Annotated in this window: 119 protein-coding genes (2 of these 119 cut by a window edge); 49 read left to right on the forward strand and 70 right to left on the reverse strand. The window is 62.9% G+C overall.

The features are described from left to right. The 6 genes from RID42_14620 to RID42_14645 form a co-directional block, all read left to right on the forward strand. On the forward strand, positions 1-119 hold the 3' portion of the coding sequence (locus RID42_14620) for a heme NO-binding domain-containing protein (protein MEQ8248908.1). The gene continues 433 nt to the left of window position 1, outside the view; only the last 119 of its 552 coding nucleotides appear in the window; the start codon falls outside the window, past its left edge; it ends in the stop codon at positions 117-119. After that, a complete protein-coding gene (locus tag RID42_14625) occupies positions 116-1414 on the forward strand; it encodes an ATP-binding protein (GenBank protein MEQ8248909.1) in 1299 nt (432 codons plus the stop codon). The genes RID42_14620 and RID42_14625 overlap by 4 nt, the downstream gene beginning before the upstream one ends. Positions 1415-1430: 16 nt before the next feature. Beyond that, complete coding sequence (locus tag RID42_14630) at positions 1431-1805, forward strand: response regulator (GenBank protein ID MEQ8248910.1); 375 nt, start codon at positions 1431-1433, stop codon at positions 1803-1805. An 82-nt stretch (positions 1806-1887) separates the two neighbouring features. Further along, entirely contained in the window at positions 1888-2643 is a 756-nt protein-coding gene (locus RID42_14635) for a hypothetical protein (protein MEQ8248911.1), read from the forward strand. Between the two features lie 284 nt (positions 2644-2927). Beyond that, positions 2928-3560 (forward strand): isochorismatase family protein, encoded by a 633-nt coding sequence (locus tag RID42_14640; GenBank protein ID MEQ8248912.1) that lies wholly within the window; start codon positions 2928-2930, stop codon positions 3558-3560. Positions 3561-3569: 9 nt separating this feature from the next. Beyond that, positions 3570-4676, forward strand: a complete 1107-nt coding sequence (locus RID42_14645) for an FIST C-terminal domain-containing protein (GenBank protein MEQ8248913.1) — start codon at positions 3570-3572, stop codon at positions 4674-4676. 21 nt (positions 4677-4697) lie between these two features. Here the strand turns inward: RID42_14645 and dusA are convergent, their stop codons facing one another. The 4 genes from dusA to RID42_14665 form a co-directional block, all read right to left on the reverse strand. Continuing rightward, a complete protein-coding gene (gene dusA, locus RID42_14650; protein MEQ8248914.1) occupies positions 4698-5690 on the reverse strand; it encodes a tRNA dihydrouridine(20/20a) synthase DusA in 993 nt (330 codons plus the stop codon). An 80-nt stretch (positions 5691-5770) separates the two neighbouring features. Continuing rightward, positions 5771-6613 (reverse strand): SDR family oxidoreductase, encoded by an 843-nt coding sequence (locus RID42_14655; GenBank protein ID MEQ8248915.1) that lies wholly within the window; start codon positions 6611-6613, stop codon positions 5771-5773. A gap of 345 nt (positions 6614-6958) precedes the next feature. After that, the gene (locus RID42_14660; protein ID MEQ8248916.1) at positions 6959-7204 is read right to left on the reverse strand and encodes an SAM domain-containing protein; all 246 of its coding nucleotides are present in this window, start codon (positions 7202-7204) and stop codon (positions 6959-6961) included. Between the two features lie 46 nt (positions 7205-7250). Continuing rightward, entirely contained in the window at positions 7251-8375 is a 1125-nt protein-coding gene (locus RID42_14665; protein MEQ8248917.1) for an acetoin utilization protein AcuC, read from the reverse strand. Positions 8376-8573: 198 nt separating this feature from the next. Between RID42_14665 and RID42_14670 the strand changes: the two genes are divergently transcribed. Further along, positions 8574-9275, forward strand: a complete 702-nt coding sequence (locus RID42_14670) for an isochorismatase family protein (GenBank protein ID MEQ8248918.1) — start codon at positions 8574-8576, stop codon at positions 9273-9275. On the opposite strand, the gene RID42_14675 is transcribed toward RID42_14670, so the two are convergent. Beyond that, entirely contained in the window at positions 9272-10180 is a 909-nt protein-coding gene (locus tag RID42_14675; GenBank protein MEQ8248919.1) for a MipA/OmpV family protein, read from the reverse strand. The two genes, RID42_14670 and RID42_14675, sit on opposite strands and share 4 nt — an antisense overlap. Next, positions 10164-10922, reverse strand: coding sequence for an isoprenylcysteine carboxylmethyltransferase family protein (locus tag RID42_14680; protein MEQ8248920.1), 759 nt, complete (start codon positions 10920-10922; stop codon positions 10164-10166). The genes RID42_14675 and RID42_14680 overlap by 17 nt, the downstream gene beginning before the upstream one ends. Before the next feature lie 195 nt (positions 10923-11117). Between RID42_14680 and arsC the strand changes: the two genes are divergently transcribed. Next, entirely contained in the window at positions 11118-11465 is a 348-nt protein-coding gene (gene arsC, locus RID42_14685; protein ID MEQ8248921.1) for an arsenate reductase (glutaredoxin), read from the forward strand. Between the two features lie 25 nt (positions 11466-11490). Here arsC and RID42_14690 read toward each other — a convergent pair whose 3' ends face one another. Continuing rightward, positions 11491-12165: an RraA family protein gene (locus RID42_14690; protein ID MEQ8248922.1), complete on the reverse strand. Its 675-nt coding sequence runs from the start codon at positions 12163-12165 to the stop codon at positions 11491-11493. Between the two features lie 99 nt (positions 12166-12264). Between RID42_14690 and RID42_14695 the strand changes: the two genes are divergently transcribed. From RID42_14695 to RID42_14715, 5 genes are all read left to right on the forward strand, one after another. Beyond that, positions 12265-13269 (forward strand): ABC transporter ATP-binding protein, encoded by a 1005-nt coding sequence (locus tag RID42_14695; GenBank protein MEQ8248923.1) that lies wholly within the window; start codon positions 12265-12267, stop codon positions 13267-13269. Beyond that, positions 13262-14284 carry an ATP-binding cassette domain-containing protein gene (locus tag RID42_14700; GenBank protein MEQ8248924.1) on the forward strand — a complete coding sequence of 341 codons (1023 nt, stop codon included), beginning with the start codon at positions 13262-13264 and terminating at the stop codon, positions 14282-14284. Before RID42_14695 ends, RID42_14700 begins: the two co-directional genes overlap by 8 nt. 277 nt (positions 14285-14561) lie before the next feature. Further along, a complete protein-coding gene (locus RID42_14705; GenBank protein ID MEQ8248925.1) occupies positions 14562-16151 on the forward strand; it encodes an ABC transporter substrate-binding protein in 1590 nt (529 codons plus the stop codon). 74 nt (positions 16152-16225) lie between these two features. Next, positions 16226-17212, forward strand: coding sequence for an ABC transporter permease (locus tag RID42_14710; protein MEQ8248926.1), 987 nt, complete (start codon positions 16226-16228; stop codon positions 17210-17212). Next, the gene (locus RID42_14715) at positions 17212-18138 is read left to right on the forward strand and encodes an ABC transporter permease (protein ID MEQ8248927.1); all 927 of its coding nucleotides are present in this window, start codon (positions 17212-17214) and stop codon (positions 18136-18138) included. Before RID42_14710 ends, RID42_14715 begins: the two co-directional genes overlap by 1 nt. 1 nt (position 18139) lies before the next feature. Here RID42_14715 and RID42_14720 read toward each other — a convergent pair whose 3' ends face one another. Genes RID42_14720 through RID42_14730 form a run of 3 tightly spaced genes read right to left on the reverse strand, consistent with a single transcriptional unit; the run spans position 18140 to position 21351 of the window. After that, entirely contained in the window at positions 18140-19894 is a 1755-nt protein-coding gene (locus tag RID42_14720) for a thiamine pyrophosphate-binding protein (GenBank protein ID MEQ8248928.1), read from the reverse strand. Positions 19895-19903: 9 nt separating this feature from the next. After that, on the reverse strand, positions 19904-20719 hold the full coding sequence (locus RID42_14725; GenBank protein MEQ8248929.1) for a DUF1194 domain-containing protein: 816 nt from the start codon (positions 20717-20719) through the stop codon (positions 19904-19906). After that, positions 20716-21351 (reverse strand): DNA-3-methyladenine glycosylase 2 family protein, encoded by a 636-nt coding sequence (locus RID42_14730; GenBank protein MEQ8248930.1) that lies wholly within the window; start codon positions 21349-21351, stop codon positions 20716-20718. The genes RID42_14725 and RID42_14730 overlap by 4 nt, the downstream gene beginning before the upstream one ends. Before the next feature lie 65 nt (positions 21352-21416). Here RID42_14730 and RID42_14735 point away from each other — a divergent pair, with 65 nt between their 5' ends. Both RID42_14735 and RID42_14740 read left to right on the forward strand, forming a co-directional pair. Further along, complete coding sequence (locus RID42_14735) at positions 21417-22349, forward strand: ribokinase (protein ID MEQ8248931.1); 933 nt, start codon at positions 21417-21419, stop codon at positions 22347-22349. A gap of 12 nt (positions 22350-22361) precedes the next feature. Next, the gene (locus tag RID42_14740; GenBank protein MEQ8248932.1) at positions 22362-23306 is read left to right on the forward strand and encodes a nucleoside hydrolase; all 945 of its coding nucleotides are present in this window, start codon (positions 22362-22364) and stop codon (positions 23304-23306) included. Between the two features lie 11 nt (positions 23307-23317). Here RID42_14740 and RID42_14745 read toward each other — a convergent pair whose 3' ends face one another. The 6 genes from RID42_14745 to RID42_14770 form a co-directional block, all read right to left on the reverse strand. Continuing rightward, on the reverse strand, positions 23318-23734 hold the full coding sequence (locus tag RID42_14745) for a VOC family protein (GenBank protein MEQ8248933.1): 417 nt from the start codon (positions 23732-23734) through the stop codon (positions 23318-23320). Between the two features lie 94 nt (positions 23735-23828). Beyond that, positions 23829-24227 carry an envelope stress response membrane protein PspC gene (gene pspC / locus RID42_14750; protein ID MEQ8248934.1) on the reverse strand — a complete coding sequence of 133 codons (399 nt, stop codon included), beginning with the start codon at positions 24225-24227 and terminating at the stop codon, positions 23829-23831. After that, complete coding sequence (pspB, locus tag RID42_14755) at positions 24220-24450, reverse strand: envelope stress response membrane protein PspB (GenBank protein MEQ8248935.1); 231 nt, start codon at positions 24448-24450, stop codon at positions 24220-24222. The genes pspC and pspB overlap by 8 nt, the downstream gene beginning before the upstream one ends. Positions 24451-24495: 45 nt before the next feature. Then, positions 24496-25167: a phage shock protein PspA gene (pspA, locus tag RID42_14760; protein MEQ8248936.1), complete on the reverse strand. Its 672-nt coding sequence runs from the start codon at positions 25165-25167 to the stop codon at positions 24496-24498. A 23-nt stretch (positions 25168-25190) separates the two neighbouring features. Then, on the reverse strand, positions 25191-25331 hold the full coding sequence (locus RID42_14765; protein MEQ8248937.1) for a hypothetical protein: 141 nt from the start codon (positions 25329-25331) through the stop codon (positions 25191-25193). Continuing rightward, entirely contained in the window at positions 25328-25534 is a 207-nt protein-coding gene (locus tag RID42_14770) for a hypothetical protein (GenBank protein ID MEQ8248938.1), read from the reverse strand. Before RID42_14770 ends, RID42_14765 begins: the two co-directional genes overlap by 4 nt. A 169-nt stretch (positions 25535-25703) precedes the next feature. On the opposite strand from RID42_14770, the gene pspF reads away from it, so the two are divergent. Next, positions 25704-26750 carry a phage shock protein operon transcriptional activator gene (gene pspF, locus RID42_14775; protein ID MEQ8248939.1) on the forward strand — a complete coding sequence of 349 codons (1047 nt, stop codon included), beginning with the start codon at positions 25704-25706 and terminating at the stop codon, positions 26748-26750. Between the two features lie 21 nt (positions 26751-26771). Here the strand turns inward: pspF and RID42_14780 are convergent, their stop codons facing one another. Further along, positions 26772-27089: a discoidin domain-containing protein gene (locus RID42_14780; protein MEQ8248940.1), complete on the reverse strand. Its 318-nt coding sequence runs from the start codon at positions 27087-27089 to the stop codon at positions 26772-26774. After that, positions 27002-27592 carry a fibronectin type III domain-containing protein gene (locus RID42_14785; GenBank protein MEQ8248941.1) on the reverse strand — a complete coding sequence of 197 codons (591 nt, stop codon included), beginning with the start codon at positions 27590-27592 and terminating at the stop codon, positions 27002-27004. The genes RID42_14780 and RID42_14785 overlap by 88 nt, the downstream gene beginning before the upstream one ends. A gap of 110 nt (positions 27593-27702) precedes the next feature. On the opposite strand from RID42_14785, the gene RID42_14790 reads away from it, so the two are divergent. After that, positions 27703-28968, forward strand: coding sequence for a sodium:proton antiporter (locus tag RID42_14790; GenBank protein MEQ8248942.1), 1266 nt, complete (start codon positions 27703-27705; stop codon positions 28966-28968). Here RID42_14790 and RID42_14795 read toward each other — a convergent pair. Genes RID42_14795 through RID42_14805 form a run of 3 tightly spaced genes read right to left on the reverse strand, consistent with a single transcriptional unit; the run spans position 28955 to position 32441 of the window. Beyond that, positions 28955-30175 (reverse strand): ATP-grasp domain-containing protein, encoded by a 1221-nt coding sequence (locus RID42_14795; protein MEQ8248943.1) that lies wholly within the window; start codon positions 30173-30175, stop codon positions 28955-28957. The genes RID42_14790 and RID42_14795 overlap by 14 nt on opposite strands. A 3-nt stretch (positions 30176-30178) precedes the next feature. Continuing rightward, positions 30179-31564, reverse strand: a complete 1386-nt coding sequence (locus RID42_14800) for a CUAEP/CCAEP-tail radical SAM protein (GenBank protein ID MEQ8248944.1) — start codon at positions 31562-31564, stop codon at positions 30179-30181. Between the two features lie 25 nt (positions 31565-31589). Further along, positions 31590-32441 carry a NifU family protein gene (locus RID42_14805; protein ID MEQ8248945.1) on the reverse strand — a complete coding sequence of 284 codons (852 nt, stop codon included), beginning with the start codon at positions 32439-32441 and terminating at the stop codon, positions 31590-31592. A 264-nt stretch (positions 32442-32705) separates the two neighbouring features. Here RID42_14805 and egtB point away from each other — a divergent pair, with 264 nt between their 5' ends. Both egtB and egtD read left to right on the forward strand, forming a co-directional pair. After that, the gene (gene egtB / locus RID42_14810; GenBank protein ID MEQ8248946.1) at positions 32706-33992 is read left to right on the forward strand and encodes an ergothioneine biosynthesis protein EgtB; all 1287 of its coding nucleotides are present in this window, start codon (positions 32706-32708) and stop codon (positions 33990-33992) included. Next, positions 33989-34972 (forward strand): L-histidine N(alpha)-methyltransferase, encoded by a 984-nt coding sequence (gene egtD / locus RID42_14815; protein MEQ8248947.1) that lies wholly within the window; start codon positions 33989-33991, stop codon positions 34970-34972. Before egtB ends, egtD begins: the two co-directional genes overlap by 4 nt. Positions 34973-34976: 4 nt before the next feature. On the opposite strand, the gene RID42_14820 is transcribed toward egtD, so the two are convergent. Beyond that, positions 34977-35849 carry a helix-turn-helix transcriptional regulator gene (locus RID42_14820; protein ID MEQ8248948.1) on the reverse strand — a complete coding sequence of 291 codons (873 nt, stop codon included), beginning with the start codon at positions 35847-35849 and terminating at the stop codon, positions 34977-34979. 53 nt (positions 35850-35902) lie between these two features. Here RID42_14820 and RID42_14825 point away from each other — a divergent pair, with 53 nt between their 5' ends. Beyond that, positions 35903-36763, forward strand: a complete 861-nt coding sequence (locus RID42_14825; GenBank protein MEQ8248949.1) for a VOC family protein — start codon at positions 35903-35905, stop codon at positions 36761-36763. Here the strand turns inward: RID42_14825 and RID42_14830 are convergent. The 5 genes from RID42_14830 to RID42_14850 form a co-directional block, all read right to left on the reverse strand. Further along, positions 36755-37723 carry an ABC transporter ATP-binding protein gene (locus RID42_14830; protein MEQ8248950.1) on the reverse strand — a complete coding sequence of 323 codons (969 nt, stop codon included), beginning with the start codon at positions 37721-37723 and terminating at the stop codon, positions 36755-36757. The two genes, RID42_14825 and RID42_14830, sit on opposite strands and share 9 nt — an antisense overlap. Further along, entirely contained in the window at positions 37723-38742 is a 1020-nt protein-coding gene (locus RID42_14835; GenBank protein MEQ8248951.1) for an ABC transporter ATP-binding protein, read from the reverse strand. Before RID42_14835 ends, RID42_14830 begins: the two co-directional genes overlap by 1 nt. After that, the gene (locus RID42_14840) at positions 38739-39635 is read right to left on the reverse strand and encodes an ABC transporter permease (GenBank protein MEQ8248952.1); all 897 of its coding nucleotides are present in this window, start codon (positions 39633-39635) and stop codon (positions 38739-38741) included. Before RID42_14840 ends, RID42_14835 begins: the two co-directional genes overlap by 4 nt. Before the next feature lie 2 nt (positions 39636-39637). After that, complete coding sequence (locus tag RID42_14845) at positions 39638-40648, reverse strand: ABC transporter permease (protein MEQ8248953.1); 1011 nt, start codon at positions 40646-40648, stop codon at positions 39638-39640. 111 nt (positions 40649-40759) lie between these two features. Beyond that, positions 40760-42352, reverse strand: coding sequence for an ABC transporter substrate-binding protein (locus RID42_14850; protein ID MEQ8248954.1), 1593 nt, complete (start codon positions 42350-42352; stop codon positions 40760-40762). Positions 42353-42484: 132 nt separating this feature from the next. Between RID42_14850 and RID42_14855 the strand changes: the two genes are divergently transcribed. The 3 genes from RID42_14855 (at position 42485) to RID42_14865 (ending at position 46032) form a co-directional block, all read left to right on the forward strand. Continuing rightward, positions 42485-43339 carry a DUF4437 domain-containing protein gene (locus RID42_14855; GenBank protein ID MEQ8248955.1) on the forward strand — a complete coding sequence of 285 codons (855 nt, stop codon included), beginning with the start codon at positions 42485-42487 and terminating at the stop codon, positions 43337-43339. Beyond that, positions 43339-44379: an NADP-dependent oxidoreductase gene (locus tag RID42_14860; protein ID MEQ8248956.1), complete on the forward strand. Its 1041-nt coding sequence runs from the start codon at positions 43339-43341 to the stop codon at positions 44377-44379. Before RID42_14855 ends, RID42_14860 begins: the two co-directional genes overlap by 1 nt. Positions 44380-44490: 111 nt before the next feature. After that, a complete protein-coding gene (locus RID42_14865; GenBank protein ID MEQ8248957.1) occupies positions 44491-46032 on the forward strand; it encodes an ABC transporter substrate-binding protein in 1542 nt (513 codons plus the stop codon). Positions 46033-46096: 64 nt separating this feature from the next. Here the strand turns inward: RID42_14865 and RID42_14870 are convergent, their stop codons facing one another. Then, positions 46097-46717, reverse strand: coding sequence for a glutathione S-transferase family protein (locus tag RID42_14870; protein ID MEQ8248958.1), 621 nt, complete (start codon positions 46715-46717; stop codon positions 46097-46099). A 153-nt stretch (positions 46718-46870) separates the two neighbouring features. On the opposite strand from RID42_14870, the gene RID42_14875 reads away from it, so the two are divergent. Continuing rightward, a complete protein-coding gene (locus RID42_14875) occupies positions 46871-47569 on the forward strand; it encodes a hypothetical protein (protein ID MEQ8248959.1) in 699 nt (232 codons plus the stop codon). A gap of 63 nt (positions 47570-47632) precedes the next feature. Here RID42_14875 and ppk2 read toward each other — a convergent pair whose 3' ends face one another. Beyond that, the gene (gene ppk2 / locus RID42_14880) at positions 47633-48718 is read right to left on the reverse strand and encodes a polyphosphate kinase 2 (protein ID MEQ8248960.1); all 1086 of its coding nucleotides are present in this window, start codon (positions 48716-48718) and stop codon (positions 47633-47635) included. A gap of 127 nt (positions 48719-48845) precedes the next feature. On the opposite strand from ppk2, the gene RID42_14885 reads away from it, so the two are divergent. Continuing rightward, entirely contained in the window at positions 48846-49985 is a 1140-nt protein-coding gene (locus RID42_14885; GenBank protein MEQ8248961.1) for a methyltransferase domain-containing protein, read from the forward strand. Here RID42_14885 and RID42_14890 read toward each other — a convergent pair. Beyond that, positions 49982-51934, reverse strand: coding sequence for an FAD-dependent oxidoreductase (locus tag RID42_14890; protein ID MEQ8248962.1), 1953 nt, complete (start codon positions 51932-51934; stop codon positions 49982-49984). The two genes, RID42_14885 and RID42_14890, sit on opposite strands and share 4 nt — an antisense overlap. A gap of 104 nt (positions 51935-52038) precedes the next feature. On the opposite strand from RID42_14890, the gene RID42_14895 reads away from it, so the two are divergent. The 3 genes from RID42_14895 to RID42_14905 all read left to right on the forward strand — a co-directional run bounded on the left by RID42_14895 (position 52039) and on the right by RID42_14905 (position 55943). Continuing rightward, a complete protein-coding gene (locus RID42_14895; GenBank protein ID MEQ8248963.1) occupies positions 52039-53217 on the forward strand; it encodes a class I SAM-dependent methyltransferase in 1179 nt (392 codons plus the stop codon). Between the two features lie 42 nt (positions 53218-53259). After that, entirely contained in the window at positions 53260-55221 is a 1962-nt protein-coding gene (locus tag RID42_14900) for an FAD-dependent oxidoreductase (GenBank protein ID MEQ8248964.1), read from the forward strand. Between the two features lie 146 nt (positions 55222-55367). Then, positions 55368-55943 carry a hypothetical protein gene (locus tag RID42_14905; GenBank protein MEQ8248965.1) on the forward strand — a complete coding sequence of 192 codons (576 nt, stop codon included), beginning with the start codon at positions 55368-55370 and terminating at the stop codon, positions 55941-55943. On the opposite strand, the gene RID42_14910 is transcribed toward RID42_14905, so the two are convergent. From RID42_14910 to RID42_14925, 4 genes are all read right to left on the reverse strand, one after another. Continuing rightward, positions 55940-57160 carry an MFS transporter gene (locus RID42_14910; protein MEQ8248966.1) on the reverse strand — a complete coding sequence of 407 codons (1221 nt, stop codon included), beginning with the start codon at positions 57158-57160 and terminating at the stop codon, positions 55940-55942. The two genes, RID42_14905 and RID42_14910, sit on opposite strands and share 4 nt — an antisense overlap. 145 nt (positions 57161-57305) lie before the next feature. Beyond that, positions 57306-58763, reverse strand: a complete 1458-nt coding sequence (locus RID42_14915) for an amidohydrolase family protein (protein ID MEQ8248967.1) — start codon at positions 58761-58763, stop codon at positions 57306-57308. Positions 58764-58874: 111 nt separating this feature from the next. Next, the gene (locus RID42_14920) at positions 58875-59696 is read right to left on the reverse strand and encodes a hypothetical protein (protein MEQ8248968.1); all 822 of its coding nucleotides are present in this window, start codon (positions 59694-59696) and stop codon (positions 58875-58877) included. 166 nt (positions 59697-59862) lie between these two features. After that, positions 59863-60546: a hypothetical protein gene (locus RID42_14925; protein MEQ8248969.1), complete on the reverse strand. Its 684-nt coding sequence runs from the start codon at positions 60544-60546 to the stop codon at positions 59863-59865. Between the two features lie 182 nt (positions 60547-60728). Here RID42_14925 and RID42_14930 point away from each other — a divergent pair, with 182 nt between their 5' ends. Then, positions 60729-61124 (forward strand): cupin, encoded by a 396-nt coding sequence (locus RID42_14930; protein MEQ8248970.1) that lies wholly within the window; start codon positions 60729-60731, stop codon positions 61122-61124. Positions 61125-61228: 104 nt separating this feature from the next. Here RID42_14930 and RID42_14935 read toward each other — a convergent pair whose 3' ends face one another. Then, positions 61229-62413, reverse strand: a complete 1185-nt coding sequence (locus tag RID42_14935; GenBank protein MEQ8248971.1) for an acyl-CoA dehydrogenase family protein — start codon at positions 62411-62413, stop codon at positions 61229-61231. A gap of 317 nt (positions 62414-62730) precedes the next feature. Here RID42_14935 and RID42_14940 point away from each other — a divergent pair, with 317 nt between their 5' ends. Further along, positions 62731-63240, forward strand: coding sequence for a hypothetical protein (locus RID42_14940; protein ID MEQ8248972.1), 510 nt, complete (start codon positions 62731-62733; stop codon positions 63238-63240). A gap of 195 nt (positions 63241-63435) precedes the next feature. On the opposite strand, the gene RID42_14945 is transcribed toward RID42_14940, so the two are convergent. The 3 genes from RID42_14945 to RID42_14955 form a co-directional block, all read right to left on the reverse strand. Then, complete coding sequence (locus RID42_14945; GenBank protein ID MEQ8248973.1) at positions 63436-63621, reverse strand: hypothetical protein; 186 nt, start codon at positions 63619-63621, stop codon at positions 63436-63438. Between the two features lie 148 nt (positions 63622-63769). Further along, positions 63770-65782 (reverse strand): FAD-dependent oxidoreductase, encoded by a 2013-nt coding sequence (locus tag RID42_14950; GenBank protein MEQ8248974.1) that lies wholly within the window; start codon positions 65780-65782, stop codon positions 63770-63772. A 60-nt stretch (positions 65783-65842) separates the two neighbouring features. After that, complete coding sequence (locus RID42_14955) at positions 65843-66331, reverse strand: DUF2202 domain-containing protein (protein ID MEQ8248975.1); 489 nt, start codon at positions 66329-66331, stop codon at positions 65843-65845. A gap of 141 nt (positions 66332-66472) precedes the next feature. Between RID42_14955 and RID42_14960 the strand changes: the two genes are divergently transcribed. Next, entirely contained in the window at positions 66473-66760 is a 288-nt protein-coding gene (locus tag RID42_14960) for a ferritin-like domain-containing protein (GenBank protein MEQ8248976.1), read from the forward strand. A gap of 17 nt (positions 66761-66777) precedes the next feature. Here the strand turns inward: RID42_14960 and RID42_14965 are convergent, their stop codons facing one another. Continuing rightward, positions 66778-67395 carry a class I SAM-dependent methyltransferase gene (locus RID42_14965; protein ID MEQ8248977.1) on the reverse strand — a complete coding sequence of 206 codons (618 nt, stop codon included), beginning with the start codon at positions 67393-67395 and terminating at the stop codon, positions 66778-66780. 139 nt (positions 67396-67534) lie between these two features. Between RID42_14965 and sulP the strand changes: the two genes are divergently transcribed. Continuing rightward, entirely contained in the window at positions 67535-69307 is a 1773-nt protein-coding gene (gene sulP / locus RID42_14970; protein ID MEQ8248978.1) for a sulfate permease, read from the forward strand. Between the two features lie 29 nt (positions 69308-69336). Further along, complete coding sequence (gene trxC / locus RID42_14975) at positions 69337-69810, forward strand: thioredoxin TrxC (GenBank protein MEQ8248979.1); 474 nt, start codon at positions 69337-69339, stop codon at positions 69808-69810. A gap of 43 nt (positions 69811-69853) precedes the next feature. Here trxC and RID42_14980 read toward each other — a convergent pair whose 3' ends face one another. Beyond that, positions 69854-70018 carry a hypothetical protein gene (locus RID42_14980; GenBank protein ID MEQ8248980.1) on the reverse strand — a complete coding sequence of 55 codons (165 nt, stop codon included), beginning with the start codon at positions 70016-70018 and terminating at the stop codon, positions 69854-69856. A gap of 221 nt (positions 70019-70239) precedes the next feature. On the opposite strand from RID42_14980, the gene RID42_14985 reads away from it, so the two are divergent. Beyond that, positions 70240-70833: a LysE family transporter gene (locus RID42_14985; protein ID MEQ8248981.1), complete on the forward strand. Its 594-nt coding sequence runs from the start codon at positions 70240-70242 to the stop codon at positions 70831-70833. 110 nt (positions 70834-70943) lie between these two features. Continuing rightward, positions 70944-71336, forward strand: coding sequence for a hypothetical protein (locus RID42_14990; protein ID MEQ8248982.1), 393 nt, complete (start codon positions 70944-70946; stop codon positions 71334-71336). Between the two features lie 3 nt (positions 71337-71339). On the opposite strand, the gene RID42_14995 is transcribed toward RID42_14990, so the two are convergent. The 8 genes from RID42_14995 to RID42_15030 all read right to left on the reverse strand — a co-directional run bounded on the left by RID42_14995 (position 71340) and on the right by RID42_15030 (position 78919). Then, positions 71340-72137: an alpha/beta hydrolase gene (locus RID42_14995; protein ID MEQ8248983.1), complete on the reverse strand. Its 798-nt coding sequence runs from the start codon at positions 72135-72137 to the stop codon at positions 71340-71342. Positions 72138-72150: 13 nt separating this feature from the next. Further along, positions 72151-73269, reverse strand: a complete 1119-nt coding sequence (locus RID42_15000; GenBank protein MEQ8248984.1) for an LLM class flavin-dependent oxidoreductase — start codon at positions 73267-73269, stop codon at positions 72151-72153. Between the two features lie 12 nt (positions 73270-73281). Beyond that, a complete protein-coding gene (locus RID42_15005; protein MEQ8248985.1) occupies positions 73282-74082 on the reverse strand; it encodes an alpha/beta hydrolase in 801 nt (266 codons plus the stop codon). A 91-nt stretch (positions 74083-74173) separates the two neighbouring features. Beyond that, positions 74174-75610: an amidase gene (locus RID42_15010; GenBank protein ID MEQ8248986.1), complete on the reverse strand. Its 1437-nt coding sequence runs from the start codon at positions 75608-75610 to the stop codon at positions 74174-74176. Further along, a complete protein-coding gene (locus RID42_15015; protein ID MEQ8248987.1) occupies positions 75607-75798 on the reverse strand; it encodes a hypothetical protein in 192 nt (63 codons plus the stop codon). Before RID42_15015 ends, RID42_15010 begins: the two co-directional genes overlap by 4 nt. 1 nt (position 75799) lies before the next feature. Then, positions 75800-77182, reverse strand: a complete 1383-nt coding sequence (locus tag RID42_15020; GenBank protein MEQ8248988.1) for an MmgE/PrpD family protein — start codon at positions 77180-77182, stop codon at positions 75800-75802. Between the two features lie 27 nt (positions 77183-77209). Continuing rightward, positions 77210-78256, reverse strand: a complete 1047-nt coding sequence (gene pyrC, locus RID42_15025; protein MEQ8248989.1) for a dihydroorotase — start codon at positions 78254-78256, stop codon at positions 77210-77212. Positions 78257-78313: 57 nt separating this feature from the next. Beyond that, on the reverse strand, positions 78314-78919 hold the full coding sequence (locus tag RID42_15030; GenBank protein MEQ8248990.1) for a TetR/AcrR family transcriptional regulator: 606 nt from the start codon (positions 78917-78919) through the stop codon (positions 78314-78316). A gap of 68 nt (positions 78920-78987) precedes the next feature. On the opposite strand from RID42_15030, the gene RID42_15035 reads away from it, so the two are divergent. Next, entirely contained in the window at positions 78988-79572 is a 585-nt protein-coding gene (locus RID42_15035; GenBank protein ID MEQ8248991.1) for an NAD(P)H-dependent oxidoreductase, read from the forward strand. Positions 79573-79593: 21 nt separating this feature from the next. After that, positions 79594-80085 (forward strand): DUF1772 domain-containing protein, encoded by a 492-nt coding sequence (locus RID42_15040; protein MEQ8248992.1) that lies wholly within the window; start codon positions 79594-79596, stop codon positions 80083-80085. Positions 80086-80156: 71 nt separating this feature from the next. Here the strand turns inward: RID42_15040 and RID42_15045 are convergent, their stop codons facing one another. Then, a complete protein-coding gene (locus tag RID42_15045; GenBank protein MEQ8248993.1) occupies positions 80157-81023 on the reverse strand; it encodes a dienelactone hydrolase family protein in 867 nt (288 codons plus the stop codon). A 281-nt stretch (positions 81024-81304) separates the two neighbouring features. On the opposite strand from RID42_15045, the gene RID42_15050 reads away from it, so the two are divergent. Beyond that, complete coding sequence (locus RID42_15050; GenBank protein MEQ8248994.1) at positions 81305-82207, forward strand: sensor domain-containing diguanylate cyclase; 903 nt, start codon at positions 81305-81307, stop codon at positions 82205-82207. Positions 82208-82214: 7 nt separating this feature from the next. Here the strand turns inward: RID42_15050 and RID42_15055 are convergent, their stop codons facing one another. The 3 genes from RID42_15055 to RID42_15065 form a co-directional block, all read right to left on the reverse strand. Continuing rightward, complete coding sequence (locus RID42_15055; GenBank protein ID MEQ8248995.1) at positions 82215-83762, reverse strand: class I adenylate-forming enzyme family protein; 1548 nt, start codon at positions 83760-83762, stop codon at positions 82215-82217. 14 nt (positions 83763-83776) lie between these two features. Then, entirely contained in the window at positions 83777-85249 is a 1473-nt protein-coding gene (locus RID42_15060) for a Phenylacetic acid catabolic protein (protein ID MEQ8248996.1), read from the reverse strand. A gap of 65 nt (positions 85250-85314) precedes the next feature. After that, positions 85315-85773 (reverse strand): Lrp/AsnC family transcriptional regulator, encoded by a 459-nt coding sequence (locus tag RID42_15065; GenBank protein MEQ8248997.1) that lies wholly within the window; start codon positions 85771-85773, stop codon positions 85315-85317. A 115-nt stretch (positions 85774-85888) separates the two neighbouring features. Here RID42_15065 and RID42_15070 point away from each other — a divergent pair, with 115 nt between their 5' ends. Next, on the forward strand, positions 85889-86125 hold the full coding sequence (locus tag RID42_15070; GenBank protein ID MEQ8248998.1) for a DUF6356 family protein: 237 nt from the start codon (positions 85889-85891) through the stop codon (positions 86123-86125). A gap of 104 nt (positions 86126-86229) precedes the next feature. After that, positions 86230-87093, forward strand: coding sequence for a phosphodiesterase (locus RID42_15075; protein MEQ8248999.1), 864 nt, complete (start codon positions 86230-86232; stop codon positions 87091-87093). Between the two features lie 156 nt (positions 87094-87249). Here RID42_15075 and RID42_15080 read toward each other — a convergent pair whose 3' ends face one another. Beyond that, complete coding sequence (locus RID42_15080) at positions 87250-88008, reverse strand: glucose 1-dehydrogenase (protein MEQ8249000.1); 759 nt, start codon at positions 88006-88008, stop codon at positions 87250-87252. 21 nt (positions 88009-88029) lie between these two features. After that, entirely contained in the window at positions 88030-89469 is a 1440-nt protein-coding gene (locus tag RID42_15085; GenBank protein MEQ8249001.1) for an aldehyde dehydrogenase family protein, read from the reverse strand. A gap of 173 nt (positions 89470-89642) precedes the next feature. On the opposite strand from RID42_15085, the gene RID42_15090 reads away from it, so the two are divergent. The 3 genes from RID42_15090 to RID42_15100 all read left to right on the forward strand — a co-directional run bounded on the left by RID42_15090 (position 89643) and on the right by RID42_15100 (position 94142). Then, positions 89643-91127 carry an ABC transporter substrate-binding protein gene (locus RID42_15090; protein ID MEQ8249002.1) on the forward strand — a complete coding sequence of 495 codons (1485 nt, stop codon included), beginning with the start codon at positions 89643-89645 and terminating at the stop codon, positions 91125-91127. A gap of 211 nt (positions 91128-91338) precedes the next feature. Continuing rightward, entirely contained in the window at positions 91339-92814 is a 1476-nt protein-coding gene (locus RID42_15095; protein ID MEQ8249003.1) for a M81 family metallopeptidase, read from the forward strand. Further along, the gene (locus RID42_15100) at positions 92814-94142 is read left to right on the forward strand and encodes a tetratricopeptide repeat protein (protein MEQ8249004.1); all 1329 of its coding nucleotides are present in this window, start codon (positions 92814-92816) and stop codon (positions 94140-94142) included. The genes RID42_15095 and RID42_15100 overlap by 1 nt, the downstream gene beginning before the upstream one ends. A 51-nt stretch (positions 94143-94193) precedes the next feature. Here RID42_15100 and RID42_15105 read toward each other — a convergent pair whose 3' ends face one another. The 13 genes from RID42_15105 to RID42_15165 all read right to left on the reverse strand — a co-directional run bounded on the left by RID42_15105 (position 94194) and on the right by RID42_15165 (position 105234). Beyond that, positions 94194-95015 (reverse strand): ATP-binding cassette domain-containing protein, encoded by an 822-nt coding sequence (locus tag RID42_15105; GenBank protein MEQ8249005.1) that lies wholly within the window; start codon positions 95013-95015, stop codon positions 94194-94196. Next, positions 95012-96004 carry an ABC transporter ATP-binding protein gene (locus RID42_15110; GenBank protein ID MEQ8249006.1) on the reverse strand — a complete coding sequence of 331 codons (993 nt, stop codon included), beginning with the start codon at positions 96002-96004 and terminating at the stop codon, positions 95012-95014. Before RID42_15110 ends, RID42_15105 begins: the two co-directional genes overlap by 4 nt. Further along, complete coding sequence (locus RID42_15115) at positions 96004-96849, reverse strand: ABC transporter permease (GenBank protein ID MEQ8249007.1); 846 nt, start codon at positions 96847-96849, stop codon at positions 96004-96006. Before RID42_15115 ends, RID42_15110 begins: the two co-directional genes overlap by 1 nt. Positions 96850-96855: 6 nt before the next feature. Further along, positions 96856-97806 (reverse strand): ABC transporter permease, encoded by a 951-nt coding sequence (locus RID42_15120; protein ID MEQ8249008.1) that lies wholly within the window; start codon positions 97804-97806, stop codon positions 96856-96858. 157 nt (positions 97807-97963) lie between these two features. Further along, positions 97964-98665 (reverse strand): histidine phosphatase family protein, encoded by a 702-nt coding sequence (locus tag RID42_15125; protein MEQ8249009.1) that lies wholly within the window; start codon positions 98663-98665, stop codon positions 97964-97966. 137 nt (positions 98666-98802) lie between these two features. Continuing rightward, the gene (locus tag RID42_15130) at positions 98803-99153 is read right to left on the reverse strand and encodes an iron-sulfur cluster assembly accessory protein (GenBank protein MEQ8249010.1); all 351 of its coding nucleotides are present in this window, start codon (positions 99151-99153) and stop codon (positions 98803-98805) included. Between the two features lie 6 nt (positions 99154-99159). Further along, positions 99160-99534, reverse strand: coding sequence for an SUF system Fe-S cluster assembly protein (locus RID42_15135; GenBank protein MEQ8249011.1), 375 nt, complete (start codon positions 99532-99534; stop codon positions 99160-99162). Beyond that, positions 99531-99980: an SUF system NifU family Fe-S cluster assembly protein gene (locus tag RID42_15140; GenBank protein ID MEQ8249012.1), complete on the reverse strand. Its 450-nt coding sequence runs from the start codon at positions 99978-99980 to the stop codon at positions 99531-99533. Before RID42_15140 ends, RID42_15135 begins: the two co-directional genes overlap by 4 nt. Next, entirely contained in the window at positions 99977-101227 is a 1251-nt protein-coding gene (locus tag RID42_15145; protein MEQ8249013.1) for a cysteine desulfurase, read from the reverse strand. Before RID42_15145 ends, RID42_15140 begins: the two co-directional genes overlap by 4 nt. Then, positions 101220-102539, reverse strand: coding sequence for a Fe-S cluster assembly protein SufD (gene sufD, locus RID42_15150; GenBank protein MEQ8249014.1), 1320 nt, complete (start codon positions 102537-102539; stop codon positions 101220-101222). The genes RID42_15145 and sufD overlap by 8 nt, the downstream gene beginning before the upstream one ends. Then, a complete protein-coding gene (gene sufC, locus RID42_15155) occupies positions 102536-103285 on the reverse strand; it encodes a Fe-S cluster assembly ATPase SufC (GenBank protein MEQ8249015.1) in 750 nt (249 codons plus the stop codon). Before sufC ends, sufD begins: the two co-directional genes overlap by 4 nt. Positions 103286-103311: 26 nt before the next feature. Further along, on the reverse strand, positions 103312-104769 hold the full coding sequence (gene sufB, locus RID42_15160; protein MEQ8249016.1) for a Fe-S cluster assembly protein SufB: 1458 nt from the start codon (positions 104767-104769) through the stop codon (positions 103312-103314). Between the two features lie 12 nt (positions 104770-104781). Beyond that, the gene (locus tag RID42_15165) at positions 104782-105234 is read right to left on the reverse strand and encodes an SUF system Fe-S cluster assembly regulator (protein ID MEQ8249017.1); all 453 of its coding nucleotides are present in this window, start codon (positions 105232-105234) and stop codon (positions 104782-104784) included. A 160-nt stretch (positions 105235-105394) separates the two neighbouring features. Here RID42_15165 and RID42_15170 point away from each other — a divergent pair, with 160 nt between their 5' ends. Further along, positions 105395-106081, forward strand: coding sequence for a rhomboid family intramembrane serine protease (locus tag RID42_15170; protein ID MEQ8249018.1), 687 nt, complete (start codon positions 105395-105397; stop codon positions 106079-106081). Here RID42_15170 and RID42_15175 read toward each other — a convergent pair. From RID42_15175 to RID42_15185, 3 genes are read right to left on the reverse strand one after another with little or no spacing between them, the layout of a single operon-like run. Then, positions 106078-107034 (reverse strand): hypothetical protein, encoded by a 957-nt coding sequence (locus RID42_15175; GenBank protein MEQ8249019.1) that lies wholly within the window; start codon positions 107032-107034, stop codon positions 106078-106080. The genes RID42_15170 and RID42_15175 overlap by 4 nt on opposite strands. 8 nt (positions 107035-107042) lie before the next feature. Next, a complete protein-coding gene (locus tag RID42_15180) occupies positions 107043-107627 on the reverse strand; it encodes a DUF1007 family protein (GenBank protein ID MEQ8249020.1) in 585 nt (194 codons plus the stop codon). A 59-nt stretch (positions 107628-107686) separates the two neighbouring features. Further along, positions 107687-108718 carry a zinc ABC transporter substrate-binding protein gene (locus RID42_15185; GenBank protein ID MEQ8249021.1) on the reverse strand — a complete coding sequence of 344 codons (1032 nt, stop codon included), beginning with the start codon at positions 108716-108718 and terminating at the stop codon, positions 107687-107689. A 55-nt stretch (positions 108719-108773) separates the two neighbouring features. Between RID42_15185 and RID42_15190 the strand changes: the two genes are divergently transcribed. The 5 genes in view from RID42_15190 to hpnC are tightly spaced (at most 46 nt apart) and all read left to right on the forward strand, a layout consistent with a single transcriptional unit that may run on beyond the window. Further along, a complete protein-coding gene (locus tag RID42_15190) occupies positions 108774-109250 on the forward strand; it encodes a Fur family transcriptional regulator (GenBank protein MEQ8249022.1) in 477 nt (158 codons plus the stop codon). Then, entirely contained in the window at positions 109247-110029 is a 783-nt protein-coding gene (gene znuC, locus RID42_15195) for a zinc ABC transporter ATP-binding protein ZnuC (GenBank protein ID MEQ8249023.1), read from the forward strand. The genes RID42_15190 and znuC overlap by 4 nt, the downstream gene beginning before the upstream one ends. Continuing rightward, the gene (locus RID42_15200; protein MEQ8249024.1) at positions 110026-110871 is read left to right on the forward strand and encodes a metal ABC transporter permease; all 846 of its coding nucleotides are present in this window, start codon (positions 110026-110028) and stop codon (positions 110869-110871) included. The genes znuC and RID42_15200 overlap by 4 nt, the downstream gene beginning before the upstream one ends. After that, a complete protein-coding gene (locus tag RID42_15205) occupies positions 110861-111574 on the forward strand; it encodes a DUF169 domain-containing protein (GenBank protein MEQ8249025.1) in 714 nt (237 codons plus the stop codon). Before RID42_15200 ends, RID42_15205 begins: the two co-directional genes overlap by 11 nt. 46 nt (positions 111575-111620) lie before the next feature. After that, positions 111621-111896, forward strand: the start of a protein-coding gene (hpnC, locus tag RID42_15210) for a squalene synthase HpnC (GenBank protein ID MEQ8249026.1). The gene runs 621 nt beyond the window's last position; the window shows 276 of its 897 coding nt (coding positions 1-276); its start codon is at positions 111621-111623; the stop codon falls past the right edge of the window.

The raw sequence follows: 111896 nt of genomic DNA on the forward strand, positions 1-111896 counted from the left end.
AGGGACTCATCCAAGGCTGCATCGATCATTATGGCGAGAGCTACGCCATCGAACGGGAAGACCTCAACCCGGAAGGAAGCGAGGCACGTTTCTCGCTCGTCCCAGCCGACGCTGCATGACGGACGCCGCCCTCTACGAGCGACGACTCGACCGGGAGCGGGCGGCACGGAAGGCGGCCGAACGACTGCTGGAGGAAAAGTCCCTCGAGGTTTACCAGGCCAACCAAAAACTGAAGCACTCCCTCGAACGCACCGAACGGCGCGAGGCGCTCATCAAGAGCGTATTGGACAACGTGATTGACGGGGTCATCACTTTGGATCGACAGGGAAATATCCGCGTGTTCAGCCAATCTGCAACTCGGATATTCGGTATATCTGCCCGCGACGTAGCGGGACAATCGATCACTACTTTGATACCCGCATTTGACCTCCGGCAAACGAATTCCTTGTTTGCAGGACTGGTCTTGCGAAACGAATTCAACGAACTCTCGCTCGGCGGCTTCGAGACCATCGGGGTCCGGGCGGACGGCGAGGAATTTGCCTTAGAAGCAGCCGTTACCCAGTTCGACTTCGCCGATACCCGCACCGTTGTTCTTTCCGTCCGCGACATCACCCGGCAGAAACAGGAACTGGCCGAACGGCAAAATCTCGAAGGCCAACTCCGGCATCTTCAAAAAATGGAATCGCTCGGCACACTGGCAGGCGGCGTCGCCCATGAATTCAACAACATGCTCGTCCCTATAATCACCCTCACCGAGATGAGCCGAGACGACCTCGACGCGGAGTCGCAGGCACATGAAAACCTCGGCCATGTCCTCGACGCTGCGGGACGTGCTCGGAGTCTGATAGCAAAGGTTCTGAGTTTCAGCCGGAAAAAAGACACCACAATAGAACCGGTCTCTATTGAAGATGTCTTTGGGGACGCCGGCAGTCTGCTCAACTCCACGCTGCCGGCGACCACAACGCTAGAATTCAAGAAAAGCCAACTCGCCCTAAGCGTTCTCGGCGACCGGACCGAACTCGGCCAGATCGTTCTGAATCTCGTGGGCAACGCCAGTGCCGCGCTTGAGGGGAGCGAAGGAACGGTACGCGTCGGCGCCGAAGTCGTGGATGTTAAGATCGGCTCCCGGTACTATCGCCAAGGTGCCAAATCCGGTCGCTACGTTCGACTGGCGGTCGCCGATACAGGCTGCGGCATGGACGGACAAACGATCGCCCGGATATTCGACCCTTTCTTTACAACAAAGGCAGTGGGCCAAGGAACCGGCCTCGGCCTTTCTGTCGTCCACGCTATTGTGGAGCGATCGAAAGGACTCATCGATGTTTCAAGCACGGTCGGCCAAGGCACCGAGATCGTTGTGCTCCTCCCCGCACTCGATCAAGAGGACGAATCCGAGCGGCTGATGTCCGCGTAGCACGGTGAGGTAGAGCATGGCCCGCATTTTGGTAATCGACGACGAAGAACTGGTCCGGCTAACCATTCGCCAAGCGCTCAAGAAGGTGGGTCACGAGATCGTCGAGGCCGACAACGGAATTGTGGGCCTCACGCTTTTTGAAGAAGGCGGCTTTGATCTCGTCTTTTGCGACATCATCATGCCCAAAAAAGAGGGCATCCAGACCATCATGGATATCCGCAAGATCGACCGCGATGTTCCGATCGTCGCGATGTCCGGCGGCGGGCGTACCAAGAATACTGACTTCCTCGACGCCGCGTCGTCCCTAGGCGCCAACCGGACAATGCCAAAACCCTTCGATCGAGCGCAGCTGCTCGCCATCACCGCCTCGTTCGTGCCCAACGCAGCGTAACGCCTGCGTAACGGTAAATCGAAAACCCGACATCGACCGGTTACCGGCCTGCCGAAGAATGGATCCGTAAAGGAGAAGCCCCATGGCAGACATCAATTCGAGCGCCGAACAAACCACCGAATTTCTCCCCATGTGGAACACGGCGGAGAAGATTGTCACAGGCTACATTTGCACCCCTAAGAACGACGAACCCGTCAGCTTTCGCAATGACATGAATGCGATGATCAGTGCGTTAACCGCACTGGAGCGCTCCAACAGCTCTCCGTCTCCTCCTCTCATCGCGACCCCAGTTCATTTGGCCAGCTTGAAGTCGGGAGGCAACCTCGCGCAGTTCGAACGCTTAGGCGGACAGTTCAACGCAAAGATCCACGAACGCCTTGTCGTCGAAATCGTCTTGGGCGAGGGCTCCACTTCCGTGTCGGAGGTTCGCGACGTCGTCGACATTGTCCGACAGACCTGCCGTACGGTGCTGTTGCGGGCGCCGATCGACTATTCGCGTATTGGCGAGCTATCGGGCATCAAAGCCTATGCTGTAGGTACGCGCTTGGACCGCGAACGGTATCCAGACTATTTCGGTTTGCTCGAACGCTTCGTCGAGCAAACCGAAAACGCGGGCCTCCTATCCTACGCACTGGGACTCGACACCCTCCCGGCGCTCACCGCCGCAATCTGCGCTGGGTTCGGTCACGTCGATGGACCCGCAATTCCGCAAATCGGCGCGCATGAAGCGACCTACCCCCTCTCGGTACCAGACCTTTATGCGAACACGGATCGTCATGCCACTTCTTCGCTTCCGGTGGCCCACCAGCGCCAGGTAGTTGCGGTCGACATGCGCTAGCCTGCGCAGGGCGCCGGGCTGAGGCCTAATCGACCAGAAACCTCGGCGCGCCACCAAACGGCATGCGTCTCGGACATGGAACCAACTTAGAACGTTCTCACCAATTCGACGGCTTTGACCCAGGGCCTCTGACGAAGGAGCTGGCAGGCACGCCAAGACAGTAGTCTTTGATCTATCGCGCCATGACGGGGCCGATACCCTTCTTCTTTCTGCATTTCTGACCCATTATGTCGCCTGCAAAGAGCGCGACCATTGCGCTGTCACTAACGGACCTGGGAGTAGAAATGGACGAAAGCGCGATCTACAAGAAACAAGGCATGGGCAACGCGCTAGGGTTCGGCAAAAAAGCCGCGCTCGTTGTGGTCGATTTCGTCAACGGATTTGCAGACCCTGAGGTTTTTGGCGGGGGCAATATTCTCGACGCCATCGAAGCGACCAAGGGCTTGCTCGAGGCTGCCCGGCGCAACAATGTGCCGATCGCGTTCACGAGGATTATCTACCAAAAGGACGGGAGCAACGCCGGCGTCTTCGCCGAGAAGGCGCCCAAACTAAAAACCCTCACGATCGACAATCCGCTCAGCCAAGTTGTCCCTGAGTTGGAGCCGCGCGACGGCGAATACATCGTCGACAAGACCGAGGCATCCTCCTTCCACGGCACCGGTTTAGGCGCTTGGTTGACCTATCACCGTGTCGACACACTGATAGTGACCGGTGCAACGACCAGCGGTTGCGTCCGCGCCACGGTCGTCGACGCGTGCGCCCACAACTACCGCCCCATCGTCCCGCGCGACTGCGTTGGGGACCGCGCGATCGGACCGCACGACGCGAGCTTGTTCGACATGGGTCAAAAATACGCCGATGTCATCGCCAGCAACGAGGTCATCGCGGAACTCGAACGGCTCGGCAAGCAAGGCTAGGAAGCACTGGTGTCGCCCTTCGTCGTCGGCCACGCGAAGGGGGAGCATTGGCGCGCGGCAAGCCGCGAAGCGACGCGCCAACTCGGAAAACTTCCGACCGACGCTAACGTCGGGTTCGTCTATGTCTCGCAGGAAGCGGGCGCAAACCTCACCGATATCGTGCGTAATCTCCGGTTCGAGACGGGCATCCAGGATTGGATCGGCGCCGTCGGCATAGGGGTCTGTGGCGACACGAACGAGTATTTTGGCGTACCGGCGGTCGTCCTTCTCGTCGGCAGCTTTGGCCCTGCCACATTCAAACTTTTCAACACTGAAACGAGCGATCCCGCCGATTGGAGCGCGCCGGGTGCCAGCGAAGCCTTGGGTGGCGGTTTTGCCATTGTGCACGGCGACCCGGGCAATCGAGACATTCTGAGACTCCTTCCATTTTTTGCGGAAGCGAGCGGCGCGTTCCTGGCCGGCGGGTTAACCGCGCCCGACGTTCGCCCAGGACAAGTCGCGGGTGACCTAAATGAAGACGGACTCTCCGGCATTCTGTTCTCGCCCGAGGTCGCCGTGGCCACCGCCGTATCGCAAGGCTGTGTCCTGTCGGGGCCGACGCGCCACATCACCGAATGCGTCCGCAACGTGGCCGTCATGATCGACGACCGCCCCGCCCTGGAGATGCTGTATGCCGACGCCGGGGGCACCTACCGCGGCAACCTGAGAGCAGCAGCAGGGAAGGTCTTTGTGGCGTTTCCCGTTGAGGGTTCCGACCAAGGCGACTATGTCGTACGTAACATTGTCGGCGCAGATGAAGCGCAGGGCGTCATCGGGATCGGTGCACCCCTGGCACCCGGCCAGCCCATCGTCTTTTGCAGACGCGACGCGGACGCCGCGCGCCAAGACCTACGTGATCGACTGGTCAAGCTCAAAGCCCGACTACGCGGTACGCCGCGCGGTGCGGTTTACAGTTCCTGCGTCGCGCGCGGACCACACCTCTTCGAACCCGACGAGGAGGTGGCAATAATCCAAAAAGAACTTGGCAACATACCGTTAGTCGGTTTCTTCGGATCGGGCGAGATTTCAAACGACCGTCTCTACACCCAAACCGGAGTCTTGAGCGTCTTTGTTTGACTGGGGTTGCCTGGCTTTAGCTCAAGACGCCTCCGCGTTTGCCGAGCTCGTCACAAACCGGGCGGCTTCCCGGATGACGTTCACCCCGGCACCGGGCCTCGTCGCATTTTCCGCTAAGTAGCGGCGCCATGACCGCGCACCCGGGACGCCCTGGAACAGCCCGATCAAGTGACGCGCCATCGTGTTCAAACGCACGCCGTTTTCCAATTCGCGCGCGACGTAGGGCAAAAATGACTCGATCGCCGCCGCGACGTCGGTGGCTCCACCTGGGCCCTCGAACAACACGTCATCGACGTCCGCCAAAAGGGACATGTTTTGATAGGCGGCGCGGCCCATCATGACCCCGTCCACCCGGCCCAAATGCGCGCGGCTTTCGTCCAATGTCACAATCCCGCCATTGATAATCACTTCGAGCGTCGGGCGATCTTCTTTGAGCCGGTAGACATAGTCGTACTTCAACGGCGGTATTTCACGATTTTCCTTGGGGCTGAGCCCGCTCAGGATCGCCTTGCGGGCGTGAACCACAAAGGTCTCACAGCCGCCGTCCTGGGCGACCCGGTCGACGAAGTCGCGAAACACTTCATAGTCGTCTTGATCGTCGATACCAATCCGGCATTTCACGGTAACCGGCAGCGCAACGCGATCGCGCATGGCTCGGACACAGTCCGCGACGAGCGCAGGTTCGGCCATGAGGCAGGCGCCGAATCGAGCGTTCTGCACACGGTCGCTCGGACACCCGACGTTGAGATTGATCTCGACGTATCCGAATGCTGCACCGATTTCAGCGCAGTCCGCCAGGGCGGCAGGATCGCTGCCGCCCAACTGAAGCGCGACGGGGTGCTCCGACGGATCGAAGGCAAGGTGCCGCTGGCGGTCACCGAAAACGATCGCGCCGGTCGTCACCATTTCGGTGTAAAGCAGCGTGCTGCGCGACAACAAGCGCATGAATGCGCGGCAATGACGGTCGGTCCGCTCCATCATCGGCGCGACCGAAAAGGTGCGATCCACCGGCACTACGGCGTTCCTCCGGAGGTCCCCAGCGACATACCCCCCGCGTTCCGGTTCGCTTCTTTCACGATGTCGGCGAACCTGCTTCACAACCCCACCATCTCCTTGCTCATGTCCCATAGTCGATCTTGGGCTGCTCGATCGTAACTGATCTCGTTCGACCGTACCGCCCGGCAGGCGTCAAAGTAGAGCGCCGTTTGCCCCTCAACCTCCGGCGAGCTTGCGAGATAGACACTCGTTTCCGCACCTTGCGCAATCGATATGGCATTGCCAAAGCGCATCGCCAGCGCAACCCCGGTGCGTGCAAAGAACCCATTGTTGCGGCCGAATTGGGATCGCACAAAGCCCGGATGCAGGCAGTTCACGGTAACCCCGGTGCCTTCCAACCGGCGGGCCAACCCATAGGTGAACATCACGTTGGCCAACTTCGATCGCGCATAGGCCTTCCATGCACCGAAGCCGCGCTTCAGTTCGAGGTCGTCGAAATCCAGAACGGCACGGCGGTGGGCGATCGAGGCCACGTTGACAACGCGCGCAGTGCCACTGGCGGTGAGTACGTCCGTCAGCTCATGGGTCAGCAAGAAATAGTTCAAATGGTTCAGAGCGAACGTCATCTCAATCCCGTCGGCGCTCTCTTCGCGACGAAAGAGAATTGCGCCGGCATTATTGACCAGCACGTCGAGACGCTCGGTCCGCGCCTTGACCTCGGCCGCGAGGCTGCGTATGTGCGCCTGCACCGACAAGTCGGCCTGCAAGAACTCGACGGTCGCGTTACCGGTTTGGCGAACGATGTCGGCAACCGCCGCGGCACCCTTCTCCGCATTGCGTCCAACGATCAGGACGCGCGCGCCTTGCGCAGCGATTCGAAGCGCGGTTTCCTTGCCGATCCCATCGGTCGCGCCTGTCACCAACACCGTCTTGTTCTTCATCGGTCCTGACCCTTCGATGCACTGAGCCTGCGGTGTAGCTGATTCGCCTCGGCAACATCCGCGCTCTCTTCGCCTCCGACAGAGCCAAGAACAACACGGAGGCGGTCGTAAACATCGGCACCACGTTCTTGCCCGTCCAGTAGGTGCGTCAGTCGTGTAATGGCCTGCAACTCCTCACCGGTGGCGCCACGCGTCGCGGCGAGCGTGGCGCTGCTATATAATCGTTCTCGGCCGCCGCGTCATCGCCCAACGCGCGGTGGGCATTGCCCTGCACAGTGAGGGCGATCGGGCGAAACTGAGTCTGCGGACCCGTATCGATCCGCGTCAGCGCTTCCCCAATCAGAACTAAGGCATCGGCGGCCCGTAGTAGCGCGCCGATTCCGCGAAGAGTCCCCGTCCGAGTACCCCGGGTTCGGTGTCCGCCCTAAGAAACTTCTTTCGGTGCCCAAGGCTGAGCCCGAGTTCCCGAAGATCGTCGTTATTGAGTTCTGCCGCGACGTCGAGATCGACATCGTTCTCTGCAAAAACGTCGGCGTACTGCCCCAGGCCGATCGCGACCAGCCAGTCCTTTGTTGTGGGTAACTCTGTCATTGCGGATCTGCGATCTTTCGCGCCGCTTCGGATGGGCCGAAACCTATCACAACCCCGCGCGAAACCGCAGGCGAGCTTCTGCGGCGAGGTCGTGGGTGGTTTGGCGAAGCTGGCCGGGTCGCGGCGCATCTCGCAAGGTTGTGAACCAATGCGTTGGCGGCGCACGCCCAGCCGCCCGCGCCCAGGTCAACGAACGCAGGAAGTTCTCGGCTGCGCCATCGAGTGTGTCGGGGATCACGTGGCCGTTCAGAATCCCCCATATGCCGGTCCAGCACCGCGCCACGCTCCAGGGATTATAGCCACCCCCACCAACCACAAGACAGCGCGGCACCATCGGAACGACGGCACGAACCACTTCCCAAATCGCGTTGTTCGACAGGTCGAGTTTGGAAAGGGGATCTTCGGCGAGTGCATCCGCCCCGGTTTGCAAGAATAGGACTTGGGGTTGAAAACGCTCGATGACCGGGATGACGACCTCATCGTGGAGATACGCCATTTCCGTGTCATTGAAGCCCGGCGCGACCGGCAGGTTCAGCGCCGATCCACCCGCGGTGTCATGGGCCGGGCCGGTATTAGGCCAGCGCCCGGCTTCGTGAATCGAAACGGTTAGTATCCGCGGATCGCCGTGGAACGCATCTTGGACACCGTCGCAGTGGTGCGCATCGATGTCGAGGTAAAGCACGCGCTCGAAGCCCCGTTCAAGGAATGCCAATAGGCCGATCGCCGGATCGTTCAAATAGCAAAACCCGCTCGCGTGACCTGGCCTGCCATGGTGGGTTCCCCCTGCGGGGCTATAGACGACCCCCTCCTCCGCCGCGAGCAACTCGACCGCTGTCAGAGTTGCGCCACACGCGGTCGCCGGTCGGCTGAAGATTTCGCGGAAAATGGGGTTACCGTTCAGTCCGATATTGTAGCGGCGTCGTTCATCGAGCGAGAGCGTCTCGCCCCGCTCCGCTCGAACGAGCGCATCGACATAGTCGGGGCGATGGAAGACTTGGAGCTCTTCCCGCGTTGCAACCCGACTCTCAATATAGCGCGCCTCGTCCATCCACCCCAACGCTCGGCACAAATCCATGACCGCCGACACCCGGGGGATCGCCAATGGATGCCTGTCGCCGTATCGCGACCTGCGATAGATCTCATTTCCGATGAAGATCGGTGCGCGGGTCATCGCGGTTCTCCGGCGCAGAGACCCCGCAGAGTCAAGAATGGAACCACCACGCGCATAGGCACATTTACTCTCCAAGGCCGATTCTTCCGGCAAAGCGCCGATTCGCAACTTCGATGTCGCGAATTGGCATCGGTGCCTTTTTCGCTCACACGATTCGTGCCATAACCGCGGCAATACAGGAACGCCGTGGAGAAAAACATGCCGACGCCAGACGAAGTTCGCAAAGCGCTAGAAGTCATTTTCGCTGCCGATTCGGAGATATATCAGTCACGTGGCTTCCAACGCCGCATCGGGTACGGCAAGCGTCCGGCGCTGATCCATATCGACCTGGCAAACGGATGGACCCGTCCGGGCAATCCGTTTTCGTGCGACGGTATGGACGTCATCATACCGGCCGTCCAGCGCCTGAACGAAGCGGCACGCAAGAAACGGGTCCCGATCGTCTACACAACGACCGCCTACAACGTGACCGATTCGGTCAACACCGATATGGGCCTGTGGCATTTGAAGATTCCCACGGAAGTACTCAACCTCTCCAAAAAGGAAGACGTCGCCATCGACGACCGCATCGCACCGGCGCCAGGCGACCAAGTCATCGTCAAGAAACGGGCGAGCGGCTTTCACGGGACATATCTGTCGAGCTTCCTCAAAGCGAACGGCATCGACACGGTTATTATCACCGGTGTCACCATGGCAGGATGCGTGCGCCATACGACGGAAGACGCCATCGCCGAGGGCTTCCGCCCGATCGTCGTGCGCGAGGCCGTTGGCGACCGCGTCCCGGGCGTTGTCGAATGGAATCTTTTCGATATCGATTCGAAGTTCGGTGACGTCGAGTCCGTCGACGATGTTGTCAAGTATCTCGAGGGAATCGAACCCTATCCGATCCCCAACGCCTAGGGGTGGGCCCGGGCGCTCGACTGGTAGAGAGACCAAACGAGCGCGGCGCCCAAACCAAAGGTCGCTTCATCTTTGAAAAGCGGGCTGTCGGCATTCTCGGCGCCGCCGTGAAATTCCGCGCGAAACGCCATCAATACGTTCAGCCGGTCGCCGAGCGATTTAACCAACGACAGTTGGGTCTGTGCCCCGAGATAGCCCGCCTTGGCATCGAAGGCGGGCCTACCGGCAGCAACGAACCGCGGCTCGACTTCGTAGAAATAGTCCATGAGGTCTTCGCTCGCGAAGGTCACTCCTGCCGATACTTTCACTTCCAGATCTTGCTGAAGAAAATTCTCGTGCTGGTAGGCGATCTCAGGTTCGAATACGTAGCCCCGCCCATCGAGCCGAGAAAAGTCGGTCGAGAAGACAGCACGAACCGGTAGTTCGATATCGATTTTGGCGGAATGGGCGGCTCTAGCGACGGTCCATTGAACCCTAGGCCCTATCTCGCCCATCCAATCGAGATCCGGCATGCCGCGGCGAGCTGTGTTCTTGTCTGAATCCGACGAGAATGCCCCGTCGAGACTGAGATCGAATTCGAAGCGGTCGGTCTTGACCAACCGGCTGCGAAGCAGACCCTTCTCGTCGCTCCGCAGAATCTTGCCGCGGTACGCCACAAAGGGCAGAACCAGACCCTTGAGATGGCTCTGACCGGCTGCGGGATAGTCCGGCAGGTACGCGCCACCAAGCGCCACACCAGCCTCGAAAAGCGGCTTGGGAGGCTTCGGCGGTGCCGCCCGGGTTAGGTCGTGCCACTCTTTCCCCGCATACGCCGTGGGGGAAATGAGACACAAAGCGAGCGCCGCAGCAATGAAGAGCCCACCGTTCCAATACGACCGGTCCATCGGGCTAACGACCGGCAACATCGAGAAGATGAGTCCGCTTTTTTAGGAACCGCAACGACAGAAAGGCGACCGATGCCGCCGCCAAACCGATCAACCAGTCGGAGTCTTGGGTGAACCAAGTCCGGAGCGTCTCGCCGCGCAAGACCGTATCGGAGAGGAATTCTACAACCACGAAATAGGCGAACAAAAGGTAGGCCGTCCCGTATTCGCGGCGCAACGTGGTGCGCCAGGAGAACGGCATGTCGGGCCGCTGCCAACGCAACAGGGCGGGAAAAAACGCGGGCGTCGTTTGAGCCCACTGTTCGTAAGTCCGGCCGAACTTATTTTGCAGGAACGCCTCCTCCGTCATCATGATGCGCTCGTAATAGACTGCGAAGGCGAACGCACCGATCAACGGAAACCACCAGACTTTGAGCGCGACAAGGAAGCCAAGAAAGATCAAGAAATTGGCGAGGTAAAGAGGGTGGCGCACTATCGAGTAGAGCCCCGTGGTATTTAGTTGATTGGCGCGCTGGAGACGGGTGTTCCGCCCCGACGTCCCCGCCGGAGCAAAACCGACGGTCACGGCACGTACGAGCAGGCCGATCACCGAAATCGCGATAGATACGAACTCCCACGAATCGTCGATTCGCTCACCGAGCTGCCCGACATAGTCCCGCGCACCGTAAACGGCTGCAATCGCGAACGGGGCTATGATCAGCGGGAGAAAGCTCCGCCAACGGAATAGCCACGCACCTTGCTTTTCGAAGGCCTCTTTCAACATTGCGCCACTTTCTTGACCGCGTCAGGAGCGCCCTAAGCTGCGCCCAGCTTAGGGCGACCGCAATCGAAATCATCAGTGCCGCGACGATTTGCCCGCGTCCGCGAGCCGCGCCAAAATGTCCGAGAATGACCCGGCAGTACCTCCGTTCTTTCGACGGCAACGCCCGCTGCGGGAACACCCTTTGAAGGAAACCCCATGACCGTCACCATCTATCACAATCCTCGGTGTAGCAAATCCCGCCAGACCCTCGCGCTCCTCGAAGAACGGGGGATCAATCCGCATGTCGTCGAATACCTAAAGACACCGCCAAGCGCCGCCGATCTAAAGGACATCCTCGCCAAGCTTGGGATGGCGCCGCGCGACCTGATGCGCAAGAAGGAACCGCCCTACATCGCCCTCGGATTGGCGGACTCTAACAAGACGTCCGCTGCCTTGATCGCGGCCATGGTCGACAACCCGGTTTTGATCGAACGGCCTATCGTGTTGGCCGGGGGAAAGGCCGCCATCGGCCGACCGCCAGAGGACGTCTTAAAAATCCTTTAGCACGACGGCGGGGCGCTCGCGGCTCCTATCCCCACTCGACACCCGGCAGGGCACGGAGCCGATCTTCGGAATCGGTGCGATTGCGATACGGTTCCGGATTGGCACGTCCGACACCCGATTTTGCACCGGCTTTTTCCGAGTCGGCAACGATTGCCGCCGCGCTATCCTTCGGTAACACGACGACACCGTCGATGTCGCCCAGAACGATATCGCCGGGATTCACGATGACCCCACCACAGGCGACCGGGCAGTTCAGCCAACCCGGGCGGTCCTGTCCGGTGGTGATCGGTGCAGTCCCCCGCGCGAAGACCGGAATGCCTTCGCGGTCGATCAACAAATCCGCGGTCAGCGCCATCCCGTCCAGGACGATCCCGACGCACCCGGCCTCCTTCGCCGCGCCGGCCATCGACGCGCCCCAGCACGCAACATCGGTGCGCCCGCCGCCATCGACGACAAGAACATCACCGGGCCGCACGTACTTTGCCGCAACGTAGCCCATCAACAGGTCTTCGCTGAACTCAGGACGAACCGTGAACGCCGGGCCGCACACCCGCCATTTGCGGAAGAGCGGCTTGATTGCGGTGTCCACGATCTGCCGCGGACCGGCAAAACCACCCGTCACCGCAACGAACGTCTGCGAGACCCGTCTGACAAGATCGGCCGGTGGGCGTTCGAAATCGGTTACTACGCGATAGGTCATGGTGTCCTCCCTCGGCCCGATCATACATCAAGCAGCCGTTCGCATAGACGCGGTCGCTTGCCGTGTTAGGATCGCGCGAATCACCGAGGGTCCCAGGCTTTGCCGCAAGGAAACGTCGCGCCACCGCTTCTGGAAGTCGAACGCCTGCGCGTCGAATTTCCTACCCGGCGCGGCGTCTTGACCGCCGTGGACGACATTTCCTTCACCATCGGTATCGGTGAAATTCTCGGCGTTGTCGGCGAGTCCGGTGCGGGAAAATCGATGACCGGCTACGCGACGATCGGCTTGCTCGAACCGCCGGGCCGGATCGCCGGGGGCACCATTAAGTTATCGGGACGGCGCATCGACAATTTGCCACCGGAGGAAATGCGCCGCGTCCGTGGTCGGCAAATCGGCGCGATCTTCCAAGACCCGCTCACCAGCCTCAATCCGCTCCTGCGCATCAGCGACCAATTGATCGAGACTATTCGAACGCACCTCGATCTGACCGAACGACAAGCTCGGGCGCGGGCTTTGGAACTCCTCGAAGAGGTTGGGATTCCCGCGGCAAAGGAGCGGATCGACCAGTATCCGCACCAGTTCTCAGGTGGGATGCGGCAGCGGATCGTGATTGCGCTCGCGCTGTGCGCGGGACCGCAACTAATCGTTGCGGACGAACCGACGACCGCTCTAGATGTCTCGATCCAGGCCCAAATTATCCGGTTGCTCAAGCGCCTGTGCCGCGATCACGGCACGTCCGTCATCTTGATCACCCACGACATGGGCGTGATTGCCGAAACCGCCGACCGCGTCGCGGTGATGTATGCCGGACGCATCGTCGAGGTCGGCCCCGTACGCGACGTGATCAAAACCGCCCGTCATCCCTATACCCGCGGCCTGATGGCGTCGATTCCCTCGATCACCAACCGCAACAAGGACCTCGCGCAGATTCCAGGCTCGATGCCCCGTCTATCGGAAATCCCGCCCGGTTGCGCCTTTAGTTCGCGGTGTAACGAATCCATGGATCGGTGCCGCAGCGAACGGCCGGAACTCCAGGCCGATGGCGCATCGGCAACGGCATGCTGGCTTTATGAGCAGGAACCTGCGGAAACAGTCCATGGCTGAAACCCTGTTCGGCGAGAGCCCCGGCGACACTCTCATCGAGGCGCGGAACCTCTCTCGGTTCTTCGATGTCTCCCCCCCGCTCCTCAACCGCATCGCCGAACGAAAACCGCGCCAAATCGTGCGCGCGGTCGATGGCGTCAGCTTCGCAATCAAGCGCGGTACAACCTTTTCGCTCGTCGGCGAATCCGGATGCGGCAAGTCCACCGTTGCACGCCTCATGGTCGGTCTGTACGAACCGACGGCGGGTTCGATCCTCTACGACGGTGTCAACCTGGCGGCCGTCACCCGACGCGATGCGCGGACCATCCAACGGCGCATGCAAATGGTTTTTCAGGATCCCTACGCGTCGCTCAATCCGCGGTGGCGCGTAGCCGACATTGTCGCCGAACCGATCCGTCATGCCCGATTGCTGAGCGGCGAGGCCGTACCTGCGCGGGTCGGCGATCTGTTACGGCAGGTCGGCCTCTCGGAAAAGGACGCTACAAAGTACCCGCACGAATTTTCCGGTGGTCAACGGCAGAGAATTTCGATTGCCCGCGCGCTGGCCGGAGATCCCCACTTCATCGTATGCGACGAACCGACATCGGCCCTCGATGTTTCGGTTCAAGCGCAGATACTCAACCTCATGCGCCGCTTGCAGCGCGACTTGAATTTGACCTACCTATTCATCTCCCACGACCTCGCGGTCGTCTACAATATTTCGACGGAAGTCGCGGTCATGTACCTCGGCAGAATTTGCGAACGCGCGCCGACCGACACGCTGTTCACCCGGCCACGCCACCCCTATACCCGGCTTCTTCTCGACACAATTCCGGACCTCGCGATGACCGGTGAAACGCGCGAACCGGTCGCGGGCGAAGTACCGAGCCCGATCAATCCGCCGAACGGGTGCGCCTTTCATCCCCGGTGCCCCTTCGCCAACGGTCGTTGCCACACGGAACGCCCCAACTTGATCCCGGCGGAAGACACTCTGGTCGCCTGTCATGCCGTCGAAGAGGGGCGCCTTCCGGCCTAAGTAGAGACCCGAGTCGATCACAAAGTTTGTGACATGGGTCGCCGTCGCTCCGCGTAAACGTCGGTGAATTACGATCAAATACACGCAAAGATGTCGCTCGCGAAGGATTCGCACGTGTTGGCACAATGCTAACGTGCATTAACGACGTTGTAGCATTGACTCAGTGGCTTCGCTTCCAGAACATCTGGCGCGACGATAACAGGGTAAGTGTCAAGGTGGCGTTGATCATCTTGCAAGAGTCGGGACAACACCGGCACACCAACAGGGAACCCAAAAAATGTTCAGAAAAACATGTCTCGCAGCATGTGCCGCGCTTCTATTCGTTGCGCCCCTAGCTAGCGCCAAGGACTTCCGATTTGCGTTTCAGGCCGACGCCAACTCCATGGACCCATACAACGTCAATGAAAGCTTCACGTTGGGGTTTCAGGGAAATATCTACGAGGGCCTCATCGCACGCGGGCCCGACATCCAGATCGAACCCTCGCTCGCCACCGAATGGGAGGTTCTGGAACCGACCCGCTGGCGTTTCAAGCTCCGGGAAGGCGTCACATTTCACGATGGCCGAGCCTTCACCGCGGACGATGTCGTCTTCTCGGCGGAACGCGTGCAAAAAGAAGGCTCCGATCTGAAGGGTCGCTTGACCGGTGGCGGTGTCGTCAGCGTTACCAAGGTCGACGACCACACGGTCGACATCGTCACGGCAAAACCGAACCCCATCCTCCACGTCGAATGGGAGACCTGGGCCATCATGTCGAAGGGATGGGCCGAGGAGTTCAATGCAACGAACCCGCAAGCGGTCACCGGGTCGGAGGAGAATTACGCCACTCGCAATGCCAACGGCACCGGCCCATTCATCCTCGAAAGCCGGGAGGTCGACGTGCGCACGGTTCTGCGCGTAAATCCGAACTGGTGGGACAAAGCGAACCTGAAGAGCAACGTAGACCGCGTCATTCTGACGCCGATCGGGGCCGACGCGACCCGCGTTGCAGCCTTGCTCTCGGGCGAACTCGACATGGCCTACCCGATCCCCGTCCAGGACATCGACCGCGTGGAGCGCGGCGCGTCAACGCGCGTTCTGGTCGGCCCGGAACTGCGCACCATTTACTTCGGCCTCGATCAATTTCGGGACGAACTCCTTTATTCAGACGTCAAAGGAAAGAATCCCTTCAAGGACAAACGGGTCCGCCAAGCGCTCTACCAAGCTATCGACATCGACGCCATCAAAGACAAGGTGATGCGAGGTCTCTCCAATCCGTCGGCCATGATGGTCGGGCCGGGCGTGGCCGGGTTCGACGAGAGCATCCAACGCCTGCCGTTCGACCCTGATGCTTCCAAGACGCTTCTCTCCGAGGCCGGTTACCCGAACGGATTTTCGGTCACGCTCGACTGTCCCAACGATCGCTATGTCAATGACGAAGCAATCTGCCAGGCCACCGTTTCGATGCTCGCTCGGATCGGCGTGAAGGTCGATCTGAATGCTCTGCCCCGGAGCCAGTACTTCGCGAAAATCCTCGCCCCAAAAATGGAGACGAGCTTCTTCCTACTGGGCTGGACGCCGGGTAGTTACGATTCCTACAATCCTCTTTTTCTTCTGCTCGGTTGTCAGGACGCGACGGGCAAAGGGCAGTTCAATCTGGGCCGGTATTGCAACCCCGAAGTCGACGCCTTGAGCGCCGAAATTCTCAGCGAAACCGACGACGCCAAACGCAACGCCCTGGTTGCCCAGGCTTGGGCGAAAACCATCGCGGATGTGGCCTATCTACCTTTGCATCAGCAGGCACTCGCCTGGGGCGTTTCGAACAAAGTGACCGACATTGCCCAGCGCGGCGACAACGTGTTCCATGCGCGCCATGTCGTAATGCAATAGCCGGCACGATCTGTGATAGGGTCAGCGGGGCGCGCATAGAGCCGTGCAGACCGTTGCGCTGAACGGAATGGATATTGTTCGCACTAGTAACCCGCCGGATTTTGCAGTCCGTGATCGTCATGCTGACCGTCGCGCTGATTGCATTCGCGCTATTCCGATTCGTGGGCGACCCCGTGGCGCAAATGGTGGGGCAGGAAACGCCGCTCGATCAACGCGAACAGCTCCGCGAGCAACTTGGGTTGAACGACCCGATCCCGTTGCAGTTCGCCCGCTATGTCGTGGACACCGCCCAAGGGAAATTCGGCATTTCCTACCGCACCGGTCGACCGGTCGATGACCTCCTACGCGAACGACTACCGGCGACCCTTGAACTCTGTTTTGTCGCTGCCCTTTTTGCCCTGCTCGTCGGCCTGCCGATGGGGGTCTATACGGCACTCTACCCTGACCGCTGGCTGAGCCGACTCTTTCTCACCGTCTCCCTAATCGGTATTTCGTTGCCCACCTTCTTGGTCGGCATTCTGCTGATCTTGATCTTCGGCGTGACGCTTGGATGGTTGCCGACATTCGGTCGCGGGGAAGTCGTGGACCTTGGGCTTTGGTCAACCGGGCTGCTCAGTGTCAGCGGATGGAAGTCGATCGTGATGCCGGCGTTCACCTTGGGAATGTTCCAACTAACGTTGATCATGCGATTAGTGCGGTCCGAGATGCTCGAAGTCCTACGAACCGATTTCATCAAGTTCGCCCGCGCACGGGGTCTGCGTGCCCGCTCGGTGAACTTTCGGCACGCCCTGAAAAATACGTTGGTCCCCGTGATCACGATCACCGGACTCCAACTCGGCGCGATCATTGCGTTCGCGATCATCACCGAATCGGTGTTTCAATGGCCCGGCATGGGCCTTCTTTTCCTGCAGGCAATTCAATTCGCCGATATTCCGATCATGGCGAGCTATCTCGTCCTGGTGTCTCTGTTCTTCGTCGTGATCAATCTCGTGGTCGACATTCTCTATCACATCGTCGACCCGCGCCTCCGCGCGGAACGGCGCATCGCGATGGGCAACTGATGGCGCGCGGCTGGGGCGCGGCCCTACGGCAGCGACTCGACACAGATGTCGCCAATAGCTTTCGTCGCTCGCCGGTTACGATGATCGCGGGTGTTGTAACGGCATCGCTCTTTCTCATGGCGTTGTTCGCACCGCTCATCTCACCCCAGGATCCGTTCGATCCGGCGAGCCTCAATCTCCTAGATGCGTTCACGGCACCCGTGTGGGACGAGGGCGGAACCTGGAGGTTCTGGCTCGGGACCGACGACCAGGGGCGCGATATTTTCTCGGCGATTCTCTACGGCCTACGGGTTTCCCTCTTGGTCGGCTTCGCGTCCGTGTTGTTCTCGATGGCGCTCGGCGTAACCTTGGGTCTCATTGCCGGCTATGTCGGCGGCTACATCGACAGCATCGTCATGCGCATCGCAGACGTTCAACTCAGCTTCCCCGCCATTCTTATCGCGTTGCTGATCAACGGTGTCGCCCGTGTCGTGATGCCGCGTGCGGCGGTCGAAGACCTCGCGATACCCGTACTCGTCCTATCCATCGGGTTGTCCGGTTGGGTGAACTTTGCCCGTACGGTGCGCGGCTCGACGATGGTCGAGAAGGGCAAAGAGTACGTCCTGGCTGCCCGCGTGGTCGGGCGACCACCATCGATCATCATGATACGCCATGTCCTGCCAAACGTAGCCGGACCCGTTCTGGTGATCGCCACCATCAGCCTCGCCGTGGCGATTCTCGCCGAGGCGACGCTCTCGTTTCTCGGCGTCGGTGTGCCGCCGACTCAACCTTCCCTGGGAACGTTGGTCAACGTTGGTAACAACTTCCTCTTTTCGGGTGAGTGGTGGGTCGTCGTCTTTCCTGGCGCGACGCTCGCCCTCCTCGTTCTCGCCGTGAACTTGCTCGGCGACTGGCTGCGCGATGCGCTGAACCCGAGGCTGCGCTAGCTCACCGCCGACCGATCATCGTCGCGGCAGTCGCCCCCCGGGGGCCAACGCGAACATCGATTACGCAGGCGCCTCCGGCACGTAGCACGGCGACACCTTCCATCATCGCGGTCGCGAGTTGACCTGCGGTTTCGATCGGTCCAATGCCCGGGAGACCCTGGGCTTTGGCCAACTGGGCAAGGTCCAAAGCTGGGTCCGCGATCTTCTGTCCTATCCACCGGTTGTCCGGGTTGCGCGACCGCAGGCGCGCGACACGATCCTGATGCATCTCGTCGTTAAAGTAGGATTGGTTGTTGGCAACGATGGTCAGCAAGGGAATGCGGTAATGCGCCGCCGTCCAAAACGCATTGACGCCCATGAGGTAGTCGCCGTCCCCAATCACCGCGACGGCGAGCCGACCTGAGTCTTTGAGCGCCAAGGCGCTGCCGATCGCCATCCCCGGCCCTGAGCCGATACCCCCGCCCCCGTCGTACCCGAGAAAGTCGAGCGGCCCTTCCAGCGGCCACCGCGCGCCTGGCCAGCCGCCCGGCAGGCGCACCAACGAAACTGGGGAATCGCCCACAGCATCCCTCAACGCGTTGGCAATGTGATCCACGGTCAGCGGCCCATCGCCGCTGAGATCGTCCGGGGTCTTGCGCGGCGGCACCGCGGATGTCTTGCGACCACCCGCAACCGCCGCCGTCAGAAGTGGCACCGCCACATCGGCTTCGCTCAATAGCGTGACGTCGACCGGTGGCAAACCTTGATGGTCCATGCTCCAACCGTTGTGGACGTATTGATCGATCGAGGCATGAATCACGCTTGCCCCTACTTCCACGTCCGACCACACCTGCCCGAGCGTTCCGGCAAGGTCGATCCAGTCGAGGCTGAGGATCACGTCACACGCTCGCACCGCCTGCTTTTGGTCATCGCTGAGGAATTGCAGGGTCCCGCCGTGCTGGGCGTGGGCCGTCGGGAAGGTCGCGCCCGCCTTGAAATCGGTGAACACGACGGCACCGAGTTTTTCGGCGAGAGCGACCCGCGCATCCCATGCGTTCTGGGTCCGGGCAATGCGGCCCGACAGAATCGCCGGGCGTCGGGCACCGTTCAGAAGCGCCGCGGCCTCTTCTAAAGCTTCGGCACTCGGTCGCTGCGATCTCGCGGGGGCATACCGCCGGGCGTCGGGCGGCACAATCGGCGCGTCGAGGGCCTGTTCCTGAAGGTCCGCATCGAGGCACACGTAGACTGGGCCCCGCGGTGCCGTTCGGGCGATCTGATTGGCCCGGTAGATCGACTCGACCGCCGCGGCGACCGATGCTGGTTGATCGTCCCATTTGATGAAGTTTCGGATCAACCCACCTTGATCCTGGGCGGTGTGAATCCAATCGATCCACGGTCGGCGCTTCGCCGCATCGACCGGACCGGTGGCGCCGAACACCATTACCGGCACCCGGTCGCAAAACGCGTTGAATATGCCCATCGATCCGTGCATCAAACCGACGTTACTATGTAACACCACAGCCATCGGCTCGCCGGCCACCTTGGCATAGCCGTGCGCAATCGAAACCGCATGGTCTTCATGTAAGCACAGGATCATCTGAGGATCCCGGTTGCCGAGAAAGTTGACCAGGCTGTCGTGGAACCCACGAAAGCTCGCACCCGGGTTCAGCGCAACATACTTGAGCCCCAGATTGCGTACTGCCATCGCCATCGTGTCGCTTCCCCACGCGGGTGCGGCATTTCCTGCAACATCGACTGGCTTCTCGATCTCGTCCATGGGCCTCACTCAGAATGTGTCGAAGTCAAATTGATTGCCGCGGAACTGCCGAATCATCTTCTCGCCAATATCGCACGGCGGCGGTACATATCCCTGTGCGCGGTGAAATGTGTTCGGCTGGTGACCAGCGATTTCGAGGATCAGTTTGCGACGAATGGCACTGCCGAAATCATGGAAACCCTCCGCCACAACGACGAACGCCCCCGGCCCGGCAATGACGCAATGCTCGAAATAGACATCGAGATCCTTCATTTGCGGGATGCCAAAGGGATTGGGCCGATCGTTGATGATCGGCAGCCCGTTCACGGTAACCCCTGCCTCGGCCGCGAGGTCGCGGGACCGGTTGACCAACGTTCCATTGTTATTCGGCCCGTCGCCGGAAATATCGATCACGAGCCGCGTTCCTTGGAAGGTGTTGGCGTCGAACATCGGCAGAGCGAACTCGATCGCGCCGCTAATCGACGTGTAGCGACCCCGGTGCAACGGGGCGCGCTCCAACGCCGCAACAAAGGCCTCCGCTGTAGCAGGACCGTCGATCATCATCCAGTCGACGGTGACCGCCCGGCTAAACGCCCCCGCCCACTCCACATAAGTCACGGCAATTCGCCCCAATGGGCCCGCGCCAATCGCGCTGAGCACGACCGGATCGAGGAACGCCGCCATATAGCCTTGCCGCTGCAGTCGCGCTTCCTCGAAATCGATACTGCCGGAGACATCGACCGCAAGAACGAGCTCCAAGTCGACAGCTTGTGCCCTTGCCGGCGTCGCCAGAGCCAGAGCTGCACCCAAGCTACAAACCGCAAGGAGGAATCGCGCGCGCGTCATCCCGAAGCGTCCGGGACGCCGGGATGAGCGTAGTAGTGCCAGAGGAAACACGCCGCAGCGCTCCGGTAGGGGCGCCACGATTCAGCAATGTGACGCATCCGTTTCTCGTCGGGACGTTTCCGCAATTTCTTGAGCCGCTGGACGGCCGCGCAAATCGCCAAATCCCCCGCCGGCATGATATCGGCGCGGCCCAGTGCAAAGAGCAGGTAGATCTCGGCCGTCCACCGGCCGATCCCCTTGATCTCGGTGAGCGCGGCAATTGCCGCGGCATCGTCCATCCGGTGCAACCGGCGGAAATTCAACGCCCCGCTGGTGACGGCGGTTGCCAGTTCGCGCCCATATGCGATTTTCTGCCGACTTAGTCCAAGTGCTCGGAGTTCCGCATCCGATGCCGCGGCCAAACGTTCGGGGTCGCATCCGGTCGCCGCGTCCAACCGCTCAATGATCGCCTTGGCGGCATGGACTGAGAGTTGTTGCGCCATCACAATTCGCAGCAAGCCCGAGAAGCCCCGGGTTTGGCGGCGCCGGCGCGGCAGTCCCACGACGCGGAAGGCAGCGCTAATGTGCCGATCGCGGCGCGCAAGTTCTTCAAGTGCAGGCGCAAGGGTTGGGTCAGGTCGGCCATGGATCATGGCCGACTCTAGCCCGGCCTTGCCGGTTGGCGCGAAGCCTTTATGCTGACCCGCATGTTCAGCCGATGACCCATACCGTTTGCATTCTCGGCATCTTCGTGGCGGACTTGACCTTCGTCGCGCCTGGGGCGTTGCCACATCCAGGGGAAACCGCCCTAGGCCGCGAATTTCGAATCGGCCCCGGCGGTAAGGGCTCCAATCAGGCCGTTGCGGCCCGCCGTGCCGGCGCAGAGGTCACACTAATCGCCAAAATCGGCGCCGACACCTTTGGCGATATGGCGCACGAACTCTACGCGGCTGAGGGCATTTCAGACCGCGGGCTGATCGACAGCCAAACCCACCCGACCGGCGCGGCTGGGATATTCCTGAGCGAAGAAACCGGGGAGAACGCGATCGTCGTCACCCCGGGTGCCGCCGGCGCCATCTCGGTTGCGGAGGCGGAAGCGGCAATCGACCTGGTCGCCGCGGCCGACATCTTCCTGACCCAGTTCGAGGTGCCCCTTCCCGTCGCGCAGGTTGGCTTGCGCTTGGCCAAATCCCGGGGCGTCCGCACGGTATTGAACCCGGCGCCGGCCGCTTCGGTAAGCCCCCAGATTTGGTCGCTCGCCGATATCGTCACGCCCAACGAAAGCGAAGCAGGCGCCCTAAGCGGCCACCGCGTTACCGGCCCCGCCGAAGCCGCGAACGCCGGGCGGTATTTTCTAGACCGAGGCGCGGGCGCGGTCGTCATCACACTCGGCGCGAACGGCGTCTTTTTGATGGACACCCAACGTACCCTCGTCGTCGCGGCCCACCGAGCAGGTCCCTTGGTCGAAACCACGGGTGCCGGAGATTCCTTCAACGGCGCGATGGCCGCAGCCCTCGCCGAAGGGCAGGACCTTGAGAATGCCGTGCGATTTGGCAACGCTGCTGCAGCGATCTCGGTAACGCGACCTGGAACCGCGCCGGCGATGCCGACCCGCCGCGAAATAGAAAAACTCCTGGCACGGAAAACTTGAAGGGCGGGGCCCATGGCACGAACACCTATCCTCATCGACTGCGATCCCGGGCAAGACGATGCGGTCATGCTGTTGCTCGCGTTCGGGGCGCGCGACGCGTTGGATATACGGGGGATCACTACCGTCGCCGGCAACGTCCCCTTGGCCAAGACCCAGCGCAATGCGCGAATCATCTGCGAACTGGGGGGCGTCTCCGACATTCCGGTATTCGCAGGCTGCGAGCGGCCCATGATGCGACACCTCGTGACAGCGGAGCATGTGCATGGCCGCGAGGGTATCGACGGCACCGAGATCTATGAACCCGCCCTGCCTCTCCAAGCCCAGCATGCCGTCGACTTCATCGTCGATACGTTGATGAAAGTGCCCGACGATTCCATAACGCTCGTGCCGACCGGCCCGCTCACCAACATCGGTATGGCGATCGTGCGCGAACCCCGCATCCTACCCAAAATCCGCGAGATCGTATTGATGGGCGGCGCGATGCGCGAGGGCGGCAACACGACACCGTCCGCCGAATTCAACATCTACGTCGATCCGCACGCCGCCGACATCGTTTTCCGCTGCGGTCGCCCGATCGTGATAATGCCGCTCGACGTCACCCACCAGGTCATCACCACCGCCGCGCGGATCGAAGCCTTTGCCAGCCTCGGCAATCGGACCGGCACAGCCGTCAAGGCAATGATGGCGTTCTACAACCGGTTCGACGAGGAGAAATACGGTACCGACGGGGGACCGCTGCACGACCCCTGCACCATCGCCTATTTGCTGGAACCGGCCCTGTTTTCCGGCAAGGCCGTCAACGTCACGGTCGAAACGCAATCCGACCTAACGATGGGCGCAACGGTCACCGACTTTTGGCGAGTAACGGAGCGCGGCCATAACGCCACCTGGATTCACGGTGTTGATGCCGACGGTTTCTTCGATCTTCTCAATCGGAAGATCGCGAGCCTCCCCTAGCACCAAACGCGCTACCACTCGCCGACATTGGGCATCGATGTCCAAGGCTCAGCCGGTCGAAGGGCGTCGCCTTTTTGCAGCAGTTCCACCGAGATGTTGTCGGGCGAGCGTACGAACGCCATACGCCCGTCGCGCGGGGGTCGGTTGATCGTTACGCCACCGTCCATCAGGCGTTGGCAGGCCGCATAAATGTCGTCGACCTGGTAGGCCAAGTGACCGAAGTTGCGGCCGCCGTCGTAGGTCTCAGGATCCCAGTTGTAAGTCAGCTCGACCTGGGCTTCCTCGTCGCCCGGTGCCGCAAGAAAGATAAGGGAAAATCGCCCCTTGTCGTTGTCGATCCGTCGAACCTCACGCAGGCCGAGCTTGCCGTAGAACGCCAACGATGCGTCGACATCGGTTACACGGACCATCGTATGCAAATACTTCATAGGGGCTCCAAGGTTTGCCTACGGAACGGCCATTATGGGGACGGAGACCGCGACTGCAAACAAACCGTCAATAGTCAGGGACAGCTCACAAGCATTAGGCGCCGAGGTCACGAAACTTTCGCTTGAGGTCGAATTCGCTCGACGTCACATGCGTCTCCATCGCGCCCAGACGCCGCTCGATCTCGCGAAACTTGTGGCGCAGGTCGTGCGCCGTGCCGCCAGGCTCACGGCGAACCTCTTTCCAGAACCGCTCCTCCTCGCTGGAAATGGGCGTCTCCTCGATGGGCGTATCCTCCAATATCCACGACGCCAAGAAATATACGACCAGGGACGGCAACCAAAACGGCGTGATCAAACTCACGACAAAGATCACTCGCAGCGGGGTTGGGCTAATCCCGAAATAGTCGGCAATCCCAGCGCAGACCCCCGAGACTTTTCCCTTGCGGCGATTCTTGTAGAGCCGCGTGTGACTGGCGCGAGCTGGATTATTCATCGCGCGCCCTCCGCCAATCCGGAGAGTCGGCATCGAGGATCTTTTCGAGGCTTCCCAATCGCTGCTCGATTTTTTCGGCGCTTTGCCAAAGGTCCTGCAACAACTTCTCGTCCTCGCCAGAGATCGTCTTGGTACCGCGCCAGCGAGTCACGTAGTGGAAGACGATCCACGTCGGCACGACCACGCCGAGCGCCAAGATGACGGCGACCATTCCGGTGTCCATTGTCCCTCCGTTCTTGTTTTTCCGACCAAGCAGTCGCGGACGCGCCTAGGACTTAGGCGCGCCCGAGACCCGGGCTTTGAGGGCCGCGAGTTCCTTCTCGATGGAACTTTCGGCCTCCAGTTCGGCGATCTCGTCGGACAGCGAGCGCCGCTTGCCAAGATCATAGGACTCGATTTCGCCTTCGGTCGCATCGATTCTCTTCTCGATCTTCTCGAACCGGGCGAAGGCATCGTCGACGCGCGGGTCGTGCAACTGGCGGCGAACCTTAAGCCTCGAATCGACGGTTTCTTTGCGCGACCGAATGGTTTTCTGTTTTGCCTTGGCTTCAGTCAGCTTCGCTTCGAGGCGTGCAACGTCGGTATCGTTCTTTTCGAGCGATTCGTCCAAAAGAGCGACCTCTGTTTCCAGCGCGTTTGCAGCATCCGCAAGTTTGGACTTCTCCAGAAGCGCGCCCTTGGCTAAGTCCTCGCGATTGCGCGAGATGGCGAACTCGGCCTTGCGCTCCCACTCCGCAGCCGAATCGGCCAGACGGTCCAATTGCCGGTTGATCCCTTTTTTCTCGGCAATGGTTCGCGCAGCGGTCGAGCGAACCTCAACCAGCGTGTCCTCCATTTCCTGGATGATCAGCCGAATCATCTTTTCGGGATCCTCCGCACGGTCCAACATCGCCGTGAGGTTGGAATTGATAATGTCTGTCAAGCGAGAAAAAACACCCATCGTCGATCTCCTCTTTTCTTAGATTAAGCCAGGAAGGCCCCAACCACAGCGCCGGCTAGAAACATGATCCATTGGTCTGCGGTCCTGGTTCGAACGAACCGCAGGAACCGTGCGCGCAATCGATCCCAATTGGTGTCGTCGCGCGCGTCGTAGCGTGTGCTCATTGCGGCCTCCGCCGAATAGGCCCGGCGACCGGCGCAGGCTCCAGCGCCTCGTTGCGCAGGTAGGGCACGGGAAGGGTCGGCGTCCCGCGCAGATGCAGCGCAAGTTGCAGGACCATCCAAGCCTCCACCTCGTCCGCGCCGAGGTGGGCGTAGATCGGTGTAATACCCTTGCGGTCGCGTCGTTCTGTCGTTGCTTTTGTCATCCCATCCTCCTCCACGTTCTACCTCCTCTAGAGCAGGATGCGTGCCAACCTGCTGAAGACACATAAACTATTGTTTTTAAACGATAATTTTGAAAGGAGCTGGATAGGATACTGTACATATTAAGATACTAATTATTATTTTTGACTGATTTGAGGTATAATTAAACAAGTGAATGCACCCGCCGACTTGCCACCCCTCATTGGTGAATCCCCCAGTTTCCTGGCATTGGGCGAGGAGATCTCGCGTCTCGCCACCTTGGATCGCCCGGTCCTCGTAATCGGCGAACGCGGCACCGGCAAGGAGCTGGTCGCGGCGCGCCTTCACTTCCTGTCGGCGCGCTGGGACCGGACATACGCCAAACTCAATTGCGCAGCGCTCTCCGAGGGTCTGTTGGAAAGCGAACTGTTTGGCCACGAAGCGGGGGCCTTCACCGGTGCTACACGCCGCCGTGCGGGCCGATTCGAACTCGCCAACGGCGGCAGCCTGTTTCTCGACGAGATCGCCAACGCGAGTCTGTCGGTCCAGGAGAAAATCTTACGCACCGTCGAGTACGGAGAATTCGAACGTGTTGGCGGCAACGCGACGATCGGCGTCGACGTACGGGTCATCGGCGCAACCAACGTGGACTTGCCCGCCGCCGCGCGCGATGGCCGTTTCCGCCACGATCTTTTGGACCGGTTGAGCATCGCGGTAATCACCATTCCACCGCTGCGCGCTCGGTTGGAAGATATTCCCCTGCTCGCCACTCATTTTGGGCGGGGCATCGCGCAAGAAATCGGATGGGACGCGTTCCCAGGCTTTGCGCGGAACGCACTCAAGAAAATGCGCGACTACCCTTGGCCGGGAAACGTGCGTGAACTGAAAAACGTCGTCGAGCGTTCGGTGTTCGCGAGTGAACCCGACCAGCCGATCCAGCATATCGTCTTCGACCCGTTCGACTCGCCCTTCCGGCCCCATACCGCCGAACACACGGTACCCGCCATCGACCAACCACCCGACGCTATTCAGGCACCCGCCCCCGATGCCGCTGGGCCGGTCAACCTCCGAGATGCCGTCGCAGCCTTTGAAAAGAAGTTGCTGGAACGCGCCTTAATGGAGAACCGGTACAACCAACGCGCCACCGCAAACTATCTCGGCCTTACCTACAACCAACTCCGCAACGATCTACGCAAACACGACCTACTGGGCTCGGGCCCCACGCCCTCTTCGGCGTGAGACCGGCCACGCCGTAAATACCTATTTCTCGTAAGCCGCAAACTCGATGAGACCGGTGTTGCCGCCGCTGCTTTCCACGACATCGAGACGCAGGCTCTTCGCTTCGACATCGACGGCGAAGCGATAGGGTTTGCTGGCATCGGGCAAAGCAAACGGTCCCGGCGTCCGGCCATCGTCCGTCGTCACCGTGAACTTGAAGGTCTGCGCGGTGCCATCGCTCATCGAACGGGTCCAGACCTCAATCTCGCCTATCAACGCGCGCTTTGGTAGGTCGACAACGATATAGGCATCGTCGCCGTCGCCGTTCGACGACCATGCCGAGCCACGCTGTCCGTCGATCGCGCTGTTCGCGCCGAACGATCCATCGTTGGTTTGATTGGACCAATTGCTCGAGACTGCCGCGATTCGGGCCCCAGCAGTAGCGACGCAATATTGACCCGGGTGTCGCGGGGCGCTGCCAATGTTCGAAAGGTCTGGGTTTCCCCGACAAAGACGCGGCCATCGGCCGCAACGCCCTGGACCCGGAAATGATAGGTCGTATTGGGCCGCAGATTAGCCATCAGGGGATGGTGGTTTTGGTGGGCGCCGCCGTCCATGTCTTGGTCGACGGCAATGTGGCCAAAAGCCGTCGTTTCCCCATACACCACCGAACAGGCGAGCGGGATGCTGGAACGAAACCGCAGCACGGCATCTCGGTGGGTGACTTCTGTCGCCGCGGGCAACTCGCCGTCGGTGACTTCGGCGATGGAACGGACGCCAAACATCTGCTCCTGCGCGTAAGCTTGCGGTGTTGCTAGAACGACCGGGGTCAACGCCAAAACAACCAAGCAATATCGAAGCATCTCAACCCCCTAAAAAACGGCTTCGAGTCGCATACGGGTCAACCGCACCCTTTGCAAGGCCGCACCATCGAAGGCATGTTCAACTCCCCTTGAACGGGCGGGACACACTTATGACAGACCTCGGCCTCATCAACATCGCGACCGCCGTCGTGACCCTTGCGGCGGCCTTCGGTTATCTCAATCACCGCTGGCTTAAGCTGCCGACCACCATCGGCCTCGTCGTCATCGCGATGATTTCGTCACTGTGCATCATTACTGTCGACAATATCTTCCCGGCGCTGAACCTGCGCGATACCGCCCGGGCCGCCTTTCTTCAGATCGATTTCCACGACACGCTGATGCAGGGCCTTCTGAGTTTCTTGCTTTTTGCCGGGGCGTTACACGTCAACCTTAGTGACTTGCTTGCCCGCAAGTGGGCGATCGGATCGTTGGCGACCGCCGGCGTGTTGATTTCGACCGCACTCAACGCCGTCGGTATCTACTTCCTCGCCCGGGTACTGGGAATCGACGTGCCCTTTGCTTGGGCGCTGGTCTTCGGTGCACTCATTTCACCGACCGACCCAGTGGCGGTTCTGGGTATTCTGAAAACCGTGCCGGGTGTTCCCGATAGTTTGCGGGCAAAAATCGCCGGCGAGAGCCTGTTCAACGACGGCGTGGGCGTCGTGGTGTTCACAATTTTGCTGGCAATCGCCTTGGGCGGCGGCGGTCATGGAGGCGAACCGATCGGCGCGCTCAGGATCGCCGAACTCTTCGTCGTCGAGGCGCTAGGCGGCGCGGTGCTCGGTCTCGTCACCGGATTGATTGCTTTCTATGCGATGAAGTCGGTCGATGAATACAACCTCGAAATCATGGTTACCCTTTCCCTAGTCATGCTGACCTACGGGATCGCGACGACACTCCACATTTCCGGGCCGATCGCCGTGGTCATTGCCGGCCTGTTGATCGGTAACCAAGGGAGCCGGTTCGCGATGAGCGACAGAACCCGCGAGCATGTCGAAACCTTCTGGTCGCTTCTGGACGAGATCCTCAACGCGGCACTCTTCTTGCTGATCGGGTTCGAGGTCATCGCACTGTCGTTCACGGCCCCCGAGTTATTAGGCATGCTGATTGCGATTCCGATCGCACTCCTCGCTCGCTTCGTTTCGGTATCGATTCCGATTTTGGTGTTGGGCATTCGTCAAGAATTCACCAGAGGGGCCGTTCCTGTCCTGACCTGGGGCGGGCTCAAGGGCGGTATTTCCGTCGCATTGGCGTTGTCGCTACCGGACCTGCCGGCGCGCGAGCCCATTCTCGCCATTACCTACGGCGTCGTTATTTTTTCGATTATCGTCCAGGGGCTTAGCATCCGCCGGGTGGTTCGGCTCACGGTGCGCTGATTCCGAAACGGAGAACGCTGTGGGCGTCACGCAGCGCGGCCTCGACGTCGTCCGGCGACTCGCCGCGCGCGAGGATGAACCCCAAATAGCGGTTCCCCTCGGGCAGCGGTACGAGCGTCTCGCCGCGCGCGACGCTGATCGTCACCTCATGGATGCCCGGCATGAACTGCGCCTCGGCCAGTCCTTCGACGTAATCGAGGCGGCCTGCGGCTGGGATCGGAATCATCATGACACCAGCGGCGGCGGTTTCCCGCTGGGTCTCGACCGGTTGGCCCAGGGCGTGGCGAACGATGATCTCCTCCAGGCTCAAACCGGTGCCGAACCGCAACGTGCGCCCACACAGACCGCCGATCGAACGAGCCGCCACCTCAAGCACATAGGCACGGTTGCCATCGAGGCGCACCTCCGCGTGGATGGGCCCGCTTTGAAGCCCGACAGCGACAACCGCAGCGGACACCGCGTCGATCACAGTCCGTTGTGCGTGGGTGCCCAAACGGGACGGCGTGACATAGATCGTCTCTTCGAAGTACGGCCCATCGAGCGGATCGGGCTTATCGAAGATTGCCAACGTCTTGAGTTCGCCGCCGACCAGCAGCCCCTCGAGCGCTACCTCGATACCCGGCACGAAGTTTTCGACCAAGAGCGCCCGCGATGTCGGAGACTGAAGGGTCGGGTCGTCCGAGCGAACGATCGCCGCGGTGCGCGCGAACGCCGCCTCGAACGACGGTTGGTCGTCGGCGCGGATGACTCCCCGGCTCGCAGACATCGCAAACGGCTTGACAACGCAAGGAAACGCCAGCCTCGTCTGCGCAGGACCGTCAATAGGTAGAACTTCGAACGCAGCCTGGGGCAGACCGGCGGCGGTCAAGACCTCCCTGAGCCGTCTTTTGTTGCCGGCGATTTCAATCGCGTCCGGTCGATTGTGGGCTAGGCCAAGCGATTGGGCCGCGCGCGCGGCGAGCAATGTCGGCCCCTCGTCGACAGCAACAATGGCGTCCAAAGGGTGTCGCGCGGCGTGGTCCGCGATCTGCGACACACCGACATTGTGATTGGAGAAATCCAGTTGGAGCGTACCGTCGCCGGGCAGGGCTGCACTCCCATCGCCACCGATCCCGACGACAACGTCGGCACCCGTGGCTCTGGCCGCACCCAGAAAATCGCCGATGCGATAGGACGACGAAGGAACCAGCAACAACAGCCGTGCCATGGGCTAGATCGCGGCGCGCTGCAATTCCGTCGGCTCGGCGCAACAGTACCAAGGCTCGCTCATGTGCGGTACGCGCACCCCTGCCGGCAGCGGCGGGAGGGGTCGGGGCACGGCGAGCGCGGCATGGGCGATGTCCCAGAGCCGGGCGAATACCGCACGGCGCGACTCGCCCGCCGCATCGCCCTGTTCCACCGCCTGTTGGATATCGCGCTGCAGCGCATCGACCTTTGGGTCGGTATGGGCCCAGCGATAGCTCAACGCCTCCGGGTCGAACGCGCCCAATGCGCCGTCCATCGCCGGATAGCCGACGAGCAGCGAGCCCTTCGGCACCAGCAATCGGATGGCGAGTTGAACCGGTGCGACTTGATCTACTAACCCTAGGGTTGCGATGTCGTCTAGCAGTGCTGCGTACCCGGTCAAGCTGGTCCACGGCGCAAAGGGCACGAACGTCGGCGACAGAGTCAGGCCGACGTCACGGGCAATTGCCAAAGCCTCGATAAAGTCGGCCCGCGTGTGCCCCTTGTCGAGAATGCGCAGGCTATCGTCGTCCAGCGCTTCGACGGCCGTCGTCACGAATAGACACCCCGTCGAGGCAAGCTCGGGTAACAAATCGCGGTGGCGTAGAAGGTGCTCGACTTTGATGGTGACGTCGTACGTCACGGCCGGAAAGCGTTCATGTAGACGTCGGGCGACGGCCATTCCGTGGCCCGACCCATTGAAGAAATCGGGGTCGCCAAAAGTAATGTGTTCCGCGCCCGCCTCGATTTGCTGCGCGATGTCCTCGACGACAATGTCGCGCTGTACGACGCGGAACGTACCGTCGTACACCGGCACGACAGGGCAGTGCCGGCAACGGTGTTTGCAGCCGCGGCTGGCTTCCACGTAGCCCACACGGCCCTCGCTGCCGTCGACCGCGAGAAGTTTTCCATAGGAATCGAGCGACGGCAGGCCCTGTCGGTCGGGCAGGCGAAACACAAGCTTATCCAGATGGATGGTTTTGCTTTGCGGCGCCACGGCCCGGCCCGCGGCGAGATCGCGAAATACTTCGACCAACACCGCTTCGTATTCGCCGCCAATCACGGTACCAACGCCCAGTGCGCGCAAGTGCTCCTCGTTGACCGGCGCGTAGAGTCCGAACGCCACGATATGGGCCGTGGGGTTAAGGGCGCGCACCCGCGGGATAATTTCCGAGGCGAGGCGCGTCGCGGTATGCATCGGGACATGGAATGCCACCAAACCGGCGCGCCGGATCGCCGTGCCGTCTAGACGGTCGAGCGACAGATCGAGGCAGGTCACACTCGCCCCAGCCTCGCGCAGCCAGGCAGCCGGCGACGCTAACCCAAGCGGCTGGTGACCAAGATCGTAGGTCGAAACCAGAACGGCGTGCATCGCCGGAGCGTTCGTCACGGCGGTCCTAATACGCGCTCATCCCACCTTTGCCGGGTTGGAAATAGGGATTCTCCCCGCCCGCGTGGTCCGTCGAATCCAGCACGTGATTGATCGAGGGCACCGCCTGTTTGATCGCGACCTCGACGCCTTGCTTGAGCGTGACATCGGCCATGCCACATCCTTGGCATCCGCCCTCCAATCGAATGAAGACCGTATCGCCCTGGACATCCACAAGAGCAATGTGACCTCCGTGGCTGGCCACCGAGGGGTTGATTTGTTCGTCGAGAACCTGGCGAACCGCCAAGCCTTCCGGCGTCTCAAGACCGGGTTTCGGAATCGCATCGAGATGATCGACCACGCGCTCCACTTGGGGCACGAAGTGACGGATCATATTTTCGATTCCGCCGATCAGACTACGGGCCGACCCTTTAAGTTCGAGAACGACGTCGCCGTCGTCGTATGCCACGAAGATCACCTCGCCGCCGTCGCGGCTGACCACCGGCATCACCCGCTCGTCAATGATTTCCTGAATGCGGGCAACAACCGGATCGTCGCCGGGGGCGGCTTCGGCGTTGGTACTGCCCGGCTCGTTCAATACCGGGTGGCCCTGGGTGAGGTGATCCATGATCGCAACCAGCAGTGCGGGTTTGAGCTCGGTCCACTCGACTACCGGGCTTTTCTCGACAACGATTGCCGCTTGCAGGAGCGTTACAAATTCGACATTGCCGACCTCGAACAGACGCGCCGCCAATGGCGAGGCGCCTTGCGCCTCCTCTCGGGTTGCAAAGGTGACTTCGCCACCCCGCGCGAGAACCTCGCGGCCGGGATTGAATCGAAGTTGGGCCGGGTCGGCGAGCGTCTCGGTTTGGATGAACATGTTAATCCTGACTAATTCAGTCGATTATTCGGCAATGTACGCATTTGCGACTGGCAATCAAGGGGGGTTCCGCGTCGGTGTCGGAACTCACAACTCAGCGACGGGGCGATTGCAGCGTTGAATTCCGGCTCAGGCCCGCATAGGGTAGATGCTTAAACACAACGGTAGCCGAAGAATTTCTCAGAACTGTCACCGATGTTGCTGTTTATCAACAAGTGGGTGACTCATCGATACGTCCGGTTGGCTGCCGGTTAGGGGGACGACATCCCTGAAGTCCAGACGGCGCCTGCCGAAACCGGTGACCGCGCTTCCGTTGCAGCACGGTTCCACAGTTGCCGTGCGCTTACCGAAGAATTTGCGGCGCACCTGACGGTTGAAGACCAAATCCCGCAATCGATGCCGGATGCGAGTCCAACGAAGTGGCACCGCGCCCATACCACCTGGTTCTTCGACACATTCCTATTGCAGCCCTATTTGGCGGGCTACAGCAGCCCCGATCCTGCGTATGGCTACCTCTTCAATTCCTATTACGAGGCGGCGGGCGCGCGTCACCCACGTCCGCAACGCGGCCTGTTGACCCGCCCTACGGTCGCGGAAGTAACCGACTATCGCCGTACCATCGACGACGCCATGGCGCGCCTGATCGCAACGGCGGACGACAAGGTGTGGACCAGGATCGCTCCGCTGATCGACCTTGGGATCGCCCACGAAGAGCAGCACGACGAGCTCATCTTGATGGACATCCTGCACCTCTTTTCGCACAACGCGCTGCACCCGGCATTCGCGCCCTACCGGCCCGCAACCGCGGGCGAGACAGGCCCGCTGGACTGGATCGATTTCGATGGCGGCATCGTCGAGGTCGGGCACGATGGCGACGGTTTTGCCTTCGATTGCGAGGGGCCGCGCCACCAAGCGTTGCTGCGCCCCTACCGCCTTGCCTCCCGACCGGTCACCAACGGCGAATGGAAAGCCTTCATCGCCGACGACGGCTACCGCCGCGCAGACCTTTGGCTTTCGGACGGCTGGGCGACCGTGAACAAAGAACATTGGAACGCCCCGCTCTATTGGGAAGAAGCCCAGGGCGTTTGGCATGCCATGACTCTTTCCGGTCTGCGCCCTGTCGACGACTCCGCCCCGGTCTGCCACGTCAGTCACTACGAGGCCGATGCCTATGCGACGTGGGCTGGCAAACGCCTCCCCACCGAGCAGGAATGGGAATCCGCCGCTGGACCGCTCCAGCCTGAGGGCAACACGATCGGCAGCGGGTTGTTTCGGCCGGCACCCACACCCAACGGCGGCGCAGGCCTTCAGCAGATGTTCGGCGACGTGTGGGAATGGACCCAAAGTCCCTACGTGCCCTACCCCGGCTTTCGGCCCGCGGCGGGTGCGGTCGGCGAATACAACGGCAAGTTCATGAGCAATCAGATTGTGTTGCGCGGCGGCTGTTGCGCGACCCCTGATGGGCACGTGCGGGCCACCTATCGGAATTTCTATTACCCAAACACGCGGTGGATGTTTGCCGGGTTGCGGTTGGCGGAGGATGCAGAATGACAAAGATGGCAATGACCCAACGCGAGCTTGGCGCGCTTGAGGATTTTCACGACTTCGATCCGGCCGAGGACGATTTCCGAACGGCTATTCTCGATGGCTTGGCCAAGCGCCAAAAGGCACTTTCGAGCAAGTTCTTTTACGACCGGCGCGGGTCCCAGTTGTTCGATTCGATAACCGAACTGCCGGAGTATTATCCGACTCGCACCGAGATCGGGTTGTTGGAGCACTACGCCGACGACATCAAGGCGACGGTTGGCCCCAAGCCGGTTGTGGTCGAGTTCGGCGCGGGATCGGTCGTCAAGATCCGGTTGCTGTTGGATGCAGTACGCGCACCGGTCTTCGTTCCGATCGATATCTCGCGCGAGCATTTGGTCGCTTCCGCGCGCGAGCTTGCGGCCGACTATTCGGAAACGAGAGTGATCGCCATCTGCGCCGATTTCACCCGCGATATCGCGCTGCCGGATGACTTACCGACGACCAACCGTCTCGGTTTCTTTCCCGGCTCGACGCTCGGCAATTTCACGCGTGCCGACGCCGAACGTTTCCTTGATCGCGCCCGCACGACCCTCGGGCCCGCTAGTGCCTTTCTGATCGGGATCGACCTGCGCAAGGATGAGCCGACACTGCGTGCCGCCTACAACGATTCACAGGGCGTCACAGCGGCCTTCAACCTCAATCTGCTCCGCCGGATCAACCGGGAACTCGGCGCGACATTCGATCTGAAAAAATTCCGCCACGATGCGCCATGGGTTGAAGAAGAAGGCCGCATCGAGATGCGCCTGGTCAGCACCGAATCCCAATCCGTCATGGTCGCGGGCGAGCGCTTTCACTTCGCCGAAGGCGAATACATCCATACCGAAAATTCACACAAATACGATGTCGACGAGTTCCAGGCACTAGCCCGGCGCGCCGGATACGAACCCGCCCGCGTCTGGGTCGACAACGACCGCCGCTTCAGCCTGCACTATTTGAAAGCGTAAGCCGTCAGTCGATCGCGGCGCTCAGGTCCGTCATCACGGCGGGAAAGTCGTTCGCCTGGACCACGGACCCTTTAATCAATTCGTCGAAATGACGTGTGAGAACACGGATGTGTTCGCGCGTGTTGAACACAAAATAGAGTTGACCGACATAGAGCGCCGCCCGCTTGGGGCCGAATATGGTGTATGGCACGGAATAATGCGTCAGCCCGTCGTAAAGATAGATCCGGAGCGACGGATACAGTTCGTCATACAGCGCGCTCATCCGCTCGAACTGACGACGCCGCGCATCGGCCATAAGGCCCTCCCACAGGCCCGTCCCCAACGCAAACGCCCGCAGGTCTTGGATCCGCATGCAGACTTCCATGTCAGCTTCGGGCGTGCGGGTGCTTTCGAGCTTGTCGCCTTCCGAAGAAATCGCGTCGTCGGCATCGCGCGCCGCGAAGTTCCGGTATTCGTATCGCAGCACTTCGTCGGTCTTGACCAGATCGGGCAACGACGCGGGAACGTGCCTAACTTTGTAGCCCGACGCTTCCAAGTGCCAGCGCACCAACTGAGCGTCCACCGGAGTCTGCGCACTCGCGGCGATTTGCAAGGATTCGTGCAGGATATCGGCGCCGCGCAGGGTTTCGTTGCTCAGCCCCAGCAACCAATCGAGGCTGACCTGTAGCTCGCTCGCCATCGCCGCCACGGTGTCGGCACGGGGCAGGCGGTCGTTTTCGTCGGACAGAATTTGCGATAGCGTTGAGCGGTCGACCCCGATCCGCGCGGCCAATCCAGCGGCGCGCAAGCCGGAGCGGCCCATCGCCTCGGTCAACCGCTCGCGGAAGATTCGCGCAATCTCTCTCCGGTTCGTTGAACGTTGTGTTGGCTCCACCATCCTGTTGTACTTTATCAAATGCGTTGCGGATAAAAAGCAAAGGACGGCGAATCATGACCAAACCGATCACCGGGATCGACCACCTCGGCATCGTCGGCGCCGACATGGCGGCGAACCAGGCAGCTTACGAGCGGCTCGGGTTCACGGTGACCGAACCGCGCCCGCTGATGGGCAAAGACCCCCAAGGCAACGACATCGAACTTGGCCAGCATAGCCAGCATTTCGTATTCGGCTCGACCTATGTCGAGCTTACCGGCATCGTCGCCCCCAAGAAGGGCAGCCATGTCGAGGCATTCCTCAAACGCTATGAAGGTCTGCATATTCTTTGCCTCGCGGCCGCCGATGCCGACGCGGCCGGCGCGTCGTTGCGACAGCAGGGAATCGCCGCACCGGAGGTGATGGACTCGGCGCGCTTCGTCTACTACGGCAAAACCGGCACGGCGCGTTTTCGCTGGTTTCCCCTGCCCCAGGACGCCGCACCGGAGGGTCTGATTTGCGTGGTCGAACACGTCAATCCGGAATTGGTCTTCCAAGACGTCGTGATGAATCACGCCAATGGAGCGCTCGCCGTGGTCGAAGCGATAGTCTGCAGTGAAACGCCCGACGCAGCCTGTGCCACCTATCAAAAGATTCTTGAGGTGCCGCCGACCGACGCCCGTTTCGGGCGCGCCCTGGACTGCGGTGAGGCGCGGTTGACCGTTCTCGATCCGGCTGGATTAGCGGCCCGCTATCCAGGGACGGTCCCGCCGGCCCTACCTTCGCTGCCTGCGTTCGCCGTTGGGGTCGCGGACCTTGCGCACACCGCCCAGCATCTGCGCAGCGCCGGTGTCCCGTTTGTTGAGGAAACCGACAGGCTATGGGTGGCCCCAGACTACGGCGGCGGGGCTGTCGTCGAGTTTCGCGCGCTAGGCTGAACCGGCGATAGGTTCCGCGCGGTGGCAGCGAGCGAATTGCCCGGGCGCCACTTCGATCGCTTTGGGTTCCGTCGTACGGCACACATCAGTCGCCCGCGGGCAGCGCGGATGGAAGGCGCAGCCGCTTGGAATATTGAGCGCGCTCGCAACCTCGCCGCGCGCCCGAGCGTGATCGTCGCCCACGGTTCGCTTACCATCGCCGATCCGTGGAATAGCCGAGAACAGCGCCTGGGTATAGGGATGCGCCGGCGCCGCATAGAGTTGGGCCGTCGTCCCAGTTTCGACGATCTGCCCTAGATACATCACCGCCACGCGGTCGGCGGCGTGCCGGATGACCCCCAAATTGTGAGAGATCATAACCTGGGCGATACCGAGTCGTTCTTGCAGTTCGCCTAGAAGCTGAAGGACCCGCGCCTGCACCGAGACGTCGAGCGAAGCCGTCGGCTCGTCGAGCAGCAGGAGTTGCGGCTCGATCGCCAGGGCCCGCGCGATGCCGACGCGTTGCCTTTGCCCGCCCGAGAGCTGTCCCGGCCGAGCGTTGAGAAAGCGCTGCGGTAGCCCGACACTCTCCATAAGGTCGCGCACCCGGGCCGCGCGGCTGGCCCCGGTCCCGATTCCCTGAGCACGTAATGGGAGCGCAACGATGTCCTTCACCCGCTTGCGCGGGTTGAGCGAAGACATCGGATCCTGGAACACCATCTGGACGGTGCGGTGGATGAAGCGTCGGTCCGCGTTGGTATGGGCGGTCACATCGCGGTCGAGAATCCGCACCGTGCCGGTACTCGCCCGCGTCAGGCCTAAGACGATTCGCGCCAGTGTCGTTTTGCCGGACCCGGATTCGCCGACGATCCCGAGCCGCTCGCCCCGGTCGATGTGGAGCGACACGTCGCGCAACGCCCGCACAGGGTTGGCAGCGCTGCCGAAGTTTCTGGTGAGGTTTTTGAGATCGAGGACGCGCATCACGCCAACTCGAGCTCGCCCGAGCGAATGCAGGCAGCGCGGTGGCCCGCGCCCACCGTATCGAGCGAAGGAACCGAGGCCGCGCACGCGTCGGTCGCATGGCGGCAGCGCCAACGGAAGGCGCACCCTGTCCCGATCGCTTTGGGGTCCGGCAGCGTGCCGCGAATGCCCTCGAAGGGTTCGTCCGTTACTTTCGGGACGGCCTTGAGCAAACCGGCGGTGTAGGGGTGTCGCGGGGCGCTGAAAACCGTGTCGGTCGGCCCCTCTTCAACGACGCGACCGGCGTACATGACAAACACCCGATCGGCGAGTTGGCTGGCGATTCCAAGGTCATGGGTGATGTAGATCATCGAGGTATGGCGGGCCTGGACCCGTTCGAGCAGAAGATCGTTGATTTGGGCTTCGATGGTAACGTCGAGGGCAGTGCCCGGTTCGTCGGCAATCACGATTTTCGGATCGCCCAACAGCGCCATGGCAATGAGGACGCGTTGGCTCTGCCCGCCGGAGAGTTGCAGCGGGTAACGGTCGATCAGTTCCTCCGGGCTTGGCAGACTCACTTCCTTGAGGGCGGCGATGGTACGCGCCCGAATCTCGCGCCGCCGGACCCCGCTCAGCCTCGGGCGCCAGTAATCGATGACACCGACCCGGGTCCGGCCTTGAAAGGCGATCAGATCGAAGAACTGCTGGCCCACCGTAAAAACCGGGTTCAGCGAACTCAACGGATGTTGCGGGACCAGCGTAAACGCCCGTCCGCGAAGCGCCTGATACCCGGCCTCATCGAGGCCAATGAGATCGGCTCCCTCGTATCGGATCGATCCGCCACGTACTTCGAGGTTATCGGGGAGCACTCCGAGGATCGCCTTTGACGTAACGGACTTGCCGCAGCCGCTCTCGCCAACTAACGAAATAATTTCGCCGGGAGCGACCGACAGGGAAATACCGCGCAGCAACGTCACCTCGACGCCGTCGGCGTCGCGGTAACCGATTTCCAGGTTCTCGACGTCGAGCGTCGCGCTCACTGTCGCGCGCCCAACAAGTCGTTCAGTCCGTCGCCAAGCAAATTGAAACCGATTACGGTGATAAAGATGGCAAGACCGGGGAAGGTCGTGAGCCACCAAGCGTCAGGGAGTTGATCGCGCCCCTCGGCAACCATGATCCCCCACTCCGGATCTGGCGGCTGCACCCCTAGACCGAGGAAGCCAAGGGCCGCGCCGAGCAATATCACATAGCCTATATCCAGCGTGATCTTGACGATCAGAACGCTGGTGAGGTTCGGCAGGATTTCACCGAAGGCGATACGTAAACCGCTGGCCCCCGACACCTGCGCGGCCTCGACGAACTGTTCTTCCTTGATGTGCAGCGCCTCGCCGTAGGCCAGTCGCGCGAACCAAGTCCACCACGCCAGGGCAATTGCGGCAATCACTACCGGCAGGCTCGGCCCCAACAGTGCGGCCACGGCGAGCACGAACACCAACGACGGAATCGCAAGGAACACTTCGTTGATCCGCATCAGAACATTGCCAAGCCACCCGCCCCAGAACGCCGCGACAATTCCAATCGGCACGCCGATGAAGACCGCTAACACGATGACGCACGCCGCAATGATCATCGAAATGCGCGCCCCCACGATCACCCGGCTTAGGACGTCGCGGCCGACGATGTCGGTCCCGAACCAATGTTTCCAACTGGGCGGCTGGAGGCGTTCCGCAAAATTCACTGTGGCGCCCGCGTCGTCTGGAAACGGCGCGATCCAGGGACCGAAAATCGCCAAGACCAGCACCAGCGCGACGATGAACAGACCGACCATCGACAGCGGGCTCTTGCGCAACGTCTCGGCGGCGATGCGCCACGCCGGGACCGCGACGCTGACCGGTCCGTCTTCGAGTCCGCCCTCAGGGGTACGATCCACCATCGCTAGTGCCGGCCCAATCGCAGGCGCGGGTCCAACCAGCCGTACAGAACGGTGACCACGGTGTTCGCGGCCGCGTAAGCGATCCCGACCAATAACGTCACCGCAATGATGGCGTTGAAGTCCTTGAACTGGAGCGCGCGCACACCGTAGCGCCCGATGCCAGGCCAGCTAAAGACGGTCTCGACGATAAACGCCCCACCGATGAAGAAGCCGAACAGCAAGCCGATGATTGTCAGTGTCGCCGAGAAAGCATTGCGCAGCATGTATTTGTGAACCAGCAAGTTGCGCGGCATACCGTTCGCGCGGGCCGTGAGAACGTAATCCTTTCCCATTTCGTCGATCATGCTGGCGCGCAACAGGCGCATGATCATCGCCATCGGCGAAGCCGCCAGCACCAGCGCGGGCAGAATCAAGAACGACAGGACGTGGAGGAACAGGCCGATATCGAAGGCTAAAAGACTGTCGACCAAAAACGATCCCGTGACATGCGGCGGCGGCGCGACGTCGGCGTCAATCCGGCCCAGCGCCGGGAACAGACGCCACTCGAACGCCAGCAGCGTTTGCACCAGTAACGCGAACCAAAACACCGGAATCGCGACGCCGGTAAAGGCGAGCGCACGACCGATGAAATCGCGGCTTCGGTTGCGATGGACGGCCGTCATCACCCCAAGCGGCACGCCGATGACGATCGCAAGCCCCATGCCGAGCAGCGCGAGCTCCAGCGAGGCGGGCAGGAAGGTTGCCAAGTCCCCGGCGATGGGGCGGAAGGTCGTCAACGAAACGCCGAGGTCGCCGCGGAACAGTCCCTGGATCAAGCGCCAGTATTGCACCACCAACGGACTGTCGAGGCCCATCTCGCGGGTGAGTTGGGCGATCTGTTCTTCCGTCGCGGTCGGGCCCAACGCAAAGCGCACCGGATCGCCGGGCAGCACCCGGCTGATCACGAAGATCAGAACCGAGAGCCCGAACATGACCACCGCCAACTCGATCATCCGACGGACAACGAAACGCACGACTTCTAGTCTCCCCTGAATACAACTTTACGCACCCTTTGCAGGACGGCAAAGCGGCCAAAATAGAAAGGGCGGCCAAAGCCGCCCTTTCCTAGGGTCGTGAACTGGAACCTAGTGGCGCAGGTTGTAAACGTTGAGGTCGAAGGCCATCAGGCCCTTGCTCTCGTAGTTTTTGACCCGATCGCGCAGTGCTACCCGGTGAATGGTGTAACCCACCCATAGCGACGCGGCATCGTCGACAATCATCTTAGTCGCCTGGCCGTACTTCTGGTTACGCATGGCCGCGTCCGGCGTCGAACGGGCTTCCTCGAGCAGTTTGGAGACCGCCGCATCGTTGAAGTGTGCGGATGCCTGCCACTGACCATGGTTAACCGGATGATACATTGCGTAGGTGAACGCATCCGGGGTCGGGTACTTCGCCGTGTTGTAGACCGGGAAGAAATGCGGGGCGGTATCGGCTTTTGCTGCATTCTTCGACAGCGTCGGCCATTGTTCCGCCGTGATCTTCATGTCGATCCCGACAGCTTTGAGATTGGACTGCATCAACAGCGCCATTTCTTCGTGGGCACCGGCCTTGATGTAATCCCAGTTCAACGTGATCTCGCCGGGCTTGTACTTCGACTTGGCGAGATATTCCTTCGCCTTGGTCACGTCGTACGTATATCCCGAGATCGACGCATCGTGTCCTGGCATCGCACTCGGCACGGGGCCGTTCGCTTTGATCGCACCACCAAGGATAATGTCGTTCGCCGTGTTGTAGTCGAAGGCGTAAAGAACCGCTTTGCGGAAGTTCACATCGTCGAACGGCGGACGGGTGGTGTTCATTTGAACGACGTAGAGCTTGTTGTCGGCGTCTTCGTTTACATTGATGCCGGCTTGGCCCTTGAGGTTCTTATAGAAATCCAACGGCTGCCACTGGTCGACGAAGTCGACATCGCCTGCCGTCAGCAACGAACGAGCCGTCGCGGTCTCGCCGACGATCTCGACAACGATGCGCTTGAAGTGCGCCTCGCTCCAACCGCCGCGGTAATCGCCATAGGCAACGAACACACGCCGTCGATCGGGGACAAAGGAATCCAGCTTGTAGGGACCCGAGCCTGCATCGTGGCTCAGCAGGTAGTCGGTGCCGTAGTCGCCGTTGGCGCCGAAGTCGCCAGGCTTCTGGTTCGCCTTCAGCAACTCGCTGTTGACGACATAGAACTGAACCAGAACGTCGACGAAGGGACCGAACGACGAATTCAGCGTGAACTCCACGGTTGACTCATCGAGTGCCTTGGTGTTGCCGACATCGAGGATGCCCTTAAGCAACGACGAGTAGCCCTTGCCAAGGGTCAGGAAGCGATCCATCGAATAAACGACATCATTGGCAGTCAGCTTGCGTCCATCGTGAAAGGTCACGTCGTTGCGCAACTTAAAGGTCCAGACTTTGCCGTCGGCGCTGGCCTTCCAGGACTCGGCGAGCTGGCCGGTCGGCGGCTTGCCTTTGACTGGCACGACGAGACCTTCGTAGGTGTTGAGGATATTGACGGCGTCGAACTCGGCGAAGTGAAACGCCGGGTCGAACTTGGAATCAGTCAAGCGGGTCGCGATCGTGAACGTATCGCTCCCGTGCTCCGCGACCGCCGTTCCGACCGGCGCAATAAATGCGGCAATCGCGACAGCGGCGAGGATTGTGCGGAACGACCGCACCAAACGGTTTGTCATACTCATCTCCCTATGTGGACGTATTGCCGGGACTTCTAGCGGGCCCGTTGGCGAAGATCAAAGCAGTTTAACACAACAGCGCTCGTGAAATAGGCTAGTAATGGCCTGAATTAGGCCGGAATAGAGGGAACGATGGCCCGACCACACACACTTTTTATCCAGGCCCAGGGCCTGCCCTGGCGCCGCGGGATTTACGGTGGCGGTCGCCCTGACGTCCGATCGAAAATCCTCTCCATCGACCCGAAGGCGCCGGCGGATTCCACCTGCATCGTGCGCTATCCCAAGGGCTGGCAACGGCGCGACACGCACTATGTCGGGGCGCATGAGGAATTCCTGGTCCTGGAAGGATCGATCCGGATCAACGGGATCGAGTACGGCACCCATGCCTATGCCTTCCTGCCCGCGGGTCATGTGCGGCGGGCGATGTCGTCCAAGGACGGCGCGGTCCTCCTGACCACGTTTTCCGACACGCCCGTCCATGAGAGCGGCCAACCGCCGCGGGGTCTGTTCGATAAACGGCTTCTGATCGATTACATCGATACGCTGTCGATGACGTGGGACGCATCGCTCGCCGATCCGGTTTTTGCGGCCGGTGTCGCGATCAAGCCGCTGCGCACCGACCCCGATACTGGCGAGACATCTTTTCTCTATACGTCGCCCGCGCACCGGATCCCCAAAGGGATGCTGAAGCCCAAGTGGACGCATTCGATGATCGAGGAGATCTACTGCATCGACGGCGAATACGTATGGGGCGATTGCGGCGTGATGGGCCCCGGCGGTTACGTCTGGTGGCGAGAGGGGATTTGGCACGGCCCGGCAGGCACCATCGCCGGCTACAATCTTTGGGTCCGCACCGTAAACGGACCGCTCGACAACATTGTCGGCACCAAGCCCGAACGAATGTCGTGGACTCCGAAATACCGTCCCAAGCTGCCGAGCCACCTAAAAAAATACGCAAAACCCTACGTTCGGCCAGCGAACTACTGATGACCGACGTTCACAAAAGGATCATGCTGGCCGCCTACCCCAACGGTCTGCCCCGCGAATCCGACTTTCACCTCGAGGTCGGTCCGGTGCCGACTCCGGGTGCCAACGAGTTCCTAGCGCGGGCGCTTTATTTGTCGGTCGACCCGTTCTTGCGAATGCTAATGAACCCTTCCAGCGAGTCGAACGCCGCCTCGCGTAAGGAAGGGCCGATCACCGATGTAGGCCGGGTGATGGCCGGCGGCTTCCTGGGCGAAGTTGTCGAAAGCAACAACCCAAAATACCCCCGTGGCGCTGTCGTCGAGGGCCTCCTTGGATGGCAAAACTATGCCGTCTCCGACGGATGGGTGAACAAGCGCCATAACCCGGGCGGGGTTGTGGTCTGCGAAACCTCGCTGGGTGTCCCGGTATCGCTATTTGCGAGCGTCCTAGGTCGTGCCGGGTTGACGCCCTATTTCTGCATGACCCGCGAGTTGCGGCCCCAGAACGGCGAAACCGCGGTGATTACCGCTGCCGCCGGCGCCGGCGGGTCTATTGCTGGGCAAATCGCCAAGATGGCCGGGTGCCACGTTGTCGGCATTTGCGGCAGCGACGAGAAAGTCGAGTGGATTACGAGCGAGCTCGGGTTCGATGTCGGGATCAACTACAAGACGACCCCCGATCTCGATGCGGCGCTGCGCGACGCCTGCCCGCGCGGGGTCGATGTCCATTACGACAACGTTGGCGGGCCAATCATGGAAGCGATCGCCGCCCTGCACACGCCAGGTCACCGCTACCGGTTGGTCGGCATCGCCTCGGCTTATAACACCGTCCCGGACGGCCAGTCCCATTGGTCCTGGCCCTACGAAAAACCGATGTTCGTGGTGCACGACTATACCGAAGAATACGCAACCGGCATTCGTGAGATGGCCGCCTGGATCGCGCGCGGCTCATTCAAGTACCGCGAGGACGTTATCGACGGGATCGAGAATACGCCCGCGGCATTTATCGGCGTCTTGACCGGCGATAACATCGGCAAACGGCTGGTCAAGGTCGCCGATTGAGGCGGGCGGCGGCCAGCGACCGGTCATCTTGAAAACGCCTAGATTTCTCATCACCATGTACCCTATTGGCGACCCACGAGTCGCTATGATTGCTTGGGAGGAGAACCGTTCATGAAACGATATGTGTCGGCCTTAACGGTCGCGGGTGGCGTCGCGGCAGCGTTGCTGCTTGCTGCCGGTCCGGTAAACGCCGAAACCCTCAAAGTGGGCATGCGCTCGATGCCGCCCGGCGAGGGCAACCCCTATACAGGTCGCGGTCTACCGCATGTGTTTGTATGGACCCCGCTCTACGACAACCTGACCGAGATCGGCGACGGCGGTGTCATCGAACCGGCGCTTGCCGGTAGTTGGACCAACGACAGCAACCTGACCTGGACGTTCAAACTGCGTCCTGGCGTTACCTTCACCAACGGCGAACCTTTGACCGCCGCTGCCGTCAAAGCAACTTACGACTGGCTTCAGTCCGAGAAGGGTGCCACAACCGTAATCGGCAAGAACATGGCCCCGATCGTCGACAGCGTCACCGCGGTCGATGATCTCACGGTTGAGTTCAAGACCAAGACCCCCTACCCGCTAGCCTCACGCGAATTCGCCGCGGTGCATATCGTCGCCCCGAAAGCTTGGGCCGACCTTGGGATCGAGGGTTTTGCTAAGAAACCACACGGCACCGGTCCCTACGTTGCCGAGTCGTTCAAACCGGGCCAGATCACGATCAACGCCCGCGCGGACCAGGCCAACACGATTCGCCCGCGCACCGGCAACATCGACAAAATCGACTACCTCGACCTCGGCGAAGGGGCCGCGCGCTTACAAGCCCTACAGTCCGGTCAAATTCACATCGATACCGGCGCCGGGATCGACGACATCCCTACGCTTGAGCGGGGCGGTTTCATTGTCGACAGCGTGCCGGCCGGCCGCACCCTCGGCCTTTCCTTCGTATCCTACCGCGGCGGCAAGCACGTCGAGGGCCCGATCGGCGACGTCCGGGTGCGTCAGGCACTCAACTACGCCGTAAACAAGCAAGCCATCGTCGACAATATCTACGGCGGCAACGCAACCGTTGCGAGCCAAGCAGCCACCACCAACGCGTTCGGCTTCAACCCCGACGTAAAGCCCTACAGCTACGACCCCGAACGGGCGAAAAAGCTGCTGGCCGAGGCGGGTTACCCGAACGGCTTTGAGATGGAAATCCAAGGGACGACCACCAATCCGGTCTTCACTTTGGTCTATCAATCGGCGGTGCAGGACCTGAATGCCGTCGGGATCAAAGCAAACTTCGTCGGTCAAACCTTCGCCGATTGGCTGAAGCACTGGCTCGCGGGCGACTGGCCTTACGATGCCTTCGGCTTCGGCCATGACCTGAGCGGCAACCTCGATGCGGGTCGTTCGTTTACGTCGTTCACCTCATGCATGAAGAACCCGCCCTACTACTGCAACGAAGACGAGATGGACCTTGTCAAGCGGCAGGCCGAAGAGTTCGACCCGGACGCCCGCTTGGCGATCCTCCATGAACTATTGGCCAAGAACGCCGCGAACGCGCCGATCATCTTTTTGACCCAGGGTATCGAAAGCATGTCGATCTCGCCGAAGGTCAAAAACTTCAAACAGATCAATCAGCGCTTGAATTACGAAAACATGACGCTAACGAACTAACCACAATAGCCCACCTTGGGACCAAGGGCCGCCTCGCCGAGGCGGCCCTTTCTTTTGCGAACCGCTACCCAGCAGCGGCCATCCCCTTCTTGACAGCTTCCCGCGCACCGACCCGATCGGCCCATCGCGCGATGTTGCGGTAAGGCGCATAGCCGTCCTCCAGTCTCTGAACCGAGGTGACCATCAGCGGATAGGTGAGTATGTCGGCGTAGGAATAGTCCTCACCTGCAAGGTAGGTCGCATCCGCCAATCGCGAATCGATTGCCGAGAGGTAACGGTGAATCTCGCTCACAATCCAATCGGTTGCTTCGCTCACATCGCCGGTCGCGCGCAACGTCAGGAAGTACTGCATTGCTAGCGCTGGCGTAAGGTCGCTCGCGGCCACAGCCGCCCATATGTGTGCGGCGCTGCGGGCGGCGGGTGAGGTCGGCAGAAGGTTGCCGGTTTTTTCCATCAGGTATTGGGCAATCGCGAGCGTTTCGAACACCACCAAGGGCCCGCCGGGCCCATCCGGGTCGACCAACGTCGGATACTTACCCATTGGATTAAGGGTTAGGTACGTATCGGACGGTCGATCGCCCGCTCTCCGGGCGATTCGGTGCGCAACATAGGGTAACTCTAACTCTTCGAGGAGAACCGCAACCTTTTGGCCGTTCGCAGTCGGCACGAGGTAGACCTCGATCATGCACACCTCCTCCTGTCGCGCGGGCTTTCGCTTTGTGGCCCCCAGGTTACTCGCTAACGTAGCGACGTGCATGCAGCGGTTGCGACCGCATGGCCGTGGCATCATTAAAGGCTTGGTGCCGCGGTACGGCGCCTTTGTTTGGGGAGCAATCCGGTGAACCACACCACCTATCGCGGCAAGATCGTTTACATGACCGATGGCAAGGGCGAGGAAGGCCGGGAGTTCTTCACCGTAACCGTCCAACCCGACGGGTGCCGCACACTTCGCGCCCAATGTGAAATGGACAACGACGAGCTGTTACGCGACGTCGTCCTGAGTCTCGACGGATCGTGGCAACCGCGCGATGCCTTCGTTCGCCTAGCGATCAAGAGCGCCTTTCAAGGATCCGCTTGGTTTCGTTTTGGTGACGGCTTTGTCGACTGCGAAGCGATGACGCAGGATGCGGGCCGCATTTCGCAACGCATGACCGCGCCGGCCTGGCCACCCTCATTTGGCGGTCACCCGATCTGTTGTGACACGTGGCACGCCAAGGCCGCAGCCCGGCGCCGTACCGGCGGCGCTGCGTTTCAAGCCGTTGAGGGAATTGCGATGAGTTCGCCGCTCCCCAACGGCGGATCGGGGCCGCTGCTGTCCCTCGCCGACGTCGACGTCGAGTTTTGCGGTAGCGAGACCATCACCACGAAGGCCGGAACCTTCGAAACGGTCCATGTGAAGAACTACAATCGTCGTCGCGGCCGAGACCATCCCGTCGAAATCTGGGCGTGGGGCGACGACTTCGTTCCGGTACGCGCACGCTGGGATTTGCTCGGGCAGACCTACGAACTCGCCGAACTAGAACACCCCAGCCGCTAGAAATGCCGTATCAGGCGACGGCTGGAACCGGGTCGTTGCACACCGCCGCTTGGGACCACCGAATCAGTTCGGAGAGCGACGCAAGTCCGGGTGCATTATTTTCCCAAGGATATGGTCGCTACGATCGATGACGTGACTGCTGGAGCCAACGATTAGCGGGTCGGGCGGGCGAACCACCTGGGTATTTTTGTCCGGATAGGGCAGCGTCGATAGAAAGTGCTGCATGCAATTCAGCCGGGCGCGCTTTTTGTCGTCGGATTTGACGATCACCCACGGTGCATCGGCGGTGTCGGTATAGAAGAACATCGCTTCCTTGGCTTCGGTGTAATCATCCCACTTGTCGAGCGATGCGAGATCAATCGGCGATAACTTCCATTGCTTCAGCGGATCGATCTTGCGCGCTTCGAAGCGACGGCGTTGCTCGACGCTGGTCACCGAGAACCAGTACTTGAACATCCAAATGCCGGAGCGGGCGAGCATCCGCTCAAACTCCGGGGCTTGGCGCATGAACTCCAAATATTCGTTCGGCGAGCAAAAGCCCATAACACGTTCGACGCCGGCGCGGTTGTACCAAGAGCGATCGAAGAAAACCATTTCACCGGCCGCCGGCAAATGTTCGACGTAACGCTGGAAGTACCACTGCGTGCGCTCTCGGTCGTCGGGCTTCGATAGGGCGACCACCCGCGCCGCGCGCGGGTTGAGATGCTCCATAAAGCGTTTAATCGTGCCGCCCTTGCCAGCAGCATCGCGGCCTTCGAACAGGACCACGATCTTTTGACCGGACTTCTCGATCCATTTTTGCGCTTTGAGGAGTTCGACCTGGAGGGCAGCTTTGTGCCTCTCGTAGGCGTTCCGACGGACCTTCGTTTTGTAGGGAAAGTCGCCGGTCTCGAATGCATGCCGAATCGCCTCTCCATCGCGCCGCATCTGCGCTAGCGACCGGGAACGAGCCTGTCTCGCGGTCTCGGGCTGTGGCTCTTTTGAACTTGTTAGCGGCTTATTGTCCTCAACCGCACGGTCGTTCGGACCGACCGGCTGCGCCACCGCCGGCTCCTGCACACCTGCGGTGAGCGGCTCATCGGCTTGGATTTCCCGGGCCTTCTCAGGAGAATTAGCGCCTTGAAAAGGCATTTGAGTGGAATCGGACATAGGTTCCCCTTCTTCGGGCCGGAAAATACAGCCTAACCCTTGGAATTGAACCCCGCAAAAACAGTGAGCCACAATTTGGCGGCAAGGTCTATACTCCGACCACCCAGCGCCAGAGGAGACTGAGAACATGAAAACGGACGACCTTGGAGGCCAAACCCGCCACGACATGATGGCCGATCCCGATCACGATTCGTATTCCCGGGAGCGCTTCGTTCAAGAGTATGTTTGGCAAATCAACGGCAATTACCACCAGGGAAACTACGCGCTCTACGACACCAAGCTGAAGCCACGCGACGGCAGCGACATGTCGGTGCAAGAACAGCGCAAGAAAGTCCTGGCCGAGCCCTACGGACAAATGTGGAGTAGCCTGCGGCGCGTCGCGCGCGAGTGGACCTGCGAAGCGGTCGGCCCGACGGTAGAGCGTCAACTCGACGATTTGATCGGTAAGGCGCGGCAATATCGCCAAAGCAACCGCAAGCTGGGCTCGCTGATGCTCGACCCGAGCGTCAAAGTGCCGGGCTATGTCGACGTCGACATTCACTTGAAGCCAGGCGGGTATCACACCGAGCTGACCGAGGACGACGTTTTCGCTGGCGCCGAGTACGAACGTACGACCTATATGAACACGAACGGTTTGCTGGGTCCACGCATGGACAAGCTTGGCAAGCAGGTAGCCGATTGGGTCAAAGTGACCTACCCCAAGATGAAACCGAAGCGCATTCTCGAAATGGGCTGCACGATCGGCCAATCGACAATCGCCTGGAAAGAGGCCTTTCCCGACGCCGAGGTTTATGGGATCGATGTCGCCGCGCCGTCGCTACGCTATGCCCATGCCCGGGCGGAAGCTCTGGGGCGCGGGATCGAATTCAGCCAGCAAGACGCGACCAAGACGAATTTCCCCGACGGGTTCTTCGACATCGTTGCGTCGCACGCCATGATTCACGAGACCTCGCGGTCGGCATTGCGCGGAATCTTTGCCGAGTCGCATCGCATACTGAAGCCGGGTGGACTGATGTTGCATAACGACGGCACGCCGTTCCGCGACATGAAACATCCGATCGATCGGCTGATTCCCGATTGGGATACCCACTATAACGCTGAACCCTTCATCACCCAGATGCGCTCGATGGACCTGGCCGAGTTCGCCGTCGAAGCGGGCTGGCCCAAAGGGTCGACGAGCAATAGCTACGCGGAAGAAGCCATCGGCGCCGCCGCCGCCCGGACGGTCTCCGGGGGCGCCTGCTACATGGTTGTCGGCCGGCGCTAATCCAGACCGGCAATCAGGTCGAGCGCGTCGTTCGCCGCGGCCCATACGGACCGCGGTGCGACGCAATCGCCTACCGCCAAGGCGCCCGCGGGCGTGGGCCGGGATGACGTGCCCGTCGACAGAATGATCGTGTCAAAGCGGCCTAGCCGCGGCCCGTCGCGAAACACCGCAATGCCTTCGCCAACTTGAGTCGCCGTCACGTTCCCGACGACGCTAATCCCGGCGTCCCGCAGTCGAACGCTCACAGCTGCGAGTTCGCGGGTGAAAGTGAGGTCGGCTAGTCCGAGCTGGGACTCGGTCGTGGCCACGGTGACGGCAGAAACCTCTGCCCGCGCGGCCAACGTTTCGGCCAAAGACACCGCCGGCCAGCCGCCCTCCTCATCGATGACAAGAACGCGCCCGGCGGCAGGTTTGATCCCAGCCAACACATCGCGGCCATGGGCGAGCCCTTCGGTACCGGGGATCCCCTCCGCCAGAGCCGGACGCAACTTCCCAACGGCGCTTTGCGACGGGGCGGCGCCGGTGGCCCATATGACCCGACCTGTTGGGACGCGCTGCGGATCGACCGTGCTGTCGAGATGGAGCGCGACGCCAAGTGCGTCCAGTTCGCGCGCCCACCAGTCGACGAGCAACTTCATTTCGCCGCGGTGCGGTGCCGCAGCGGCCCATCCGAGCTGGCCGCCCAGGTGTGCAGCGGCCTCGTACAAAACGACGCGGTGCCCACGCAGCGCCGCGAGCCGCGCGGCCTCCATCCCGGCCGGACCGCCGCCGACGACGACAATATCTTGCGGCGCGGACCTGGGCGTGATCGCGGGAAACTCGATCTCGCGGCCGGCCGCCGGGTTGCCGATGCACGACACCCGCAGGCCGCGCGCAAGAAATCCTTGGCAGGCCTGACTGCACGACACACAGGGCCGAACCCGCCTATCCTGGCCGGATTCGTATTTGGCCGCCCAGTCGGGTTCGGCAATCCACGTGCGAGCCATCGCCACCGCATCGGCGGCACCGTCGGCTATGATGTCCTCAGCCTCCTGTGCGGTACGGATTCGGTTTGCGACGATGATCGGTACGTCGAGGTCTTGCGCGAAACGCTGCGCTGCACCGGCAAGCACCGCGCGCGGCTGCTCCATCGTCGGGATGGTATGGGCCGCGGCGCGGTAGGACCCTGACATCAGACTGACATAGTCGAGCAGACCGTCGTCCTGTAGCGCACGGGCGGCGGCGAAAGAGGCGTCGGCATCGAAGTCTTCGACCGCGCCGGGCATATGGTGCGCAATCGACGTGCGGATGCCGACCGCAAGTGCTGGGCCGGCGTTCTCGCGCACGGTTTCAAGAACCTCGCGGACGATGCGCAAGCGCTTGTCAAAGGAACCGCCATAGGCGTCGGTGCGCCGGTTGACGACAGGCGAGAGAAACGATCCGAGGAGATAGTCGGTCGAGGTTTGTACTTCGAGTACGTCGACCCCGGCCTGCCGACAGCGGCTGGCGGCGGCGCCGTAGGCAGCCACGATTTCAGCGATTTCTTCGATCTCCAACGCCTTGGGAATCTGGCCCACGGAATTGGCGACGGCTGATGGTCCGACGGCGGCCCGTCCAGCAAGCCACGTGACGTTATAGCCGCCGTGCCACAGGGTAATGGCAAGCTTGGCACCCGCCCCGTGCACGGCGTCGGCGGTTGCCGACAGACTCGGGATCAAATCGTCGGCGGCGGTTCGGATTTGCAATCCGGCAAAGGTTTGGCTCGTCGGATGGACCGGTAGCGAGGACGCGCTGACCAGGGCGGCACCCCCTTTGGCCCGGGCCACGATGTAGGCGCGATGGCGCGGGCTGATGGTGCCGGTGTCATCACCCAGGCGCATCCCGTGGGCGGCCATCGTCGCGCGGTTCTTCAGGCCGACCGGGCCGAGCCGTAAGGGACTGAACAATTTCGGATAACGTGGATGCGGCATGGGCCCTCCCCCGACCGGCCAATGGGCGGACAGCATAGCCCGAAGCGACCTTGTCGCGCCCCTACCGCTTTGGCACACTGACCGCTGCATTTTCGGAGGGACCGATGGCAGTGAAACAAGCACAGCACGGCGTACTGCCCGAGGCAAACCACGACGAGGCCGCACGGCAGAGCTTCGTGTTCGGATTTTCCAAACACGTACTGGGCAACGTGACGCCGGGCAACCGCGTGGCCTTCGAGAATCGCGTGGGCCCCGCGTTCCGCAAGAAAGAAGGCCGCGCGCCGCGCGACCGGCACGAATTGCGCAAAGCGATGGCCGGCGACGGCCAGTATCAGGTTTCTAGCGCACTGCAACGTACGACGCAGGAGATGCTGTGGGATTCGGTGGGCGAGAGCATCGAACGCCAGTGGGACACGCTGCGCGACCGTGCCCGTGCCCTCGTTTCGGGAAGGACCAAGGGAAGCCTAACGCTCGACCCGGCGCTACCGATGCCCGGGTATGTCGGGCACAACGATCATCATGCCATGCCGGGCGGTTATTCAACCGACTTGGCCGACGGCGACATATTTTCGGGCGCGCTGTACGACCGCGGCGCTTTTATCTACACCGACGGATTACTCGGACCTTATATGGAAGGATCGGGTCTGTCGGTTGTGAAGTTCTTGCAGGCCCGGTTCCCCGATCTCAAACCCCAACGGATTCTTGAAATCGGATGCACGACCGGCGCATCGGCCTCGGTGTTGGCGCGAGCGTATCCCGATGCGGAAATTCAGGCGGTCGACGTCGGCGCCGCGTTGCTGCGGTATGCCCATGCGCGTGCCGAGGCGATCGGTACCACCATCCACTTCAGTCAACAGAACGCCGAGAGATTGAACTTCGGCGACGAATCCTTCGACCTTGTCGTGAGCAATGCCGTGCTGCACGAGACCGCCTACCGCGCGATCCACAACATCATGGACGAGTGCTACCGCGTCTTGAAGAAGGGCGGCGCGATGGTCCACGCCGAACAACCGCAGTTCGAGGGGATGGACCTGTTCAAAGCCTTCACCCACGACTGGGATTCATACAACAACAACGAACCGTTCTGGGGCACGGTGCACGATTTGGACTTGGAGGAACTGGCGGTCGGTGCGGGTTTCGCTCGCGACGCCGTGTTCCAGACCTTCGCGCCGGGTGCCGCCGCATCGGCCGGCACCAGTGCCCACGTTGCCGTCGACCCGAAGAAGATCATGGGATCGGACCGTGGCGGCGGGTTGAAGTTCTATTTCGGCGCGGTGAAGTAGGGCTTACCTGCGGTTCCGCAAAACACACCGGGGAGGCTCGCCATGACCAGCGCCCAAGAACGCTACCCGCACCTGTTTTCGCCGTTCGACCTGGGACCGACACGCTTGCGCAACCGCACCGTGATTCCCGGACATAGCATGGTACTGTCGCGGTTCGAGCCCGGCATTTCGGACCGCTACCGCGCCTATATGGTGGCGCGCGCGAAGGGCGGTGCAGCGTTGATCGGGATCGAATCGGCGCCGATGCACGAGACCACCCAAAACGCTTTTTCATCGGCCACCGTCATCACCGACGCGGCAACCCCCTCGCTGGCCAAGGCCGCGGAAGAGGTCCATGCCGAAGGTGCGGCGATCTCGATCATCCTGTGGCATGGCGGCCACAACATTCCGCACCGCGGCGGCGCGCCCTATGCGGTCGCCCCCTCGCCGATTCCATCGTTCCGCGTGCGCGAGACACCTAAGGTACTGACCAAGCGGGAAATCCATGACATCGTCCGGGGCTACGGTCAGGCGGCACGGCGCTGCCGCGAAGCCGGGATCGACGTGATCGAGGTACAGACCGCGACCGACTATTTGCTGGGCAATTTCATGTCGCACCGGATTAATTGGCGCGACGACGAGTATGGCGGCAGTTTGGAAAACCGGATGCGGATTGTCGCCGACGCGTTGGAGGCGGTGCGTGAAGCGGCAGGCGACCGGATCACGGTCGGCGTGCGCACATCGATCGCGCATGAAATCCCTACGGACCCCGACGATTTCGATCTCGAGGATTCGCTTGCCTGCATGCAATACCTCGCCGAGCGCGGGCTGATCGATTACGTCAGCCTGTTGACCGGCTCGCACTGGGCAATGGGTGCGACGATCCCGCCGATGACCAAGCCGCGACCGCAAATCGCCGACAAGGCCGCGGTGTTCAAGAAACACCTCGCCGTACCGATCACCGTTGCGGGACGTATACGCACCGCCGCCGAGGCCGAGGCAATCTTGGCCGGCGGGCAAGCCGACCTTGTCGCCATGGCACGGACTTGGATCGCCGAACCCGAGTGGATCCGCAAACTGGCCGATGACCGGGAGGACGAAATCCGGCCGTGCATGAGCTGTAGCCAGGGCTGCCTTGGTTTTGTGACGCGCGGTCAACCCGGTACCTGCATCATCAATCCGGTCGCCGGACGCGAGACGGAAATTGCGCCGCTGCAGACCGCCACCAAACCCAAACACGTTGCCGTCGTCGGCGGCGGTCCGGCAGGAATGGAGGCGGCGCGGGTTGCCGCCCTGCGTGGACACCGGGTCGATCTTTACGAGGCATCGCCGCGGCTTGGCGGGCAAATGCGGCTCGCGGCGGAGGCGCCGCACCGCGACGAAATGTTGCCGGCGATCGACTGGTGGGAGAACGAACTGCGCCGGCTCCAGGTACGGGTGCATTTGGACGAGGCCGTTACGGCCGATCGGCCGCCACCGGGCGATGCGGTGATTTGGGCAATCGGCGGCACGCCGGGCCCGACGCAAATCTGGCGCATCCGTCCCCACCTGCGCGGCGGCATTCCGGGCACCGAAGGTTTGCCCCACGGCCGCGAGATCATGGCCGGGTCGGTCGCGGTATCGGGCAAGGTTTTGGTCGTCGACGAGGAAGGCGGGTGGCCGGCCGTGTCGCTGTGCGAAACGCTGGCGGCATCGCCCGATGTAGACTCGGTCGACGTTGTGACATCGGAGAGCGCGCTGGGCGCGCCGGAACTCGATCTCTATTTCGAGGCGCTGGACGTGGCGGCGCGGGTTCGCGCCGCCGGGATTACTGTCCATGCCAGTACGCTGGTCGATGCGGTGGAGAACGGCGTGGCGCGTTTGCGCGGCGGCGGCGACCTCGGGCCGTTCGATGCGATCGTCATGGCGACCGGTACGAGCGCCCGACCAATCCCCGAAGACGCCCTGGCCGTCGGCGACTGCGTCGCACCGCGCTCGATCTGGGCGGCGACGCGCGATGCGGCGGTGCTGGCGCGCACACTGTAACCCCGCCAACAAAACCCTAGGTCGCAGGAACGGCTGCCGGCAGGGCGGACCGACGCCGAACCCACGGCTGCGAGCGGCCCTCCAGCAACCTGGAATTGTTGTTTTCAATCAACAACTAACCGGCGATTCCTCCCTACCATGTGAGCATGTTTCAAACCGATACCTATCGCACGACCCCCAAGCCGCGCGAAGCGCGGCACGGGATCGACGCGTGGTGGCGCGGGCCGGAATGCCTCGTCACCCTGTTCTGGGTACTCGCCCTGTCCGCGACGCTCGCCTATGGCGCGACCGTCGTGAACCTGACCTTGACCGGTACCGTGCCGTCGATCCTCGACATCGGCGTGACGCCGCGCGGTGCTGCATCGAACCTCGACCTCACCGTCACCCAACCGACCTTGACCGTTGCCGACATCACCGTGCTTAGCAACAACCCCGCGGGCTACGGGATCACGGTGCGCTCGGGCAACGTTGCCAACGGCGACTGTGCGGTGCCGTGTTTCTTCAGCACCACGACCGCCGAGAACCTCGGCTTCACGCTGTACCGGAGCGGTGTGCCGCTCTCCTTCTCCGGCGACACCGCGACCTACGTGCAATCGGCGGCCCCGTCGGGCTTCGGCGGCGACCCGTACACCGCGGATGTCTCCTATAACGGGGCGGCGACCCTGCTGGGCGCGGCCACCAACTACCGCGAGATTCTCACCTTCACCGTGAGCGTCAACTAGCTCGACGTATCGGGCAGACGGATCGACAGCGTGACCACCAGACTTATCACGGCGAATCCAGCCATGAACCAATAGGGAATGGTCGGCCCGATTTGGTAGAAACCGCCGCCGATCAGCGGGCCGATGGTGAAGCCCAACCCCTGGACAGTTCCGTTCAAGCCGAGGACGCCGCCCTGCTGGCCGGGTTCAGCGGAGAGCGTGATCGCCGCCGTGTAGGCCGGGTTCATCATGCCGAAGGAGGCGCCGAGCAGGCCCACCCCGCCCACGATCATCAGATAGCTGTCCGTCAGCGCCAGCAGCACGGCCCCTGCAAAACCACATAGGGCACCGACGACGAGCAGACGTTTGGGCGGCCACTTGAGCCATTGAATCAATCCGGCCTGCACACCCACCGCCATGACCGACGACACCATTAGCGCGATGCCTGCGAAGGTGGCGGTATCGGCGGCGTTGAGACTCTGGGTGTCTTGGATGCGAAAGCCGGTCGCCTGCTGCATCGCGGCCAACGTCGCATAGATCATCGCGCCGATTACCAGCAACGGCACCATCCGTAACGGCGGCCGGTAGAAGAACTGCCGCGTCGCCGCACCGACTCGCGCCGGTAACGTTCGGTCGAGCGTACGCCAATCGAGCGCGAGGACGGCAGCGGCCAGAACGACGACGGCATAGAACGGCAGCGTGAGGTGAATCCGACCGAGCAGCGCGGCGGCGGCCGGACCGGCAATGGTCCCCAACCCCATCGCGGCGCCGAGGATTGCGAAACCGTGGGTGCGAGTTGCGCGCGAAGTCTTGTCGGCAACGTAGGCGAAGATCACCGGAAACATCGAAGCAGCGGTGGTCGCGAACAGGACCCGGAATACGATGAGCGTCACGAACAATGTCGAGGCGCTGAACAAGCCCGCCAAACCCGCTTCAGCGGTGAGACCGATCAAGGTCGTGAAAAGGATGTAGCACGACAACCCGAACAGAATGATTCGGCGCCGTCCCCAAAAGTCGCTGAGCCGTCCCCAAATCGGCGCGGCCACGATATAGGCGGCCGAGGCGAAGGCGATGATCGCGCCAATTTGGAATTCGCTGAAGGTGAGCTCGCGCCCGAGCGGCGGCAGGATCGCGAAATAGAAGGTTTGGCCCGCCCCGGTAACGATGATGGTGATCAACAACGCGCGAAAATCGGGGCGCGAGAGGAGGCGTTCGGGGGGCGGTGCGGAGTCGCTCATCGGAGGGCCGATCGGTGGGCAGAGATGCAGCTGGGCGGCGACACCCTCCCTGCCCTCCCCGCATTCCAGGGGGAGGGACGATGACGGTCATGGATTGCGGTCAACGGCGGGACGCCGCGTTGGGACGTATTGCGTGCGGCACGGTTTAGCGCGCCGACATCAGTTTGGCGACGTCGTCTTCGACGACGGTGCCCTTGAAGAAGTTGGGATTCATCGCAGCGTGGAGTTCGGCGACATTGGCGAAGGTGAAGTCGCGGAAGTCGTCTTGGGAAATGAGTTCGTGATCGACCAGCTCGTGCGCCTCGGCCAGAACCTCGCTCATGTCGGTGACGTCGAAGTGGCCGACGTCGGACCCGAACATCGCCTTGAGCCGCGCATCGAAGTGGTTGAGCCGCGTGTTGAAGGCGATGGCCGCCATGCGATCGTCGGCCTCGCACCCGAAATAGAAGTTCGGAACGAAGCGGCGATAGATGTCCCGGCCCTTTTTGATGCCGCAGGCTGCAAACTCGTCCGAAGGCGCGGGCTCTTCGCCGGTCGGCGCCATCAGGCAGTGGTCGTAACCCTTTTCGATTTCGGCCGCGTGGCCCCGGTACATCGCGTTGCCGTGTTCTTCGAACAGGGCCCGCATTTGGGCGCGGTCGACGCGACTTGGATCAAGGTTGGCATGGAGCGCGTTCAGGTTGCGCTTTTCCCAATGTTCGCACAGGTCGTTGTAGAGATTGGCGGCCCAACCGACGCCACCTTCGAGAAAACAAAACTTGAGGTCGGGGAAGCGGTGGGTAACGCCGCCCAGGAACAGCGCCTTGGCGAAGGCCTCGCCGGCAGCGCCGAAATGGCCGATGTGGTTGTAGACGAAGTTGGAGCCGGAGCGGCGCATGCCCCAGCCCATCGTGTTGTTGTGGGTTGCCGGGGCAACGCGAAGTTCAGCGAACTTGGCCCACAGCGGGTCGTAGTCGTAGGCCGAATCGAGTGCGAGCGGATCGACCCAAAACGCATGCGCCCCAAGCTCGGGGGCGACGTCGTGCACCGCCTTGAGCGGACGCTGCACGGTACCCGCGATCATCGCGGCCTTGAGACCGAGCGTGCCGCATGCGAACTCAAGCTCCTCGATCGCCTCCTGCGGGGTGTGCGTCGGGATCGCGGCGGCGGGCGCCATGCGATCTTTGTGGTCGGCAAAGACCTCGGCATACATCAGGTTGACCGCCCGGCACACGCCGCGGCGCAGGTCGTCTTCGATCGCCCCGGAGATGAACGGGATCGCAACGGTGGGGTAGACCACCATGAAATCGACGCCGAAGTCGTCGAGGCGGGCGCGCAACAGGTTGGGCAGCAGCGCGGTGGCGCGGTCGTAGGTATGGGCGGGCATCGCCCAGAACGGCGGACGGATCACACCCCGGTCGCGCCGTTGTTCGGGCGTCAATGTCGCCCAGGTGCCCCAGGCGCCTTTTTTCATGCGCGCGAGATAGTCGTCGGCGAGGCTTTGCCCGCCGGCTTGGCGCAGATAGTCGAGCAGCACCGGCGGGGTTTCGACGAGGTGGCCGTCGGCATCAATGACCGGATGGTCCAGGGTTTCGCGAATTTTGGCCGAGGCTGTGGCGGTCATATTCTCGTCCGTTGCTAGCTGCGGGTCGTGACGCTGTTCAGGGGAGCTGGCGGGGGCAGCCCCCGCCCCACCCTCCCCCTTTTCGAGGGGGCGGCATGTGGCCCGTCGAGCCTAGGACCATAGCACCATATCGCCGCCCGGCAGGCGGCCGACGAAGGAACCGATTTGTAGGCGGTCGCCGCCGCCGGGGACCCCGGCGCTGACCTCGTGCGGGTTGCGGCTGTTGAAGATCACGACATCGCCGGTGGCCGGTGCGTAGGCGAAGGACTCCGAATCGGCGACGTGACCGTCGTCGAGGCCGTAGCTCATTGGCGGATCCTTGCCGGGTTCGACCTCGACGTTCCAGGGACGGTTGTGCACGGTCGTGACCCCGCCGGCGCCGGGCGATTCGACGAACAGGTTCCAACCGAGCTGGCCGTCGATGCCGGAAATGGCGTAGTCGGGTGTGTTGATCGGCGCCCAATCGACATGGCGGCCAATGCCGTTGGAGGCGAGCCGGATAATGCCGGCAAAGAGCTTGCCGTAGCCCGGCTCCTCGGCGATGCGGGCGTCGTGGCCCGACACGTCGCGCAGGGTTTGCATGAACCGCGCGAGCGGATCCCAGGTGCGGGCTATGATCTTGTGCCAATCGTCCCAGGCCTGTTTGACCGCAACGAAGTAGTCATCACGCTTGTGACCCCAGCGGTATTCGACCTGCGCGGTGCCGATATAACCGACGCGCGGTTTGACCGAGTAGTAGCGCATGATCTCCTGGTCGATGCCCCAGCGCACCGCAGCGGCGAAGTCGGCGCACTCGGTCGGCGTCGCGAAGTTCTTGATACGCAGCGCCGGGATTTCGTTGTCGAACACGGCGCGCAACGACTCGGCGCTCAGCGGCTGTTCGGCGGCATCCCGCCAGGTGACGCGTTGGTCCATCGCTCGTTTCTTCTCCATGAGGTTTTCCCCATCATGCCGTGATCCGAGCCGTTCCGCCAACGTCGGGTCATCTTTTTTTGCCAAACGAAGCCAAAAAAACCGTTTGGAATCAACGACCGGTATGTCGCTCGCCGCAAAACGAAGCCAAACCCGCTGATGTGCCATCGAGATACGGGGAAGGCCCTCACCGGACAGGATAAATCGCTGCGCGCACGGGTGGATCGACGGCGGCGGGATCGGGACACGGCGCCGCAGTCCCCGCCGGCGGGCCTGCTGCCGGCGCCGGGTCGGCCCTGCGCGGCGCTTCGTCGCCGGGCGGCGCCGCGTCGGCATTTGGATCCTCGAGGATGGTGCCCACGTCGATGCAGGCGCTGCCGTCGACATGGGCGCGGCGCGCCGCCTGCACTTCTTTGAGCATGCGAATCCCGTCGCGCGCCTCGCGCGTGAGGTGGCGTTCATAGCGCACCATGTGCGGCAATGCGCTCGCGCCTGGCGAGAGGAAGAGGTCCGACAGCGCCGTCGCGGCGGGATCGCCTTCGTCGTATGGGCCATCGGCGATCGCGGCGGCCAAGCGCGTAAGGGTTTGGGTTTCCGCGCGCGTGGCGCGCAGACCGCGCCAGATCGCCAGCGCGATCCGCGAGCACAGCAGGCGTTCAGCGTCGGTGACGGCGCTAAAGCTGCGGATCAGTTGGCCGCGTAGGCGGAGAAACTGCTCGCCATCCTCGCCGGCCGGGATCAGCATCTCGCCGCGCCAACCGTGCTTGACGGCGTTCAAGCGGCTGCGTTGCTTGCCTTCCGGGGTGCGCGGCCCGGTGCTGCGCTGGGCGTTGGCGCGGTTGGCTTCGATTTTCGCAATTGACGTAGACATGGGGCACTCCCGCCTAGTATCTGGGGAAAAGTTACGCAAATTATAGATAACACTCTCGGAAAAACGCAAATCACGTATTCTGTCCCCGGCGGATTTGCTGCAGGCAATTTGCGGTCTATGGCAATGGCGCCGAGCGGAGTAGAACCCAGTCAAATGCCGTTCGACGCCGCAGGAGAACCACCATGCCGCATAACATCGAGACCCATCCGCTTCACCTCGGCCTCGGCGCGACCGCCGTGGTGCAGCCCGAATTCACCGGGGGGATGGCCTGGTACGAAGGCTACGGCACGCGCCACGGCGGCGACGGGGCCGAGGGGCGGTTGGTCGCGCAGCACACGTTTTCCCAATCGTGGGACATGTGGGAAATGCATCCGGTAGGCAGCGAAGTGGTGTTGTGCATCGCGGGGTCGATCACCCTGCACCAGGAAGCCGCCGACGGATCGGTGACTCAGGTCACGCTCGGTCCGGGAGAATATGCAATCAACGATCCGGGGGTGTGGCACACCGCCGATGTGGACGGCGCGGCGACGGCGCTGTTCATCACGGCGGGCGAAGGGACGCAGCACCGGGCGCGGTAGCCCTTCGACTCCGAAGGCGTGCCTTCGGGCTCAGGATGACGGCCCTTCGACTCCGGAGGCGTTGCCTTCGGGCTCAGGACGACGGCCCTGCCTCTCCGAAGGAGTTAACGGGCGCCGGAGGGGAGGCCTAGGGCGAGGCGGCCATAGGGGGGCATGTTGAGATCCCAGTTGACGCCGAACTGGGTTGCCATCGCATGCAGGTCGCGGAAGGCGCGTTGGACCGGGTTCGAATCGAACAGGCCCTGCGCGCCCATCATGGTGACCAGGCGTTCGCATGACTGGCGGCACAGCTTCATGATGTAGGCGCGGTTGCGCATGGCGACGGCGCGTTCTTCTTCGGTGAAGGGGTCGAGGGCTTTGCCGCGCGCGTTGAGCATGACGTACATGCTCTCGGCCAGCGCCGCGGCGGCGGCGAGTTCAGCTGCGGATTCGGACACCCGCATTTGCACCGCGGCATTGTCGGCGACCTTGTTGCCGAAGATCGCGCCGATTCGTTCGCGGGTAATACCGGTGTAGTCGGCAAAAGCGGCCTCGGCGGTGCCAAGGATCGGCCCCAAAAGGCTGGAGCCCGAGAAGGGACGGAATTCGGTCTGGTAGATGTAGTGCGCGTTGGCCGCGCTGCCGGGCGGCATTGCCCCGGTAAACCGCGACAGCGGCAACGCCCGGTGTTCGGGCACGAAGGCGTCGTTGAGGACGATGTCCTTGGTGCCAGTGCCCTTCATGCCGGCGACGTGCCACACATCGTCGATCGAGAAATCGCTGCGCGGGAAAAGGTATTGGCTGGCTTCCTTGTCGCCCTCCTTACGGCCCGCGACCATGCCCCATTGGGCGTGATCGACGCCCGAGGCAAAGCCCCACGCACCAGAAAGTTTGTAGCCGCCCGCAACCTTGGTCACCGTGCCGGTCTTTTGCACCGAGCCGGTCGAGATCAAGACGTCGGGCCCGTCAGCCCAGACCTCGTCCTGGGCTTCCTCAGGGAAGCGCCCGACGTAGCACGTGTGGGCGCCGACCACGGCGGCGATCCAGGCAGTCGAGGGACAGCCGTGGGCGATGGCGCGGCCGATCCGGAAGTGGGTGCCCCAGTCGAGCTCATACCCGCCGTAACGTTTGGGCTGGTAATACTTCAGGAGCCCCTGTTCGTGGAGCAGCGCCATCGTCGCCTCGGGCACCCGGCGCAGGGCTTCGGTTTCCGACGCGCGTTCGCGCAATACCGGGATCAGCGCTTCAGCGCGGCTGACAAGATCATCGGCGGTGGGCGTCGTTGTGCCCGAATCTTTGGCAACGTTCACAGGCGTGCGACTCCTAGCGACACGTGGGTTGGCGAGGTTGCACGACGATAGCCCAACAAGGGGGGATTCGCGCGAGTCTTGCGCGAATCCGCCCATTCTGCGCGAGCGACCTCGGGAGGCCCCACCCAATTACTATCTTTGCGGGTATATCTTTTGCCCAAGCGACGACATCCCCGTAGTTCTAACGGGGCAATTCCCCATATATATTAACGTTTTATTAACCATAACTTTTCATTCAAATTTTATCCATCTGCTCGTAAGGGTTGTGCGCCGCGTCCGAGTCGGTCTAAATTTTCGTCCGACACAGTGAGAGGGCTTTGGGTGTGATCAGACGGGCGTTGTTGGCGGGGTTGACGGGCGGGGTGGCGCTAAGCGCCGCCGCGTTTGCCGGCGACTCCGGCGACCTTGCCCTCACCGGGACCGTTGCCCAGCTCCTCGACATCCAAGTGACACCAACAGCGTCGGCGAGCGGCCTCGACCTCGCCACGCAGCAAAGCGCGCTCAAGGTGGCCGATGTGGTGACGGTGTCCAATACGCCCGGCGGCTACATCGTGACCGTCAGTTCGGCGAATGTCGGGACCGGCAACTGCACCGCGCCCTGCTTCTTTTCCGAGAGCGCCGAGGACAGCCTCGCCTTCACGCTGGCGGAGGGCACGACGGCCCTCTCGTTCACGGCCGAAACGGCAACCTTCGCCGAGAGTGCCGAACGCACCGGTGCCGGCGGCGATGCCTATGTGGTCAACCTGTCCTACGACGGAACGACAACCAACCTCGCCACGGCCGCCGATTACAGCGAAACGCTGACCTTCACCATCGCGCTGAACTAGCGCCCGCCACCATCGCGCTGAATTAGCGCTCGCGCGCCTACTCGCCGCGTCGATCCACACCAAACCCGAACACGCCGATGCGCCAAAACAAAACCCCTCCACAAAGGGAGGGGTTCAGTCGGCGTGGGTGCGGGGCGGCGCCCACGCCACGGGATGCCGCCGGGTTCGGGGCGGCGTCCCGTAGAGAAAAAAGCCCTAGGCCGCCTTTTGCAGCGGGGCGTCGTTGGCCGGTGCCGCCTTCGGCACAGCGCGCAACGGCTCGGGGCCGGACCGGTAGCCGAGCTTACGGCGTTCGCTGACTTCGAGCGTCGCCACCAGCACCGCGAAAATGGCGAAAGCCGCCAAAACCAAACCCATGAAAACCATTTCAATCCCGCTCATCGCTCATTCTCCTCTGCCATCGTGTAACCGAAGCATCGCGCAACGGTCAGGCGCACGAGTTGACATAGGTCAAGTTCCGCTGCGGCAGGGTGTCGCAGCGTCTGGCTGCGGGTCGGGGAGCGGGCTGAACGCCGAATGTCTTGGCGGACTAAAGGCTGTTGCCGACGGTATGGCCTTCTTGCGTCGCGACCATTTGGTTGCGGGGCATATAGGCGTCGCCGATGACGTGGACGGCGATGCCGGCGGCCTCAAGGGGGGCCAACAGGTCGAGGTCGGGGGTGCGCGGGGTGGCGTAGGTGAACAGCGAGACATCGGCGATTTCGCCTTCGTCGCCGTTGATGACGTTGCGATAGACGAACACGCCGTCCTCGAAGCGTTCGTTGGGCGAAGGTTCGCAAAACGGGATCACCTGAATGCGCGCCTCGTTGAGACGGCGGTGGATGCTTTGCTGGCGCACCACCGGTTCGTCGCGCGCGACCACTTCGCGCGAGGTGACGATGACAACCTTGTCGAACAGGGTGGCGAGGTACTCGGCCGACGAATAGGTCCCGTCCAGGCTGTCTTCGTCGAAGATGACGGCGGTGCCGGGCTGCTTGCCGGGATGGGCGAGCAGTTCCTCGACGATGGCGCGCAAATCGAGGATGAACCCTTCCTCCTTGAGAGCGAGCGGGAGGCTCGCCGGCCACGTCATGGTTGAACCGGTGGCGAGCACCACCGCGTCGGGTTTGGCCGCGATCAATTCGTCGGCACCGATGCGCCAACCCAGCCGGTAGTCGACCCCAGCCTTCTTGCCGACGACCTGTTGGTAGTCGTAAATCGAGCTCAGCGGATCGCAGGTCGGTATCAGGGCGTTGAGACGGATCTTGCCGCCCAATTCCGATCCGGCGCTGTAGAGCGTGACGTCGTGGCCGCGTGCCGCCGCCACCCAAGCGGCCTCGAGGCCCGCGACTCCGCCGCCGACGACCGCGACTTTCTTCTTGGTTGGCGCGGGCTCGGGCCACCAATCGACTTCTTCCTCGAAGCCGACGCGCGGGTTGTTGTCGCATTGCAGCGGCAGTTCTTGATTGATGACGCCCCAACAGTTGTTGCACGAGACGCATTTGCGGATGTCGTTGTCGCGGTTCTGCGCGGCCTTCAGCCCCCACGCGGGGTCGGTGACGAGGGTGCGGCCGAGCATGACAAGTTCGCCGATCCCGTCGCGCAGCAAGGCCTCGCCCTGAATCGGTTCGAGGATGCGGCCGACGGCGCCGGTGGGAATGCCGTCTGACGCATCATGCAGGCGTTTGATGAGGTCGAAGAACGTGCCGCGCGAGAAATGCATGTCTGGCAGGTGCATTTCGAGCGAGCGATGGTGCGCGCCCTGCACCCAATTCATGAAGTCGACCTCGCGTTTGGCGGCGAAGTAGCGGGTGAGGCGCTCGGCCTCGTCGGGGTCGATGCCGCCAACAACGTAGTCGTCGCCCGGCAAACGCAACCCGATGATGAAGTCCGCGCCGCATTCGGCGCGCATCCCCTCGATCGTCTCCTGGACCAGCCGCGCGCGGTTTTCCAGTTCACCGCCGTAGGCATCCTCGCGAACGTTGGAGTGCGGCGACAGGAATTGATGAAAGATGTGGCCGTGACCGGCCGAAATCTCGACCCCCGAGAAGCCCGCGGTCTTGAGTTTGCGCGCCGACAGGGCGAAGTCGTCGACCATGGTGCGGATTTCGTCGCGCGACAGCGCATGCGGCACGGTCCACGACAGATCGTCGGCCAGCGCCGAAGGCCCAAAGGCCTGGCGCCGGCGGCCACCGGGTTTATGGAGCCCGCGGCCGGGGTCTTGGATTTGGGTCAACAGGTGGCTGTCATGGGCGTTGACCGCCGCGGCCCAGCGCTTGAGCCCATCGAGATTGTCCTGGTCCCACACCCGCACCCGGGTATCGGACGCCTGCCCCCGGCGCACCGCCAGCGGTTCGGCCACAATCATCGCGGCGCCGCCTTCGGCGCGGTTGGCGTGATAGCGGATCAGGTGGTCGGTGACCTCGCCGTTCTTGGCATAGCGGGTCGACATCGCGGCATGGACGATGCGGTTCTTGAGCCGCTTGCCCGCTAGTTCGATGGGCGAAAGCAGGCGCGGGTATTCCGGCGCGTCGGTATCGATGTGGCGAGCTGTCTGCAACATGGGGCCGGAGATTACGGGATTGAACGCGGTTGTGCGAGGGGGTACGGACGGTGCCGGGGGCTATACGCCGCGCCCCCGCCCGCCCCGGAAACGGCGTCCACGCCCACCGCCACCGTCCCCGCCGTCGCGCGCTAAGCAGCGGCGGAAAGCCGGCAGGTGGTTCTCCTGGGAGGCGCGTTGCAGGGCGCGCAGGACGTTTTGAACCGCCGGGTCGTCGACAGCGGCAAGCAGGCGGTCGTACATCGCGGCGTTGTCGATTTCACCCTGCACCGCGGCCGTGCAGGCTTCTTCCAGCGAAGCCGGGGCGGTCACCCGACCGGGCCAATCGTCGAGCGGCGGTGCGACGCCAAATCCGGCGTAGAGATCGAGTAAGGCGCGAACGTGCCGGTCTTCCGCCTCGACGATATTGACGAAGGGACGGACCGGACCGAACGTTGCGATGACCTTCCGGTAGGTCGCGCGCGCCTTGTACTCGTCGTCCAGCGCCTCGCCCATCGCGGCCAAGGTGGCGGCGCTGACCGCCGATCCGGTTTTGGCTTTCTCACTCATGTTCGAACCGAAACCTAGGGGGCTCATTCATTCCAGGCACTGACCCGAATCAATTGGAAAGGACCGCCTCACCCCTTACGGTGTGGTCGCGCTGAGTGTCGCCGAACCCTTTGGCGACGGACGTCCAATCCGGAGGAAACGATGGCGAACGAAGGCTACCACGAACCGATCAACGAACTGTCGGACAAGACCCGCGACATGCACCGGGCCATCGTCTCTTTGATGGAGGAATTGGAAGCTGTCGATTGGTACAACCAACGCGTCGATGCCTGCAAAGACACCGAACTGAAGGCGATCCTCGCGCATAACCGCGACGAAGAAAAAGAGCACGCGGCGATGGTGTTGGAATGGATCCGGCGTCAGGACCCTAGTTTCGACAAAGAACTGAAGGACTACCTATTCACCACCAAATCGCTGGCGCACGACTAGTCGCGCGCTTCCACCCGTCAGGCGGCGCGTAAAAAACGGTAAAACATAAACGCCTGGTGCGCGCCGGCTGGCGTTACGTGATCCTCTGCCGCGGTGTCGACAAGCGACAACAGGCCGGCAAAGGCGGCCTCAATCTCCGGCGCGGCGTAGCGCATCACCGGCAGGCCGCTACAGGTTTGCGGTCCATCGAGGCCGAATGCGGCGACCACGACATGGCCACCCAGGGGGACCGCCCGCCGCAGCGCAGCGCGGTAAGCCGCACGGTCGCGCTCCTCGGTGAGGAAGTGAAAGACAGCGCGGTCGTGCCACAGGGTGTAGCGCCGCTTTGGGTGCCATTCGGTGACGTCGGCGTCGATCCAGTCGACCGAATCCTGGAAGCGGCCAAGGCGCTGCTGGGCCAGCGCAATCGCGGCGGACGAAATGTCGAGGACGGTGGTGTCGGTGTAACCGGCATCAATCAGCGCGTCGATCAGACGCGAGGCGCCGCCACCGACATCGATCATCGGGGCGTGTTTAGCCACCCCCGTCGCCTTGATCAGCGCGAGGGAGCGTTCAGGCCGTTCCTGAAACCAACTGACCGTGTCTTCGCCCTTGGTGGCATAGACCTGGTCCCAATGTTCCCGGCGGTTTTGCATAGGCTCACCCGTCCCGGTATGTGGGAAACGGCGCGACAGCTTACAAGAAGACGCAGGGCGCGCCCTGCATTGACCCCGGGCCGTCCCGTTCATATATTTGTTATATTAGAATTGTCTAATATATAAGAAGGGAGACCGAATGGCACGTGTGCGCGGCGTCCGCCGATTTGTCCCGATTTTGGACTGGCTGCCGCGCTATGCCAAAGCCGACCTGCCGGGCGATTTAATCGCCGGCGGGATCGTCGCGGTGATGCTGGTCCCCCAAGCGATGGCCTATGCCATGCTGGCTGGCTTACCGCCGCAGATCGGGCTGTACGCTAGCCTATTGCCGTTGGTCGCCTACGGCGCCCTGGGATCGAGCCGCGCCCTCGCGGTCGGCCCGGTCGCGATCGCCTCGTTGATGACAGCCAGCGCGCTGGGCGCTATCGCCGAGGCGGGGTCCGCGGACTATGTTGCGGCCGCGCTTGTCCTCGCGGCGTTGAGCGGATTGATCCTACTCGCGATGGGAATTGCCCGACTCGGCGTCCTCGTGAATTTCTTGAGCCATCCGGTCATTTCTGGCTTTACCAGCGCCGCCGCCCTGGTCATTGCCGTGAGCCAACTCAAGCACTTCCTCGGCATCGAGGTGGCCCGCGGCGAGGGCTTCGCCGCCGCGATCACCGGCGTGGCCCGCGCGATTCCGCAAACCAATATCGCGACGGCACTACTCGGTGCAGGCGCTGTGGCTATCTTGGTTCTGTCACGGCGGCCGCTGGCGAAGCTGCTCGGCGGCCTCGGACTATCGCCGGCCATGATCGCTCCGGCGACTAAGATGGGGCCGCTGGTCGCGGTCTTTCTAACCGCCCTCGCGGTTTGGAGCCTGGGGCTGGCGGATGCGTTCGGCGTCGCCATCGTCGGCACGATTCCGGCGGGCCTGCCGCCCGTAGGCGTGCCCCGACTCGATCCGGCGTTGTGGGCGGAACTGTTTCCAGCAGCGCTGCTGATTTCGGCGATCGGCTTTCTCGAAAGCGTTTCGGTGGCCAAAGCGCTCGCCAGCAAACGCCGCCAGAAGATCGACGCCGATCAGGAACTCTTGGCGCTCGGAACCGCCAATCTCGCCGCCAGCGTGACCGGCGGCTATCCGGTCGCGGGCGGCTTTGGGCGCTCCAGCGTGAACTTCGCCGCCGGTGCCAATACGCCGCTGGCCTCGCTCATCACGGCGGCGTTGATGGCGCTGACGTTGCTGTTGTTGACGCCGCTGTTTTTCTACCTGCCGCGAACGGTGTTGGCGGCGATCATCATCGTCGCCGTGCTGGATCTGATCGATGTGCGCACCTTTCGCGACGCCTGGCGCTACAACAAGGCCGATGCAGTGTCTCTGGCGGCCACCTTCGTCAGCGTCCTCGCTGCGGGAGTCGAAGCCGGGATCGTGTTCGGTTTGGCGGTCTCCATCGCCCTCTACCTTTGGCGCACCAGCCGACCGCACCTTGCAGTGGTCGGACGCGTGGGCGACACCGAGCACTTCCGCAATGTCCGGCGCCATACCGTGCACACGACCCCTGGGGTGCATGTCGTCCGGATCGATGAAAGCCTTTACTTCGCGAATGCCGGCTATCTTGAAGACCAGTTGCTGGGTGCGGTCGCCGACGACAAGACCATCCAACACGTCGTCCTGGTTTGCAGCGCGGTCAATTTCATCGATGCCAGTGCGCTCGAAACCCTGGAGAGCACGATCATAGGGCTGCGCGATGCGGGCGTGACGTTGCATCTTGCCGAGGTGAAAGGACCGGTCGCCGACCGGTTGCAGCGCACCGCCTTTCTCGATCACCTCAAACCGGGATCGGTGTTCTTGAGTACGCATGAGGCTATGCGGACGCTGGCCGGTGGACGCGCGCCGTTGGCGGAACCCGGCGCCGACCCCATATGTAAGTGACGATCCAACGGACTTAGCGAGGTCTGCAGATGCGTGTCGACAACCAAACCAAGACCGCGACCTCCGACGGGGCGCAGCGCATTGTACCCTGCCCGTCCTGTCACGCCGCCAACCGCGTCCCGGGCGCCAAACCCTATGAACAGGCAAAGTGTGGCAAGTGCGGCGCTAAACTGTTCCAGGGCAAACCGGTCGCATTGAACGCTTCGTCCTTCGTGCGCCACGCCGACGCGCAGGACATCCCGCTACTGGTCGATTTCTGGGCCGCTTGGTGCGGGCCGTGCAAAATGATGGCGCCTGCGTTCGAAGCGGCGGCAAAGGATTTGGAGCCGCGAATCCGCCTGGGTAAGGTCGACACCGAAGCCAACCAGGACCTAGCTGCGCGGTACAACATCCGCAGCATCCCGACGATGGTGTTGTTTCGTGGCGGCAGAGAAATCGCGCGCGTTTCAGGCGCGATGAGCGCACCGCAGATACGCGCCTGGGTGGAAAACCAGGTTGCCTAACAGCGCGACCGCGGTCGATTGACCGCGAGCGCCAATCCGATCGTTAGACGAGCGTGTGTTGCTTGGAAGCGATCAGGTTGTAAATGATTTTCTGCCAAGCGACCTGCGACGTACCGTCCGCGCGATTCTTGGCGTCCGCGTATTGCGTTGCCGCGAGCGCCAGCGCGTTCGTGCCGGTTGCCTGAGAGTTTTGAATGTTCGTAGCCATGGGCGACATACCAAATATGAGAAACAACAGTGGTTGAATCATAGGCGCGGTCCAGACTGCCGAGAATTGCGCATCTGACATGGCAGCTATGCAACAGAGAGATCGCTCGAACTGTCCGGACAAATTTTAGCGACCTTGTAAGGAACCGAACGCGCAATCCTCCGCGCAATTGCCTCCCCGACCGCGCAACGCCGGGCCGCGCGGCATGGTAGGGTGCGCCGATGGATACGTGGTCCGGATTCCTTTTTGCCGGAATCGCCCTCACCGGCAGTCCCGGGCCCGCGACCCTGAGCATCGCCGCGACCGGCGCGGCCTTCGGACGTACACGCGGTTTTCCCTATTACCTCGGCATCCAGATCGGAATGATCGTCGTGATGATCGTCACCGCGAGCGGCGCGGCGGGTTTGGTGCTGGCATTGCCCGGCGTTCGTCCGGTCGTCGCCGTGGTTGCGGCGGCCTATTTTGCGTTCCTCGCCTATCGCATCGCGACGGCACCGACGCTGGACGACACGGCGGCCGACCGCCACCCGCCGCCGCTGCTCGCAGGGCTGATCCTCTCCCTGCTGAATCCCAAGGCCTATGCTTCGATGGCCGCGTTGTTTTCCGGGTTCGTGCTGATCCCCGATGCGCCGTTTGTCGATGCCGGCGCAAAACTGTTCGTCCTCGTCGCGGTGATCGCGACGGTGGACTTGGCGTGGCTGTTTGCCGGTGCCGCGCTGACCCGCATTTTTCGCCACCCGATTTCCAACCGGATCGTCAACCTGTTCTTTGCAATGCTATTGATCGTGTCGGTCGTGCTTGCCTTGGCGGTGTGATCCCACGACCCTTTCGACACCGCAGCGCTCTTTGCCCCCATCCGTCAACCGCGTCATAGTGCCCTGCGCCCACCACAGCAGCATAGAGCGACCCCACGCACGGCATTGCCATGACCATGACCTACAACATCAATCCGGAGAAAGAGCGTATCGATGTCGTTCTGGCAGGGACGATCGGTGTCGGTGCGCTGATCGGGGGCCTGCGCGACCTGCTCGACGACCCCGCGTTCGATCCGATGTACGACGTCTTGGCCGACTGCGCGGACGCGCGAATTGGGCGCGTCACCTTTGGCTTGGCCGAAGCCGTCATCGCCATCAGCGGGGGCAACGAAGCGCGGCGTACCGCGATCGTCATGCCGGACGACGACGGCGCGGAACACGTGAAACGTTTTGTCGCCCTGCGCAACGACCAACGCCGGACGCGCGCTTTCATCGACCGGCAAGACGCCGAAGCATGGCTTGCCGACTCGGTGCCGGTCGGCGTGACAGGCGGGCCGTATTGAGCGCTAGGCCGCCTTCGCACCCGTAGAAGTCTGAATGAAGTCCGCGATGTCCTTGGCGTAGCGTTCGGGATATTCGGTGTAAGGCAGGTGTCCGCAGTTGTCGTAGAGCGTGACCTTCGCGTGGGGCAGCAGTTTTTTGTATTCGTCGGCATACTGCACGGGCGCTAGGCGATCCTGTTTACCCCAGATGATATGGACCGGCATCTTGAGCCGGTGCAGCCATGTCGGCATCGAGGGATCGTTGCGCGTCTCGCCGGCCATGATCTTGGTCGTAGCCTTGCTCTTCTTGGTGTTGGGCGCGTCGTCGATACCGGGCGGCAGTTTGGCCGCCATCGACTCGGCCATAGCCTGATCGTGGATGACGAAGCGCAAGGTTTCGGCCGCGGTCATGCCGTAGATCGGCGGCTTGGGGATATCGGGATTGTTGAGGCCAGCGGCGCAAGCGAGAGTCACGCTCTTGAACGGCGCCGGGTTGAGGTAGGCGACTGTGGCGGCGAGCCAGCCGCCGATCGAGGTGCCGATCAGGTGAATGTCCTCGATCCCCAAGCGGTCGATGAAGTCGTGATAGAACAACGCCATATCGTGCATGTTGTTGAGCCAGGTCGGCGCGTCGGACTCGCCCATGCCCGGGTGCTGCGGCACGATGAGATCGAAATGCTCGCCCAGGTGCTTCATGAAGGGAACGACGTGGCTGACCACGCCCGCGCCGTGCAAATAGAGTATTGGCTCGCCCGCCCCACCGCGTTGGAACACGACGTTGCCGCCCAGCATGTTGACGGATTCCTTGGTGAATTCGACCATTCTTGCTTCCTCCTTAAAGCCCTTTGACCTGCGGTAGAATTTTTTCGCCGAAGATTTTGATTTGGTTGACGATGGCGGCGTCCGGGATGTTGCCGACCTTCATGTTGATGTTGACGGTACCCATGCCGAGTTCGGCGTGGGCGCGTTTGATTTGCGCGACGGCGGTTTCGGGGGTACCGCAAATCACGATGCCCGCGTCGATCAAGTCGTCGACCGACACGGCCGCCTGTTTGTTGGCACCCTGAAACTTGCTGCGGGTTTCCTCGTCCATGTAGCGGGTTTTTTGGAGAACGATTTGCTGGGCCGTGCGCAGGCCGCCGCCGAGTACCTTGGCGAAGTAGCGCCGGCCTTCGGTGAGTCGGTCTTTGGCCAGCTCGGCGTCGTCGTCGACGGAGGCCGTGAGCGCAATCACGAAGTCGTCGGGCGTCGGCTCCCAGCCGCAGGCCTTAGCCTCGTCGCGGTAGACCTTCATTAGCATCCGCGCATTGTCGAAGGTTTGCAGATTGGCCAGGCCGAACATCGCGCGTTTTTGCGCCGCGACCCGCGCCGACGCTTCGTTCGAGCACGACATCATGATGCGGGGATGGGGTTTTTGCATCGGGCGCGGCCAGATCGATACGGCGCGGTACTGATAATATTCGCCCTCCCAGCCGAAGGGTTCTGGTTCAGTCCAGGCTTTGACGATGAGGTCGATCGCCTCGGCGAGACGGCCCTGGGATTCGTCGGGCGGGACGTTGTAGGCGACGTATTCGTGCGGGATCCCGCGCAGCAAACCGGCGACGACGCGCCCGCCGCTCATGACGTCGAGCATCGCGTATTCCTCGGCCACCCGGATCGGGTTCAAGAGCGGCACCAGTTGCCCCATCACCGCGAGTTTGGCCGTTGTGGTGCGCGGAATCAGCGAGGCGGCGACGATGTTGGGATTGGCCATGAGACCGTAGGGGCTCATGTGATGCTCGTTGCAGCCGATCCAATCGAAACCGGCGGCTTCGGCCTGAACCATGCTCTCGAGGTAGGTGTCGTAGAGCTGTTTGCCGAGATCGGCGTCGAACAGCTTGTTGGCGACTGGCCAGTCGTGGGTATCGTCTTCCTTACCGGTGTAGGGCATCAGGTGGAAATAGGCGAACTTCATACCGGGGCCTCCCTAGGCGCGCGTTGAAACGGTCGCGGTGCCGCTGCGGCCCGCGTTGACGAGGAAAGCTTCGCCGCGGGTGAAGAAATCGCGCACGACCTCGGCGACCCGGTCTGCTTGATCGACCTCCAACCCGTGTCCGGCGTCATAGACATAGACGAAGTGGGCGCGCTTGAGTTTTTCCTTGAGCAGTTGCCCGGCGCGTTGCGGCACGAAGCGATCGTCGGTGCCGAGCAGCACCAGCGTGAGTGCAGCGATGTTGCCTAGGTTTGCGATGAGGTCTTCGTCGTAGCCGGTCTTCAGGTAGTGGCCGACCGCCACGCGGGTTTTGAGATAATTTGCGCCGGGCTGAAACCCTGCGGGCATCCGCTCGGGATATTTGTAGAACAGTTTGGCCCGCGCGGCGGGATCATCGGGGAGCGCAACGCTGCCGGGCGCTGCGAATCCCGCGGGGGCTTGCAGGAGGAGCTGGTCGACCTTGTCCGGATGGGTGGCGGCGAGCCACGCCGCGCCACAGCCGCCGAAGGAGTAGCCGATCACATCGACCGGGGCCGCGCCAATGACAGTATCGATGAAGTCGGCCCACAGCGCCGCGAGAGCGGGCATGCTGTCCACGTTCGGTAGTTGGGCTGTGTCTTGGAAGCCCGGCGCGACCGGCGCGAACACCGTGAAGTGTTGCGCCAATACCTGCAACGGCGCGGTTTCCATGAAACCGCCGCCCGAGTGCAAATAGAGCAATGGCCGGCCCGTACCAGCTTGAAAATAGGTCACGCGCCCCGCCGTGAGATCGGCGGTGTGTTGGCTGAACGCCATCGTTCTCCCCTCCCCGCTTTTTTGTTGGGCGAATCCAGACTGCGGCAGGGCGCCGCGGTCCAGCCCGTTCTTATTGTTACCCGTCAGGCGGTCAGAGGACGGCGCGAGTTTCGCGCGGGGTGTCCGGGGTTTGCCCGCCCAGCAAGCCACCCGCCGATTCCTCGAAAGCATGGGCAATGCGGAGCAGGCCCGCTTCATCGAAGGGCCGGCCGACGAGTTGGAAACCGACCGGCATCCCATTGTCGCCGAACCCTGCCGGGACCGAAATCGCCGGCAGACCGAGATAGCTGAACGCGCGGGTGCAACGGCCGATGTTATTGAGGAAGGTGACGAGGTCGGCCGATGCACCGACGTCGGTTTCCTCGACGGTCTTGGGGGCAAACGGGCTAGTCGGCGTGTGCAGCACATCGCATACGCCGAAGACCTGCTCGACGAATTCCGCCACCAGTTGGGGGCGCAGGTGCAAGGCTTCGAGATAGGCCGTCGCTGGATAGCCCAAGCCCAGTTCCAGCCGCGCCAGACCTTGCGGACTGTAGTCCTGGGGCCGCTCGCGCATCCATTGTTTGTGCACGACGGCGGCCTCGACGAAGGTCACCATGGTGCCGATATCGATCAGGCGCTTTTGGTCGGGCACGGTGACCTCGACCAGTGTCGCCCCCGCGGCGACCAGAGCATCCAAGTTCTGGCGCATCAACCTTTCGACATCGGCGTCAATGCCGGGGTCGTAAAAGTGGTTGCGGGGCACGCCGATGCGCACGCCCTTGAGGTCGCCGCCGAGTGCCGCCTCGTAGTCCGGAACGGTGTGGCGCGACGAGGTGGCGTCAAGCGGATCGTACCCGGCGGTGACCTGCATCAGCCGCGCGACATCGCGCGCGGTGCGCGCGAGCGGACCGAAACAGTCGAGCGAAAACGACACCGGCATGGCACCGTAGCGGCTGATGCGGGTTTGCGTCGGTTTGAGGCCGACGACGCCGCAGAATCCGGCCGGAAGCCGGATCGAACCGCCGGTGTCGGAGCCGAGCGCACCGAAGACGCAGCGCCCGCCCACCGCCGAGCCCGACCCCGAAGACGAGCCGCCGCTGATGAACGCCGGATCCCACGGGTTGCGGCAATGGCCCCAGTGCGGGTTATGACCGGTGGGACCGATGGCAAACTCGGCCATGTTGAGACCGCCCACGGTGATCGACCCGGCAGCTTCGAGCCGGGCGACAGCGGTGGCGGTGACGTCGGCTTTCCATCCGCGCCGGATTTCCGAGGCGCAGGTCGCGATCTTGCCAGCGCGGTAGAAGAGGTCCTTATGCGCAAGCGGCACGCCGTGCAGCGGGCCAAGCGTATCGCCGCGCGCCCGGGCGGCATCCGCGGCATCCGCGGCGGCGCGGGCGTCCTCGGCATCGATGGAGATGAAGCAATTGAGGCGCGGTTGCTGGATCTCGATTTGGGCGAGGCACGCATCGACGACCTCGCGGGCGGAGACCTCGCCCGACGCAATCGCGTCGGCGGTCTCAATCAGCGTGCGACCGACAATCATCGGGGTGCTGTGCGCGCGTAGACGATATCCAGATCGGCGGGCGGCGCATCCGCGAGGGAGCCCGCGCAAGACTCTAGACCCTGGCGCACCGCGGCATTCTCCGACACGATGCGCTTGGCCGAGGGGTCGCCGACACGGTAGCCCGAAAATAGCTCGATCAACGTTTGGACGGTTTTTTCCGCAGACACGTTAGCTTTCCTTTCTCGCCAGGATCGCGGCGAGCGTTTCGCCGTTCTTCAATGTTTCTAGATCGAGGACGCAATCGACGATGCGCGCGGCCTGGGCGGCGTCGCATCCGTGCGCAGCATTGTCCTGGAACTTTGCGACGATCTCGCCCTGCGTCAGGGGACGCTCGCGGGTGCCGCGGTTGATCGATTCGCGGTGGGTGACGACCGAGCCATCGTTGAGGGTGACGGCGACCGCGCCGGAATAGAAGTCGGGAAACGCGGAATCGGGATCGACGCCGTGGAAGACCTTTTGCCCTAGCGCGAGGATCTCGGGATCGCTCCAGCAATCGGGTTCGAGTTCGGCCAACCCGAAGCGGCCGCGAACGAGTCCGGCGGCAAAGGAAAACGGCAAACTGAATTGCGCCTCGTAGGCCGACGAAGGATTTTTCTTTTGCGATTCGGGTTCGCACACGATCCCGAATTGGCGTTCGTGCAACAGCGCATCGACCCGCGCGATATCGGCGGCCTTAATCCCCTTGCCGCGGAGCGCGATGCCGCAATCGGTGAAGGCGTGGTTGGCGTGGCACAATGGGAACGGCTTGATCGCGACATTAAGCATTTCCCAGTCGTCGTCGATGCCGCGCGCGAGGTAGTCCCAATCGACCGGTGCGCCCTCGGCAAGGTAGTTCGCGTAGAGCCCGCGCGGCCCCTCATAGGGCCGCTTGACACCGGTGAATCCGTCGGCGGCAAAGTAGGCCGCGGTAACACCGTCGACCGCGGTCTTGCCCGGGTGCAGGCGCTTGGTCCAGGCGCCGTCGGCAAGCCATTCGTTGGTGCCCGAGGCGTAGCTGAGCGCGATCCCCTGGGCGTGGGTCAGTTGCCCCGGATCCAGGCCCAGCAGATGGCCCGCGCCGAGCGCGCCGCCAAAAGTGCCGCACAGCGCCGTGGCGTGGAAGCCACGCCCATGGAAACCGCCATGGACCGCCCGCCCAAGCCGGCCCGCGGTTTCGCAGGCCACAACGTAGGCCGCGAGCATCGCCGCGCCGGTTGCGCCGGTTTCCGCTCCCAACCCGAGAACCAATGGGACCGCACAGGCCGATACATGGTTGAGGCTTGGGGTATGGGTGTCGTCGTAATCGAGTGTATGGATCAGCGCGCCGTTGGCGACCATCGCATCGCGCAGCGATAACCTTTCCCGGCGACCGATCACGGCGTGCGAACCGGACCCAAAGCGCGCCAACGCGCGCAGCGTAGTATCGGCGAACGGGTCGCGGCTGACCGCGAGCGCGTTGCCGATCGAATCGAGGATATGGAGCTTCGCCTTAGCGCGCACCTCGGCGGGGAGCGAGTCCGGGACGATGCGATGGGCGCTGCACGCGAATGCCTCGGCGATGTTGGCGGTCATCGCGGCATTATGCCCGCGCCGGCGCGCTCACGGAACATCGGGGCCGGCCAGACTCCACGCGAGCGTGGTGCCGGCATGGAACGGTACGATCCCTGGCCCGGCAGGCACGAGATTGGGGACGGTGTTGGGCCGGCGTTCCAGCACGATCTTGCCATCGTTCAAGGGCAAGCCGTAGAACCGCGGTCCGTGCTCGGACGCAAAGGCGTCGAGACGATCCAATGCGTTTTCTTCCTCGAAGGTCTTGGCGTAGCTTTCGAGCGCGACCGGCGCATTGAAGATGCCGGCGCAGCCGCAGGCCGCCTCCTTTTCGCCGACGGCATGGGGCGCCGAATCGGTACCGAGGAAAAACTTCGGCGAGCCCGACGTCGCCGCCCGCCGCAGAGCCAGGCGATGTTCTTCCCGCTTGGCCACCGGCAGACAATAGAAGTGCGGGCGGATGCCGCCGACGAACATGGCGTTGCGGTTGAACTCAAGATGATGGGGCGTGATCGTGGCGGCGAGGTTGGGGCCGCCGGCCTCGACAAAGTCGACAGCCGCCGACGTCGTGATGTGTTCGAAGACAATCTTGAGTGCCGGAAAGTCCGCAATGAGTCCGGCGAGGATGCGGTCGATGAACACCGCTTCGCGGTCGAAGATGTCGACATGGCTGTCGGTCACTTCGCCGTGCAGGAGGAGCGGCATCCCGATCCGCTGCATCGTTTCCAGGACCGGATAGATCTTGCGGGTGTCGGTAACGCCGTGACTGGAGTTGGTCGTCGCGTGGGCGGGATAGAGCTTGCACGCGGCGAAGACACCCGCGCCGAAGCCGCGCTCGATCTCGCCACTATCGGCAGCGTCGGTCAAATAGCAGGTCATCAGCGGCGTGAAGTCCGTGTCCGGACCGAGCGCCTCCAGGATACGGCCCCGATAGGCCTGCGCGGCGGCGACGGTCGTGACCGGCGGGTTGAGATTGGGCATCACGATGGCGCGCGCGAACTGGCGCGCAGTATGGGGGACGACGGCGGCGAGCATCGGCCCGTCGCGCAGGTGGACATGCCAATCGTCGGGCCGGCGCAGGGTCAATCGTTCGGGAATGTTTGTCATGGCCGCATTATGCCGCCGCGGTAAGCCTTGCGATACCGTCGGTCGATCCTACGTCGGCGATGTTGAGGGATCGACTATCAGCACGCGTGCCGCCATGCGCTTCATGGTGTCGGCGTAACGAGTCTGCGGCCACCCCGACTCCTGCGTGAAGTGCTCCCAGGTACGGACCGATAGGAGCGCCCACAGAATGTCGGTCGCCTGATCGGGGGAATAGTCAGGCGTCAGCACACCGTCTTTGGCCAGCGCCGCGACCGCGGCCGCACAGCCGTGCCGCACAGCCAGCATCCGTTCCCGCCAAGCATGCGCCGCCGCTTCGTCGGAATCCTTCACCGCCATGAGGGCGGTCGCAATCCCGTAGATTTCGGGAATGTAGTTGCTCCACGCGTCGATAAAGGCATTCAGGCGGTCGATACCGGTGGCCGCGGTCCGACTAGGGCCTAGCCGCCCGTCGACATCCTTGACCGCGTCGACATGGTGCGTCGTCGCGACCAGGAGATCGGCCCGGGTCGGAAAGTGAAGATAGAGCGCCTGCCGACTGATGCCCGCCTGTTTGGCGATGTCGGACATACGCACGTTTGCGCCCTGCCCAGCCTCCAGTAGGGCCCACGCCGCATTCAAGATTCGAGTGCGGGTATCGGAATTGGAACTTGACATGATGTAAAGTACGCCCTACTTGTCACGACGTCAATTGACACAGTGTCAAGTAGCGATGGAGGGAATCGATGACGAAACGGTTGTTTATCTGGGTGGCCCATCCGACGGCGGGGTCGCTGTGCGCGGGAATCGCGGATGCCTATCAAACCGGCGCCAAAGATGCTGGTGCCGAGGTACGGCGGATGGACCTGAATGCGATGGACTTCGATATGACCGTCGCCGGTTTCGAGGGCGGCGCGGCGGGGCTGGAACCCGATCTGCGGGAATGGCAGGCCAATATCGCGTGGGCAGACCACCTGTTGATCGTTCACCCGTATTGGTGGGGTGCCATGCCGACCCGGGCGAAGGCGGTGCTCGACCGAGCGCTGGCGCCCGGATTTGGGTTCAAATACCACAAACGCGGCGTGGCCTGGGACAAGTTGCTCACCGGCAAGACGGCCGACGCAATCATCACCTCGGACACGCCGCCCCTGCTCGATACTTGGCTTTACCGCAAACCGGCGCGACGCGTGATGAAAAATCAGGTCCTGGGGTTTTGCGGAATCAAAGCGAAATCGATCGTTCAATTCGGTTCGGTCAAGCTCGCGAGCCCGCGAAAGATCCAACGGTGGATCGGCGCCGCCCGGACCATGGGCCTGAGAGCCGCAACCTGAAGCCTGTAGGAGGAAAACACGATGGCGTTCGATTGGATTGTTTATGTCTGCTTGGCGGCGGGTGTCGCCACTGGCTTGGTGGCCGGCGTCTTCCTGACGTTCTCGGATTTCATGATGAGGTCCCTCGCCGAAATCCCGAGCGCCCACGGGGCTTCGGCCATGGCGGCGGTCAATCGCCGCGTCTACGGCTCGCTTTTTCTGGGACTGTTCCTCGGGATGGCGGTCATCGCGGCCCTGCTCGTGCCCTATGCAGCGTTCGGGCTGTCGGGCGCGGCGGCGGCGTGGATCGCGGTCGGCGGTGTGCTTTATCTCGCCGGGACCTTTGCCGTGACAGTCGCGGTCAATGTTCCGATGAACAAGAAGCTGGACCGGCTAGCGGGATCGCCGGACGGCGACGCCTATTGGCGGCGTTACGCGGTGCGTTGGACGCGGTGGAACCATGTGCGCACCGTGGCGGCGTCCGGTGCATCCATTTGTTTGATGAGCGGTGCGGTTGCCCTGGGTGCAGCATAAACGCACCGGCACAAAGGAAACGGGCCGCCAATCAAGTCGGCGGCCCGCCCCTGAAACACGTCTTGCGCGATTTAACTCAGGTTCGCCTTCATAAAGGCGATGGTGCGGCTCCAGGCAAGCTCCGCGGCCTCCTTGTTGTAGCGGGCGCCCGCGGTGTCGTTGTGGAAGGCGTGGCTGGCACCCTCGTACATGTGAACGACGTGATCGACATTGGCGCCTGCAAGCGCATCGCGGTAGCCCGCAATTCCTGGATTGACGAAGTTGTCGTTGCCGGCGTAGTGCAACATCATCTTGGCCTTGATCTTGGGCACTTCGGCGGCGTCGGGCACCGGGCCGTAAAACGGCGCCGCAGCGAGCAAGTCCGGTTCGTTGATGGCGATCTGGTTGACCGCGCCCCCGCCCCAGCAAAAGCCCATCGCACCGACTTTGCCGTTACTGGCCGGATGACCTTTGAGGAAAGCGACCGCTGCGCGACCGTTGGCGATGACGCCGTCGCGGCTGAGGCCTTGGAACATCGCGCGCGCGGCGTCTGGATCGGACGGCGTTCCGCCGTTGGGCGACAGAAAATCGGGCGCGAGGGCGACGAAGCCTTCGAGCGCGGCGCGGCGTGCAACGTCGCGGATGTGGTCGTTGAGCCCGCGGTTTTCGTGAATCACGACGATCGTCGGCAGTTTACCAGAGGCGTTGGCCGGCCACGCGAGATAGCCTTTGACCCCGTCGCCAAAGGTAATCGCTTCGGTTTTCACCCGTGGATCGTCGGCGGCGATCATCGCGGCCTGGGCTTGGTTCGCTTCGATCATCGGCACGATGGCGTAGGCCGCTGCGGAACCGCCCGCCAAAGCGGCGAGACGGCGCATGAACGCGCGGCGATCGAAGGTTTGGTGGGCGAATTCGTTATAGAGATCGATCATCTCTTGGGTGATGCGTGGGTCGGACATTTTCACTCCCATGGGTGCGGATCGTTGGCCGGAAAATACCGGCCCTCACGCGACAAACAGCGGCGGTGGCCAATATCTTCCCTAGGCGACACGGGCACGCAATATCGCCTCCGCATTTCGTGATCCACGAAGGCGCATATATGCGATCTCGTCCCATTCGCCGCACCGCGGACCGTTCCGGCATAACGGGGCACCCGAAATGACGGGCGACCTGCCCCCGGCTGGGAAATTCTGGCCGAAGCCTGTACATAGAATGGGCGTTTCGAGAATGGGGGAACGGAATGGCAACCGCGGAACAACTGTCGAAGACCCTCGAGGCCTTGGTGCGTGTCGCCGACGACGTGTTTGTCGTGTGCGATGCCGAAGAGACCATCCTTTTCGTGAATCCGGCGGCGAAAAAGCTGTTCGGCTACGAACCGGAAGAACTTGTCGGGAAACCGCTCTCAATTCTGATTCCGCTGGAGGTGCGCCAGGGGCATGCCGACAAGTTTGCGGCATTCCTCGCGGGAGACGTAGACGCCAAGCAGATGGGCGACCGCGACGCGATATCTGTGTTGTGCAAAGAGGGCGGCGAGCGCCCCGTGCGCGCCTCGATCCAGAGGATGCAGATCGACGGCGACTGGTTTCTGGCCGCAGTCGTCCGCGACGCCTTGGTCGATACCGAGGCGCGTCGGCGGCTGCAAGAGCTGGCCGATACCGAACCGCTGACGGGGCTGCTCAATCGGCGCGGCTTCCTGCGCGTGGCAACCGACAAGATCGAAACCGCGCGTGGCCGGGATCACCCGATGTCGGTCGCGGTGCTCGATCTCGACCACTTGAAAAAGATCAACGACACCCACGGCCATGCGGTAGGCGACGCGGTGATTACGCGCATCGCGCGGGTCATCACCAAGAGCATTCGCCAAAGCGACGCTGCCGGCCGGTTGGGCGGCGACGAGTTCGTCATCCTGTTCGACGGCGCGAATGTCGAGGTCGCCGAGCGTGCCTGCGAACGGATTCGCTCGGAACTGCGCGATTCTGCGATCCGTATCGGCGATGCGATCGTGGACGGCATTTCGTTGAGCGGCGGCATCTCCGGCATTGTCGGTACCGACAAGACCATCGACGCCGCCCTCGCCCGCGCCGACAGCCTGATGTATTCAGCCAAGCAGATGGGCCGCAACACGGTGCATACGACGGCGTGAGCCGCGACTAGTCGAACAGCCCGGCGTATTCGGCGCGCAGGTCGTCCTTGATCACCTTGCCCATGCCGTTGCGCGGGAGCGCGTCTCTCATCACATAACGTTTGGGGCGCTTGGGCGGTGCGAGGCCCTGCTTGGCTTGGGCCTCCAGCGTGGCCGCAAGATCGGCCCCCGATTCGACCGGGACGACCAGGGCAACGACGGCCTCGCCCCAATGCGGATGCGGCACGCCGATAATGGCGACCTCGCGCACGGCGCGGTCTTCGGCGAGAAAGCCCTCGACTTCGGCGGCGTAGACATTTTCGCCGCCGGTAATCACAACATCCTTGAGGCGGCCCGACAGGGTGAGGAACCCGTCGTCGTCGAGAAATCCGAGATCGCCCGAATGGACCCAACCGTTGCGCACCGCCTGCGCCGTCAAACCCGAATCGTGCCAGTATCCCGACATCGATTCGGGTGAGCGGCAAACGATCTCGCCAACCTCGTTCGGTGGCGCGTCGTTGCCAGCGGGATCAACGATGCGCACCTCCATGCCGGGGCCAGGTAAGCCGACGCAGGTCCCCGGACGGCCCGCTATGGCATCGTCGCGCATGTAGGTGAGCGTGCCGCCTTCGGTCAGGCCGTAGCAATTCCACAACCGCGCACCGGGCGCCGCCGCAAGGATTGCATCGCGCACCCAGTCGGGCAGCGGCGAGGCCGCCGACATCCATAGCTGCACGCTCGGCCACGCGGTACCGGCCTGGGTCATCGCCGCCACAATCGCCGCCGACATCGTGGGTACGAAAAAGACATGGGTCGCACGATGGGTATCGACCGCCGCCACGATGGCCGCCGGATCGAAACCACGCCGCGAGATCACGGTGCCGCCTGCTGCCAACGTCTGCAGCAACATGAACTCGTGACCGGCGGCGTGGAACATCGGTGTCGAGGCAAGCAACACCGTTTCGGGACCGATGAACATCGCCGATTGGCGCAGGGCGACGATCATCGCGCCGGCGAACTGACTGCGCACCACACCCTTGGGCCGTCCGGTCGTTCCCGAGGTGTAGAGGATCGCGACCGGCGCGTTGAGGTCGATGGCCGGGCGCGGCGGGCGGGTGGCCATCCCGGCTTGGACCGCCGCTTCGTAGTCGTGCCCGTTCGGCATCGTTACGCCGTCGGTGAGCAGGTGCGAGGCGGTGACGCGCTTGGCGCGGCGCAAGGTGGGCGCCGCGGCGGCGTCGGCAATCAACACCCGCGGTTCGGAATCGCCCAGGATGTGGTCGTGTTCGCGCTCGCTTTGGCGCGGGTTGAGCGGCACCGCAATGGCCCCCAGCTGGGCCGTGGCGAGGTAGCCCTCGACAAAGACCGGGCCGTTGGCGAGTGCCAGGCCGACGCGCTCGCCCTCGCGCACGCCGAGTTCGCGCAGCTGACCGGCTAGGGCGTCGATCCGGGCCAGCAGGTCCGCGTAGGTGCGGGCGCCCTCTTCCCAAACGATCGCCGTCTTGCGCGGATACGCCTTGCCCGCGCGACGGACCAGCGCGGCGACGTCGATGGCGTTGTGCGCCGAGGGAATCATGGGCCCAGCCGCCCCTAGTAGTGCATGCGATCGCCTTTGAGGGGATCGTCGGGCATTCGCACGCCAAGCTCGGCGCAATCGCGCACCTGGTCGGTCAGCCAGCGGCGGCGCAACTCGGCATTGCTGCGGACCTTGATGCCCAAATCGATAAATTCGTTCTTTGGATTTTCAGATCCGAAATAGTCGATCACCGAGGGGTAGCGCTTGTCGAACAAGCGCTGGACTTCGTCCATGCGGCCTTCGTCGATCGCACGGCGGGTAATTTCCTTGCCGACGCCGGCATGCGCCATGCCCTCGTCCATGTAATTGCGTGCCGACCATAGGGCGTAGGGGATGTAGTTGGACCCGAGCGAGGCCAGCGACTGGTACCCAGCAGCACGCTCGGAGAGCCAGCGCATGATGCCGATTTCGTCCCACGATTCGATTTCTATCTTGAAGAAGTCGAGCAGGTAGGCGCCCTCGCCGTAGCGCATGTCGTCGATGACGGCCTGGGCGTCTTCGCCGAGGTTGCGCAGGAGATCGACCATGCCTTCGCCGTGCTCGCCCTCTTCCTGAATGGTGTGGGACCACTCGGCGATGTCCTCGGCAGTGGGCGGGTCCAGCGCTTCGAGGTAGGTCGTAGTGTATTCGGAGCTCAGGTGCATCTTCAGGAGCTTGACCAACTTGGCGCGGTAGGCGGCCGGAAGGTCGGCGCGGCCGTCGAGGTAGACGGTTTCAATGTCGCGGCCAGTGAAGCGGGCGGCGGAGTCCGGAACTGTTAAGCCCAGCGCGCCCATTTCCGCGGCGACCGTTTCGACAAAAACCCTTTCACCGACGACGGCGGCGCGACCGCGAATTCCAGCCTCAAGTTCCGCGGCCTCGCCCGCGGTATCGGCGACGAGCGCTAGGGCGAGCGGATACCAACGATCGAGCGACGCTTGCAACTCGTCTTGCAAACCGTTGCTCAAGCGTTCGCGTAGACGCACGATTTGATGGTCGGTCCAATCGCAATAGGCGGTGGGACGCTGGCTCCCAAGCGCTGTGTGCATGAAGAGCCGGGCGACGGTCACCGCGAAGGGCACGTAGTCGGTGCCGAGATAGCCGAGCGCCCAGGACGCCTGGGCGCGGTCGCGCAGGTAGCGAAACATCAGGAAGTCGTTCCAGTCGGCGATGGGCGCGCGGAACATCGCCGGGCGATGGGCGGTGCCCTCAACCGTTTTGAGCCCGGTGGCGATGCCGGGATTAGGGTCGGTGCCGATCGATTGGAGGATGGCCGCGACCTCTTCGATTCGGCGGCCCTGGAGACCGCGTTCGCGCGCGGCCTCTTTGTTCTCCTCGGGCGTCGGGAAGTGTACGTAGACTTCTTTGACCTGCTGCTTGTTGCATTCGATTTGCAACAGGGTTTGAAGCACCCGCGCGAGAGCGATACGCGCGTGCGGCGTAAGTTCGTCGGGGTGCATTTTGACCCGTGCCGCCGCGACCTGAGTTCCAACTTCTGCCACTACCATAGATGTCTCCCTGCCCGGCGGTAGCGAAACGCGCGCGGCATCCTGAGTCAAGCTGCCCAGCCGGTTTAGGCGTAGTCGAGCGGGAGCGCGGTGGTGTACTTGATTTGCTCCATTGCGAAGCTGGACGTGACGTCGCTGAGCGGGACGCGGGCAATGAGGCGCTTGTAGACTGCGTCAAACGCGGCGATATCGGGGACGACGACCCGCAGCATGTAATCGACCTCGCCCGACATGCGGTAGAACTCGACCACTTCGGGGATATCGACCACGGCCCGGGCGAATGCCTCGATCCACTCCAGATCGTGGCGGCTGGTGCGCACGGCGACGAACACGGTCACCCCGACATTGAGCTGGGCTGCATCGAGGAGCGCGACGCGGCGTTGGATGACCCCGTCGGCCTCAAGCTTCTGGATGCGCCGCCAGCACGGCGATTGCGACAGCCCGACCGCGGCGGCGATATCGGCCACAGGCCGCCCAGCGTCTTCCTGCAACGTCGCGAGGATTTTGCGGTCTATTTGGTCCATGTGAAATGTTCACCCCTATTTCTTGTATTTTCAGGTAAAAACTACCGCACTTCACCTGGTTGAGGGTCGAAAACGCAAGAAATTTCGGCAGCAACGCGGTTATTGTTCGACCACCATGAAAAATGCCTTCACCGCCCACCCTGCCTCGGTCAACGAGACCTACGGCGAACATTTGTCTTCGGCCACCGGATTTGGGGTCAGCATGATCTTGGGCGGCCTCGCCTGCCTGGTCCACGGCGCCCTGCCGTTCCTGTTCGTCAAGACTGGTTCGCGGACGATCGCGGCATTGCACGACCGCATGGTGTCAAACCGCGCCCGCCCGCCGAGCGCGGCCCCCATCGCCGCCGAATAAAGACAACCTCCCTCTAAATGTTCCCCCGCAAGGGGCCCAGCCCCTGTGGGTGGACGCCCCGCGTTCGCTCGCTAGACTGCGCGTCCGCAGCCGTGGAGAGCGACATGCTGATTGCCCAAATCACCGATATGCACGTCATGCCCGAGGGCGAACTTATGGGCGAGGTCGTGCCGACCAACGCCATGCTGGAGGCTGCGGTCGCGCGCCTCAACGCGCTGACGCCGGCGGTCGACCTCATCTTGGCGACGGGCGATTTGACCGAGGGCGGCGGCCCCGAAGCCTACGCGGCGCTGCGCCGCATTTTGGCGCAAGCCACCGCGCCGGTTTTCATGGTGCCGGGCAACCACGACAAGCCCGACGCGATGCGCGCCGCGTTTCCCGAGGTCGCCTATTGGCCCGCCGACGGCTCGATGCAGTACGTCGTGGAGGACTGGCCGTTGCGTTTGATCGGATTGGATACCCGTGTGGCCAATCATCCGGGCGGCGACATGGACGCGGACCGCCTCGCGTGGCTGACGGCCCAACTGGACGCGAAACCCGGCGCCCCAACATTGATTTTCATGCACCACCCGCCGTTCCGCACCGGCGTGTGGTGGATGGACGCGATCGGCCTGAAAGGCGCGGATGAATTCGAGGCGACCGTGCGGCGCTACGACACCATCGAGGGCGTGGTCTGCGGCCACATCCACCGCCCTATCACGCGGCGCTGGGGCGGCACGGTCGCGACCGTCGCCCCCAGCACGGCGCACCAAATGATGTTGGACCTGGAGGGCACGAATTTCCTCCAATCGACGAAGGAACCGCCGGCCGTCGCGCTGCACCACTGGACACCGGAAACCGGGTTGGTCACGCACACGCTGTATATCGACGATTTCGGCTGGTACGACCCGCCCGATCACCATGACAAGGCGATGATGGCGCGGGCGCGGGCGTTCTTCGAGAAGTCGCGCGCGGAGATGGGGGTTTAGGGGCGGCGGCGCGCGGCAATCTGCCTGCGCGGCATTCATCTCCACCACTACCGTCATCCTGATTGTTTCTCACCCTCCTACACCGTCAGCCCCCGCGCGCTATGCGCGCCGGGGCTGGCTCAGGATGACGGGCGGGGTTTTGGAGCGACGTCGCCCCTAAACGCAGCGGCCGCCGTCGACCTCGAGGCAGACGCCGGTAAGGAAGTTGGCGTCGTCGCTGGCCAAGAACAGGGCGGCGTTGGCGATGTCGAGCGGGGTCGAGAACCGACCCATGGGGATGCCGGCCAGGAACGATTTTCGATTCTCGGGGGTGTCGGGCATGCCCATGAAGGTCTCGGTGAGCGCGGTTTCGCCGATCACCGGGTTGATTGCGCAGACGCGAATGTCGGGGGCGAGTTCGAGCGCGAGCGACTTGGTGACGACGACCGCGGCGCCCTTGGTCGCGTTATACCAGGTGAGGTTCGGGCGCGGGCGCACGGCGGCGGTAGAGGCGATGTTGATCATCACGCCTTTGCGGCCTTCGCGCCGCAGTTCAGGCACGGCGTGAATCGTGGCGTGATACAGGCTCTTGACGTTGACCGCGAAGACTTTGTCGAATTCGGCCTCGCTGATCTTGAGGCTGGAGCGGTTGGCGTAGCCCCAGCCCGCGTTGTTGACCATGATGTCGAGCCCGCCATAGGTCGTGACGGCATGGCGGACCGCGGCGGCAACATCTTCGCCGATGGCCACGTTGGTGTGGATGAAGGACGCGGTGCCGCCGGCCTTTTCGATCTCGGTCACGACCCGAGCACCGCCGTCGTCGTTGAGGTCGGCCACGACGATCTTGGCGCCCACCTGGGCATACTTCTTGGCGATACCTTCGCCGAAGCCCGAGGCCGCACCGGTAACGACGGCGACTTTATTGGCGAGTTTCATATTGGCTCCTTTGCCGTTCCCCTAGTCGTGCTTGATGATCACGGTCTTGCAAACCGTGAGGTCGTGGAGGGCTTCGAGGCCTTTTTCACGGCCGAAGCCGGAGCGCTTGACGCCGCCGAAGGGAAGTTCGACGCCGCCGCCGGCGCCATAACAGTTGACGAAGACCTGGCCGCATTTGAGTGCCTTGCCGAGACGCAATTGGCGTCCGCCGTTTTCGGTCCAGACGCCAGCGGTCAGGCCATAGTCAGTGTCGTTGGCCAAGCGCACCGCATCGTTCTCGTCGTCGAACGGGATGGCCGACAGGACCGGGCCGAAGACTTCTTCCTTGGCGAGCCGGTTGGCGCGCGGGACCGGCCCGTAGAGCGTGGGCGCAACGAAGTAGCCGCCCGCCGGCGCGGCGGCGTCGATCTCGGCCTGGGCGAGGATCGGGATGCCGTCGGCGGCGGCGGTTTCGAGGAAACCACGCACGCGGTCGCGCTGGACCTCGCTGATCAGCGGGCCGCAATCGAGATCGTCCTCCCAGGCGCCGACTTTGATTTTGGCAAAGCGTTTGGCAGCTTCGCCGACGAAGTCGTCGTAGATGCTGCGTTCGACCAAGAGGCGACTGCCGGCGGAGCAGGTCTGCCCGGCATTTTGCACGATCGCGCCCAGCACGGTGGGCATCGCTTTGTCCCAATCGGCATCGGCGAAGACGATTTGCGGCGACTTGCCGCCCAACTCCATTGTGCAACTGCGGTTGTGATCGGCGGATGCCTTTTGCACCTGCGCGCCGACGGGTGGCGAGCCGGTAAAGCAGATGTGGTCGATGCCGGGATGGGCCGCGAGTGCCGCCCCCGCCTCTTCGCCCAGGCCGGTGACGATGTTGATCACGTCAGGCGGGATGCCGGCGTCGAGCGCAAGTTCGGCGATGCGCATCACGGTGAGGCAGGCTTCTTCGGCGGGCTTGAGCACGAGCGCGTTGCCCGCGCAGAGCGCCGCCGCGATCGTGCGCGATCCCATCTGCAACGGGTAGTTCCACGGAATGATGTGGCCGGTGACCCCGTGCGGTTCGCGCAGGGTGAAGGCTTGGTGACCCGGTAGAAACGGAATGGTGTCGCCCTGAATCTTATCGGCGGCGCCCGCGTAATATTCGAAATAGCGCGCGGCCACCGTGGCATCGACGCGCGACTGTTTGAGCGGCTTGCCGGTGTCACGGGATTCGAGGCGCGCGAGTTCGTCGGCCGCCCCCACCATTAGGGCCGCCATGCGGGCCAGATGCCGGCCCCGCTCGACCGCCGGGGCGCGTTGCCAATGGGTGTCGAAAGCGTGACGGGCCGATGAAATCGCCGCATCAATGTCGGCGGCGCCGCCGCGGGCGATGGTGGCGAAGGGAGAGCCAACGCTGGGGTCGAAAAGGTCCAGAGTCCGCCCATCCTGGGCCGTTCGCCAGCGTCCACCGATGAGATTTTGGGCCTGATGCATGGGTCCTCGCACGTGGGTCGGGCGAAACCTAGCCCGTCGGACCGGCCCAATCCATGTCTTTACAGGGTTCGGGCGGTGCCGACCGGTGCTATAGTTTTGCCTCGGCCGGACGTACGAGACCGTCGGGCGCGATAAGAACAAGCCCGCTATTTGGGCCCATTAGGGAGATCACAATGAAAAAGCTACTCGTAGCCGCGGCCTTGGCAACGACGGCGTTAGCGCCGTTCGCCGCACAGGCGCAAATGAAGGATTCAGTCAGCATCGGGATGACGCTGGAACCGGCACCCGGACTCGATCCGACGCAGGGCGCCTCGGCGGCCATTAGCGAAGTGACGATGTACAACATCTTCGAAAGCTTGGTGCGCATCGACGAAAAGGGCGTCATCGGCCCGATGCTCGCGAAGAGCTGGAAGATCTCGCCGGACGGCAAGACCTACACGTTCGACCTGGTGCAGGGCGCAACCTTCCACGACGGCAACGCGTTTACCTCCGCGGACATCAAGTTTTCGGCAGAAGCCGCCGCCGCCGAGAAAAGCGGCAACAAAGCCAAGGCCATGTACCAGTCGATCAAAGCGATCGAGACTCCCGACGACCACACGGTCGTGATGTCGTTGGAGTCGCCGAGCGCGCTGTTCTTGTTCAAGTTGGCGCAGTCGACCGGGGCGATCATCGATGAGGCCTCCGCTGCCGACAATATGACAAACCCGATCGGCACCGGCCCCTACAAGTTCGTGCGCTGGACCAAGGGCGACTCGGTCGACCTCGAACTGTTTCCGGCCCACCGCAACGCCGCCAACATCAAGATGAAGAAGGCCAAATTTCGCTTCATCAACGACGGCAACGCCCAGGTCAACGCGCTGCTCGCGGGCGATCTCGACTATATGGTGAACCTGGCTTCGCCCCAGTTGTTCGAGCAATTCAAAAAAGACCCGAACTTCACCGCGCTGGAAGGCACGACTGAAGGCGAGACGATCTTGACGATGAACAATAAGGCCGGCGCGCTGTCCGACGTTCGGGTGCGCCGCGCCCTGATGCACGCAATCGACCGGCAGGCGTTGGTCGATGCGGCGATGTTCGGCTACGGCACGCCGATCGGGTCGCACTTTGCGCCGCATAACGCGACGTATCTCGATCTCACCGGGATGTACGCCTACGACCCCGCCAAGGCGAAGGCGTTGTTGAAGGAAGCGGGTCACGAAAAACTGGAGCTGTCGCTCAAGCTGCCGCCGGTCGGATACGCCCGGAACGGCGGTCAAGTGATTGCCGACATGCTGAGCCAGGTCGGCGTGACTGCCAAGATCGAGAACGTCGAATGGCCGGTGTGGATCGATCAGGTGTTCCGCGGCAAGCAGTTCGACCTGACCATCGTCTCGCACGTCGAGCCGATGGACGTAAACAACTACACTAACGCCGAATACTACTGGCAGTACGACAGCCCCGAGTTCCGCGATATCTATGCGAAGTTCGAGGCCGCGATCACGCCGGAAGACCAAGCCAAATGGATCAAAGCGGCGCAGACCAAGATCGCTGAAGATTCGGTCAATGGCTTCCTTTTCGAACTGGCGAAACTGAGCGTCGCCAAGAAAGGCCTCACGGGAATGTGGGCGAGTTGGCCTTCGTTCATCAACGAAGTCGCGGCGCTAAGCTGGGAAAACTAGCCGGTCCCGACGGGACGGCCTGAACTGTCACCTCCCCCTGCCTTCAGGGGGAGGTTTCGGCTGGGGGTTCGCATCGGATGACGATGGGAAACGACCCCCTCCCTGCCCTCCCCCTTTTCAAGGGGGAGGATTTTCTTTTTGTACGTGTCGCGCCCGCGTTTCAGCATAAGGCCGAGATACAAACGGCACCGTACGGTTTGGAGGCCGCTTCATGCGCATTCTGATCGCCATGATGAAGCACGAGACCAACACCTTTTCGCCAGTGGTGACCGACTGGGCGCGGTTCCAGGATTGGGGCGCGTTTCTGGGCGCCGATGTGGTTACGACCTACAAGAACACGGCGATGCCGATTGCGGCCTACATGAAGATCGCCGACGAGCTTGGCGCGGAGATCGTGACGCCGCTCGCGACCGAGGCGATGCCCTCGGGCAAGGTGACAGAGGAGGCTTACGAATACATGGCCGGGTTGATTACCGAAGCGGCCAAGGATGTCGACCTCGCGCTACTCGACCTGCACGGTGCGATGGTGGCCGAGCATGTCTTCGACGGCGAGGGCACGTTGTTGGCGCGCATCCGCGCCTTGCGGCCCGATCTGCCTATCGCGGTGACACTTGACCTGCACTGCAACCTGACCCAGGCGATGGTCGACAACTGCACCGCGTTGATCGGCTACAAGACCTATCCCCACGTCGATATGTACGAGGTTGCCGAACAGGTCGGCCGCATTGTCGTGGGCGCCGCACAGGGCAAATGCGCGCCGGTCATGGCCTGGGGCCACCCTGCCCTGCTGTCGCAAACCCTGCGCCAGGGGACCGACGACGAACCGATGAAGACGCTGATCGCCATGACCCGTGCCGCGGAGGCCAAACCGGGCGTGCTGGCGGCCACCGTGTTCGGCGGTTTCCCAATGGCCGACATCCCCGACGCCGGCACCTCGGCGATCGTGGTGAGCGACAACGACGTTGCCCTGGCCGAATTCGAACGCGATGCCATTTTGGCGGAGGCCTGGCGACGGCGTGACGAGTTCGTCTATCAACCAGAACCGCTTGCCGAGGCGGTCGGCCGCGCCAAACACATGAGCGACGGCCCGATCATGCTGCTGGACCACGCCGACAATTGCGGCTCGGGCGCGAACCAAGACGTGATGACGGTGATCGCCGAGGTGCTGCGTCAGAAATTGGACGACGTGATCGTGGGCGCGGTGTGGGATCCCGAAGCGGTACAGGAGATGCAACGCGCCGGGATCGGCAACACCGTCACGCTGAAACTAGGCGGCAAGACCGACATGCCGGCGATCGGCCTTCGGGGTGAGCCGTTGACGCTGACCGGGACGGTCAAGGTGCTGACCGATGGACGCTGGACCGTACGCGGCCCGATGTATACCGGCGTGCCGGTCGATATGGGCCCCTCGGCGGTGCTGGATGTGGGACGGATGCAGATTGTCATCGTCTCGCGTCACCACGAGCCGTGGGACCGCGGCGTCTTTACCTCGGTCGGGATCGAGCCCGAGCATCACCGCTATATTTTGCTCAAGTCGCGTATTCATTACCGCGCGGGCTTCGGCGATCTGCCCAAGGCGACCGTCACGCTAGACGGTGACGGCGTCACCACGTCGGACAACTCGAAGCTCACTTTCGAGAACGTGCGGCGGCCGATCTTCCCGCTGGACCGGATCAACGAACCCTGATGCTGGACGACGCCTACGGCAACGCGGTCGACACCGACGACGACGCCACCGTCGCGGCGCTGGACCGCTTCGCCCACAGCTTCCTCGCCTACGGCAAGGACTTCGCGGTGATTTTCGACGCGGCCCGGGACGATCCCACGTGTTTGCTGGCGCACAGCCAAGCCGCGTTGCTCGGGTTGTTCATGGAGAACAACGCCGGGCTTGCCTTGGCAACAACGCATCTTGAGACCGGGCGCACCCTGGCGGCCCAGGGTAAAGGCAGCGAACGCGAGCGCCTGTACCACCGCGCCATCGAGGCGGCCGCGCGGGCAGACACTGGGCAAGCGACCGCGCTGCACGACGAAATTGCCGCGCGCTGGCCGCGCGATCTGTTCGCGGCCAAGCTCGGTCAGGTGCACTATTTCAATGTTGGCGATGCAGCGGGGATGCGGCGCATTGCGCAAACGGCCGTCGATGCGCTGGGCGACGTCGCCTACGCCTGGGGCCTTCTGGCCTTTGGGTTGGAGGAATGCCACGCGCTCGACGACGCGGAACGGGCCGGGCGGCACGCGGCCGAGATGACCGAGGTCGAACCCTGGGCCCACCATGCCGTGGCGCACGTCTACGAGACGCGCGGACAGCTCGACGACGGCATCGCTTGGATGGAGGACCGCGCGCACACGTGGCGGGACTGTAACTCGTTCATGTTCACCCACAATTGGTGGCATGTCGCGCTGTTCTATCTCGACAAGGGCGACCCCGATCAGGCGTTAAGCATCTTTGATTCGCGGCTGTGGGGCGCGCCGCAGGGCGATCCTTCCTATTCGCAAGACCAAGCGGGCGCGGTGTCGATGTTGATTCGCCTCTCGTTGCGCGGCGTGGCCTTGGGCCGCCGGTGGTCCGAGGTGGCCGACGAAATCCTCAAGCGCGAGGTGATGTTCGACCAGCCGTTCCTGAGCGCGCACTTCGCCTATGCGTTGGCGCGGTCCGAACACCGCACCGCCTATGAGAAGTTCCTGCGGGACTTGCACGACCATGCTGGCTCGGCCAATGCAGCGGCGCGCCACCAGTGGCTGACCCATGCCTTGCCGCTGTGCCGTGGCATGGGTGCGCACGCCGACAACGACTTCGACCTCGCGGCGCGCCTCCTAGGCGAAACGCGACCGCATTGGCGCCGCCTCGGCGGCAGCCATGCCCAGCGCGATCTGTTCGAGCAGATGTATCTCGATGCATTGATTCGGTGTGGCAGCGCTGATGAGGCCGCACCAATTCTGGAGGCCCGCGTTGCGGCGCGACCTGGGGTGCGGGTGCATCAAGTGGAGTTGGCGGCGGCGCGGCGGCCGCGCTAGGCCCTTCGAGAGGGTGCCGGTGGCGCCTCCTCAGGATGACGTTTTTTTCTTTTAGCCGCCGATGTGCGGGACGGCGGCCAAGAGCGTCTTGGTGTAGGGGTGTTGGGGGTTGGCGAAGATTTCTTCGGTGGGGCCGCGCTCGACGAAGACGCCTTGGTTCATCACCGCGACTTCGTCGCAAACGAACTTGACGACCGCGAGATCGTGGCTAATCAACAGGTAGGTCACGCCGAATTCGTCTTGGAGTTCCTGCAATAGGTTCAGCACTTGGGCTTGGACCGAGACGTCCAGCGCGGAGACCGGTTCGTCGGCGACGATGAGCGCGGGCCGGGTGATCAGGGCGCGGGCGATGGCGATGCGCTGGCGCTGGCCGCCGGAAAATTCGTGCGGGTATTTGTCGGCATCGGACTCCTTGAGGCCGACCGCGCGCAAGGAGTCGACGACCCGGGCGCGGCGTTCGTCGAGGCGAGTATCCTCGAGCGCCTCGATCGGTTCGGCGACGATGCGGGCAACCTTCATGCGCGGGTCGAGCGAACCGAACGGGTCTTGGAACACCATTTGGAAGTGGCGGCGTAGCCGGCGCAGGTCCTCGCGCGGCAGGGCGTTGATGTCCTGGCCGCGGAAGCGCACCGCGCCCTGGGTTGGGGTTTCCAGGCCCATCACACTGCGTGCCAATGTCGACTTGCCGCACCCGGATTCGCCAACGACGCCGAAGCTGCGGCCTTTTTCGATGGTAAACGACACGCCGTTGATGGCGTGGACCTGGGTCGGCGGGCGCCACAGGGTTTCGCGTGGCAAGGTGTAGTGCTTGTGCACGTCCTCGACCGCGACGACGGTGTCGGGCGGCGCGGCCGCCGGCGCCACGGCGGTCATCGGGTAGCCCACTTGGCGCGGGCGACGTCAGTGTGGAGGCAGGCGACCTGGTGCCCTGCCCCGACCGCTACAAGCGGCGGCTGGGTCGGGCGGCAGGCGTCGGTGACGTAGCTGCAACGGTCTTGGAAGGTGCACCCCGCCGGCAGGTCGGCCAACTCGGGCACCGTGCCGGGGATGGTACGCAGACGCCGGCGCGACGCTTTGGTGTCGTCGATTTGCGGGACGGCCGAGAACAGTCCTTGGCTGTAGGGATGGGCAAGATCGGCGAAGACATCGCGGGTCGGGCCGCTTTCGACCCGCGCGCCGCCATACATGACGATCACGTCCTGGACGTTCTGATAGATCACCCCGAGGTTATGGCTGATCAGGATCATCGCCATGCCGAGGTCCTCGATCAGGTTGCGGATCAGGTCGAGGATCTGTTTTTGGATGGTGACGTCGAGCGCGGTGGTGGGTTCGTCCGCGATCAGCAATTCGGGGCCGCACGACAGTGCCATCGCGATCATCACCCGCTGGCGCTGGCCACCGGAAAGCTGGTGCGGGTAGCTGCCGATGCGCTTGGCCGGTTCGGGAATGCCGACCATGTCGAGGAGGCGGATGACCTCGGCGCGGGCCTCGGCCCGGTTCATGCCGCGGTGCAAACGCATCGCCTCGGCGATCTGACGACCGACCGTGTGCAGCGGGTTGAGAGAGGTCATCGGTTCCTGGAAGACCATACCGATACGATTGCCGCGCACCCGGCACATCTGATCCTCGCTGAAGGTCAGGAGATTTTCGCCCGCCAGGTTCACCGCACCGTCGGCCCAACCGTTCTCGGGCAACAGCCCCATGATGGCCAGCGCGGTGAGCGACTTGCCGCAACCGGATTCGCCGACGATCCCCAGGGTTTCGCCCTTTTTCAGATCGAACGACAAATTGCGCACGGCGCGCGCGGGCCCGCGCACCGTGTTCAGCGTCACCGTCAGGTTTTCGACCGCGAGCAGGGTCATCAGCGTTTCCGCGCGAGGCGCGGGTCGATCACGTCGCGCAAACCGTCGCCGAGAAGGTTCAAGCCGAGAACCGACAGCGCGATCGCCATGCCTGGATACACGGCGAGCCAGGGGTTGATGAAGATCATCGAGCGGGTCTCATCCAGCATCCGGCCCCACGACGGCGTCGGCGGTTGCGCGCCGAGCCCCAGGAAACTGAGCGCGGCCTCGGCGAGGATGGCGAGCGCGAACTGGATCGTCGCCTGGACGACGATGACCGACACGATGTTGGGCAGGACGTGTTCGACGGTGATGCGCAGACGACCCTTACCGGCGGCGCGCGCGGCCAGGATGAATTCGCGTGCCCAAATCGCGTTGGCGGCGCCACGCGTCAGGCGGGCGAAGACGGGGATCGAAAAGATCCCGATGGCGACGATGGCGTTGATCGCCCCCTGCCCTAACGTTGCCACCAACATGATGGCGAGCAAGATCGCGGGGAACGCATACATGAAATCCGAGGCGCGCATGATCAGCTCTTCGGTCCACCCGCGCTTGGCCGAGGCCCACAGGCCCAACGATACACCGAAGGCCATGCCGATGGTCACCGACACGACGCCGACGGTGATCGAGTTCTGCGCCCCCGCCATGATGATCGAGAAGATGTCGCGGCCGAACTGGTCGGTGCCGAGCCAATGTTCCCACGACGGCGGCACGAAGCGCGCGCGCAGATTCTGTTTCACCGGATCGAACGGCGTCCAAAACAACGACACGAAGGCCATCGCCACCAAGAGAAGCGACAAGCTGCCCCCCGCCACGAACGAGCGGTGGGCGAGGCAACGGTGCCAAAAACCGGGTTGGGATTGCATACCGGGCTACACGTCGTGCGGCTTGAGCCGAGGGTCGATCACGGCATAGAGGATGTCGACCACGAAGTTGATGAACACGACGAAGGCCGCGAGCATCAAGACCACGTCGCGCACGACCACGAGGTCGCGGTTGCTGATCGCCTGTAGGATGAGCCGGCCGAGGCCGGGCATCGCGAAGACCTCTTCGACAATGATGGTGCCGGCGAGCAGGTTGGCGAACTGAAGGCCCATGATGGTGATGACGGGGATCATGGCGTTGCGTAACACGTGTCGCCACAGGGTCGCGCGCCGGGTCAATCCCTTGGCCCGGGCGGTGCGCACGTAGTCTTCGCGCATCGTTTCGAGCACGGCCGAGCGGGTGAAGCGCGCGAGGATCGCGCCTTGGACCGTGGCCAGCGCGATCGCCGGTAGGATCAACGCCTTGAACGCGGGCCATAGGCCGTTTTCCCAGCCCGGAAAGCCGCCTGCCGAAAACCAGCGCAAGTTGACCGCGAACAACAGGATCAACAGGAGTGCCAGCCAAAAGTTCGGCACCGAAATGCCGAGCTGGCTGATCCCCATGACGGTCAGGTCGCCCGGTTTGTTGTGGCGCGACGCAGCGTAGACTCCCAGCGCAAAGGCCACCACCGCCGACAGCAGCATCGAGAGGATCGCGAGCGGAAAGGTAATCGCCAAGCGTGCTTGGACCAGTTCGATCACCGACGTGGAATAGGTATAGCTGGTGCCGAACCGCAAGGTGACGATGTCGCCGAGCCAGGCGAAATAGCGTTCGAGAAGGGGCCGGTCGAGGCCGAACTTTGCGCGTAACGCATCGACCGCGCTTTGCGGCGCGTCGATGCCGAGGATCACCGACGCGGGGTCGCCTGGCAGGATTTCCAGGGCAAGGAAGGTCAGCACCGTCGCCCCGAGCAAGGTGGCGATAAAGGTGACGAACCGTTTGGCAAGGAAGACGCTCATGCGGCCCCAGATCGGCGGCGACTAAGAGGTCAGTCGTAGCATAGATGGGGGGACGCTTCGACTCGCACCCGGGACGTGGGCCCTTCGACTCGGGCTTGCGCCCGGCTCAGGATGACGGTGCTTTTCGGTTCTGTGACGACGACGGCTCAGGACCGCATCAGCCTTCGCCGTCGGCCTTTTGCGGTTTGCGCCAGTCGGCCGATAGCAAAGTGCAGCGGCCGCTGGCGCGGAATTCGATGAGGGCCCAGGTTGCCGGAGCGAGGCTGAGTTGGGGCGCGCGCTTGGCCGGGAGGGCACCGAGATAGGCGGCGCCGTGGATCAACGCGCTGCTATCGCCGACGAAGACCTTGAGGGTATCGCCGGTCAGGTGCGGCCACATTTCTTCGACGCGGCGGCGGATGAAGCCGCCGACCCGCTCGCCCGCGGCGCCGAGGGTTTCAGCGCCGGCGAAGGGCGGGCGATAGCCTGTGTCGGTGAGCCAATTCTTGGGCGCCTTGGTGAAACGCGGATCCTCCGCGATGAGGCTGTCGAGTTGTGCGATCTTGAGGTTGCCGGCAGCCCCGAGACTGCGGCCTGCGAGTTCGGCGCGCTCCACCGCGCGGTAGCCGCGGAAGGTCGTTTCCTCGAGGTCTTCGGCGAGGATCGCGGCGGTCTGCCACGCGCCCTGGTTGGGGCTGCATTCGATGTCGTCGTCGATCTTGCACACCATCTTGTCGGCCAACGCGTGCAGGCGGACAGCGGCCTTGCTGGCCTGGCCTTCGCCTGCGGCGGTAAGTGGGAATGGCAGGTTGGTGCCGGGCACGCCGGCGGGCTGTTTGAGCGCGGCGTGGCGCATGAAGACGGCAATCAGACGGGCCATGGGTTACTCGCGCGACGTGGTAGGAGGCGTCTTTCGATCATCTCCGGGCGGCGGATGCAAGTTTTGCGTCCTTCGGGACGGCGCCTTTGGCGCCTCCTCAGGATGGCGGGGGTGGCGTTAGCGTCGGTGTTGGGCGGTTAGGACTTGTCGGCGACCTTGAAGGATTCGCCGCAGCCGCAGGCGCCGACCACATTGGGGTTGTTGAAGACGAAGCGGCTGGCGAGTTTTTCTTCGACCCAGTCGAGTTCGCTGCCCTGGATGTAGGGGATCGCTTCGGGATCGACGAAGACCTGGGCGCCGTCACGTTCGATGCGGATGTGGCCGGCGGGTTCCTCGGCGGCGAAGTCCATGGTGTAGCTCATATCCGAGCAACCCATTTGGCGAACGCCGACACGGATGCCCTTGGCGTTGTCTTGGGTGGCGAGCAGCCGGCGTACCTGGCCGGCGGCGGTCGAGGTCATCGTCAATACGTCCATAGCATTGCCCATGTTGGGTTAGTCCATCCCGAGTTCAAGCCGTGCCACCTCGGACATGCGCGCCGGCGTCCACGGCGGATCCCATACCAGTTCGGCCTCGGCGTCGTCGACACCCTCCACCGTCATCATGGCGAGCTCGACCATGCGCGGCATCGTGCCGGCGACCGGGCATCCCGGGGCGGTGAGCGTCATTTTGATGTGGGCGTGACGGTTTTCAATTTCGACGTCGTAGATCAGGCCGAGCTCGTAAATATCGACGGGTATTTCCGGATCGAACACAGTCTTTAGGGCGCGCACGATGTCGTCCTGGCTGGGACCGTCGTCGGCCGGGGCCGCGCCGGTGAACCGGGCGGGGTCGTTAGGGTCTACCAGAGATGCAGCGTTGTCGGTCATTCGGTCTTTGCCGGCGCGGACGTGCCGGTCAGGGCATTGTTGAAGGTGTGCCAGGCAAGGGTGGCGCATTTGATCCGCGAGGGATACTGGCGCACCCCGCCCAGGACGACCAGACGATCGAGATCGTCGTCGCCGACAAGCTCGTGTTCGGTGGTGACGAGTTCGTGGAACTTATCGAACAGGGCGCGGGCTTCGGCCTCGGTCTTGCCGACGAGAACCTCGGTCATCAGCGAGGCGGAGGCCATCGAAATGGCGCAGCCGCGCCCTTCGAAATGGACGTCCTCGACGCGGCCGTCCTTGAGCGTGACGTAGATGTGCACCTTGTCGCCGCAGAGCGGATTATAGCCGTCGGCCTCGGCCGTGAAGGTGGCCGGTTTGCCGAAGTTCCGCGGGCTCTTGCCGTGGTCCAGGATGATTTCCTGATAGAGATCGCGCAAATCGCTCATGCGAACAGCTTTCTAACGTCGTGCAGACCGTCGACCAACGCGTCGACGTCGGCGCGGGTATTGTACACGGCAAACGACGCACGCACCGTCCCGGCGATATCAAAGTGATCCATCAGGGGCTGGGCACAGTGGTGGCCAACCCGCACCGCGATCCCGGCTTGGTCGAGGATGGTACCGGCATCGTGCGGGTGCACCCCGTCGATCAGGAACGACACGATGCTGGCGCGCACCCGCGCGGTGCCGATCAGTTGAATATCGTTCAGACCGCGCAATCGCTCCAACGCATAGTCCAGCAAGTCGTTCTCGTGGGCGAGAATGGTGTCGTGGCCGATCGCCGCGACGTAGTCGAGGGCCGCGCCCATCCCGACCGTGCCGGCGATATTGGGGGTACCGGCCTCGAACTTGTGCGGCAGCGCGGCGAAGGTCGATTTGGCGATGGAGACGGTTTCGATCATGTCGCCGCCGCCCTGGTAGGGTGCCATCGCATCCAGCAAGTCGGCCTTGCCGTAAAGCACACCGATCCCCGAAGGGCCGTAGAGTTTGTGGGCCGAGAACACGTAGAAGTCGCAATCGACGTCCTGCACATCGATGCCGCGGTGGACAATGCCCTGGCACCCGTCAAGCAGGACCGGGATGCCCCGCGCGTGGGCCGCCGCGACGACCTCCTTGACCGGGACGACGGTGCCGATGGCGTTGCTGGCGTGAGTCACCGCGACGATCTTGGTACGCGGGGTCAGCATGTCCGCGAAACGGTCGAATAGAAATTCGCCAGTCTCGTCGGTCGGGGCCGCGCGCACCATTGCCCCGGTCTTCTCGGCAACGATTTGCCAGGGCACGATATTGGAATGGTGTTCCAGAGCGGTGACGAGGATCTCGTCGCCCGGCTTGAGATTGGCCCCGCCCCAACTGGACGCAACGAGGTTGATCCCTTCGGTCGCACCGCGCACGAAGACGATTTCCTTGGTGTTGCGCGCATTGATAAAGGCGCGGACCTTCTCGCGCGTGCCCTCGTAATTGCGCGTCGCGGTTTCGCTGAGGGCGTAGACGCCGCGGTGGATGTTCGCGTATTCGGCCTCGTAGCAATGACGCACGGCGTCGATCACGGCCCGCGGCTTTTGCGCGCTGGCCGCACTGTCGAGGAAGACCAGCGGTTTGCCGTGTACGGTCTGCGATAGAATGGGGAAGTCCGCACGGACCCGTGCGACGTCGAAGGCGTCGTTGGCGGGGGTCGGTGCCGGACTAGCCATCGGCGCGCTCCAACCAAGTATCCACAAGGGTTTCAAAGCGCGCACGGTCGCCATCGCGGTCGATTTCGTCGAGCGCGGCCTTGACGAAGGCGGAGACCAGCAACCGCCGTGCGGTAACGGCATCGATGCCGCGCGCCTGGAGGTAGAACATCTCGTTCTCGTCGAGATCGCCGGCCGTGGCGCCGTGGGCGCACTTGACGTCGTCGGCGTAGATTTCGAGTTCGGGCTTAGCGTCGATCTCGGCGCGGTCGGACAACAGCAGTGCATTGTTGAGTTGGTGCGCGTCGGTCTTCTGGGCATCGCGGCGTACCGCGACTTTGCCCTGGAACACGCCGCGCGCCGAATCGTCGAGAACGCCCTTGTAGACCTGCCGGCTGCGACTGCCGCCAACGGCGTGATCGACCACCGTGGTGATATCGCTGTGCTGCGAGTCGCGCAGCAAGTAAGCGCCCGCCCCGTCGAACTGCACGTCGGCACCCTCGATGGTCGCGGTTACCGATTGACGCGACAGTCGCGCGCCAAAGACGCCAACAAACCCGCGGTAGTGGCTACCGGTCTGTAGCGTCATGCGGTCCTGGGCGAGATGGAAGGCCGCCGCGCTTTCGTCTTGGACTTTGTAACGGCGCAAGGAGGCCCCCTGCCCCATGACGACTTCACTGACCGGATTGGACCAATAGACGCCGTCGCCCAGATGGGTCTCGATCAACGTGGCGGCGCTGTCCGGCCCCATGACGATCATGTTGCGCGGGTGCAGCGCGACCGGGCCCGATCCGCCGTCGGTCGCGAAGACGAGCTCGACTGTGGACTCAACATGGGTGCCCTCGTCGAGGAGCAACACGTAGCCGTCCATCATAAAGGCCGCATTGAGGGCCAACAGGCCGTCGCCGTCCAACGCCGAAACGCGCGCGACGTGCGCTTCGATGAGGTCTGGCACGCTTTGCAGCGCAACACTCATCGGCACCAGGCGTGCGCCGTCCGGGAGATTGCCGAGATTCGACAGATCCGCATCGAAGCGCCCGTTGGCGATCACGAGGCGGATCGCATCCGCCGCGCCGATCGATTTGACGCGGTTTGCCAGAGCCGGGCCGATGGGGGCGTCGGGCGCGGCAAAATCCGTCTTCGCGAGATCGCGCAGGTCGGTGTATTTCCAGGCTTCGACCCTGCGCGAGGGTAACGCGCGATCGCCGAAACGCGCGAGCGCATCGCGGCGTGCGGCCTGCAGCCAGTCGCCGCCGGCGTCGGACAACCGCGCGCCAACGACCTCGAACGACTCGAGGAACGGAAAATCGGCTGTGATCCGGCGGTCGCTCATGCGGCTTCGGTCCCCAGGACGGCGTAGCCCTCTTTTTCGAGATCAAGCGCCAACGACTTGTCGCCCGAACGCACGATCTTGCCGCCGGCCAAGACATGGACGAAGTCGGGCACGACGTAATCGAGCAGGCGTTGATAGTGAGTGATCATCAGCATCGCACGGCCTGGGTCGCGCAGCGCGTTGATGCCTTCGGCGACGGTTTTGAGCGCATCGATGTCGAGACCGGAATCGGTTTCGTCGAGAATCGCCAAGGACGGCTCAAGCATCGCCATTTGTAGCATTTCGTAGCGCTTCTTCTCGCCGCCGGAGAAGCCGACGTTGACTGCGCGGCGGACCATCTCGTCGGTCATGCCTAGTTGCTTTTGCTTTTCGCGGATCAGTTTGAGGAATTGCATGGCGTCGAGTTCGTTTTCGCCGCGATGTTTACGAATCGCGTTGTAAGCGGTCTTCAGAAACGTGGTGCCGGCGACGCCGGGGATTTCGACCGGGTACTGGAACGCCAGGAATACGCCCTCGCGGGCGCGAATCTCCGGCGCCATGGCGATCAGGTCCTTGCCTTGGTAGACGACCGACCCTTGTGTGACCTTGTACCCGTCTCGACCCGCAAGCACATACGACAGCGTGCTTTTGCCCGAGCCGTTGGGGCCCATGACAGCGTGCACCTCGCCGGCATTGATGGTGAGGTTGATCCCCTTGAGAACGTCTTTGCCGTCGACGGCGGCGTGTAGGTTTTCGATCTTAAGCATAACGGTCATGGGTTCTTTTTCCGGAATTAGCCGACGCTGCCTTCAAGGCTGATGCCGACGAGTTTTTGGGCTTCGACGGCAAACTCCATCGGGAGCTCTTGCAGCACCTGACGGCAAAAGCCGTTGACGATAAGGGTTGTGGCATCCTCCGCCGACAGCCCGCGCTGGCGGCAATACAGCAACTGTTCATCACTGATCTTGGAGGTTGTGGCTTCGTGCTCGACCTGCGCGGTTTTGTTGCGCACTTCGATATAGGGCACGGTGTGGGCGCCGCAGGTATCGCCGATCAAGAGCGAATCGCACTGGGTGAAGTTCCGCGCGCCGGTGGCGCCCGGCATCACCTTGACCAAACCGCGATAAGTGCTTTCGGCCTTACCGGCGGAAATGCCCTTCGAGATGATTCGGCTCTTGGTGTTCTTGCCCAGGTGAATCATCTTGGTGCCGGTATCGGCTTGCTGGAAGTTGTTGGTGATCGCGATCGAGTAGAACTCGCCGACCGAGTTGTCGCCCTGGAGAATGCAGCTGGGGTACTTCCAGGTGATGGCCGAGCCGGTTTCGACCTGGGTCCAGGAAATTTTCGCGTTGCGGCCACGGCAGGCGCCGCGCTTGGTGACGAAATTGTAGATGCCGCCCTTGCCGTTTTCGTCGCCCGGATACCAGTTTTGCACGGTAGAGTATTTGATTTCGGCGTCGTCCAACGCGACCAACTCGACCACCGCCGCGTGGAGCTGGTGCTCGTCGCGCATCGGTGCCGTGCACCCTTCGAGGTAACTGACGTAGGAACCTTTGTCGGCGATGATGAGTGTCCGTTCGAACTGCCCGGTCTGGGCCGCGTTGATGCGGAAGTAGGTCGACAACTCCATCGGACAGCGCACCCCTTCGGGCACATAGACGAAGGACCCATCGGTAAAAACGGCCGAGTTCAAGGTGGCGTAGAAATTGTCCGATACCGGGACGACGCTGCCGAGATACTTTTTGACCAACTCGGGGTGCTTTTGCACCGCCTCGGAAATCGGACAGAAGATCACGCCGTGCTTGCTGAGTTCCTCTTTGAAGGTGGTCGCGACCGAAACGCTGTCGAACACCGCATCGACCGCAACGCCGGCCAGCATCATTTGTTCCTGCAGCGGAATGCCAAGCTTGTTGTAGGTCTCGAGCAGTTTGGGATCGACTTCATCCAGGCTGTTCAGCTTCTCGGCCTGTTTGGGCGCAGAGTAGTAGTAGGAATCCTGATAGTCGATCGGCGGGAAGGACACCTTTGCCCAGGCGGGTTCCTCGTCACCCTGCTCTAGCCACTGGCGATAGGCCTTGAGACGCCACTGGAGGAGCCAATCGGGCTCCTCCTTCTTGGCCGAAATGAAGTGGATCGTGCTTTCGTCCAACCCCTTGGGGGCGGTATCGGATTCGATATCGGTGACGAAGCCGTATTTGTAGCGCTCGGTGGTCGCGGCGCCGATGGTTTCGCTTTCGCTGACGTTAGCCATGGTGTTGTCCGATCAGGCGTTGAGGCTGGCGGCCGGCGCGGCGGCGACCGGGGGCGGCGGGGCCGGTTCAAGAACATCGGCCAAGGTGAGGTTATCGAGCACGCCGCGGATCGCCGAGGACACTACGTTCCAGCGCCCGGCGATGGCGCAATGGTTCTCGTGTTCACAGGTGTTGCCGCCGGTGTCGAGGCAATCAGTTAGGGCAAGCTCGCCTTCGAACGCACCCAGCACCTCGGAAAGGCGGATGCTGTCCGGCGCGCGGTCCAGCCGGTAGCCGCCGTAGCGCCCGCGTTCCGCCGCGACGATCCCCACCTCGGTGAGGCGATGGAGAAGTTTGCTGACGGTCGGTGCTGGCAGGCCGGTCGCCAGGGCGACATCCGCGGTGTTCCGATTGCCCTGGGGCGGGCGGGCCATGTGGTGCAAAACCACCACGGCGTAATCTGTCATGCGGCTTAGTCGAAGCATCGGCCAATCCTGAATTATCTAATCCTGATTAGATTAGTCTAACTTTAATTGGGCGGAAAATAGGGAGATTCAAGGCGCGGTGCAACCGGTTTTGGCCGCTTTGGCAGCATTTTTCGCGGCCAACCTTTCCCTTACGCGCGCGACCCGCCATAAAACCGCCATGGCTCTCCGTGACGGGCAATATCGGGGCGAACCGCCGCCGCGCCAGCCCATGCTCAACCTACCCCCTGCTGTTTTGGCGCTGATCGGCGCAAATGTTGTCGTGCATGGGGCGATGCTGCTGGTGCCTCTCGACGCCGTCGGCTGGGTGCTGCTCCATTTGGCCTTTATCCCGGTGCGCTACAGCGTCGAAGGTCTTGGCGGTTGGCCGGCGTGGGCTGGGCCGGTGACCTATCAATTCCTCCACGGCGGCTGGCTGCACCTGGGCGTCAACATGGTGATGCTGGCGGCGTTCGGCTCGGCGCTGGAACGATCGGCCGGGGCGTCGCGGATGCTGGTGCTCTATGTTGCTTCGGGTGTGGCCGGGGCGTTCGTCCATTTTGCACTATTTCCGGTGAGCAATATCCCCGTTGTCGGCGCGTCGGGCTCGATCAGCGGCCTGTTCGGGGCAGTGCTGTGGTTGATGGCGCGCCCGGACCGTTTTGGCCGCCGTGCGTTACGTTTTTGGCCGGCGGCGCTGATCTGGATCGGGTTTTCTGTCGCCGTCGGCTTTACCGGGATGCCCGGTGTTGCGGACGGTCAGATCGCCTGGGCCGCCCACGTCGGCGGGTTCCTTGCCGGGATCGTGGCGATGATAGGAATGCTGGCTTGGGCCCGGGCCAAGGCGCGGAGACGGCCGCCCGGCTAAGCCGCGAGAGCCGCCGCCAACGACAGTGTGCCAAAGGCGGTGACCACCGACGCCCCGGCAATGGCCAAACCGCCCGCAACAACACCCCGCCACCGACCGGACGCCCCGGCCTGTCGGAGCGCGCCGCGCCGTACCGCGACACTCAGGGCCGCAAGCACCGAGACGGTTATGGCGGTCCCCACCGACATCGCCAGCGCCGCCGCGACGCCAAGCATGAACAGGCTCTGCGCGGTCGCGAACAGGAGGACGATCACGGCGCCGCTGCAGGGCCGCATTCCGACGGCGAGAACGACCGCCGCAGCTTCGCGCCAACCTGCCGAGGCGGCCTTCGCCAACCGGCCGTGCCCGTGGTCGTGGCCATGCTCGCCGTGGTCGTGGCCGTGGTGGCCGTGTCCGAACCCAAGCACCTCGCGCACGGCGCGCCACATCAGCCAAAGGCCGAGGACCGCAACAAACGCGTAGCTGGCGGTTTCGAGGGTCCCCACTCGATCGGATGTCGCAAGGTTCGACGCTCCGAGGATCACCGCCAGCAAGCCGACCAGCGCGACCGCGGCAACAGCCTGCAACAGCGCGGCGAGCACGGCGAGGACCACCCCGCGCCGCACGTTGCCTTCGCCTGCCAACAGATACGAGGCGATGACGACCTTGCCATGACCGGGGCCGGCCGCGTGCAGTACACCGTAGGCAAACGATAGCCCGATCAGAACCAGCACCGGCCAGGCGCTCCGACCGTCGCGGACGGCACCGACCGCATCGGCGAGCTTGGTTTGCAGGTCGCGTTGCAGACGGCGCACTTCGATAAGATAGCGTTGCACAAACCCGGGCGCCTCCAGCCCCCCGGCCTGTACGGCCTGTTCGGGAGCGCCGCCGCCGAACGCACGCATCGAATCCTGAGCCGCCGCGGGCGCAAGAAAACCCAGCGCCAGGAGCGTGGCTGCGAGCAGCCACAACACCGGTCGCCTCACGCGCCGGTGCACAGGAGTTGCATCAACGTCGGGCGGACGAGGCCAAAGTAAATCGTGCGCTGCGGGTCGGGCTGCACATTGATCAGGCACGGCGGCCGATCGCCCACAAAACGGAGCGGGTCAATCGGATCCGGCGTGATTTCGACGTAAAATGTCGGGTCGTAGAGCGATACATCGAGCGAGGTCTGGGCGGGATCGACCGGCGCAGGCATGGCGATGACGAAGGCATAGGTCAGGCGCCCGTCTTCCAGCCGCACTTTGAAGTCGTCGACGGCGGTGATTGAAAGCGGGTCGCCGTCGAGCCACACGTTGCTGAAAAACCCGCTTTCCTTGAGATTTTCGGCACTCAACGCGGCTAGTTTCTCTGCTTCTTTTTCGTCGAGGACGCCGTCCTGATTCGCATCGAAGTCTGCCGTGGCCATGCCTGTGAAAAAGGGATCGAACGTCCAATTGATACGCAGGCCGGTTATCCGGTCTTCGGTGAAGAGGACTTCGACAAACGCATCGATCCAGACATGCGGGTGCGCCGCGGCGGGGGACGCGCTGAGAAGCGCGGACATCGCCACGACATATACCGCCACCAGACGCCTGCTCCACAACATGGGCACAGTTCTAGATTAAGCCTCGGCAAACGCGCAATTCACAATGTCGGCGTCAGGCACGCCGCGAGCGACGATGCCAAGGCGGTCATTAGACGGCCATAGAGGTCGGGGCCCGGCGACAGTTCGGCGCCGAGGGGGTCGGCGACACCCGCGCGGGCCGTCGTACCTTCGATCACGGTAGCGATCACATCGGGTCGGAACTGCGGTTCGGCGAAGACACACGTCGCGCCAGTCGTGGCGATCCGATCATGGATGGCGCGTAGGCGCCGCGCACCGGGTTTGCGGTCGGGTGCCACCGTTATTGCGCCAACCACCGCCAGGCCGTAGCGGTCTTCGAGATATTGGTAGGCATCGTGGAACACGACAAAGGGCCGGTCGCGCACGGGTGCCAGGATTTGCCCGAGGGCGCCGTCAAGTTCGTCGAGACCAGCTAGGGCGCGGGCGGCATTGCTTCGGTAGGCGGTGGCGCGCTCAGGATCGAGCCGCACCAGGGTGTCGGCGACCGCCGCGACGATCGCCCGCGCATTGGCCGGGTCGAGCCACAGGTGTGCGTCGATGTGATCCTGCGCACCGTCGGACCTAGCATGATCGTCATGATCATCCGACTCGTCGTCGGCGTGATCGTGGCCTTTGCGTGCGTCGCCGTGATCATCGCCGTGATCATCGCCGTGATCATGGGCGTGACTGTGGTCGTGCGGATCGGTCTCGAACGCCTCACCCGAACGCGCGGGCAGAAGCTTGATCGTCGGCAGGTCGACGAGGGTGAGAATCTCGCGCCCTGCCCGGTTGCCGCGCAACGCCCGAAGCAGAAACGTTTCGAGACTCGGGCCGACCCAAACGACGAGATCGGCGTCCTGTAGCGCCCGAGCGTCCGACGGCGCCATCGAATAGGCGTGGGGCGAGGCGCCGCCGCGCAGGAGGAGTGCCGGTTCGCTTACGCCCTCGGCGACCGCGGCAACCAAGCTGTGCACCGGCGGGATCGAGGCGACGATGCGCGGCGGCTCTGCGGCCCATGCGACCGGTGCCGAAGCGAAGAGAAAAAAAGCGAAGGCCGCAAGATGCCGGTGCATGGCCGCTCCATGTGTTATAGAGTAACGAATCGAATATGATGTTATAGTATAACAAATGTCAACAAACGGATTTGAAAAGCACGATCACCGCCACTGCATTCGCGATGCCGTCGCCGCTGCCGAGGCTCTGTGCGCCGCCCGGGGCCTGCGCTTCACCACATTGCGGCGGCGGGTACTGGAACTGGTATGGCAAAGCCACCGCCCCATCGGGGCCTACGACCTATTGGATATGATCAAGGCCGAACGCGGCGGGGCCGCCCCACCGACCGTTTACCGTGCGCTCGACTTTTTGCTGGAAGCCGGCCTGGTTCACCGTATCGAATCGCTCAACGCGTTTGTCGGGTGCAATCATCCCGATGCGCCCCACGCCGCACAGTTCCTAATTTGCACAACCTGCCGGCGCGTGGCCGAACTGAGCGACGACACGATCGCGCGCCGGATCGAGACCCGGGCGACCGGCGCGGGTTTTCAACCCGAGCGCCAAACGCTTGAGGTCACAGGCACCTGCGACGCCTGCGCCCGGCCGTCATGAACATTGCGTCGCCTTCGCCGCACCGCCTCGACGGCGTTCTGGTCGACGCCCGGGGGTTAACCAAACGCTACGGCGGGCACGCGGTGCTCGATGCGGTGGACCTGACGTTGCGCCGCGGCGAACTGACGACGCTGATCGGTCCGAACGGATCGGGTAAGACGACCTTGGTTCGCCTGCTGCTGGGTCTTGAACGGCCGAACGAGGGGAGCGTCACGGCGGTCGAGGGACTGCGGGTCGGCTATGTGCCGCAAGTCTTGCACGTCGATGAGTCCCTGCCGATTACGGTGCGGCGTTTTTTGGCGTTGGGCGGGTCGCAAAAGGCCGAGATCGAAACGGCCTTGGCGGAGGTTGGAGCAAGCCACGTTATTGGGGCGCCGTTGCAGACCATCTCGGGTGGCGAAATGCGGCGCGTGTTGCTGGCGCGCGCGCTGTTGCGGGAACCGGACCTGTTGGTCCTCGATGAACCCACGGCAGGCGTCGACTTGAATGGCCAAGCCGAGCTGTACGAGCTCATCAACACAGTCCGGCGCAACAAGAACTGCGCGGTGTTGTTGATCTCGCACGACCTCCACGTCGTGATGGCGGCGACAGACCATGTCGTGTGCCTCAACCACCATGTTTGTTGTAGCGGGGCGCCCGACGCGGTGAGCGAGCACCCGGAGTACCTCGCCCTCTTCGGTCCCAAGGCCGCGCGCACCCATGCGGTCTACACCCACGATCACGACCACGCGCATACCGTCGGGGGCGACGTGGTGCCGCTGACGAAGACGGCGCCATGACCTTGTCACTCGACGACTTTGTCGTCCGCGCTCTGATCGCCGGGGTCGGCGTCGCGTTGGTCGCCGGGCCGCTCGGCTGTTTCATCGTGTGGCGGCGCATGGCTTTTTTCGGCGCGACGATGTCGCACGCCGCGTTGCTCGGGGTGTCACTCGCCTTCTTACTCAACGTCAATGTCACGTTGGGGATCGTCGGCGCCTGCACCGTCACGGCGTTGGTCCTGTTGTCGCTGACGCGGTTGCAGGTTGTCCCCACCGACACACTGCTGGGCTTGCTCGCCCATGCGTCGCTGGCGCTGGGTCTCGTGGCGATTTCGTTTCAAGAAACGGTGCGGATCGATCTGCTTAGCCTGCTGTTCGGCGACATCCTGTCTGTGTCGCGCGGCGACCTCGCGTGGATATTGGGCGGCGGTGCCGCCGCGCTGGCAACGTTAGGGGCGATCTGGCGACCGTTGCTCTCGGCCACGGTCCACGAGGAATTAGCCCAAGTTGAAGGTGTGCGGGTTCGGCTAGTACAAGCAGCGTTTGTATTGGTGATGGCGGTGGTCGTCGCGATCGCCATGAAGATCGTCGGGTTGCTATTGATTATTTCCATGCTGTTGATTCCACCGGCGGTCGCGCGGCGCTTCGCCGTGACGCCCGAAGCGATGGCGTTGCTTGCAGCAGCGGTCGGCGTTATCGCGGTGTTCGGCGGTATCGAGGCATCGCTCGCCTGGGATACGCCCGCCGGACCCTCTATTGTCACCGCCGCAACGGCGCTGTTCGTTCTGTCGCTCCCCCTCTCCGCCACGATCTGGCGCGCGTTCCTCAAGAAACCCAAGGATACCCACCACCATGACCACTGATTTCCGCACCGCTGCCGCCGACCTCGTCGATATCCTCGGTTTGAGCACGCCGCCGCTGGCCATCGCCTTCCATGTGACGCCTTCGGGCGTGGCCCCGTTCGGCGGCGCCCACCCCGCCCCGACCGAAGGTGGCCGAACGGGCGCCGTTGCTGCCGGTTGCGTGTTTTGGATGAAGGCGGTCGAACGAACCTTTGCGACGGACGCCGCCGACCACGCCAACTGCAGCGTTGGCTCCCTCACCCACGGCTTTCGCACTCTGGACGAGGTTGCCGGGAACGAAGACGTTGCAGCGTTGGTCGGCGCCGAATGGGTGTCGCCCGACATGTTTCCGCACATCCCGACGGTCGCCGAGACCCCAGCGCAGGTGGTCTATGGGCCGCTGGCCGACGCCGTCGCGGCAGATGTGGTGTTCCTCCGCCTCAACGGCAAACAGGCAATGATGCTGCACGACGCCTGTCCCGACATTCAGTTCGAAGGCAAACCGCAGTGCCATGTCATCCCCATCGCCAAGGACCAAGGCAAGATCGCGCTCAGCGTCGGTTGCATGTTGAGCCGGGTGCGGACCGGAATGTCGAACAACGACATGACCTGCGCGATCCCGGCGGCACGGACCGGCGAGGTGATCGCCGCGCTGAAGAAAGCGGCGGCCGCCGACCGCCACGTCGCGGCCTACGCGGCCCAGGACTCCAAGCGCTTCGCCTGAGGCAGCGCGACCGCCGGGCGGGGGCGAGGCCGTGGACGCGAACCCTATGCCCGCCGCCCGAGCCGACGCCGAGATTGCACCCATGACCGCCGGCGACGAAAACTTTCCGGTTGGGTCGTGGCTGCTGCCGCGGGCGCTGCGGCCCCACGTCGCGGTGTTCTACAACTTCGCTCGGGGTGCCGACGATATTGCTGACAGCCCGGACCTGCCAGCGGCCGAGAAATACGCGCGGCTGGATGGTTTCGAGGCGGCGTTGCACGGCGACGCGGCGGACGATCCTGCAACCGCCCCTGCCCTTCGGATGCGCGAATCGTTGGCGGAG

Source organism: Alphaproteobacteria bacterium, from assembly GCA_040216735.1.
In the GTDB taxonomy this organism is placed as follows: Bacteria; Pseudomonadota; Alphaproteobacteria; order SHVP01; family SHVP01; genus CALJDF01.

Excerpts from the sequence above, each read along its gene's own strand:
- RID42_14625 (MEQ8248909.1), top strand. The coding sequence starts at position 116 with ATGACGGACGCCGCCCTCTACGAGCGACGACTCGACCGGGAGCGGGCG.
- RID42_14630 (MEQ8248910.1), top strand. The coding sequence starts at position 1,431 with ATGGCCCGCATTTTGGTAATCGACGACGAAGAACTGGTCCGGCTAACC.
- RID42_14635 (MEQ8248911.1), top strand. The coding sequence starts at position 1,888 with ATGGCAGACATCAATTCGAGCGCCGAACAAACCACCGAATTTCTCCCC.
- RID42_14640 (MEQ8248912.1), top strand. The coding sequence starts at position 2,928 with ATGGACGAAAGCGCGATCTACAAGAAACAAGGCATGGGCAACGCGCTA.
- RID42_14655 (MEQ8248915.1), bottom strand. The coding sequence starts at position 6,613 with ATGAAGAACAAGACGGTGTTGGTGACAGGCGCGACCGATGGGATCGGC.
- RID42_14660 (MEQ8248916.1), bottom strand. The coding sequence starts at position 7,204 with ATGACAGAGTTACCCACAACAAAGGACTGGCTGGTCGCGATCGGCCTG.
- RID42_14665 (MEQ8248917.1), bottom strand. The coding sequence starts at position 8,375 with ATGACCCGCGCACCGATCTTCATCGGAAATGAGATCTATCGCAGGTCG.
- RID42_14670 (MEQ8248918.1), top strand. The coding sequence starts at position 8,574 with ATGCCGACGCCAGACGAAGTTCGCAAAGCGCTAGAAGTCATTTTCGCT.
- RID42_14675 (MEQ8248919.1), bottom strand. The coding sequence starts at position 10,180 with ATGTTGCCGGTCGTTAGCCCGATGGACCGGTCGTATTGGAACGGTGGG.
- RID42_14680 (MEQ8248920.1), bottom strand. The coding sequence starts at position 10,922 with ATGTTGAAAGAGGCCTTCGAAAAGCAAGGTGCGTGGCTATTCCGTTGG.
- arsC (MEQ8248921.1), top strand. The coding sequence starts at position 11,118 with ATGACCGTCACCATCTATCACAATCCTCGGTGTAGCAAATCCCGCCAG.
- RID42_14690 (MEQ8248922.1), bottom strand. The coding sequence starts at position 12,165 with ATGACCTATCGCGTAGTAACCGATTTCGAACGCCCACCGGCCGATCTT.
- RID42_14700 (MEQ8248924.1), top strand. The coding sequence starts at position 13,262 with ATGGCTGAAACCCTGTTCGGCGAGAGCCCCGGCGACACTCTCATCGAG.
- RID42_14705 (MEQ8248925.1), top strand. The coding sequence starts at position 14,562 with ATGTTCAGAAAAACATGTCTCGCAGCATGTGCCGCGCTTCTATTCGTT.
- RID42_14715 (MEQ8248927.1), top strand. The coding sequence starts at position 17,212 with ATGGCGCGCGGCTGGGGCGCGGCCCTACGGCAGCGACTCGACACAGAT.
- RID42_14720 (MEQ8248928.1), bottom strand. The coding sequence starts at position 19,894 with ATGGACGAGATCGAGAAGCCAGTCGATGTTGCAGGAAATGCCGCACCC.
- RID42_14725 (MEQ8248929.1), bottom strand. The coding sequence starts at position 20,719 with ATGACGCGCGCGCGATTCCTCCTTGCGGTTTGTAGCTTGGGTGCAGCT.
- RID42_14730 (MEQ8248930.1), bottom strand. The coding sequence starts at position 21,351 with ATGATCCATGGCCGACCTGACCCAACCCTTGCGCCTGCACTTGAAGAA.
- RID42_14735 (MEQ8248931.1), top strand. The coding sequence starts at position 21,417 with ATGACCCATACCGTTTGCATTCTCGGCATCTTCGTGGCGGACTTGACC.
- RID42_14740 (MEQ8248932.1), top strand. The coding sequence starts at position 22,362 with ATGGCACGAACACCTATCCTCATCGACTGCGATCCCGGGCAAGACGAT.
- RID42_14745 (MEQ8248933.1), bottom strand. The coding sequence starts at position 23,734 with ATGAAGTATTTGCATACGATGGTCCGTGTAACCGATGTCGACGCATCG.
- pspC (MEQ8248934.1), bottom strand. The coding sequence starts at position 24,227 with ATGAATAATCCAGCTCGCGCCAGTCACACGCGGCTCTACAAGAATCGC.
- pspB (MEQ8248935.1), bottom strand. The coding sequence starts at position 24,450 with ATGGACACCGGAATGGTCGCCGTCATCTTGGCGCTCGGCGTGGTCGTG.
- pspA (MEQ8248936.1), bottom strand. The coding sequence starts at position 25,167 with ATGGGTGTTTTTTCTCGCTTGACAGACATTATCAATTCCAACCTCACG.
- RID42_14765 (MEQ8248937.1), bottom strand. The coding sequence starts at position 25,331 with ATGAGCACACGCTACGACGCGCGCGACGACACCAATTGGGATCGATTG.
- RID42_14770 (MEQ8248938.1), bottom strand. The coding sequence starts at position 25,534 with ATGACAAAAGCAACGACAGAACGACGCGACCGCAAGGGTATTACACCG.
- RID42_14785 (MEQ8248941.1), bottom strand. The coding sequence starts at position 27,592 with ATGCTTCGATATTGCTTGGTTGTTTTGGCGTTGACCCCGGTCGTTCTA.
- RID42_14790 (MEQ8248942.1), top strand. The coding sequence starts at position 27,703 with ATGACAGACCTCGGCCTCATCAACATCGCGACCGCCGTCGTGACCCTT.
- RID42_14795 (MEQ8248943.1), bottom strand. The coding sequence starts at position 30,175 with ATGGCACGGCTGTTGTTGCTGGTTCCTTCGTCGTCCTATCGCATCGGC.
- RID42_14800 (MEQ8248944.1), bottom strand. The coding sequence starts at position 31,564 with ATGCACGCCGTTCTGGTTTCGACCTACGATCTTGGTCACCAGCCGCTT.
- RID42_14805 (MEQ8248945.1), bottom strand. The coding sequence starts at position 32,441 with ATGTTCATCCAAACCGAGACGCTCGCCGACCCGGCCCAACTTCGATTC.
- egtD (MEQ8248947.1), top strand. The coding sequence starts at position 33,989 with ATGACAAAGATGGCAATGACCCAACGCGAGCTTGGCGCGCTTGAGGAT.
- RID42_14820 (MEQ8248948.1), bottom strand. The coding sequence starts at position 35,849 with ATGGTGGAGCCAACACAACGTTCAACGAACCGGAGAGAGATTGCGCGA.
- RID42_14825 (MEQ8248949.1), top strand. The coding sequence starts at position 35,903 with ATGACCAAACCGATCACCGGGATCGACCACCTCGGCATCGTCGGCGCC.
- RID42_14830 (MEQ8248950.1), bottom strand. The coding sequence starts at position 37,723 with ATGCGCGTCCTCGATCTCAAAAACCTCACCAGAAACTTCGGCAGCGCT.
- RID42_14840 (MEQ8248952.1), bottom strand. The coding sequence starts at position 39,635 with ATGGTGGATCGTACCCCTGAGGGCGGACTCGAAGACGGACCGGTCAGC.
- RID42_14850 (MEQ8248954.1), bottom strand. The coding sequence starts at position 42,352 with ATGACAAACCGTTTGGTGCGGTCGTTCCGCACAATCCTCGCCGCTGTC.
- RID42_14855 (MEQ8248955.1), top strand. The coding sequence starts at position 42,485 with ATGGCCCGACCACACACACTTTTTATCCAGGCCCAGGGCCTGCCCTGG.
- RID42_14860 (MEQ8248956.1), top strand. The coding sequence starts at position 43,339 with ATGACCGACGTTCACAAAAGGATCATGCTGGCCGCCTACCCCAACGGT.
- RID42_14865 (MEQ8248957.1), top strand. The coding sequence starts at position 44,491 with ATGAAACGATATGTGTCGGCCTTAACGGTCGCGGGTGGCGTCGCGGCA.
- RID42_14870 (MEQ8248958.1), bottom strand. The coding sequence starts at position 46,717 with ATGATCGAGGTCTACCTCGTGCCGACTGCGAACGGCCAAAAGGTTGCG.
- ppk2 (MEQ8248960.1), bottom strand. The coding sequence starts at position 48,718 with ATGTCCGATTCCACTCAAATGCCTTTTCAAGGCGCTAATTCTCCTGAG.
- RID42_14885 (MEQ8248961.1), top strand. The coding sequence starts at position 48,846 with ATGAAAACGGACGACCTTGGAGGCCAAACCCGCCACGACATGATGGCC.
- RID42_14890 (MEQ8248962.1), bottom strand. The coding sequence starts at position 51,934 with ATGCCGCATCCACGTTATCCGAAATTGTTCAGTCCCTTACGGCTCGGC.
- RID42_14895 (MEQ8248963.1), top strand. The coding sequence starts at position 52,039 with ATGGCAGTGAAACAAGCACAGCACGGCGTACTGCCCGAGGCAAACCAC.
- RID42_14900 (MEQ8248964.1), top strand. The coding sequence starts at position 53,260 with ATGACCAGCGCCCAAGAACGCTACCCGCACCTGTTTTCGCCGTTCGAC.
- RID42_14905 (MEQ8248965.1), top strand. The coding sequence starts at position 55,368 with ATGTTTCAAACCGATACCTATCGCACGACCCCCAAGCCGCGCGAAGCG.
- RID42_14910 (MEQ8248966.1), bottom strand. The coding sequence starts at position 57,160 with ATGAGCGACTCCGCACCGCCCCCCGAACGCCTCCTCTCGCGCCCCGAT.
- RID42_14915 (MEQ8248967.1), bottom strand. The coding sequence starts at position 58,763 with ATGACCGCCACAGCCTCGGCCAAAATTCGCGAAACCCTGGACCATCCG.
- RID42_14920 (MEQ8248968.1), bottom strand. The coding sequence starts at position 59,696 with ATGGAGAAGAAACGAGCGATGGACCAACGCGTCACCTGGCGGGATGCC.
- RID42_14925 (MEQ8248969.1), bottom strand. The coding sequence starts at position 60,546 with ATGTCTACGTCAATTGCGAAAATCGAAGCCAACCGCGCCAACGCCCAG.
- RID42_14930 (MEQ8248970.1), top strand. The coding sequence starts at position 60,729 with ATGCCGCATAACATCGAGACCCATCCGCTTCACCTCGGCCTCGGCGCG.
- RID42_14945 (MEQ8248973.1), bottom strand. The coding sequence starts at position 63,621 with ATGAGCGGGATTGAAATGGTTTTCATGGGTTTGGTTTTGGCGGCTTTC.
- RID42_14950 (MEQ8248974.1), bottom strand. The coding sequence starts at position 65,782 with ATGTTGCAGACAGCTCGCCACATCGATACCGACGCGCCGGAATACCCG.
- RID42_14955 (MEQ8248975.1), bottom strand. The coding sequence starts at position 66,331 with ATGAGTGAGAAAGCCAAAACCGGATCGGCGGTCAGCGCCGCCACCTTG.
- RID42_14960 (MEQ8248976.1), top strand. The coding sequence starts at position 66,473 with ATGGCGAACGAAGGCTACCACGAACCGATCAACGAACTGTCGGACAAG.
- RID42_14965 (MEQ8248977.1), bottom strand. The coding sequence starts at position 67,395 with ATGCAAAACCGCCGGGAACATTGGGACCAGGTCTATGCCACCAAGGGC.
- sulP (MEQ8248978.1), top strand. The coding sequence starts at position 67,535 with ATGGCACGTGTGCGCGGCGTCCGCCGATTTGTCCCGATTTTGGACTGG.
- trxC (MEQ8248979.1), top strand. The coding sequence starts at position 69,337 with ATGCGTGTCGACAACCAAACCAAGACCGCGACCTCCGACGGGGCGCAG.
- RID42_14980 (MEQ8248980.1), bottom strand. The coding sequence starts at position 70,018 with ATGGCTACGAACATTCAAAACTCTCAGGCAACCGGCACGAACGCGCTG.
- RID42_14985 (MEQ8248981.1), top strand. The coding sequence starts at position 70,240 with ATGGATACGTGGTCCGGATTCCTTTTTGCCGGAATCGCCCTCACCGGC.
- RID42_14990 (MEQ8248982.1), top strand. The coding sequence starts at position 70,944 with ATGACCATGACCTACAACATCAATCCGGAGAAAGAGCGTATCGATGTC.
- RID42_14995 (MEQ8248983.1), bottom strand. The coding sequence starts at position 72,137 with ATGGTCGAATTCACCAAGGAATCCGTCAACATGCTGGGCGGCAACGTC.
- RID42_15000 (MEQ8248984.1), bottom strand. The coding sequence starts at position 73,269 with ATGAAGTTCGCCTATTTCCACCTGATGCCCTACACCGGTAAGGAAGAC.
- RID42_15005 (MEQ8248985.1), bottom strand. The coding sequence starts at position 74,082 with ATGGCGTTCAGCCAACACACCGCCGATCTCACGGCGGGGCGCGTGACC.
- RID42_15010 (MEQ8248986.1), bottom strand. The coding sequence starts at position 75,610 with ATGATTGTCGGTCGCACGCTGATTGAGACCGCCGACGCGATTGCGTCG.
- RID42_15020 (MEQ8248988.1), bottom strand. The coding sequence starts at position 77,182 with ATGACCGCCAACATCGCCGAGGCATTCGCGTGCAGCGCCCATCGCATC.
- RID42_15030 (MEQ8248990.1), bottom strand. The coding sequence starts at position 78,919 with ATGTCAAGTTCCAATTCCGATACCCGCACTCGAATCTTGAATGCGGCG.
- RID42_15035 (MEQ8248991.1), top strand. The coding sequence starts at position 78,988 with ATGACGAAACGGTTGTTTATCTGGGTGGCCCATCCGACGGCGGGGTCG.
- RID42_15040 (MEQ8248992.1), top strand. The coding sequence starts at position 79,594 with ATGGCGTTCGATTGGATTGTTTATGTCTGCTTGGCGGCGGGTGTCGCC.
- RID42_15045 (MEQ8248993.1), bottom strand. The coding sequence starts at position 81,023 with ATGTCCGACCCACGCATCACCCAAGAGATGATCGATCTCTATAACGAA.
- RID42_15050 (MEQ8248994.1), top strand. The coding sequence starts at position 81,305 with ATGGCAACCGCGGAACAACTGTCGAAGACCCTCGAGGCCTTGGTGCGT.
- RID42_15055 (MEQ8248995.1), bottom strand. The coding sequence starts at position 83,762 with ATGATTCCCTCGGCGCACAACGCCATCGACGTCGCCGCGCTGGTCCGT.
- RID42_15060 (MEQ8248996.1), bottom strand. The coding sequence starts at position 85,249 with ATGGTAGTGGCAGAAGTTGGAACTCAGGTCGCGGCGGCACGGGTCAAA.
- RID42_15065 (MEQ8248997.1), bottom strand. The coding sequence starts at position 85,773 with ATGGACCAAATAGACCGCAAAATCCTCGCGACGTTGCAGGAAGACGCT.
- RID42_15070 (MEQ8248998.1), top strand. The coding sequence starts at position 85,889 with ATGAAAAATGCCTTCACCGCCCACCCTGCCTCGGTCAACGAGACCTAC.
- RID42_15075 (MEQ8248999.1), top strand. The coding sequence starts at position 86,230 with ATGCTGATTGCCCAAATCACCGATATGCACGTCATGCCCGAGGGCGAA.
- RID42_15080 (MEQ8249000.1), bottom strand. The coding sequence starts at position 88,008 with ATGAAACTCGCCAATAAAGTCGCCGTCGTTACCGGTGCGGCCTCGGGC.
- RID42_15085 (MEQ8249001.1), bottom strand. The coding sequence starts at position 89,469 with ATGCATCAGGCCCAAAATCTCATCGGTGGACGCTGGCGAACGGCCCAG.
- RID42_15090 (MEQ8249002.1), top strand. The coding sequence starts at position 89,643 with ATGAAAAAGCTACTCGTAGCCGCGGCCTTGGCAACGACGGCGTTAGCG.
- RID42_15095 (MEQ8249003.1), top strand. The coding sequence starts at position 91,339 with ATGCGCATTCTGATCGCCATGATGAAGCACGAGACCAACACCTTTTCG.
- RID42_15100 (MEQ8249004.1), top strand. The coding sequence starts at position 92,814 with ATGCTGGACGACGCCTACGGCAACGCGGTCGACACCGACGACGACGCC.
- RID42_15105 (MEQ8249005.1), bottom strand. The coding sequence starts at position 95,015 with ATGACCGCCGTGGCGCCGGCGGCCGCGCCGCCCGACACCGTCGTCGCG.
- RID42_15110 (MEQ8249006.1), bottom strand. The coding sequence starts at position 96,004 with ATGACCCTGCTCGCGGTCGAAAACCTGACGGTGACGCTGAACACGGTG.
- RID42_15115 (MEQ8249007.1), bottom strand. The coding sequence starts at position 96,849 with ATGCAATCCCAACCCGGTTTTTGGCACCGTTGCCTCGCCCACCGCTCG.
- RID42_15120 (MEQ8249008.1), bottom strand. The coding sequence starts at position 97,806 with ATGAGCGTCTTCCTTGCCAAACGGTTCGTCACCTTTATCGCCACCTTG.
- RID42_15125 (MEQ8249009.1), bottom strand. The coding sequence starts at position 98,665 with ATGGCCCGTCTGATTGCCGTCTTCATGCGCCACGCCGCGCTCAAACAG.
- RID42_15130 (MEQ8249010.1), bottom strand. The coding sequence starts at position 99,153 with ATGGGCAATGCTATGGACGTATTGACGATGACCTCGACCGCCGCCGGC.
- RID42_15135 (MEQ8249011.1), bottom strand. The coding sequence starts at position 99,534 with ATGACCGACAACGCTGCATCTCTGGTAGACCCTAACGACCCCGCCCGG.
- RID42_15140 (MEQ8249012.1), bottom strand. The coding sequence starts at position 99,980 with ATGAGCGATTTGCGCGATCTCTATCAGGAAATCATCCTGGACCACGGC.
- RID42_15145 (MEQ8249013.1), bottom strand. The coding sequence starts at position 101,227 with ATGGCTAGTCCGGCACCGACCCCCGCCAACGACGCCTTCGACGTCGCA.
- sufD (MEQ8249014.1), bottom strand. The coding sequence starts at position 102,539 with ATGAGCGACCGCCGGATCACAGCCGATTTTCCGTTCCTCGAGTCGTTC.
- sufC (MEQ8249015.1), bottom strand. The coding sequence starts at position 103,285 with ATGCTTAAGATCGAAAACCTACACGCCGCCGTCGACGGCAAAGACGTT.
- sufB (MEQ8249016.1), bottom strand. The coding sequence starts at position 104,769 with ATGGCTAACGTCAGCGAAAGCGAAACCATCGGCGCCGCGACCACCGAG.
- RID42_15165 (MEQ8249017.1), bottom strand. The coding sequence starts at position 105,234 with ATGCTTCGACTAAGCCGCATGACAGATTACGCCGTGGTGGTTTTGCAC.
- RID42_15170 (MEQ8249018.1), top strand. The coding sequence starts at position 105,395 with ATGGCTCTCCGTGACGGGCAATATCGGGGCGAACCGCCGCCGCGCCAG.
- RID42_15185 (MEQ8249021.1), bottom strand. The coding sequence starts at position 108,718 with ATGCACCGGCATCTTGCGGCCTTCGCTTTTTTTCTCTTCGCTTCGGCA.
- RID42_15190 (MEQ8249022.1), top strand. The coding sequence starts at position 108,774 with ATGTCAACAAACGGATTTGAAAAGCACGATCACCGCCACTGCATTCGC.
- znuC (MEQ8249023.1), top strand. The coding sequence starts at position 109,247 with ATGAACATTGCGTCGCCTTCGCCGCACCGCCTCGACGGCGTTCTGGTC.
- RID42_15200 (MEQ8249024.1), top strand. The coding sequence starts at position 110,026 with ATGACCTTGTCACTCGACGACTTTGTCGTCCGCGCTCTGATCGCCGGG.
- RID42_15205 (MEQ8249025.1), top strand. The coding sequence starts at position 110,861 with ATGACCACTGATTTCCGCACCGCTGCCGCCGACCTCGTCGATATCCTC.